Source organism: Stakelama marina, assembly GCF_018122655.1.
GTDB classification, from domain to species: Bacteria; Pseudomonadota; Alphaproteobacteria; order Sphingomonadales; family Sphingomonadaceae; genus Sphingomonas; species Sphingomonas marina.
Genome location: NZ_JAGRQC010000002.1, coordinates 1 through 110,385 on the forward strand (window position 1 = coordinate 1; position 110,385 = coordinate 110,385).

At 63.6% G+C, this 110,385-nt stretch carries 129 protein-coding genes and 2 tRNA genes (1 of these 131 only partly in view); 33 read left to right on the forward strand and 98 right to left on the reverse strand.

Going from position 1 to position 110,385, the window contains the following annotated elements; all coding sequences use genetic code 11:
* Window positions 1-145: 145 nt before the first annotated feature.
* The 3 genes from J7S20_RS06355 to J7S20_RS06365 form a co-directional block, all read right to left on the reverse strand.
* Window positions 146-3,802, reverse strand: coding sequence for a tetratricopeptide repeat protein (locus tag J7S20_RS06355; RefSeq protein ID WP_284053414.1), 3,657 nt, complete (start codon window positions 3,800-3,802; stop codon window positions 146-148).
* A gap of 573 nt (window positions 3,803-4,375) precedes the next feature.
* A tRNA-Ala gene (locus J7S20_RS06360) sits at window positions 4,376-4,451 on the reverse strand.
* An 80-nt stretch (window positions 4,452-4,531) separates the two neighbouring features.
* The gene (locus J7S20_RS06365) at window positions 4,532-4,867 is read right to left on the reverse strand and encodes a TIGR02300 family protein (RefSeq protein ID WP_284053415.1); all 336 of its coding nucleotides are present in this window, start codon (window positions 4,865-4,867) and stop codon (window positions 4,532-4,534) included.
* 102 nt (window positions 4,868-4,969) lie between these two features.
* Between J7S20_RS06365 and aroA the strand changes: the two genes are divergently transcribed.
* From aroA to J7S20_RS06405, 8 genes are all read left to right on the forward strand, one after another.
* A complete protein-coding gene (aroA, locus tag J7S20_RS06370) occupies window positions 4,970-6,295 on the forward strand; it encodes a 3-phosphoshikimate 1-carboxyvinyltransferase (protein WP_284053416.1) in 1,326 nt (441 codons plus the stop codon).
* A 17-nt stretch (window positions 6,296-6,312) separates the two neighbouring features.
* Window positions 6,313-6,942: a (d)CMP kinase gene (locus J7S20_RS06375; protein ID WP_284053417.1), complete on the forward strand. Its 630-nt coding sequence runs from the start codon at window positions 6,313-6,315 to the stop codon at window positions 6,940-6,942.
* Window positions 6,943-7,142: 200 nt separating this feature from the next.
* Window positions 7,143-8,852: a 30S ribosomal protein S1 gene (gene rpsA, locus J7S20_RS06380; protein ID WP_284053418.1), complete on the forward strand. Its 1,710-nt coding sequence runs from the start codon at window positions 7,143-7,145 to the stop codon at window positions 8,850-8,852.
* A gap of 166 nt (window positions 8,853-9,018) precedes the next feature.
* A complete protein-coding gene (locus J7S20_RS06385) occupies window positions 9,019-9,297 on the forward strand; it encodes an integration host factor subunit beta (protein ID WP_284053419.1) in 279 nt (92 codons plus the stop codon).
* A gap of 60 nt (window positions 9,298-9,357) precedes the next feature.
* Window positions 9,358-9,444: transfer RNA gene (locus J7S20_RS06390), tRNA-Leu, on the forward strand.
* Between the two features lie 304 nt (window positions 9,445-9,748).
* The gene (locus tag J7S20_RS06395) at window positions 9,749-10,360 is read left to right on the forward strand and encodes a hypothetical protein (protein WP_284053420.1); all 612 of its coding nucleotides are present in this window, start codon (window positions 9,749-9,751) and stop codon (window positions 10,358-10,360) included.
* Window positions 10,361-10,435: 75 nt separating this feature from the next.
* A complete protein-coding gene (locus J7S20_RS06400; protein ID WP_284053421.1) occupies window positions 10,436-11,911 on the forward strand; it encodes an ABC transporter substrate-binding protein in 1,476 nt (491 codons plus the stop codon).
* Window positions 11,912-11,934: 23 nt separating this feature from the next.
* Entirely contained in the window at window positions 11,935-12,378 is a 444-nt protein-coding gene (locus tag J7S20_RS06405) for a DUF4112 domain-containing protein (RefSeq protein WP_284054022.1), read from the forward strand.
* Here the strand turns inward: J7S20_RS06405 and J7S20_RS06410 are convergent.
* From J7S20_RS06410 to dnaK, 14 genes are all read right to left on the reverse strand, one after another.
* The gene (locus tag J7S20_RS06410) at window positions 12,375-13,088 is read right to left on the reverse strand and encodes a ribonuclease T2 family protein (protein ID WP_284053422.1); all 714 of its coding nucleotides are present in this window, start codon (window positions 13,086-13,088) and stop codon (window positions 12,375-12,377) included. The two genes, J7S20_RS06405 and J7S20_RS06410, sit on opposite strands and share 4 nt — an antisense overlap.
* On the reverse strand, window positions 13,088-13,528 hold the full coding sequence (locus tag J7S20_RS06415) for a hypothetical protein (protein ID WP_284053423.1): 441 nt from the start codon (window positions 13,526-13,528) through the stop codon (window positions 13,088-13,090). Before J7S20_RS06415 ends, J7S20_RS06410 begins: the two co-directional genes overlap by 1 nt.
* A gap of 67 nt (window positions 13,529-13,595) precedes the next feature.
* Complete coding sequence (gene nadC / locus J7S20_RS06420) at window positions 13,596-14,441, reverse strand: carboxylating nicotinate-nucleotide diphosphorylase (protein ID WP_284053424.1); 846 nt, start codon at window positions 14,439-14,441, stop codon at window positions 13,596-13,598.
* A gap of 55 nt (window positions 14,442-14,496) precedes the next feature.
* Window positions 14,497-15,813, reverse strand: coding sequence for a DUF2254 domain-containing protein (locus J7S20_RS06425; protein ID WP_284053425.1), 1,317 nt, complete (start codon window positions 15,811-15,813; stop codon window positions 14,497-14,499).
* A 48-nt stretch (window positions 15,814-15,861) separates the two neighbouring features.
* Complete coding sequence (locus J7S20_RS06430; protein WP_284053426.1) at window positions 15,862-17,496, reverse strand: GH35 family beta-galactosidase; 1,635 nt, start codon at window positions 17,494-17,496, stop codon at window positions 15,862-15,864.
* A 121-nt stretch (window positions 17,497-17,617) separates the two neighbouring features.
* Complete coding sequence (gene nadA, locus J7S20_RS06435; protein WP_284054023.1) at window positions 17,618-18,616, reverse strand: quinolinate synthase NadA; 999 nt, start codon at window positions 18,614-18,616, stop codon at window positions 17,618-17,620.
* Between the two features lie 44 nt (window positions 18,617-18,660).
* Window positions 18,661-19,380 (reverse strand): hypothetical protein, encoded by a 720-nt coding sequence (locus J7S20_RS06440; protein WP_284053427.1) that lies wholly within the window; start codon window positions 19,378-19,380, stop codon window positions 18,661-18,663.
* 88 nt (window positions 19,381-19,468) lie between these two features.
* A complete protein-coding gene (locus tag J7S20_RS06445) occupies window positions 19,469-20,227 on the reverse strand; it encodes a DUF4230 domain-containing protein (RefSeq protein WP_284053428.1) in 759 nt (252 codons plus the stop codon).
* Window positions 20,224-21,081, reverse strand: a complete 858-nt coding sequence (locus J7S20_RS06450; protein WP_284053429.1) for an MBL fold metallo-hydrolase — start codon at window positions 21,079-21,081, stop codon at window positions 20,224-20,226. Before J7S20_RS06450 ends, J7S20_RS06445 begins: the two co-directional genes overlap by 4 nt.
* Before the next feature lie 261 nt (window positions 21,082-21,342).
* Window positions 21,343-22,986 (reverse strand): M56 family metallopeptidase, encoded by a 1,644-nt coding sequence (locus J7S20_RS06455; RefSeq protein WP_284053430.1) that lies wholly within the window; start codon window positions 22,984-22,986, stop codon window positions 21,343-21,345.
* Complete coding sequence (locus J7S20_RS06460) at window positions 22,983-23,351, reverse strand: BlaI/MecI/CopY family transcriptional regulator (protein WP_284053431.1); 369 nt, start codon at window positions 23,349-23,351, stop codon at window positions 22,983-22,985. Before J7S20_RS06460 ends, J7S20_RS06455 begins: the two co-directional genes overlap by 4 nt.
* A 319-nt stretch (window positions 23,352-23,670) precedes the next feature.
* Complete coding sequence (locus J7S20_RS06465) at window positions 23,671-24,411, reverse strand: energy transducer TonB (RefSeq protein WP_284053432.1); 741 nt, start codon at window positions 24,409-24,411, stop codon at window positions 23,671-23,673.
* 60 nt (window positions 24,412-24,471) lie between these two features.
* Window positions 24,472-25,605: a molecular chaperone DnaJ gene (gene dnaJ / locus J7S20_RS06470; protein WP_284054024.1), complete on the reverse strand. Its 1,134-nt coding sequence runs from the start codon at window positions 25,603-25,605 to the stop codon at window positions 24,472-24,474.
* Between the two features lie 100 nt (window positions 25,606-25,705).
* Window positions 25,706-27,631, reverse strand: a complete 1,926-nt coding sequence (gene dnaK / locus J7S20_RS06475; RefSeq protein ID WP_284053433.1) for a molecular chaperone DnaK — start codon at window positions 27,629-27,631, stop codon at window positions 25,706-25,708.
* A 219-nt stretch (window positions 27,632-27,850) separates the two neighbouring features.
* On the opposite strand from dnaK, the gene J7S20_RS06480 reads away from it, so the two are divergent.
* Window positions 27,851-28,300 carry a copper chaperone PCu(A)C gene (locus J7S20_RS06480; RefSeq protein ID WP_284053434.1) on the forward strand — a complete coding sequence of 150 codons (450 nt, stop codon included), beginning with the start codon at window positions 27,851-27,853 and terminating at the stop codon, window positions 28,298-28,300.
* Between the two features lie 106 nt (window positions 28,301-28,406).
* Here the strand turns inward: J7S20_RS06480 and grxD are convergent, their stop codons facing one another.
* The 11 genes from grxD to J7S20_RS06535 form a co-directional block, all read right to left on the reverse strand.
* Window positions 28,407-28,733: a Grx4 family monothiol glutaredoxin gene (grxD, locus tag J7S20_RS06485; protein WP_284053435.1), complete on the reverse strand. Its 327-nt coding sequence runs from the start codon at window positions 28,731-28,733 to the stop codon at window positions 28,407-28,409.
* Window positions 28,734-28,737: 4 nt separating this feature from the next.
* Window positions 28,738-28,977, reverse strand: a complete 240-nt coding sequence (locus J7S20_RS06490) for a BolA family protein (protein WP_284053436.1) — start codon at window positions 28,975-28,977, stop codon at window positions 28,738-28,740.
* 3 nt (window positions 28,978-28,980) lie between these two features.
* Window positions 28,981-29,304, reverse strand: coding sequence for a DUF1476 domain-containing protein (locus J7S20_RS06495; protein ID WP_284053437.1), 324 nt, complete (start codon window positions 29,302-29,304; stop codon window positions 28,981-28,983).
* 118 nt (window positions 29,305-29,422) lie between these two features.
* A complete protein-coding gene (locus tag J7S20_RS06500; protein ID WP_284053438.1) occupies window positions 29,423-29,827 on the reverse strand; it encodes a hypothetical protein in 405 nt (134 codons plus the stop codon).
* A 55-nt stretch (window positions 29,828-29,882) separates the two neighbouring features.
* Complete coding sequence (locus J7S20_RS06505; RefSeq protein WP_284053439.1) at window positions 29,883-30,884, reverse strand: NADPH:quinone oxidoreductase family protein; 1,002 nt, start codon at window positions 30,882-30,884, stop codon at window positions 29,883-29,885.
* The gene (gene leuD, locus J7S20_RS06510) at window positions 30,847-31,488 is read right to left on the reverse strand and encodes a 3-isopropylmalate dehydratase small subunit (protein WP_284053440.1); all 642 of its coding nucleotides are present in this window, start codon (window positions 31,486-31,488) and stop codon (window positions 30,847-30,849) included. Before leuD ends, J7S20_RS06505 begins: the two co-directional genes overlap by 38 nt.
* A 28-nt stretch (window positions 31,489-31,516) precedes the next feature.
* Window positions 31,517-31,660, reverse strand: a complete 144-nt coding sequence (locus J7S20_RS06515; protein ID WP_284053441.1) for a hypothetical protein — start codon at window positions 31,658-31,660, stop codon at window positions 31,517-31,519.
* Entirely contained in the window at window positions 31,657-33,102 is a 1,446-nt protein-coding gene (leuC, locus tag J7S20_RS06520; protein ID WP_284053442.1) for a 3-isopropylmalate dehydratase large subunit, read from the reverse strand. Before leuC ends, J7S20_RS06515 begins: the two co-directional genes overlap by 4 nt.
* Window positions 33,103-33,186: 84 nt before the next feature.
* Window positions 33,187-33,381, reverse strand: coding sequence for a CPBP family glutamic-type intramembrane protease (locus tag J7S20_RS06525; protein ID WP_347709229.1), 195 nt, complete (start codon window positions 33,379-33,381; stop codon window positions 33,187-33,189).
* Between the two features lie 21 nt (window positions 33,382-33,402).
* Entirely contained in the window at window positions 33,403-34,353 is a 951-nt protein-coding gene (locus J7S20_RS06530) for an NAD-dependent epimerase/dehydratase family protein (RefSeq protein ID WP_284053444.1), read from the reverse strand.
* Window positions 34,354-34,373: 20 nt separating this feature from the next.
* Entirely contained in the window at window positions 34,374-35,858 is a 1,485-nt protein-coding gene (locus J7S20_RS06535) for a SulP family inorganic anion transporter (protein WP_284054025.1), read from the reverse strand.
* A gap of 253 nt (window positions 35,859-36,111) precedes the next feature.
* On the opposite strand from J7S20_RS06535, the gene ubiM reads away from it, so the two are divergent.
* Entirely contained in the window at window positions 36,112-37,284 is a 1,173-nt protein-coding gene (gene ubiM, locus J7S20_RS06540; RefSeq protein ID WP_284053445.1) for a 5-demethoxyubiquinol-8 5-hydroxylase UbiM, read from the forward strand.
* Window positions 37,285-37,370: 86 nt separating this feature from the next.
* The gene (locus tag J7S20_RS06545; protein ID WP_284053446.1) at window positions 37,371-38,453 is read left to right on the forward strand and encodes a fatty acid desaturase family protein; all 1,083 of its coding nucleotides are present in this window, start codon (window positions 37,371-37,373) and stop codon (window positions 38,451-38,453) included.
* Window positions 38,454-38,488: 35 nt separating this feature from the next.
* Here J7S20_RS06545 and J7S20_RS06550 read toward each other — a convergent pair whose 3' ends face one another.
* The 5 genes from J7S20_RS06550 to J7S20_RS06570 form a co-directional block, all read right to left on the reverse strand.
* Window positions 38,489-39,139, reverse strand: a complete 651-nt coding sequence (locus tag J7S20_RS06550; RefSeq protein ID WP_284053447.1) for a CoA transferase subunit B — start codon at window positions 39,137-39,139, stop codon at window positions 38,489-38,491.
* Window positions 39,140-39,141: 2 nt separating this feature from the next.
* A complete protein-coding gene (locus J7S20_RS06555; protein WP_284053448.1) occupies window positions 39,142-40,008 on the reverse strand; it encodes an HAD family acid phosphatase in 867 nt (288 codons plus the stop codon).
* Window positions 40,008-40,715 (reverse strand): CoA transferase subunit A, encoded by a 708-nt coding sequence (locus J7S20_RS06560; RefSeq protein ID WP_284053449.1) that lies wholly within the window; start codon window positions 40,713-40,715, stop codon window positions 40,008-40,010. Before J7S20_RS06560 ends, J7S20_RS06555 begins: the two co-directional genes overlap by 1 nt.
* A 93-nt stretch (window positions 40,716-40,808) precedes the next feature.
* On the reverse strand, window positions 40,809-41,513 hold the full coding sequence (locus J7S20_RS06565) for a VIT1/CCC1 transporter family protein (protein ID WP_284053450.1): 705 nt from the start codon (window positions 41,511-41,513) through the stop codon (window positions 40,809-40,811).
* A 10-nt stretch (window positions 41,514-41,523) separates the two neighbouring features.
* Window positions 41,524-42,438 (reverse strand): SMP-30/gluconolactonase/LRE family protein, encoded by a 915-nt coding sequence (locus J7S20_RS06570; protein WP_284053451.1) that lies wholly within the window; start codon window positions 42,436-42,438, stop codon window positions 41,524-41,526.
* Between the two features lie 88 nt (window positions 42,439-42,526).
* On the opposite strand from J7S20_RS06570, the gene J7S20_RS06575 reads away from it, so the two are divergent.
* Entirely contained in the window at window positions 42,527-44,191 is a 1,665-nt protein-coding gene (locus J7S20_RS06575) for a thiamine pyrophosphate-binding protein (RefSeq protein ID WP_284053452.1), read from the forward strand.
* A 1-nt stretch (window position 44,192) separates the two neighbouring features.
* Here the strand turns inward: J7S20_RS06575 and J7S20_RS06580 are convergent, their stop codons facing one another.
* The 4 genes from J7S20_RS06580 to thiS form a co-directional block, all read right to left on the reverse strand.
* Complete coding sequence (locus tag J7S20_RS06580; protein ID WP_284053453.1) at window positions 44,193-45,557, reverse strand: DUF2252 domain-containing protein; 1,365 nt, start codon at window positions 45,555-45,557, stop codon at window positions 44,193-44,195.
* Between the two features lie 89 nt (window positions 45,558-45,646).
* Window positions 45,647-45,817: a CsbD family protein gene (locus J7S20_RS06585; protein WP_284053454.1), complete on the reverse strand. Its 171-nt coding sequence runs from the start codon at window positions 45,815-45,817 to the stop codon at window positions 45,647-45,649.
* 145 nt (window positions 45,818-45,962) lie between these two features.
* The gene (locus tag J7S20_RS06590) at window positions 45,963-46,763 is read right to left on the reverse strand and encodes an alpha/beta hydrolase (protein WP_284053455.1); all 801 of its coding nucleotides are present in this window, start codon (window positions 46,761-46,763) and stop codon (window positions 45,963-45,965) included.
* A 36-nt stretch (window positions 46,764-46,799) separates the two neighbouring features.
* Entirely contained in the window at window positions 46,800-47,804 is a 1,005-nt protein-coding gene (gene thiS / locus J7S20_RS06595) for a sulfur carrier protein ThiS (RefSeq protein ID WP_284053456.1), read from the reverse strand.
* A 125-nt stretch (window positions 47,805-47,929) separates the two neighbouring features.
* Between thiS and aroQ the strand changes: the two genes are divergently transcribed.
* From aroQ to bfr, 13 genes are all read left to right on the forward strand, one after another.
* Window positions 47,930-48,364: a type II 3-dehydroquinate dehydratase gene (gene aroQ, locus J7S20_RS06600; RefSeq protein WP_284053457.1), complete on the forward strand. Its 435-nt coding sequence runs from the start codon at window positions 47,930-47,932 to the stop codon at window positions 48,362-48,364.
* 31 nt (window positions 48,365-48,395) lie between these two features.
* Window positions 48,396-48,896: an acetyl-CoA carboxylase biotin carboxyl carrier protein gene (gene accB, locus J7S20_RS06605; RefSeq protein WP_284053458.1), complete on the forward strand. Its 501-nt coding sequence runs from the start codon at window positions 48,396-48,398 to the stop codon at window positions 48,894-48,896.
* Window positions 48,897-48,900: 4 nt separating this feature from the next.
* Window positions 48,901-50,265, forward strand: coding sequence for an acetyl-CoA carboxylase biotin carboxylase subunit (accC, locus tag J7S20_RS06610; RefSeq protein WP_284053459.1), 1,365 nt, complete (start codon window positions 48,901-48,903; stop codon window positions 50,263-50,265).
* 101 nt (window positions 50,266-50,366) lie between these two features.
* A complete protein-coding gene (locus J7S20_RS06615) occupies window positions 50,367-51,020 on the forward strand; it encodes a hypothetical protein (RefSeq protein WP_284053460.1) in 654 nt (217 codons plus the stop codon).
* A complete protein-coding gene (gene arsC, locus J7S20_RS06620) occupies window positions 51,017-51,361 on the forward strand; it encodes an arsenate reductase (glutaredoxin) (protein ID WP_284053461.1) in 345 nt (114 codons plus the stop codon). The genes J7S20_RS06615 and arsC overlap by 4 nt, the downstream gene beginning before the upstream one ends.
* A 14-nt stretch (window positions 51,362-51,375) precedes the next feature.
* Window positions 51,376-52,929, forward strand: a complete 1,554-nt coding sequence (locus J7S20_RS06625) for a phospholipase D-like domain-containing protein (RefSeq protein WP_284053462.1) — start codon at window positions 51,376-51,378, stop codon at window positions 52,927-52,929.
* A 133-nt stretch (window positions 52,930-53,062) separates the two neighbouring features.
* Complete coding sequence (locus J7S20_RS06630; RefSeq protein ID WP_284053463.1) at window positions 53,063-54,622, forward strand: tryptophan halogenase family protein; 1,560 nt, start codon at window positions 53,063-53,065, stop codon at window positions 54,620-54,622.
* Between the two features lie 33 nt (window positions 54,623-54,655).
* Window positions 54,656-56,884: a phosphoribosylformylglycinamidine synthase subunit PurL gene (gene purL / locus J7S20_RS06635; protein WP_284053464.1), complete on the forward strand. Its 2,229-nt coding sequence runs from the start codon at window positions 54,656-54,658 to the stop codon at window positions 56,882-56,884.
* Between the two features lie 71 nt (window positions 56,885-56,955).
* Window positions 56,956-57,336 carry a hypothetical protein gene (locus tag J7S20_RS06640; RefSeq protein WP_284053465.1) on the forward strand — a complete coding sequence of 127 codons (381 nt, stop codon included), beginning with the start codon at window positions 56,956-56,958 and terminating at the stop codon, window positions 57,334-57,336.
* Window positions 57,333-58,013, forward strand: coding sequence for a nitroreductase family protein (locus tag J7S20_RS06645; protein WP_284053466.1), 681 nt, complete (start codon window positions 57,333-57,335; stop codon window positions 58,011-58,013). Before J7S20_RS06640 ends, J7S20_RS06645 begins: the two co-directional genes overlap by 4 nt.
* 60 nt (window positions 58,014-58,073) lie before the next feature.
* Window positions 58,074-59,327: a DUF418 domain-containing protein gene (locus J7S20_RS06650; RefSeq protein WP_284053467.1), complete on the forward strand. Its 1,254-nt coding sequence runs from the start codon at window positions 58,074-58,076 to the stop codon at window positions 59,325-59,327.
* 84 nt (window positions 59,328-59,411) lie between these two features.
* Window positions 59,412-59,582 (forward strand): (2Fe-2S)-binding protein, encoded by a 171-nt coding sequence (locus tag J7S20_RS06655; protein WP_284054026.1) that lies wholly within the window; start codon window positions 59,412-59,414, stop codon window positions 59,580-59,582.
* Between the two features lie 56 nt (window positions 59,583-59,638).
* Complete coding sequence (gene bfr / locus J7S20_RS06660) at window positions 59,639-60,121, forward strand: bacterioferritin (RefSeq protein ID WP_284053468.1); 483 nt, start codon at window positions 59,639-59,641, stop codon at window positions 60,119-60,121.
* An 8-nt stretch (window positions 60,122-60,129) separates the two neighbouring features.
* Here the strand turns inward: bfr and J7S20_RS06665 are convergent, their stop codons facing one another.
* The 6 genes from J7S20_RS06665 to panB all read right to left on the reverse strand — a co-directional run bounded on the left by J7S20_RS06665 (window position 60,130) and on the right by panB (window position 65,241).
* On the reverse strand, window positions 60,130-60,540 hold the full coding sequence (locus J7S20_RS06665; RefSeq protein ID WP_284053469.1) for an Hpt domain-containing protein: 411 nt from the start codon (window positions 60,538-60,540) through the stop codon (window positions 60,130-60,132).
* 68 nt (window positions 60,541-60,608) lie between these two features.
* Window positions 60,609-60,812 (reverse strand): sulfurtransferase TusA family protein, encoded by a 204-nt coding sequence (locus J7S20_RS06670; RefSeq protein WP_284053470.1) that lies wholly within the window; start codon window positions 60,810-60,812, stop codon window positions 60,609-60,611.
* On the reverse strand, window positions 60,809-62,155 hold the full coding sequence (gene der / locus J7S20_RS06675) for a ribosome biogenesis GTPase Der (RefSeq protein WP_284053471.1): 1,347 nt from the start codon (window positions 62,153-62,155) through the stop codon (window positions 60,809-60,811). Before der ends, J7S20_RS06670 begins: the two co-directional genes overlap by 4 nt.
* An 83-nt stretch (window positions 62,156-62,238) precedes the next feature.
* On the reverse strand, window positions 62,239-63,567 hold the full coding sequence (locus J7S20_RS06680) for an outer membrane protein assembly factor BamB family protein (RefSeq protein WP_284053472.1): 1,329 nt from the start codon (window positions 63,565-63,567) through the stop codon (window positions 62,239-62,241).
* On the reverse strand, window positions 63,564-64,304 hold the full coding sequence (locus J7S20_RS06685; protein ID WP_284053473.1) for a tetratricopeptide repeat protein: 741 nt from the start codon (window positions 64,302-64,304) through the stop codon (window positions 63,564-63,566). The genes J7S20_RS06680 and J7S20_RS06685 overlap by 4 nt, the downstream gene beginning before the upstream one ends.
* Before the next feature lie 70 nt (window positions 64,305-64,374).
* The gene (gene panB, locus J7S20_RS06690; RefSeq protein ID WP_284053474.1) at window positions 64,375-65,241 is read right to left on the reverse strand and encodes a 3-methyl-2-oxobutanoate hydroxymethyltransferase; all 867 of its coding nucleotides are present in this window, start codon (window positions 65,239-65,241) and stop codon (window positions 64,375-64,377) included.
* Between the two features lie 124 nt (window positions 65,242-65,365).
* Here panB and J7S20_RS06695 point away from each other — a divergent pair, with 124 nt between their 5' ends.
* Window positions 65,366-65,791 (forward strand): hypothetical protein, encoded by a 426-nt coding sequence (locus J7S20_RS06695; protein WP_284054058.1) that lies wholly within the window; start codon window positions 65,366-65,368, stop codon window positions 65,789-65,791.
* Window positions 65,791-66,003 carry a helix-turn-helix transcriptional regulator gene (locus tag J7S20_RS06700; protein WP_430980914.1) on the forward strand — a complete coding sequence of 71 codons (213 nt, stop codon included), beginning with the start codon at window positions 65,791-65,793 and terminating at the stop codon, window positions 66,001-66,003. The genes J7S20_RS06695 and J7S20_RS06700 overlap by 1 nt, the downstream gene beginning before the upstream one ends.
* Here J7S20_RS06700 and J7S20_RS06705 read toward each other — a convergent pair.
* The 39 genes from J7S20_RS06705 to rpsJ form a co-directional block, all read right to left on the reverse strand.
* Window positions 66,000-66,437 carry a hypothetical protein gene (locus tag J7S20_RS06705; protein ID WP_284053475.1) on the reverse strand — a complete coding sequence of 146 codons (438 nt, stop codon included), beginning with the start codon at window positions 66,435-66,437 and terminating at the stop codon, window positions 66,000-66,002. The genes J7S20_RS06700 and J7S20_RS06705 overlap by 4 nt on opposite strands.
* Window positions 66,438-66,516: 79 nt before the next feature.
* Entirely contained in the window at window positions 66,517-66,867 is a 351-nt protein-coding gene (locus J7S20_RS06710) for an ArsC family reductase (protein WP_284053476.1), read from the reverse strand.
* Between the two features lie 230 nt (window positions 66,868-67,097).
* On the reverse strand, window positions 67,098-67,841 hold the full coding sequence (locus J7S20_RS06715) for a hypothetical protein (protein WP_284053477.1): 744 nt from the start codon (window positions 67,839-67,841) through the stop codon (window positions 67,098-67,100).
* 369 nt (window positions 67,842-68,210) lie between these two features.
* Window positions 68,211-68,810: a hypothetical protein gene (locus J7S20_RS06720; RefSeq protein WP_284053478.1), complete on the reverse strand. Its 600-nt coding sequence runs from the start codon at window positions 68,808-68,810 to the stop codon at window positions 68,211-68,213.
* Window positions 68,807-69,220 (reverse strand): hypothetical protein, encoded by a 414-nt coding sequence (locus J7S20_RS06725; RefSeq protein ID WP_284053479.1) that lies wholly within the window; start codon window positions 69,218-69,220, stop codon window positions 68,807-68,809. The genes J7S20_RS06720 and J7S20_RS06725 overlap by 4 nt, the downstream gene beginning before the upstream one ends.
* Before the next feature lie 55 nt (window positions 69,221-69,275).
* The gene (locus tag J7S20_RS06730; RefSeq protein ID WP_284053480.1) at window positions 69,276-69,809 is read right to left on the reverse strand and encodes a hypothetical protein; all 534 of its coding nucleotides are present in this window, start codon (window positions 69,807-69,809) and stop codon (window positions 69,276-69,278) included.
* Between the two features lie 130 nt (window positions 69,810-69,939).
* Window positions 69,940-71,499, reverse strand: a complete 1,560-nt coding sequence (gene guaA / locus J7S20_RS06735) for a glutamine-hydrolyzing GMP synthase (protein ID WP_284053481.1) — start codon at window positions 71,497-71,499, stop codon at window positions 69,940-69,942.
* A 63-nt stretch (window positions 71,500-71,562) separates the two neighbouring features.
* Window positions 71,563-71,979, reverse strand: a complete 417-nt coding sequence (locus J7S20_RS06740; RefSeq protein ID WP_284053482.1) for a hypothetical protein — start codon at window positions 71,977-71,979, stop codon at window positions 71,563-71,565.
* 72 nt (window positions 71,980-72,051) lie between these two features.
* On the reverse strand, window positions 72,052-74,217 hold the full coding sequence (locus tag J7S20_RS06745) for a prolyl oligopeptidase family serine peptidase (RefSeq protein WP_284053483.1): 2,166 nt from the start codon (window positions 74,215-74,217) through the stop codon (window positions 72,052-72,054).
* 80 nt (window positions 74,218-74,297) lie between these two features.
* Window positions 74,298-74,720, reverse strand: coding sequence for a 50S ribosomal protein L17 (gene rplQ, locus J7S20_RS06750; protein ID WP_284053484.1), 423 nt, complete (start codon window positions 74,718-74,720; stop codon window positions 74,298-74,300).
* Window positions 74,721-74,866: 146 nt separating this feature from the next.
* Window positions 74,867-75,925 (reverse strand): DNA-directed RNA polymerase subunit alpha, encoded by a 1,059-nt coding sequence (locus J7S20_RS06755; protein ID WP_284053485.1) that lies wholly within the window; start codon window positions 75,923-75,925, stop codon window positions 74,867-74,869.
* Window positions 75,926-76,031: 106 nt separating this feature from the next.
* The gene (gene rpsK, locus J7S20_RS06760; RefSeq protein WP_284053486.1) at window positions 76,032-76,421 is read right to left on the reverse strand and encodes a 30S ribosomal protein S11; all 390 of its coding nucleotides are present in this window, start codon (window positions 76,419-76,421) and stop codon (window positions 76,032-76,034) included.
* Window positions 76,422-76,522: 101 nt separating this feature from the next.
* Complete coding sequence (gene rpsM, locus J7S20_RS06765) at window positions 76,523-76,891, reverse strand: 30S ribosomal protein S13 (protein ID WP_284053487.1); 369 nt, start codon at window positions 76,889-76,891, stop codon at window positions 76,523-76,525.
* Between the two features lie 211 nt (window positions 76,892-77,102).
* Window positions 77,103-78,473, reverse strand: a complete 1,371-nt coding sequence (locus J7S20_RS06770; protein WP_284053488.1) for a HAMP domain-containing sensor histidine kinase — start codon at window positions 78,471-78,473, stop codon at window positions 77,103-77,105.
* On the reverse strand, window positions 78,473-79,162 hold the full coding sequence (locus J7S20_RS06775) for a winged helix-turn-helix domain-containing protein (RefSeq protein ID WP_284053489.1): 690 nt from the start codon (window positions 79,160-79,162) through the stop codon (window positions 78,473-78,475). The genes J7S20_RS06770 and J7S20_RS06775 overlap by 1 nt, the downstream gene beginning before the upstream one ends.
* Before the next feature lie 103 nt (window positions 79,163-79,265).
* Window positions 79,266-79,451, reverse strand: a complete 186-nt coding sequence (locus J7S20_RS06780; RefSeq protein WP_284053490.1) for a hypothetical protein — start codon at window positions 79,449-79,451, stop codon at window positions 79,266-79,268.
* Between the two features lie 133 nt (window positions 79,452-79,584).
* Complete coding sequence (locus J7S20_RS06785; protein WP_284053491.1) at window positions 79,585-80,238, reverse strand: adenylate kinase; 654 nt, start codon at window positions 80,236-80,238, stop codon at window positions 79,585-79,587.
* A gap of 36 nt (window positions 80,239-80,274) precedes the next feature.
* Window positions 80,275-81,639 (reverse strand): preprotein translocase subunit SecY, encoded by a 1,365-nt coding sequence (gene secY / locus J7S20_RS06790; RefSeq protein ID WP_284053492.1) that lies wholly within the window; start codon window positions 81,637-81,639, stop codon window positions 80,275-80,277.
* 140 nt (window positions 81,640-81,779) lie between these two features.
* Window positions 81,780-82,307: a 50S ribosomal protein L15 gene (gene rplO, locus J7S20_RS06795; RefSeq protein WP_284053493.1), complete on the reverse strand. Its 528-nt coding sequence runs from the start codon at window positions 82,305-82,307 to the stop codon at window positions 81,780-81,782.
* Window positions 82,308-82,394: 87 nt separating this feature from the next.
* Complete coding sequence (gene rpmD, locus J7S20_RS06800) at window positions 82,395-82,589, reverse strand: 50S ribosomal protein L30 (RefSeq protein ID WP_284053494.1); 195 nt, start codon at window positions 82,587-82,589, stop codon at window positions 82,395-82,397.
* 7 nt (window positions 82,590-82,596) lie between these two features.
* Window positions 82,597-83,343 (reverse strand): 30S ribosomal protein S5, encoded by a 747-nt coding sequence (rpsE, locus tag J7S20_RS06805; RefSeq protein ID WP_284053495.1) that lies wholly within the window; start codon window positions 83,341-83,343, stop codon window positions 82,597-82,599.
* Between the two features lie 2 nt (window positions 83,344-83,345).
* Entirely contained in the window at window positions 83,346-83,702 is a 357-nt protein-coding gene (gene rplR, locus J7S20_RS06810; RefSeq protein ID WP_284053496.1) for a 50S ribosomal protein L18, read from the reverse strand.
* Window positions 83,702-84,235 (reverse strand): 50S ribosomal protein L6, encoded by a 534-nt coding sequence (rplF, locus tag J7S20_RS06815; RefSeq protein WP_284053497.1) that lies wholly within the window; start codon window positions 84,233-84,235, stop codon window positions 83,702-83,704. Before rplF ends, rplR begins: the two co-directional genes overlap by 1 nt.
* Window positions 84,235-84,630, reverse strand: coding sequence for a 30S ribosomal protein S8 (rpsH, locus tag J7S20_RS06820; protein ID WP_284053498.1), 396 nt, complete (start codon window positions 84,628-84,630; stop codon window positions 84,235-84,237). Before rpsH ends, rplF begins: the two co-directional genes overlap by 1 nt.
* Before the next feature lie 12 nt (window positions 84,631-84,642).
* On the reverse strand, window positions 84,643-84,948 hold the full coding sequence (gene rpsN, locus J7S20_RS06825; RefSeq protein WP_284053499.1) for a 30S ribosomal protein S14: 306 nt from the start codon (window positions 84,946-84,948) through the stop codon (window positions 84,643-84,645).
* A gap of 19 nt (window positions 84,949-84,967) precedes the next feature.
* On the reverse strand, window positions 84,968-85,549 hold the full coding sequence (gene rplE, locus J7S20_RS06830; RefSeq protein WP_284053500.1) for a 50S ribosomal protein L5: 582 nt from the start codon (window positions 85,547-85,549) through the stop codon (window positions 84,968-84,970).
* On the reverse strand, window positions 85,542-85,859 hold the full coding sequence (gene rplX / locus J7S20_RS06835) for a 50S ribosomal protein L24 (protein WP_284053501.1): 318 nt from the start codon (window positions 85,857-85,859) through the stop codon (window positions 85,542-85,544). Before rplX ends, rplE begins: the two co-directional genes overlap by 8 nt.
* Window positions 85,859-86,227, reverse strand: coding sequence for a 50S ribosomal protein L14 (gene rplN, locus J7S20_RS06840; protein WP_284053502.1), 369 nt, complete (start codon window positions 86,225-86,227; stop codon window positions 85,859-85,861). Before rplN ends, rplX begins: the two co-directional genes overlap by 1 nt.
* An 89-nt stretch (window positions 86,228-86,316) precedes the next feature.
* Window positions 86,317-86,589, reverse strand: coding sequence for a 30S ribosomal protein S17 (rpsQ, locus tag J7S20_RS06845; RefSeq protein WP_284053503.1), 273 nt, complete (start codon window positions 86,587-86,589; stop codon window positions 86,317-86,319).
* Between the two features lie 13 nt (window positions 86,590-86,602).
* A complete protein-coding gene (gene rpmC, locus J7S20_RS06850) occupies window positions 86,603-86,806 on the reverse strand; it encodes a 50S ribosomal protein L29 (protein ID WP_284053504.1) in 204 nt (67 codons plus the stop codon).
* A 5-nt stretch (window positions 86,807-86,811) separates the two neighbouring features.
* The gene (gene rplP / locus J7S20_RS06855) at window positions 86,812-87,243 is read right to left on the reverse strand and encodes a 50S ribosomal protein L16 (protein WP_284053505.1); all 432 of its coding nucleotides are present in this window, start codon (window positions 87,241-87,243) and stop codon (window positions 86,812-86,814) included.
* A 20-nt stretch (window positions 87,244-87,263) separates the two neighbouring features.
* A complete protein-coding gene (gene rpsC, locus J7S20_RS06860; RefSeq protein ID WP_284053506.1) occupies window positions 87,264-87,959 on the reverse strand; it encodes a 30S ribosomal protein S3 in 696 nt (231 codons plus the stop codon).
* Window positions 87,959-88,339 (reverse strand): 50S ribosomal protein L22, encoded by a 381-nt coding sequence (rplV, locus tag J7S20_RS06865; protein ID WP_284053507.1) that lies wholly within the window; start codon window positions 88,337-88,339, stop codon window positions 87,959-87,961. Before rplV ends, rpsC begins: the two co-directional genes overlap by 1 nt.
* The gene (gene rpsS, locus J7S20_RS06870) at window positions 88,339-88,614 is read right to left on the reverse strand and encodes a 30S ribosomal protein S19 (protein ID WP_284053508.1); all 276 of its coding nucleotides are present in this window, start codon (window positions 88,612-88,614) and stop codon (window positions 88,339-88,341) included. The genes rplV and rpsS overlap by 1 nt, the downstream gene beginning before the upstream one ends.
* A gap of 3 nt (window positions 88,615-88,617) precedes the next feature.
* Window positions 88,618-89,454: a 50S ribosomal protein L2 gene (gene rplB, locus J7S20_RS06875; protein WP_284053509.1), complete on the reverse strand. Its 837-nt coding sequence runs from the start codon at window positions 89,452-89,454 to the stop codon at window positions 88,618-88,620.
* 5 nt (window positions 89,455-89,459) lie between these two features.
* Window positions 89,460-89,777 (reverse strand): 50S ribosomal protein L23, encoded by a 318-nt coding sequence (locus tag J7S20_RS06880; protein WP_284053510.1) that lies wholly within the window; start codon window positions 89,775-89,777, stop codon window positions 89,460-89,462.
* A complete protein-coding gene (gene rplD, locus J7S20_RS06885) occupies window positions 89,770-90,402 on the reverse strand; it encodes a 50S ribosomal protein L4 (RefSeq protein WP_284053511.1) in 633 nt (210 codons plus the stop codon). The genes J7S20_RS06880 and rplD overlap by 8 nt, the downstream gene beginning before the upstream one ends.
* Window positions 90,403-90,406: 4 nt before the next feature.
* A complete protein-coding gene (rplC, locus tag J7S20_RS06890; protein ID WP_284053512.1) occupies window positions 90,407-91,165 on the reverse strand; it encodes a 50S ribosomal protein L3 in 759 nt (252 codons plus the stop codon).
* A gap of 333 nt (window positions 91,166-91,498) precedes the next feature.
* Window positions 91,499-91,810, reverse strand: coding sequence for a 30S ribosomal protein S10 (gene rpsJ, locus J7S20_RS06895; protein WP_284053513.1), 312 nt, complete (start codon window positions 91,808-91,810; stop codon window positions 91,499-91,501).
* A 371-nt stretch (window positions 91,811-92,181) separates the two neighbouring features.
* Between rpsJ and J7S20_RS06900 the strand changes: the two genes are divergently transcribed.
* Entirely contained in the window at window positions 92,182-92,955 is a 774-nt protein-coding gene (locus J7S20_RS06900; protein ID WP_284053514.1) for a helix-turn-helix domain-containing protein, read from the forward strand.
* A 139-nt stretch (window positions 92,956-93,094) separates the two neighbouring features.
* Here J7S20_RS06900 and tuf read toward each other — a convergent pair whose 3' ends face one another.
* The 4 genes from tuf to rpsL form a co-directional block, all read right to left on the reverse strand.
* Window positions 93,095-94,285, reverse strand: a complete 1,191-nt coding sequence (tuf, locus tag J7S20_RS06905; RefSeq protein WP_284053515.1) for an elongation factor Tu — start codon at window positions 94,283-94,285, stop codon at window positions 93,095-93,097.
* Window positions 94,286-94,365: 80 nt separating this feature from the next.
* Window positions 94,366-96,438, reverse strand: coding sequence for an elongation factor G (fusA, locus tag J7S20_RS06910; protein WP_284053516.1), 2,073 nt, complete (start codon window positions 96,436-96,438; stop codon window positions 94,366-94,368).
* Window positions 96,439-96,488: 50 nt separating this feature from the next.
* Window positions 96,489-96,959, reverse strand: a complete 471-nt coding sequence (rpsG, locus tag J7S20_RS06915) for a 30S ribosomal protein S7 (RefSeq protein ID WP_284053517.1) — start codon at window positions 96,957-96,959, stop codon at window positions 96,489-96,491.
* A 75-nt stretch (window positions 96,960-97,034) separates the two neighbouring features.
* Window positions 97,035-97,406 (reverse strand): 30S ribosomal protein S12, encoded by a 372-nt coding sequence (gene rpsL, locus J7S20_RS06920; protein WP_284053518.1) that lies wholly within the window; start codon window positions 97,404-97,406, stop codon window positions 97,035-97,037.
* Window positions 97,407-97,869: 463 nt separating this feature from the next.
* Here rpsL and J7S20_RS06925 point away from each other — a divergent pair, with 463 nt between their 5' ends.
* Complete coding sequence (locus J7S20_RS06925) at window positions 97,870-98,322, forward strand: bactofilin family protein (RefSeq protein ID WP_284053519.1); 453 nt, start codon at window positions 97,870-97,872, stop codon at window positions 98,320-98,322.
* 102 nt (window positions 98,323-98,424) lie between these two features.
* Window positions 98,425-98,709 carry a hypothetical protein gene (locus tag J7S20_RS06930; protein WP_284053520.1) on the forward strand — a complete coding sequence of 95 codons (285 nt, stop codon included), beginning with the start codon at window positions 98,425-98,427 and terminating at the stop codon, window positions 98,707-98,709.
* Between the two features lie 697 nt (window positions 98,710-99,406).
* Here the strand turns inward: J7S20_RS06930 and lpdA are convergent.
* From lpdA to J7S20_RS06955, 5 genes are read right to left on the reverse strand one after another with little or no spacing between them, the layout of a single operon-like run.
* Window positions 99,407-100,801, reverse strand: coding sequence for a dihydrolipoyl dehydrogenase (gene lpdA / locus J7S20_RS06935; RefSeq protein WP_284053521.1), 1,395 nt, complete (start codon window positions 100,799-100,801; stop codon window positions 99,407-99,409).
* A 27-nt stretch (window positions 100,802-100,828) separates the two neighbouring features.
* The gene (locus tag J7S20_RS06940; protein WP_284053522.1) at window positions 100,829-101,209 is read right to left on the reverse strand and encodes an acyl-CoA thioesterase; all 381 of its coding nucleotides are present in this window, start codon (window positions 101,207-101,209) and stop codon (window positions 100,829-100,831) included.
* On the reverse strand, window positions 101,202-101,420 hold the full coding sequence (locus tag J7S20_RS06945) for a hypothetical protein (RefSeq protein WP_284053523.1): 219 nt from the start codon (window positions 101,418-101,420) through the stop codon (window positions 101,202-101,204). The genes J7S20_RS06940 and J7S20_RS06945 overlap by 8 nt, the downstream gene beginning before the upstream one ends.
* Window positions 101,420-101,836, reverse strand: a complete 417-nt coding sequence (locus J7S20_RS06950; protein ID WP_284053524.1) for a hypothetical protein — start codon at window positions 101,834-101,836, stop codon at window positions 101,420-101,422. The genes J7S20_RS06945 and J7S20_RS06950 overlap by 1 nt, the downstream gene beginning before the upstream one ends.
* Before the next feature lie 3 nt (window positions 101,837-101,839).
* Window positions 101,840-103,183, reverse strand: coding sequence for a pyruvate dehydrogenase complex dihydrolipoamide acetyltransferase (locus tag J7S20_RS06955; RefSeq protein ID WP_284053525.1), 1,344 nt, complete (start codon window positions 103,181-103,183; stop codon window positions 101,840-101,842).
* A 129-nt stretch (window positions 103,184-103,312) separates the two neighbouring features.
* On the opposite strand from J7S20_RS06955, the gene J7S20_RS06960 reads away from it, so the two are divergent.
* Window positions 103,313-103,768 (forward strand): universal stress protein, encoded by a 456-nt coding sequence (locus J7S20_RS06960; protein ID WP_284053526.1) that lies wholly within the window; start codon window positions 103,313-103,315, stop codon window positions 103,766-103,768.
* Between the two features lie 55 nt (window positions 103,769-103,823).
* Window positions 103,824-105,122, forward strand: coding sequence for a M28 family metallopeptidase (locus tag J7S20_RS06965; protein WP_284053527.1), 1,299 nt, complete (start codon window positions 103,824-103,826; stop codon window positions 105,120-105,122).
* 30 nt (window positions 105,123-105,152) lie between these two features.
* Here the strand turns inward: J7S20_RS06965 and J7S20_RS06970 are convergent, their stop codons facing one another.
* The 7 genes from J7S20_RS06970 to J7S20_RS07000 all read right to left on the reverse strand — a co-directional run bounded on the left by J7S20_RS06970 (window position 105,153) and on the right by J7S20_RS07000 (window position 109,946).
* Window positions 105,153-106,322, reverse strand: a complete 1,170-nt coding sequence (locus tag J7S20_RS06970; RefSeq protein WP_284053528.1) for an RcnB family protein — start codon at window positions 106,320-106,322, stop codon at window positions 105,153-105,155.
* A 145-nt stretch (window positions 106,323-106,467) separates the two neighbouring features.
* Window positions 106,468-106,950: a GAF domain-containing protein gene (locus J7S20_RS06975; RefSeq protein ID WP_284053529.1), complete on the reverse strand. Its 483-nt coding sequence runs from the start codon at window positions 106,948-106,950 to the stop codon at window positions 106,468-106,470.
* 9 nt (window positions 106,951-106,959) lie between these two features.
* Window positions 106,960-107,367, reverse strand: coding sequence for an alternative ribosome rescue aminoacyl-tRNA hydrolase ArfB (gene arfB / locus J7S20_RS06980; RefSeq protein ID WP_284053530.1), 408 nt, complete (start codon window positions 107,365-107,367; stop codon window positions 106,960-106,962).
* Window positions 107,360-108,010: an RluA family pseudouridine synthase gene (locus tag J7S20_RS06985; RefSeq protein WP_284053531.1), complete on the reverse strand. Its 651-nt coding sequence runs from the start codon at window positions 108,008-108,010 to the stop codon at window positions 107,360-107,362. Before J7S20_RS06985 ends, arfB begins: the two co-directional genes overlap by 8 nt.
* A complete protein-coding gene (locus J7S20_RS06990) occupies window positions 108,010-108,522 on the reverse strand; it encodes a DUF421 domain-containing protein (protein WP_284053532.1) in 513 nt (170 codons plus the stop codon). The genes J7S20_RS06985 and J7S20_RS06990 overlap by 1 nt, the downstream gene beginning before the upstream one ends.
* A gap of 66 nt (window positions 108,523-108,588) precedes the next feature.
* Window positions 108,589-109,191, reverse strand: a complete 603-nt coding sequence (wrbA, locus tag J7S20_RS06995; RefSeq protein ID WP_284053533.1) for an NAD(P)H:quinone oxidoreductase — start codon at window positions 109,189-109,191, stop codon at window positions 108,589-108,591.
* A gap of 44 nt (window positions 109,192-109,235) precedes the next feature.
* Window positions 109,236-109,946 (reverse strand): pirin family protein, encoded by a 711-nt coding sequence (locus tag J7S20_RS07000; RefSeq protein ID WP_284053534.1) that lies wholly within the window; start codon window positions 109,944-109,946, stop codon window positions 109,236-109,238.
* A gap of 80 nt (window positions 109,947-110,026) precedes the next feature.
* Between J7S20_RS07000 and J7S20_RS07005 the strand changes: the two genes are divergently transcribed.
* Window positions 110,027-110,385, forward strand: the 5' end (the start) of a protein-coding gene (locus J7S20_RS07005) for a LysR family transcriptional regulator (RefSeq protein WP_284053535.1). Its footprint extends 541 nt past the window's final position; only the first 359 of its 900 coding nucleotides appear in the window; the start codon lies at window positions 110,027-110,029; its stop codon lies beyond the right edge, outside the window.

Here is a 110,385-nt window from a genome sequence, read left to right on the forward strand (position 1 = left end):
GGTCACGTCAAGCGGGCCTGCATCGAATACCAGTGTGTTCAACGTTGCGCCTGTCTCCACTCTGCAGCCGCGATAAAATCGTAAAGATTCTCTAAAATCTTGCAGCGATGAGCGTCGCTCGAAGGTGTCGAGATTTTATTGGAGATCAATTTTTCAATGTGGGCGGCAAAACGATGTCCATCATCTGAAAGTCCTGCACGATCGTGGGTGAAAGCGCCACCGCCCTTTTTGCATCGGCTTTTGCTCGCTCTGTTTGACCGAGCTCAGCCTCAGCGATCGCGCGACCCATTAGCGAGCTGGAATTGTTCGGGCTCTTTGCCAAAACGGCATCGTAATCGACGATCGCATCCCGGTTACGATGCATCCTGAGCAGCGTCAGAGCTCGGCTGTCGAGATAGGCGGGATTGTCCGGAAACTTTATCAGGGCAATGTTACAATATTTCAGCGCAGCATCTAGCGCGACACCTGCGGACGCCAATTCGTAACAGATATTGTTGAAGTCGCTGGATTCTTTCGCTTGAGCCGCCGCCGCCGCGAAATCACTTTGCGCGCCGGCCCTGTTTCCGGCTTTCCACTTCGCAATGCCCCGTCCGACTCCATAGTCTTTTAGATCATCGGGGTGTTTGGCAATTAACTTGTCGTACCAATCAATCGCACCCCTATAGTCACCTTTCTTCTCCAAAAGACCCGCAATATAGGACTGTGCACTCTCCATGTTGGGTTGCAAAATAAGGGCTTTTTGCGCTTCCGCGATACGACCGTCCAAATCGGTCGGATCCATTACGTCGGCACGATTGAGATAAATATAGGGCTCAGGTTCGATTTTCAGCGCCGCGTCGATTTCGGCCAGCGCTTCTTTGCGCATGTCAAAGTGCGAATAGATTTTTGCTGCGACAACATGGCCGTAGCCGTTTTCGGGAATCGCCTCGGCCACCTGCTTGGCGACATCGACGACCGCCGCCGGTCGCCCCATCGATGAAAGAATATTAGCCTTGAGCAAATAGGCGTTGCCGTCCTTGGGATTGAGCGAAAGAACTTTGTTCACATCTGCCAGAGCGCCGGAAAAATCGGACTGCTGCCGCCTCAGCACTGCGCGCGCCATATATGCAGCGGGTTCGTCAGGCTTCAGTGCTATCGCTTTATCCAGATCGCGTTCTTTCGCCTCCACGTCAGAATCGTCGTGCAGCATTGATTCCAGATATGCCCGTTGCGCTGGCGATACATCGGTTGATTGGCTACTGAGCAGCGCCCGTGCCTTCTCTTTCTGATCGAGTTGGGAGTACATCGATGCTGCGTTAATCTTTGCTTGAGGATCGTCAGGTATCGCCGCAAGCATCGTCTTTATCACGTCTTCCGCTTGCGCCTCGTCATCGAGCCCAAGAAAAGCTTGGAATTTTAGCCAATATGCCTGGCCATTCTTCGCATTTCCCGAAAGTATCTTGTCTGTATCTGCGATTGCTCCATGAAAATCGGAAATGCTGAGCCGAGCAGATGCGCGATGGGCCAGTGCAAAAACATCATCCGGTTGCGATGCGATTGCGGCCGAAAATTCGGTGATCGCCGTCTTGTTGTCCCCCTGCAGTTCCGCAAGCAAACCACGACCGTGATGAATATAGATCGTCGCCGGCCCCTTGGATGCGGCGCGATCGAGCGAAACGCTCGCCTCTGGAAATTTTTTTAGCCACGCTTCGGCAAGCCCGCGGTCCGTCCAGGCCGTCTGATCATCGGGGGCCAGATCGGTCGCCCTTGTAAATTGTTTTAGGGCATCTGCATATTTTCCAGCATCGAGAAGAACGTTCCCGTTGCTCAGAAGTTTGTCGACGCTCTGGTCGTCGGATGTCAGGGTCTTGATATCGGCGGCAGACGGCTTGTAACCGGGCGGAACGCGTAGATAGACCGTCGCGTCGTTCAATGCTCGAAGCCGCTTTTGCGCGGCCTGTGCATCGCTCGCTGGAAATTCGGGAGCTATGCTGCGCGAAGAGCGCACGATGACGAACTTGTCCTTGTCGAGCGTCACCTTTCGTTTGTAGGTCACCCCAGCCACGGTTTCGTCGACATTTGCCGACGCGCCGATAGCGCCTTTCGGAAAATCGGGCGGCAACAGGATCGTTTCTTGTGTCCGGCTGAACGTCGGATAATCGACGCGGAACGGCGCATCTTTGTTCGAACCGTCCATTCGCGAGAAATCGGCGCGATAGCCGACGCCCGTGCCGTCGGTTTCGTAATATCCACCGCTCAAATCGAGCGTCGCGATCCCGTCCAAAGTGACCAGCGCTTCGCCGGTTGCCGGATCATAGGAGAAATCGGTTTTTGTCGGCTTGATGAAATCGAACTGGTTCGACCAATAGTCTCGCAACGCCTTTTCCCGGGCATCACCGGTCAGCGCCGATGTCGACTGCTGCAACGAATATGCCGTATCCCCGCGCAAGATCTCGGAGATATGCGCGGGAACGGGACCGAACAGACCGTTGCGACCATCCAGTTCAATCGTGAGATCGTCCGATGGCTTCACAAGGGGTGGTGGGAGGATCCTGATCAGGTCGGCGGCACCGGTGCTGATCGGCAGTCCCCAGCCGAAATTCGGAACCTCGATGCGGTCGAGGTTATTGTCTCCTTGGCGCGTGCCATCCAACCAATAAGACTTCCCGGCAATCGTCGCACGCACCAGGATATGATCGAACAAGGCAACGGACGGCAATCTTTCCGGCAATATGTCTCCAAGAACGCTGTTGACCACCACTGGTTCGGCCTCGACGCCAAGTTCATGCAGAATGCCGAGCAATAGCGCTGTCTTGCCCTTGCAATCGCCATAGCGGCGCGACCAGGTATCGGTGGCATTGGCAGGCACCAGCCCGCCCTGCCCCATTTCCAACGCGACATACCGCACCTGACCCTGAACAAGCTTTAGCGCCGCTTCAGCGCGCGTCTTGGGGTCGGAGGAAGCCGCGCGGATCGCGTTGATCGCATCGCGTAACGATCCGGATGCAGGGATTTGGGACGCCTTTGCATATAACGGTGCAAAGAGATGCGACACATCGGCCCAGGATGCGAAATCGCTCGCTTCCGCGGTACGCATAATGGAATAGCGGAGGGGAGCGCCGCTGGGCGGAACGATCGGCTCGACATTGGTCAGCGATAGCGATGCGGTGGCGAATCCGTTCTGGTCTTTGCGCTGCCAAGGCGGCATTTCCTTGCTTTCGGCGAGACGCAGTTTCTCTCCATCGGGCCAGCTGATCGAGAACTTGACCTGATTGGCGCGAAAATTGACGGGGCCGAACAGCGCTTCCTTGTGGTCGCCGAGAACCGGCTGTTTGGATATGATGGTGGTCGCCAATTCGAGAACGTCGCCCACCTGCAACCCGGCCGGAAAAAGCGTCGCGGTGAGCGCGCCATCCAGCGTCGCCTGCTCAAGATTTTGTTCGCGGCGGAGGATTGTCAGTTTTTGCCCCTGCTGCAAAACATCGATTACGCTGCCGCCGCGATGGATCAGGATCTTATGCACCACAAGCTGCTGCGTCTCCGGCAACCATGCAAGCGCGACATTTCCCAGCTGAAGACCCTGGGCATTGTTGATCCGGATCATCGAATCGGTAAATCGCGACTCCACGCCGTGGTCCTCCCGGACCTGCACGTCGAGCGAGAGAATTGAAACGGGCCCCGAATCGTTCGCTTTCACGTCGCTTTGTACGGGATGCTCGATCACCCATGCGGGCGGCGGCGCATAGGAAACCTTGTCGCTCGCGCGCGCCATACTCGATCCCGCGACGATCATAGCCGCCGTCGCCAACAACATCCGTTTCATGCAAGCCCTCCCGGCTCCCTTGATTAGCTTTACAGGACTTCCTGGCAAGGGACTTGTAAGGGATACGTCCAACTAGTTCTTCATGGAAACGGAGGGCGTCGACCGATCGATGGGCGCGCGTTTATGGATCTCGAACATTTCATGCTCGAAAATTTCTTAGAGAAGTTCGGCGACAAATCCCTGATCATCAAGATTCACGAGCGGGAACGCCATATCGAACACATCTTCTCTGGCGACTGAAGGCGTCCTTTTGACAATCGGTCGAGCATGTGTCTTTGACAGATCAGGCCGTCGGAGCGGAACGCGTGATTCAAGGATTACCGGAATGAGTGACCGTTCTTTGACACGAACGGCAGAAGGTCCGCTTTCGAGCGCATCGCCTTAATTCGGCCCGTCCGCAAGCGGCCCATCAGCTGCCTTCCGAACTTGATTCCCGCGCGCTTTGCGCGGCTCGGATTGTCCAGGCGTCTCAACATCGCCCACCAAAGCCTAGGCAAATGAGGGACCAGAATGAGGGACGGATTCGGGGGCTCCCCCTAAGGGGAATGATATTCAACGCATTTTTTGCTTGAATGGTGGAGCCGAGGGGGATCGAACCCCTGACCTTCGCAATGCCATTGCGACGCTCTCCCAGCTGAGCTACGGCCCCGTTCCCGGTGGGAAGGCGTCGCCCTTTAGTCAGGCGACGCCGGCTTGGCAAGCGGTGCGTTGGCACCGCCGCCAAAAAAATCAGTTTTCGTCGTCTTCGTCGTCGGGGCGCTTCACGCCCAGATCGTCGTCGCCGCCGAGATCGTTGTCGTCGTCGGGCGAACCTTCGTCGTCCTCATCGATGTCGAGATCCTCGTCATCGCTGAGATCCTTGTCCTGATCCTTTTCCTTATCGGCCTTTTCCTTGTCGGTCTTGGCCGAATCGAACGGCAGCGGCTGCTTCGACTTCAACACCGGCTCGGGCACCCATTCGTTGCCGCACTCGATGCAGGTGACGGGATCGTCCTTGCCGAGGTCGTAGAAGCGCGTCGCGCATTTCGGGCAGGTCCGTTTCGTGCCCCATTCCGGCTTCACCATGTGCCGCCTCTTACCTTTCGAAATAAATGAAATTCGGGATCGTCCCGTCAAAGTGGCGCGCGCCTTGCCATAGCGCAAGCGCGCTGTCAAAAGCCGCGTCCGATGTCGCACCCCCTTCCCCGCCCGCTAACCGTCCTGCCGCGCGGCCCGCTGCGCGGGACAATCGCGCTTCCCGGCGACAAGTCGATCAGCCACCGCGCACTGATGTTTTCCGGCCTGGCGGTCGGCGAAAGCCGAATCACCGGGCTGCTGGAGGGCGAGGATGTGCTGGCCACCGCGGCGGCGATGTGCGCGATGGGCGCGGACATCCGGCGCGGCGATGACGGCGTCTGGCAGGTCGCGGGTGTCGGCGTCGGCGGGCTGCTGCAACCCGAAACCGCCCTCGACATGGGCAATTCGGGTACCTCGACTCGCCTGTTGATGGGCCTGATCGCCAGCCACCCGATCACGGCGACCTTCACCGGCGACGCCTCGCTTTCGAAACGGCCGATGGGCCGAGTGATCGAGCCGCTCGGCCGGATGGGCGCCGATTTCACCGCCAGCCCCGGCGGACGCCTGCCGCTGACGATGCGCGGCCTGTGCCCCGCGGTGCCGATCGAATATACGCTGCCCGTCGCATCCGCGCAGGTGAAGTCGGCGGTGCTGCTCGCGGGCCTCAACACGCCGGGCATCACGCGCGTGATCGAGCCGGTCCCGACGCGCGACCACAGCGAACGGATGCTTGCCGGATTCGGTGCGGAGGTATCGGTTGAGCAGACCGATGATGGCCGCATCATCTCGATTCGCGGCGAGGCCGAACTCGCCCCACAGGAAATCACCGTTCCCGGCGACCCGTCTTCGGCCGCGTTCTGGATGGTCGCCGCGTCGGTGGTGCCCGGCTCTGATGTCACCATCACCAATGTCGGCATGAACGCGACGCGCGCGGGTCTGGTCACCGCGCTGCGCATGATGGGTGCCGATATCGACTCGCTGGACGAGCGCGAGGTCGGCGGTGAACCGGTTGCCGATCTGCGCGTGCGCCATGCCCCGCTATCGGCGATCGAGGTACCGCCCGAACTCGCACCGAGCATGATCGACGAATATCCGGTGCTGTTCGTCGCGGCGTCGCTCGCCGAAGGACGCACCGTCGCGCGCGGGGCCGAAGAACTGCGCGTCAAGGAATCGGATCGCATCGCTGCGATGGCGACCGCGCTCGGGGCGTGCGGCGTAAGCGTCGAAGAGTTCGAGGACGGACTGGCGATTACCGGCACCGGCGGCGATCCGATCCGCGGCGGTGCACGGGTCGCCTCGAAACTGGATCATCGTATCGCGATGAGCATGGCGGTGGCTGGACTCGCGAGCGACAGGGGAGTCACGGTCGACGATGTGTCGCCGGTCGCCACCAGCTATCCGGCGTTTTTCGATACGCTTGACGCCATCTGTTCCTGAAGGTCTTTTACCATCCCATGATTATCGCCGTCGACGGCCCTGCAGCTTCGGGCAAGGGCACCATCGCCCGCGCACTCGCCAAACGGTACGGCTTGCCCCATCTCGATACCGGGCTTCTTTACCGCGCAGTCGCGGCGACGGTGCTGCGCGAGGAACTCGATCCGGAAAAAGAGGCCGATGCCGTCGCGGCATGCGATTTTCCCGACAGCCTGCTGGACGATCCGTGGCTGCGCACCGACGATGTCGGCAAAGTCGCCTCAGTCGTGTCGGCGCATCCGCTGGTGCGCGCATCGCTGCTCCAGCGTCAGCGGCGCTTCGCCGGCCAGCCGGGCGGCGCGGTGCTCGACGGGCGCGATATCGGCACGGTCATCGCGCCCGATGCCGATGTGAAGCTGTTCGTGAAGGCTACGCCCGCGATCCGCGCGCGGCGGCGGCACGACGAACTGCGCAGGAACGGCGCGAATGTCAGTTACGATCGTGTCCTCGCCGACATCCGGGCGCGCGACGAACGCGATTCGCGCCGCGCCGATGCCCCGATGCGCCAGGCCGACGATGCCGCCTTGCTCGACACGAGCTTTCTCTCTATAGACGCGGCCGTCCAGCGGGCGGTAGAGCTCGTGGAAGCTCGGAAAGCGGCGCAGGCCTGAACGCCTCGCCATGGTGAGCGCGAAACGGAACCGGCAGGACCGGTCCGTTGTCGCGCCATTTGCGTTTTGCCGAAATCCACGACCACCAATGTCCTATGGATGCCGTGACCGGCATTCGGCCGCCGCGGCAGTTCGGCCACAAAGACCGCCGGAACCAACCGGCTGGCCGGAAAAACGACGAAGACAGGAAACACCAACCAATGGCCACTACGGCAAATCCCACGCGCGATGATTTCGCGAAAATGCTCGACCAGACGCTCGGCGATACCGACAGCTTCGAAGGCCGCGTCGTCATCGGCACCGTTACCGGAATTGAAAACGACCTCGCCGTCATCGATGTCGGGCTGAAGAGCGAAGGCCGCGTCCCGCTGCGCGAATTCGCCGCTCCCGGCCAGAAGGCAGAGCTGAAGGTCGGCGACGAGGTCGAGGTCTATGTCGATCGCGTCGAGAACGCGAACGGCGAAGCGATGCTGAGCCGCGACCGCGCCCGCCGCGAAGCCGCCTGGGATACGCTCGAGGCCGAATATGCCAAGAACAGCCGCGTCGAAGGCGTGATCTTCGGTCGCGTGAAGGGCGGCTTCACCGTCGACCTCGACGGCGCCGTGGCGTTCCTGCCCGGCAGCCAGGTCGACATTCGCCCGGTTCGCGACGTCACCCCGCTGATGGACATGCCGCAGCCGTTCCAGATCCTGAAGATGGACCGCAAGCGCGGCAACATCGTCGTTTCGCGCCGCGCGGTGCTCGAGGAAACCCGCGCCGAACAGCGCCAGGGCCTGATCCAGTCGCTGCACGAAGGCCAGGTGATCGAGGGTGTGGTCAAGAACATCACCGATTACGGCGCGTTCGTTGACCTGGGCGGCATCGACGGCCTGCTCCACGTCACCGACCTTTCCTACAAGCGCGTCGGCCACCCGACAGAGATGCTGAACATCGGCGATACCGCGACGGTGCAGATCATCCGCATCAACCGCGAGACGCAGCGCATTTCGCTCGGCATGAAGCAGCTCGAGAGCGATCCGTGGGAAGGCGCGTCGGCCAAGTATCCGGTCGGCATGAAGCTCAACGGCCGCGTCACCAACATCACCGAATATGGTGCGTTCGTCGAACTGGAACCGGGCATCGAAGGCCTGGTCCACGTCTCCGAAATGAGCTGGACCAAGAAGAACGTCCACCCCGGCAAGATCGTCTCCACCTCGCAGGAGGTCGAAGTCGTCGTGCTCGAGGTCGACGAGGACAAGCGCCGCATTTCGCTCGGCCTCAAGCAGGCGCAGGCCAATCCGTGGGAGAAGTTCGCGGAAGAGCATCCCGTCGGCTCGACGGTCGAGGGCGAAGTCAAGAACGCCACCGAGTTCGGCCTGTTCGTCGGTCTCGACAACGATGTCGACGGCATGGTTCACATGTCGGACATCGCCTGGGGCATTTCGGGCGAAGACGCGCTCAACCTGCACCGCAAGGGCGAGCAGGTGAAGGCGGTCGTGCTCGCGGTCGAACCCGACAAGGAGCGTATCTCGCTCGGCATGAAGCAGCTTGAGCGCGGTGCTCCGACGGTCGGCGCGCCGGCGTCGGGCGACAAGCTCAACAAGGGCAATGTCGTCACCGTCTCCGTCCTCGAAGTCCGCGACGCGGGTCTTGAGGTTCAGGCGGGCGAAGACGGCGCCACCGGCTTCATCAAGCGCAGCGACCTTGGCCGCGACCGCGACGAACAGCGCCCCGACCGCTTCCAGGTCGGTCAGAAGTTCGACGCGATGGTCACCGGCTTCGATCGTTCGAAAAAGCCGACCTTCTCGATCAAGGCGCTGCAGATCGCCGAAGAGAAGAGCGCGGTCGCCCAATATGGTTCGTCCGATTCGGGCGCATCGCTCGGCGACATCCTGGGCGAGGCCCTCAAGGCCCGCGACGGCGAGAAGTAAGCGTGTTGGCGGCGAAAACAGAACGTTTTCGCCGCCAATCGTTCAAAAATTATGCTGGTAGCGTTCGCAAAGGCTTGATGGAGATCAATATCCTTGCTTAGGGTGGTCCTATTGGGGGTCGCAAACGAAGCCGGACAATATGCCGGATTCGAACCAGGAGGGCAGGATGATCAGATCGGAATTGGTCCAAAGTCTCGCCGATGAGAACCCCGAACTCGCGCTCCGCGATGTGGAGCGCATCGTTTCCGTTTTCTTCGACGAAATCACGCAGCGGCTGGCCGACAATGGCCGCGTCGAACTTCGCGGCTTCGGAACCTTCACGACGCGCCAGCGCGATGCACGCGTCGGGCGCAATCCGCGAACCGGTGAGGCCGTAAAGGTCGACGCCAAGCGCGTACCCTATTTCAAGCCGGGCAAGGAAATGCGCACCGCGCTCAACGTTTAAGCCGCACATGGCTTGACGTGGCGCTCCGCATCGGCTTGCGTCCGCGCGCGCCCAGTGCATGCGGACGTGGCGAAATCGGTAGACGCAACGGACTTAAAATCCGTTTCCCGAACGGGAGTGCGGGTTCAAGTCCCGCCGTCCGCACCACAGCGCGCAAGCTGTAATCACAGTTGCGAAAAGGCCGCACATCCGGGGCCGTTCTGATGATTGTTTCCCGACATTATCCCGGCACCGTCTGGCCCTGCACCGCCTCGATCCCCCTAAACAATCTCCCTTAGCTGGATCGCGTCCGCGCGACTGAGCGACAGCGCAGGCTTACAGAATGACGCCTGGCACTCAAAGTTGATGTGAGCGACCATTAACCGGCTCCAGGAGGGGGCGCTTTGACCGATGCCGGAGTTGTATCCATAGTCACAGCTTAGAAAACCATGGGCACACCGGGGGGATGGTGATGGGCATGATACCCAAACAGCTGTGGGACGATGGACGCTGGACGCGCAAAGACGCGATCACCGCCATTTCGATTGCAGTCATTGGCGGGGCCTGGGTGTCCGTCTTCGCCATCCTCTTCAACGGTCACAAGATCGACAGCGGCGACATTCTGACTTTTGCCGGCGCGGGGCTCGGCCCGGCCCTCGCCTTCTATCTCGCCACTCAATATGACGAGCGGCGCGAGCGGCTGCGCGGCAGTCGGAACTGCAGCGCGCTGGTCAGCACAGCCACGTGGATGCAGGACGCCTGGCGAAAGATCGAGACTTCGCTCGCGTCATCGCAGGGCGACGATCGCATCAGACTGCTCAGTCACGGCCTCGCAACCTTCGACGCTTTCGAGGCGATGACGAACGATTTCGGCCCGTTGGTCGAACTGGGCAAGTTCGAGGCCGTAAACTGCGCCAACCGTCTTCGTCTTGTCATCCGGCTCAATAAGCAATTCATCGTCGCGGAACTCGATCCCAGACAACGCGATGACACGAAGCGCGCGGAATTCGACGAAGGTTTGACGAGGATCGCCAGCGAAATCGACAAGCTGCTGAGCGCGCTGCTGAATGATCTGACTAGCTAGGCTGCGCAATCCGCCTCTTGGCAGCACGCCGGTGCGCACATACACCCGCGAGGAATTCGTCCCCCGGGAGACACGATGACCCGCGCCGCCCTTCCCCTGCTGCTCTCCGCGCTTCTGGTCCTCGGTGGCTGCAACCGCCATCCCGACGATACGCCCGTGACCGTCAGCGCGATCGGCGGCCCCGCCAAACTGGCCGATCCCAGCCACACGCCCCTCCCCTATGCGAGCAAGGTGCTGATGGGGGCGACAGCGCAGGGGCTGGTCCGCTTCGATGCCGCGGGCCAGGTCGAACCCGCGCTTGCCGAGCGCTGGATCGTGATCGACGGAGGCCGCAGCTATATCTTTCGGCTGCGCGATGCCCAGTGGCCCGACGGCACTGACGTTACCGCCGACGCGGTCGTACGAGTGCTCGAACATGCGCGTGCGAGGGGATCGCGCAATCCGCTGGCCCCGTTCCTTGCCGTCGTCGATGATTTCCGGGCGATGACACCGCAGGTCGTCGAGATCGACCTCAATCAGCCGCGCCCGGACTTTCTCCGCCTGCTCGCGTCGCCCGAACTTGCGATATTCCAACCGGGGACGCTTCGCGGCAGCGGGCCATTCCGCCTCAACCCCGACGACCATGCCGGCCGATTGCTCGTGCCGGTCAGGGACATGAGCGGAGACGAGGGCGATGACGCGGCACCCAATCCCGAGGAGCAGGTCCGCCTGTTCGGAGATCGCTCCTCGCTGGCCATTGCCCGTTTCGCCGAGGGTGACGCCGATCTGGTCATCGGCGGCACCTTCGCCGACTGGCCGATCCTCGATGTCAGCGGTGTCGAGACAAATGCCCGGCACATAGATCCGGCGACCGGACTGTTCGGCCTGCGCGTCACGTCGCGCGGCGGCTTTCTTGCCGATGCCGACAATCGGGCAGCGATCGCGATGGCGATCGACCGCGTGTCGCTGCTCGATTCGTTCCGGCCCGATTGGCCGTTGGTCGAAACGGTCCTTCCACAGCAGCTCGATTCGGCTCAGGCACCCGCAGTTCCCGACTGGGCCGACCGCCCGCTCGACGAACGCCGCAATACCGCGCGCGCGCGCGTCGCGATCTGGAAGGCCGACCGCGCGCGCAGGAACAAGACCCCGGTTCCACCGATCCGCGTGGCACTGCCCAAAGGACCGGGCGGCAACCTGGTCTGGAACCATGTCGCCCGCGCGCTCAATGCCATCGGTCTGCCGGCGCAGCGCGTACCGATGCGCGACGACGCCGATCTGACGCTGATCGACCGCGTTGCGCCATTCGACAATGCCCGGTGGTATCTGTTGTCGGTGTGCGGCCTGTGTTCGCCGGATACGAAAAAGCTGATCACCGACGCGCTCGACGCGCCCGACCTGCAGGCGCGGTCGCAGCGGATCGCCAAGGCGGACGAAGCGGTAACGGCGGAGGCTGCATACATTCCGCTGGCGCAACCCTTGCGCTGGTCGCTGGTGTCGCCCCGGCTCAGCCAGTGGCAGGCCAATGCCCGGGCATGGCACCCGTTGAATCACCTTCGCGACGACACCAGATAAGGGGCATGGTCAAACCCACCAGAATGCAGTCCGGCGGAGCGGAAACGCTTGCCGGCATGGCGTCGCTCGGCGGTGATCCCGCCTCGGTCCGCAAGCGCGTCGAGGCGATGGAATTCCTCCTCGAAAGGTCGATCCGGATCCCTGGCATCAAACGTGCGGTGGGGCTCGACGTCGTGCTCGACCTGCTACCGTTCGGCGGCACCACGATCGCCGCACTGATGGGCAGCTACATGATCTGGGAAGCACGCAATCTGGGCATGTCGAAGATGCAGATGGCGCGGATGAGCGGTAATGTCGCCGTCGACTGGCTGTTCGGCATGATTCCATGGGTCGGGGCAATTCCCGACTTCTTCTTCCGGTCGAACTCGCGCAACCTGCGGATCATCAGGAAGCATCTCGACAAGCATCACCCCGCCGACGTGACGATCGAGAACACGCCGCACGGCGGAGCGAACGACAGCCCCTAACGCTGCCCGCGCCAGATGCGGACCGGCGCGCTGGCGGCGAGGCCGCCCTGATGCGCCGGACACGCACGATAGCGAAAACGCTTGTCGAGGCAGAACCAGACCTCCTCCAGCCAGCCCTCCCCGTTCGCCGTAATCCGCATCATGTCGGCGGTCATGCCGGGATTGGCGCCGGCAATCGCGGCGGCAAGCTGACCGGCGGTAAGATTGCGGCGCCGCGACAGCGCCTGCATGTCGGGATAGCGCAGCCGCCCATAGAGCCGGTTCGACTGCGTGAAATACGCTTCGGGCGCCAGCCCCATACAGGTGCCGTGCTTCGCATATTCATGCTGGAGAAGCTGCGGCGACGGGGTCGTGCAAATGTGTCGCCGCAATACTCGCTGCGACAAAATGGGCGCCGGGCGACAATATTGCGGCCAGACCTTGCCCTCTCCGTCGGGCCAGAGGCCGTGCAGTGTGAAGCCGAAATGGTTGTGGCCGCCGCACTGAAACTCGGCGTCCTTCGATCCGCCGTCGTCGAAGCAATGCTGCGGCGACCAGATGATCGCCAGCGTATAGCCGCCGATCGGCAGCACGCGCTTCGGCTGGCTGGGCGTCGGATTTTCGGGATGCGGCGCCGTGATGCTGTCGGGCACCGAGCATTGATAGGCCTGGGCCAGTGCCGGGGCGGGCGCCAGCGCGAGCGCCGCCGCGGCCAGCATCGCTGCACGCATTATTCGAACGTCTCCGCGTCCTGCGCGGGAGGCGTGTCACGCTTGAACCAAGCATTGGCATCGGGCTGGAACAGCATCACCACGGCAAGCGCGTTGAGGATATAGCTGGTCACCGCGACAATCCCGGCCAGTCCGCCGGGAAACTGCCCGGTCGAAAGCGTGTAGAGCAGCGACAGGATACTGAGCCCGAAAAAGACGGTCAGAATCCAGCGCGCGACATTGCTCGCGCGGCGGGCGGTGAAATACCATAGCAGCAGCGAAATCAGGATGCTGATCGCGGCGCCCCCGGCAACCATCGCCGGATAGAAGGCGGCGGCTTCGGGTGAAGACTGCTGCACCTTCTCAAGCCCGGTATTCCAGTTGATCGCGGTGCTGATAAGGCCGACGGCAATCGACAGCAGGTAGAAGATTTCGAAGCGGACGATGGACTTAGGACGCATGAGCGGTAGCTCCCCTGTTGCTCGCGGTCGATCCTAACGCCGGTGGCGCGGCGGGCAAGCTCTGTCGCTAGCCCCGTGCGCTGAAATCGAGACCGATATCGGCTGCCGGCGCCGACTGGGTGAGCCGCCCGACGCTGACATAGGTCACCCCCGTTTCCGCGATCGCGCGTATCGTCTCCAGCCGAACGCCGCCCGATGCTTCGGTCGGGACTCGTCCGCCGATCAGCGTCACCGCGCCACGAAGCGTTGCCGGCTCCATATTGTCGAGCAGCAGATGCGTCGCGCCCGCCGCGATCGCCGGTTCGATCTGATCGACCCGATCGACCTCCACGATGATCTCGTCAATCCCCGCGGCTACCGCGCGGCGCACCGCTTCGCCCACCGATCCTGCGACTGCGACATGGTTGTCCTTTATCATCGCCGCATCCCAAAGGCCCATGCGATGGTTTTTCGCCCCGCCCATGCGCGTGGCGTATTTTTCCAGAAGGCGAAGCCCGGGCAGCGTCTTTCGCGTGTCGAGCAACGTTGCACCGGTACCACGTATCCGATCGACATAGCCGCGCGTCATCGTCGCGATTCCCGATAGATGCTGGACGGTGTTGAGCGCCGAGCGCTCCGCCGTCAGCATTGCCCGGGCGCGTCCGCGAAGGCGCATCAGGTCGGTACCGCGCGGCACCGAATCGCCCTCACCCACCAGTCGTTCGACCGTGACGTCCGGATCGAGCGCGCGGAAAAACGCCTCTGCGATCGGCAATCCGGCGACGGTGATGGCGTCGCGGCTGTCCATCGTGCCTTCGAACACCGCCTCCTCGGGAATGACCGCCTGCGATGTGATGTCGCCGCGATCGCCCAGATCCTCGGCGAGCGTGGTACGGACAAAGGCGTCGAGGTCGAAACCGGGAATGTCGATCATTGCAACCGCTTGGCACGAAATGCGGCGGGCGCAAACCTGCTTTATGCCGCCAGCGTCAATCGACCGGCCGGTCGTGCTCGAACGCATCGACCGTTTCGCGAAGTTCGTCGAGCGCGGGGCCGTGCAGAGCACCCTCGGCCTGATCGAGCAGCAACCGCGCTTCGTCCTTCAACAGCCGCTTGCGCTCTTCGGAAGGACTCCCGGCCGCTGCGTCGGCGAGCGATGCGACGAACACGCGCGAAGCGATCGCGCTGCCGGCCGCGGAGCTTCGAACCGAGCCGAAACCGCGTTCGACGAAATGTTTGAAGTCGTCGGGCATGGCATAGACGTTGTTCTGTCCATAGGGCCGGCCATCCGAATCGCACGCAAGATCGCGCATCGCGAGCGAGGCCGTCGTCGCCGACAGCCAGTGCAGGCAGGTGATCGCGGTAAACGGATCGTTGATACCCGGCGACAGCGCACGCAGCGCGATCTCGACCAGTTCGTCGATCAGATATTCGATATCCTGCGACGGTGTTCGGCTCTCGCCAGTGGCAAAGGCGGAACGCAGCTTGTCGGGCACCTCATCGCCCGCCGTCCCCTCTATGTGCAACACCACCATGTCGGGGTGGATGAAGTCGCCGGGCCGCACGCGAAGGCGGACGGCGATGCCCTGCTTTTCACAGATTTCGCCAAGGCGACGGAAATCGATCACTTCGACATAACCGGCACGCTTCGCGCGGACCGGCGCCAGCTCGCCGGCTACCGGACGCGCCATCCGGGTGCCTTTGTCGTCCTCGGGAAAGCGTTTCTCTACCTCGTGAATGGCGCGCTTGCCGATGCTGGCGACGACGCTGTTGATGCGGATACTGTCGGGCACATGGTGGAGGAAGAAGACGAGCACCGCCACCGACAACAGGGTGAGCGCCAGCGCGACGATCAGCGACAATTCGGGCACGAAGCCGGGATTTCCCGGCGTCTGGAACAGCCCCGCCTCGTCGGGCTGGCGGATCGTCCGCAGGATCATCAGGCAATAGACGAAATCGGCGATGAATACGCCCAGCGAAAGCTGGTTGCCGCGATCGGTCATGAAATTGGTCAGCAGCCGCGGGCCGTAATTGCCCGATGCATAAACAACCGCGGCGATGGTGATCGCAAAGACGGTACCCGCGACCGAGATCATCGATCCCGCGATCGTGGAAAGCAGCGACCGCGCGCCGTCGGGCTTCGAACTGTGCAGCCAGCCGACATCCTTCAGCCAGTCGGTGCCGAGCCGCGTATCGATCCAGAAGGTTACGAACGACAACGCGATCGCACCCAGCGTCAGCAACGCGGGAAGGAACCAGTAGCTGGCGTTGAGCCGTTCGACGGTTTGACGGAACCAGGCGTTCATGCAGCCTAGAACGTAGCGCAGGCGAAACGGTTCATCGGAGCGTGATCATCAGCGATAGCGGTAATAGCGAACCCGCTGGATCATGGGCTTGCCGGGCGGCAAACGGATATGGCGCCCCTGATGCGTTTCGTCGCCGTTGAGGAGGCGACCCGGCTGCCATTTTCCGTCGACGAAGCTGCCTTCCCAGGCGCTTGCGATGCCCGCCTGCCCTTGGCCATCGGCGGGCGATGCGGTGACGGTGATGCCCGAACCCGCAACGATGAAGGCGCCATCGCCGGTGCGGATGATGATACCGCCATGTTCGGCCGGCTTCTGCGCATCCTTCGCGGTGAAGGGATCGACCATCGTCACCGTGAAGCGATAGTTGCCGAGAACGACCTCGCGCGGCGTAGTATCGACGCTGCCGTCGAAGCTGACGGGAGCCGCGAACCCGGCAATATTTCCGCTCGATTGCGCGGCGAGGATCTGGGGTTCCAGAGAGCCGAGCACGGCATAGGTATCGGCGATCCGCTGCGCATCCGCGCCGCCGACCGAATCGATCGAGAACGGGCTGTAGCCGATGGCGTCGCGCGCGCCGAAGGCGGTCCACGCATTTGCCGCGACATGGCTGTCGCTGGCGCGCTCGGCTTCGGGCACGAACAGCGCGTTGAACGCGGCATAGCGACCGCTCAATTCCCAGAAATTGGGGAAATAGATGTCGGGCGCGAGCAGGTCGATAGACGGCGTCGCCGCCTTCCACAGGCCCAGCAGATGCGGCAATGGTCCGCCGGAGGGATATTCACCGGGCCGCTTACTGGGCCTGTTCAATGCGGCATTGACGTAGAAGGGCAGATCATATTCGACCTTGCCCGCAGCCGCGACCGCATCGACATAGCGCGCAAGATACCAGGCTATGAACGCCTCGTCGGTCGCATCGCCCGCACCGAACAGGGTTTCCCAATCGCCCGCGCGCTTCGCACCGTTCGCCCGCCAGCGACGGCGCAGTTCGCCGAGCCCCGGCGCGCCCGATGCCAGCGCGTCGACCAGCTTTTGCGGAACCGGACGGGCAAAGGCTGCGTCGGCGGCGGGACCATGTTCGCGAGCCGCGGGCAGCATCGCGACCTCGTTTTCCACCTGAACCATCAGCACGCTGTGCCGGTCGCCATCGACCGCCTTCAAATGGCGCATCAGCATGGCGAAGGCATGCGCATCGGCCTTTTTCGCCGCGTCGGAAAAGGGGGAAATGATCTCGATCGGCTTGCCGTCGGGCGTATGGACGCGCGGAAAGCGCCGCCAGTCGCGCTTCACCCAATCGGGGACATAGCTCGACATGCTGTTCTTCCACGTGCCGAACCACAGCAGCACGAGGTGAAGGTCATGTGCGCGCGCATCGGCGATCAGGCCATCGACCAACGAAAAATCGAAATGGCCCTCCCGGGACTCGATCTGCTCCCAGCTCACCGGCAGCAGCACGGTGTTGAGGTGCATATCGGCAAGCTTCTGCCAGCGCGCGTCCATATAGGCGCGGCTCGACGAGCTCGAATTGGCGAGTTCGCCGCCGAGGATCAGGAACGGACGACCATCGACGACAAGCTGCGTCGCCTTGCCGCGTGCCGCCAGATGCGGTGCGGGTGGCTGAGCATTGGCCGGCGCCGCGCACATCATCATCCCGAACGCCGCCAGCGCGGTGCCCCAAAGCCGCATCGTAACCCCCTCCGGTTGATTCGTAGATTATCCGCATCCAGTTTGCGGTAACGCTACCATCAGGGCAAGGAAGAGCTGCGCGCGGACGCAAGGGCCTGCGCCCGCGCCGCTGCGGGCCGGATCAGTCGCCGGTGACCCTCACGGGGCCGAGATCGCCCATGCCGACGGTGCCGCTCGCCATTGCCAGCATCCGGTCGAGGCTGGTCTTGGCCTTTAGCCGGACATCCTCGGCAATCTCGATACGCGGTTCGAGGTCGCGCAGCGCGACATAGAGTTTTTCCAGCGTATTGAGCGCCATATAGGGACAGATGTTGCAGTTGCAGTTGCCGTCAGCACCCGGCGCGCCGATGAAATCGACATCGGGCTTTGCCTTGTTCATCTGGTGGATGATGTGCGGTTCGGTCGCGACGATCAGCGTGTTGCCGTCCATTTCCTCGGCGAATTTCAGGATGCCGCTGGTCGATCCGACATAATCGGCATGGTCGAGGATATAGGCCGGGCATTCGGGATGCGCGGCGACCGGCGCTTGCGGATGCTTCGCCTTAAGCTTCAGCAATTCGGTCTCTGAGAACGCCTCATGCACGATGCACACACCGGGCCAGAGCAACATGTCACGCCCGGTCTTCCGCGCGAGATAGCCGCCAAGATGCTTGTCGGGGCCGAAGATAATTTTCTGATCGGCCGGTATCTGGCTGAGAATTTTCTCCGCCGAGGATGAGGTGACGATGATGTCGCTGAGCGCCTTTACCCCGATCGAACAGTTGATATAGGTCAGCGCGATATGATCGGGATGTTCGGCCCGGAACTTCGCGAACTGATCGGGCGGGCACGAATCCTCCAGGCTGCATCCCGCATCCATATCGGGCAGCACGACGACCTTTTCGGGCGAGAGGATTTTCGCGGTTTCGGCCATGAAGCGAACGCCGCAGAACGCGATCACGTCGGCATCGGTATCCGCCGCCTTCTTTGACAGGTCGAGGCTGTCGCCGACAAAATCGGCGAGATCCTGAATTTCGGGCTTCTGATAGTAATGCGCCAGGATGACGGCGTTGCGCTCCTTGCGCAGGCGGTCGATCTCGGCGAGCAAATCTGTGCCGGCGGGAATGGTCGGTGCGTTCATCATGCCTCCTGTCGCGCCCGAGATGGCGTCCCGACAGACAGCAATCAAGCCGAAAGACGTGCCGCGAGGGTGAGAAACAACGGTGTCGATGCCAGTGGGCGCATCATGGCAGTCAGCGCGACCATGACAGCCCCGCCCCACAAATAGGCCGGATGAACCATGCCCCGTGCGCGCCAGTCATAGAGCACCGCGACGGCGAGGTAGAGGAACAGGGGCGCGAACGCTGCCCAGAGCGCCCAGCTTCCCAATAACGGCAATGGCAGCAATCGTCCCCATGCCGGCGCCATGAAGAAGATCATCGAACACAGCATCAGGCGGCGATGCCAATCGGTTCGGCGGCGCAGTGCGATTCCGGCCCATGCCAGCCCTGCCGCTCCCGCAACGAGCGTCCAGTCCATCGCCAGAAAGACATTGGGTTCGAAAAAGAACGGCACGCGTCCCATGGTGACCGCTCGCGCGGTGGTGAACACCCCGATCACGACCATCCAACCCAACCATGCTGCGCCGACAGCGCCCAACCGCCGATGAAGCGCCGTCGATCCGCGATAGACGAGCAGCGTCTGCGTCACGAACAGCGCCAGATAGGCCATGAACGATAGGGCATGAACATGCACCCACCACGGCGAATCCAGGCTGGAGCGTCCCATTGCGAACTGCAGCAGGAACACGGACGCGATGGTCGCGGCAATCGCGATCGCCATCGCCAGAAAAAAACCGCGCTCGCGGGCCTCAAAACCCGCAATTCCACCCACTCTCGTAGCCATGCCAGCTTCTCCCAAGCCAGCGACCCGGTCGCGACGATACGCTCAGCCGGGTATCAGGTCGAGATACATTCGCAGCCGGCCGGCCCGATCATTCGGGCGCGCCCGACCGGTTGCGCAGAACCTCCGAGATCGGCTTGCTGACGTCCCAGCGCTGCCGCTCAGCCGCGCTCCGTTCGCCGGGGAAGGTCGCGCGGACATGGGCGTCGATACCGGCAGCCTTTAGCGGCATCGCGAAGCTGTGCTCGATGGCGCGGCGCGTCGCTTCTCGCGCCAGTCGCATCGGTGTGGGCTGACGTGCCTGGCGGACGAGCTCGGCCTGCGCCGCCTTCTTGTTGGCGGCGTCGAGCTTGGCCTCGGCGTCGGTCAACGACATCAGGATACCGCCTTCGCCATATTCGCGGATCGCGTTCAGTTCGACATGCGGGCCGTCGAGTTCGATCGGCGGCAGATGCACCGACAGCGTTTTCGTGTCGGCGTCCCAGGCAACGTCACCCTGTTTCAGCTTCGACAGATCGACATCATATTCTACCGATCCGGGCATGATGATCGTCTTTTGCGCCGTCAGGCCAAGCCGCGACTGCTTCGATGTGACCACAGCGACATAGCGCGCGGCAAAGGCGGTCAGCTTGTTCTGTTCGCGCAGCCCCGTCAGGCTGGCGCTGGCGATAGTCACCGGATCGGGATCGACGGTGCGATCGATATAGCGCGTCACCGCCCAGAAACCGGCGGCGACGAACAGCATCAGGACGATCAGCGCCCCGACCGCGGAGAAGCAGCCGATGCCGGGAAAGCGGCGCGGAGCGGCCGGTGCAGGGGCAGCGGCAGGTGTCGGTTCGGTTTCGCTCATGCCGCTGGTTTCCATATGCCGCCGTCCTCGGTAGCGAGCCCGCGCGCGCGCAGGTCGATCAGATGCGCGAGGACCGACCGTTCTGCCGCGGGCAGCAGGCGCCGATCGAGACCGACATACATCCGCTCGACCATCGCCGGAACCGCGCCGGTGCCATCACGCAACAGCCGCAAAATCTGCCCCTCGCGCTGCTTTCGGTGGCCCATCAGTCCGCGCACCAGCCGCTGCGGACGTTCGATCGCCTCACCATGCGCGGGGTAGTAGATCCGGTCGTCACGCCGCATCAGCTTGTCGAGGCTCGCCATATAGGCGCCCATATCGCCGTCGGGCGGGGCGACCACCGTGGTCGACCAGCCCATCACATGATCGCCGCTGAACAGCGCCTTCGCCTCGGGCAGCGCGAAGCAGAGATGGTTCGAGGTATGCCCCGGTGTCGCCACGGCCTCGAGCGTCCAGCCCTCCCCGCCGACGCTTTCGCCGTCGGCAAGCACACGGTCGGGGGCATATTCGGTGTCGAAGGCGGCGTCCGCCCGGGGCCCGCCATCGCTGAGCACGAGCGGCGCACAACCGACAATCGGCGCGCCGGTACGTTCCTTCAACGCGGCCGCCAGCGGACTGTGATCGCGGTGGGTGTGCGTGATGACGATCGCGGTGACCGGGCGCCCCTCGATCGCGGTGAGCAGCGTGCCGAGATGCGCCTCGTCGATCGGCCCCGGATCGATCACCGCTAGGTCGGTCGTGCCGACGATATGCGTCTGCGTCCCACTATTGGTGTAGGGCGACGGATTGTTCGCGAGTACACGCGCAACGAGCGGTTCGAGCCGAACGATCTGCCCCGGACTGGCCTGGTTCATGTTTATTCAGATGGCCGCTGGCGGATGACGGCACAAGGGGCGAACCGCCATCCGCCAGTGGTTGCGAGCGTGTCGGGCGGCACGAAGGAAGGTAATCGCCCGGTCTCGCATGTCCGTACCGAAAGGAGCGCCGGTGCGGACTTCCCTCCCCAGGGGAACGCTTGTTCAACACGCCTGTGAAGGCATTCGGTCGCGGGTGCCGCCGTCTGGAGCTGGCGGCACCCCCTCCCGGTCCCCGCTCTGGCGGCGGGTGTATTCGGGTCAGTCGCCCTGCGACATCTCCTGCCGCATATTGCTGATTTCCTGATCGATATCCTTGAGCGCGTCGGCACGCTCCTTGTCGGTCAGATGCGGTTCGGAGGCGATGGAAGCGCGGGCGGTACGCAGCCCTTCGAGCGCACTGCGCAGCGCGACATGAGTCGTCTTCACCGCTTCCATGGCGATCTTCTGAGCATCAACGCTGCGTGCCACCGCTTCCTTGCTGATCCGCTCGATCCGGTCGGTACAGACGATCATCTTGCGCGCCTTGTCCTTGTTGCCGGGCGCGGTAATCACCTTCACCGTCTCCGTGCCCTCGCCGCAATTGCCCTCGGTCACTTCGGGAATGTCGGCCATCCGCTGCCCATCGGCACCGCGAAAGACATAGCTGTGGACTTTCTTGCCATCGGCGCTGGTCCAGACATAGCTGCGCTCCTTCACCTTCGCCTCGGGCGCAGGAGGTGCCGGGGGAACCGGAGCTGCCTCAGGGGCCGGCGGCGGAGGGGGCACGTCATTCTGTGCGGCCGGGGGCGCCGCAGGCGCTTCGGGCGCGGCGGCAGCAGCCGGCGCAGCAGGGGCCTTCGGCGGATGAGGAAGCTTCAGATCGGCGAGCTTCACACCGGTCGCATCCTCGACATTGGTGCGCAGCGTTTCGGCGGCGCTCGTTCCCGACGCGGTGACGCCAAGCGCAGCGACGGTCAGCCCCGCCAGCCCGGCCACACCCGCGGCGAGCCGCCTGCGCGAATTCCGATGGTTCTTCGACAGCATCTTCAGCCTCCCTTTCAGGTTATTTATCGTGTTGAGGTGACAGGCAGCCGAAACCGCGCCGCCATGTGCGGACTTCACGATCGCCAGACCATATGCGTGGCGCAGCGCCTGCGGACGGCCGGCGAGCACGACGGCATCGCAGGCCATTTCCTGATCGGCGCGGAATGCGCGATAGGCGCGCCAGGCAACCGGGTTGAACCAGTGGAAGGCGAGCATGACGAGTGCCGCCCAATTGGCGTAGAGATCACCGCGCTGATGGTGGCAAAGCTCGTGCGCCAGCGCGAGGTCGCGCTCGGAAATGTCGTAGCGTTCGGAAAAATCGCGCGGAAAGGCGACATATTTGCGCAGGACGCCAAAGGCGAGCGGCCCCGTTGCCGCATCGGTTTCGAGCACCTGCACCCGCCCATCGGCCACTGCCTGCGTGCTGCGGCTGCCACGGATCAGGCGCTGGCAGAAACGACCATGCGCGATCAGGTGATAGCCGAGAAAGCATGCCGCTCCCACCAGCCAGAGGGCGATTAACAACGCGATCACCGGGGCGCCGCCCTGGCTCGCGGTCGGCGGTACGACGGCAAGCGTAGCACCGCCCAGCGACATCGTGGACAGGGCATGGTCGGTCGCGCCGGCCGGAAGTGACGCCGGGTTCAGCAACCCCATCACGACATGACCGTCATTGGCACGGTCGATGGCGGGCGCCAGCAGGCCGCTCAGCCGCCAATTGCCCGGCAAGGGCGGCAATATCATGCGCAGCGCGGGAAGCGCCCAAAGCAGATAGGCGAAGCGTGGTCCCATCGCCTCTCGCACGGGCTTGCGGATCGCGAGCACGAGCAACATCATAATCGTGGTCGCGGCGGCGGTTTCGATGGCCCAGGCGATCATTGTTTCAGATCCTTCAGCAGTGCCTCGATCTCGGCGATGTCCTGATCGGTGATCTCATCGCGCTCGGCGAGGTGCGCAACCAGCGGGGTCAGCTTTCCGCCGAACAGCCGGTCCATCAGGCGGCGCGATTCACCCGACACGTAATCGTCGCGGGCGACGAGCGGGCGATAGAGATAGCGCCGCCCTTCCGCCTCGTGCGCGATGACCTTTTTCGAAAGCAGACGGCCCAGCAGCGTCTTGACCGTGTTCGCGCTCCAGTCGCGGTCGGGCGCGACGCGCTCGGCCACCTCCTGCGCGGTGAGCGGGCTTTCATCCCACAGCACTTCCATCACGGAATGTTCGGCATCGCTGATACGTTCGGCCATATCCACCCTTTCGACTACATCTGTAATCGCATCGATTACGAATGTAGTCAATAGGTGATTTCAGGCCTGAACCACAGATGAACGATCACCAAGCGCCGGGTGTCGGATCACTTTACACGCCCGCCCCGCGGTAAGAACTCGTTAACCCTCGCAATGTACCTGTTTCAGCCGACGCCGCCTCTTGGCACGTCGTGTGCAACGATTTCGACACCCCAAGCGGTTCCCGCTTTCAGGACGGGTCGGCAGCTCGAACTTTTCCGGTCTCGCGCCGACCCGTCCAACCCGGTTTCCCGACAAGCGCAGCGCTGCTCACGCCATTCTAGTTGAAGATCCAGCTATGATCCTCGCCCATCAGCGAGGGCACGGGCCTGCCGCTGGCGTCGAGTTTGGGCTGAAAGCGAAAGCGTTTTTCGATCAGGCGGCAAGTGGCGTTGTCGAGGTACACATTGCCGCTCGACCGCGCGATCCGGCAGTCATGCGCCCGGCCATCGACGCCGACTTCATACACGACCGACACGGTGCCTCCGCGGCCCGAACGGACCGCTTCGGGCGGAAAGTCTGCGGCTGAAATCCGGCCGCTTATCCGGCGCGGTGGCCGTACCGCGCCGCCGCCGGTGCCGTCGCCCGAACCGCCGCCGCCCAGACCGGCGCCCTGCCCGCCGGCGCCGGTTCCCGGTCCCGGCTTGTCGGCAGCGCCGGCCATGGCGTCGCTTTGCGTTCCCTTGATCGGCGCAGCGGGAACCGGCGGCGGCTTGGGCAATTCGATTTTCGGTTTGGGCGCGACGACCTCGGTCGGCTTCGACTTTATATTGGGCGGAGCGGCAGCGCCTTCGGGCTTGGTATCCGGCTCGGGCGGCGGCACCGACTTGTCCACCGGCGGCGGCGGATCGGGCAACACGTTGAACACCGCCAGACTGTCATTCGCGACGCGGCGGATATCGACGTTCATACCGACGATCAGGCCATAGCCCAATAACCCCACCAGCACAGCCGCACCCGCCGCCGAACGCATTCTGGTACGTCGGTCGGATGCGATAAATCCGGTAGTCGATCCTGCCATTTCAGCACCTTAGCAGACCGGCGCTGAACACAGGCTTGCGCCGGCGGACCGACGCGGGGGTCAGCCGCCGACCGCCTGTTTCAACTTGGCGAAAAAGCCGGTCGCCTGCGGACATTCCTCGCCGGTTTCGGTTTCGCGGAATGCTTCGAGCAGCTCGCGCTGCTTGGCGGAGAGCTTGCGCGGCATTTCCACCTCGAGATGGACGACCATGTCGCCGCGACCGCGTCCCTGCAGCACCGGCATGCCCGCGCCGCGTTTGCGCACCTCGCGACCCGACTGCGTGCCCGCGGGAATCTTGATGACATGTTCTTCGCCGTCGAGACCTGGAATCGCGATCTCCCCGCCCAGCGCCGCCGTCGTGAAGCTGATCGGCGCCTTTGCGTGCAGCGTCGTTCCGTGGCGTTCGAACAGATCGTGCCGCTTGATATGGAGAAAGATATAGAGGTCGCCCGACGGCGCCCCGCGCGCGCCAGCCTCACCCTCGCCCGACAAGCGGATGCGCGTGCCGTCATCGACGCCCGGCGGAATGTTGACGGTCAGCGTCTTGGTCTGGTCGACGCGCCCTTCGCCGCGGCATTCGGCGCACGGATCGCTGATGATCTCACCCGATCCTCCGCAGGTCGGGCAGGCACGCTCGACGACGAAAAAGCCCTGCTGCGCACGCACCGCACCGGCGCCGCCGCAGGTGTTGCAGGCGCGCTTGCCGGTGCCGGGCGTGGCACCACTGCCCGAACAGGCTTCGCAGATGCCGGAGACATCGACCGTGATCTCGGTCGATTTGCCCTCGAACGCGGCGTCGAGGCTGATTTCCATGTCGTAGCGCAGATCGGCGCCGCGGCGCTGCTGGCGCCCGCCACCGGGGCGTCCACCGCCCATGAATTCGCCGAACACGCTTTCGAAAATGTCGCTGAACGCGCCGAAATCCTGCGCCCCGGCATGGCCGCCACCGCCGCCGCCCATGCCCTGCTTGAACGCGGCATGGCCGAACCGGTCATATGCAGCGCGCTTTTGCGGGTCCTTCAGGACCTCATAGGCTTCGCTGACCGCCTTGAACTTGGCTTCGCTGTCCTGACAACCACCGGTACGATCCGGATGGTACTTCATCGCGAGCTTGCGATACGCCGTCTTGATCGTGGCGTGATCGGCATCGCGCGAACAGCCCAGCAACTCGTAATAATCGACTTCAGTCATAATACCCCGCCCGGAAACGTGCCTCGACCTCACCCGAACCGAGCGGCGGGGCGAACCCCGGTCCGGCCGGTCCAAGCGAGGTCGAGAACCGTTTCACGGTCTCTTACGACTTGTTGTCGTCGTCGTTCACTTCGGAGAATTCGGCGTCGACGACTTCTTCCTCGTCGCCGCCTTCGCTCCCCGCAGCCGCGCCGTCGGTGGCACCTTCGCCGCCACCCTCGGCCTGCTGCTTCTCGTAGATCGCCTGGCCGAGCTTCATCGCGACCTGGGCGAGCGCTTCCGATTTCGCCTTCATCGCTTCGGGATCGCCGCCTTCGACCGCGGTCTTGGCTTCGGCGATCGCTGCCTCGATCTCGGACTTCAGCGACGCGTCGACCTTGTCGCCATTGTCGGCAAGCTGACGTTCGGTGGTGTGAATGAGGCTCTCGGCGTTGTTCTTCGCCTCGGCGCCCTCACGCCGCTTCTTGTCCTCGTCGGCGAACTTCTCGGCGTCCTGCACCATCTGTTCGATGTCGGAGTCGGAGAGACCACCAGAGGCCTGGATGCGGATCTGCTGTTCCTTGCCGGTGCCCTTGTCCTTGGCCGACACGTTGACGATGCCGTTGGCGTCGATGTCGAACGTGACCTCGATCTGCGGCACGCCGCGCGGCGCCGGCGGGATGCCGACCAGATCGAACTGGCCGAGCAGCTTGTTGTCCGCCGCCATTTCGCGCTCGCCTTGGAAGACGCGGATCGTAACCGCCTGCTGATTGTCGTCGGCAGTCGAATAGGTCTGCGACTTCTTGGTCGGGATCGTCGTGTTGCGGTCGATCATGCGCGTGAACACGCCGCCCAGCGTCTCGATGCCGAGCGACAGCGGCGTCACGTCGAGCAGCAGCACGTCCTTGACGTCGCCCTGAAGCACGCCCGCCTGGATGGCGGCGCCGATCGCGACGACCTCGTCGGGGTTCACGCCGACATGCGGTTCCTTGCCGAAATAGTCCTTCACGACCTGACGGACCTTCGGCATGCGCGTCATGCCGCCGACCATCACGACCTCGTCGATCTCGCTCGACTTCACACCGGCATCGGCCAGCGCCTTCTTGCACGGGTCGAGCGTGCGCTGGATCAGGTCGTCGACCAGCTTTTCCAGGTCGGCGCGGCTGATCGTCTTGACCAGGTGCTTCGGACCGTTCTGGTCGGCGGTGATGAACGGCAGGTTGACCTCGGTCGACTGCGCCGAGGAAAGCTCGATCTTCGCCTTTTCGGCGGCTTCCTTCAGCCGCTGCAGCGCGAGCTTGTCCTTGGTCAGGTCGATGCCTTCGGCCTTCTTGAAGTCGTCGGCGAGGAACTGGACGACCTTGGAGTCGAAATCCTCACCGCCGAGGAAGGTGTCGCCGTTGGTGGCCTTCACCTCGAACACGCCGTCGCCGACCTCGAGGATCGAGATGTCGAACGTACCGCCGCCAAGGTCATAGACCGCGATCGTCTTGTTCTCGTTCTTCTCGAGACCATAGGCGAGCGCCGCCGCCGTCGGCTCGTTGATGATGCGCAGCACTTCCAGACCCGCGATCTTGCCGGCATCCTTGGTCGCCTGGCGCTGCGCGTCGTTGAAATATGCGGGCACGGTGATGACCGCCTGCTCCACGGTTTCGCCGAGATAGCTTTCGGCGGTTTCCTTCATCTTCTGAAGGATGAAGGCGGAGATCTGCGACGGCGAATAATCCTCGCCGCCTGCCTTCACCCAGGCGTCGCCGTTCGAACCCTTGACGATGGTATAGGGCACCAGCTCGGTGTCCTTCTTCGTCACGGGATCGTCGAAGCGGCGGCCGATGAGGCGCTTCACCGCGAACACGGTATTGTCAGGATTGGTCACCGCCTGGCGCTTGGCCGGCTGACCGATCAGTCGCTCCCCATCCTTGGCGAAGGCGACGATCGAAGGCGTCGTGCGCGCGCCTTCCGCGTTTTCGATCACCTTGGGCTTGCCGCCCTCCATCACTGCAACGCAGCTGTTGGTGGTGCCGAGATCGATACCGATTACTTTAGCCATATTCCCTCGTTTGGCCCCCGGTTGATATACAAAGATTTATCCCGCGCCCCGATTGGCGACGCGGGCGGTTCACGAGGCGATATAGGTGGGGTTCGCAGCACCGCAAGATGGCCCCCCGATTGTGAAAATCGCGCTACCCTTCCCGAAACGGGATGCGCCTTGCGCACAGCCCGCCCGCCGCCTAGGGCACGCGAGGCCCGCAACCGACAAGGAATGCCCATGCGCCTGCTCGCCCTGCTTGCCCTTCCCGTCCTTCTGGCAAGTTGCAGCCACCCGGCCGAACTCAGCGCCGATCAGGCCTGGATACGGTTGCCAGCGGTGAAGGGCAGACCTGCGGCCGCCTATTTCACGATGCACGGGGGCAAGGACAACGCAACGCTCCTCGCCGCCGCCACGCCAATCGCCACGCGCGCCGAACTGCACCAGAGCATGCGCATGGACACCGGCAAGGGCACGGCCATGGATACGATGAAGCCAATCGCCAATGTCGCGGTTCCGGCCGGCGAGACGGTGAAGTTCGAACCCGGCGGCAAGCATGTCATGCTTTTCGATATCAGCCCCAAGGCAAAGCCCGGCAACGACACCCGGCTGAGCCTGAGCTTCGCCGGCGGCCGCACGCTGGAAATCCCGGCAAAACTGGTCGCGGCCGGCGACCCGTCGCCCTATTGAGCGCTACTCCGACGACGCTGCCGCCGCGTTCTGGACCTACGAAACAAAAACGCCCGCCGCCGCGATCTGCGACGACGGGCGCTTGATTTTCAGCGAACAGGCCGGGTCAGGCGGCGACGCCCTTTTCCTTCATCAGCTCGGCGAGTTCACCCGATTCGTACATTTCCATCATGATGTCCGATCCGCCGACGAATTCGCCCTTCACATAGAGCTGCGGAATGGTCGGCCAGTCCGAATAGGTCTTGATACCCTGACGGACGTCCTGGTCCTGCAGCACGTCGACGCTGTCGAATTCGACATTGAGGTGCTGGAGGATCGCCACGGCGCGGCTCGAAAAACCGCATTGCGGGAAAAGCGGACTGCCCTTCATGAACAGCACCACGTCCTTGTCCTTCACCATCCCGTCGATCCGGGTCTTCACGTCTTCACTCATAATCTTACTCCTTTGCCGGCGCTGCCGTCGTCAGCTGCAGTGCGTGAAGCACGCCGCCCATCCGCTCGCCCAGCGCGGCGTACACCGCCTGATGCTGCTTCACGCGCGGCATCCCGCGAAAGCTTTCCGCGGTCACTCGCGCCGCATAATGGTCTCCGTCGCCGGCCAAATCGGTAATCTCGACCTCGGCATCGGGAATGCCTTCGCGGATCAGCGCTTCGATTTCATTTGCTGCCATCGGCATGGGTTACATCGACTCGATCGTCTGGCGCCGCGCCTCGACGGCCATTTCCTCGAGCGCCTTGCGGACCTGACCGTCATCGATTTCGACGCCGGCGGCCGTCAGGTCGCCGACGATCTTGCGAATGACGTCCTCGTCGCCAGCTTCCTCGAAATCGGCCTGAACGACGGCCTTGGCGTAGGCATCGGCCTCCTCGGCGGTGAGGTTCATCTTCTCCGCCGCCCAGGCGCCGAGCAGCCGATTGCGGCGCGCGGTGATACGGAAAGCCATTTCCTCGTCGCGTGCGAACTTTGCCTCGAAGGCCCGCTCGCGATCATCGAAGGTCGTCATCTGGTCGTCGTCCCCTGCCAAAATTGCTGCAAACCGAGATAGGGGCGACCTACGTCCGGCGCAACGGGCGCGAAAGACATCCCCGCGCACCGACGGGAGGACGCGTCTTGCAGCTCGATCAGCTGTCGAACGTAACCTTGCTTCCATACCATGCGGGTTCTTCCCGCTGCGGCGGCACAGGGCGCTTTACCAGTTGCAAGACCATCGCCGCGACCAGCTTTTCAAGGTCGAGGCACGATTTCTGCTCGACAACTATCCGTCGGACCGCGCCATCGGGTGCGACCAGCACCGCGAAGCGCACAGTCAAATCGTGAAAATCGTCGGCTGTCACGTCGCCCAGATCGCATTTCTTGCTGCGAATGATACGCTTCAATTCAGCCCGGGCAGCGGCGCCGTTGAACGAGCCTGCTTTCAGCTTCAGGGGCTGGAGCGCTTCCCATTGTGCGCTGCCGATAGAGATTTCTGGCGCCGCCTGCGACGAAAGCGCCAAGGCGACCGCCCCGACAAGAATGTCTTTAATCATCGCTCACATCCCCTGATCGTCCCGTCAATAGCAGCAGGATGACCAGATGTCGCGCCTAGCCGCCGACCTCTACCACCAGCTTGCCGATCGCGCCGCGCGCCGCCATTTTGGCGATCGCCTTGCCGCCATCCTCGAACGCAAAGGTGTCGGTGACGCGCGGTGCGATCTTGCCCTGTTCCCACAGGCGGAACAGGCGGTCGACATGCGCGGCATTCGCCTTTGGATCGCGCGCGGCGAAAGCGCCCCAGAACACCCCGCACACGTCGCAGCTTTTCAGCAGCGTCAGGTTGAGCGGCAGCCGGGGGATACCAGCAGGGAAGCCCACGACGAGGTAGCGTCCCTCCCAGCCGATCGAACGCAGCGCGGGTTCGGTGTAATCGCCGCCGACGGGGTCGTAGATCACGTCGGCGCCGTTCGGCCCGAGCGCGTCCTTGAACTTGCCCGCCAGCGCCTTCGACTGGCCCTTGTCGAACGGCGCACGGTCATAGATGACCGTATCGTCAGCGCCGGCCTCTCGCGCGGCCTGCGCCTTTTCCTCCGACGATACGGCGGCAACGACGCGCGCGCCGAACGCCTTGCCGAGTTCGACCGCCGCCAGGCCGACACCGCCCGCCGCCCCCAGGACGAGCAGCGTATCGCCCTCCTTCAGATGCCCGCGATCGAGCAGTGCGTGGATCGTCGTGGCATAGGTCAGGAGCAGCGCCGACCCTTCGGCGAAACTGCGCCCCTCGGGCAGACGGTAGGCGCGGTTCGCATCGAGCACGACCTTCTCGGCCAGGCCGCCATGGCCGACCGTGGCGAGCATCCGGTCACCGGCTTTCCAGTCGGTGACGCCCTCGCCCACCGCTTCGACCACGCCCGAAATCTCGCTGCCCGGAGCGAAGGGGCGCTCCGGCTTGAACTGGTATTTGTCCTCGATGATGAGGACGTCGGGATAGTTGATCGAGCAGGCCTTTACCGCGACCAGCAACTGCCCCTTGGCGGGCGTCGGGTCGGGAAGTTCGGACAGTTCGAGCGTGTCAGGCCCGCCCGGCGCTTTCGACAGCAATGCTTTCATCTCGGCCCTCTCCTCCGCTTTGCGGTACGAGCCAGGGCCGCGAATTCGCGATACCGGACTCGTATTTCGAAATTGCGGTATCCTTTGCCAGTGTCAGACCGACTTCGTCCAGCCCCTGCATCAGGCAATCGCGGCGAAAAGGATCGAGCTCGAAGCGGAACCGGTCCTGAAACGACGTCGTCACCGTCATCGTTTCCAGATCGACGGTGATCTCGTCGGTCTTCGCGACCTCCATCAGCCGGTCGATCGCGTCTTGCGGCAATACCACGGTGACGATGCCGTTCTTGAACGCGTTGCCCGAAAAGATGTCGGAAAAGCTGGGCGCGATCACCGCCTTCACGCCCATGTCGGCAAGCGCCCAGGCGGCATGTTCGCGGCTCGACCCGCAGCCGAAATTATCGCCGGCGATCAGCACCGGCGCGCCGGCATATTCGGGGTTGTCGAAGACGTTGCCCGGCTCCGCCCGCACGCTTTCGAACGCGCCCTCGCCCAGTCCGTCGCGCGTCGTCGTCTTCAACCAGTGCGCAGGAATGATGATGTCGGTATCGACATTTTCCGCACCGAACGGATAGGCGCGGCCTTCGACGGTTCGGACCGGTTCCATTTACTCACTCCCGCATTTGTGCGGACGCTCAGCGAGCGACGACAACGCCCCCGGCGCTGCTCGTCGGTGCGAAGTCCACCGGCACGTCGTCATGGGTGATCGTCGATGCGTAAGCGGCAGCGACGCCGCTCAGCACGGTTCCGGCCACAAGGGCCACCAAAGCACGCTTCATACTGTCCCGTCCCCAAGAAGGTCCCGCACGTCCGTCAGGCGACCCGTGACCGCCGCTGCTGCCGCCATGGCCGGCGACACCAGGTGCGTTCTTGCCCCCGGACCCTGCCGCCCTACGAAATTTCGGTTCGAAGTGGAAGCACAACGTTCACCCGCCGGTACCTTGTCGGGGTTCATCGCCAGACACATCGAACAGCCGGGTTCGCGCCATTCAAAGCCTGCCTCGATGAAGATACGGTCGAGTCCTTCGCCCTCCGCCTGCCGCTTGACCAGCCCCGAGCCAGGTACGACCAGCGCCTGTTTCATGCGGTCGGCGACCTTGCGCCCCTTCACCACCGCCGCCGCCGCGCGCAGATCCTCGATCCGACTGTTGGTGCAGCTGCCGATGAAGACATGCTCGAGCGCAATGTCCTGCATCCGCGTACCGGGGGTCAGCCCCATATAGTCGAGCGACTTGCGGGCCGCTGCACGCTTGGCAGGGTCGTCGAAGCTGTCCGGGTCGGGCACCACGCCGGTGATCGGCACGACATCCTCGGGACTCGTCCCCCAGGTCAGCGACGGCGCGATATCGGTCGCGTCGAGCGTGACGGTGCGGTCATATTCTGCGCCAGGATCGCTCGGCAGGCGGCGCCAGTAATCGACCGCCCAGTCCCACGCCTCACCCTTCGGCGCCATCGGGCGTCCCTTCAGATAGGCGAAGGTCGTTTCGTCGGGCGCGATCAGCCCGGCGCGCGCGCCCCCCTCGATCGACATGTTGGACACGGTCAGCCGCCCTTCGAGCGACAGACTGCGGATCACATCGCCGGTATATTCGATGACATGGCCGGTCCCGCCGCCCGCGCCGATCCGACCGATGATGGCGAGAATGACGTCCTTTGCCGACACGCCGAAGCCGAGCGCACCTTCGACGCGCACTTCCATCGTCTTCGACTGTTTGAGGAGCAGCGTCTGCGTCGCGAGCACATGCTCGACCTCGCTCGTACCGATGCCGAAGGCGAGCGCACCGAGCGCGCCATGCGCCGACGTATGGCTGTCGCCGCAGACCAGCGTGGTGCCGGGCAGCGTGAAGCCCTGTTCGGGGCCGACGACATGGACGATGCCCTGTTCGGGCGCGACCGCATCGAAATAGGCGATGCCGAAATCGGCGGTGTTGCGCTCGAGCGCCGCGAGCTGCCCCGCGCTCGCCGGGTCGGCGATCGGAAGCCGCGCACCCCGCGCATCGACGCGCGCCGTGGTCGGCAGATTGTGGTCGGGCACCGCGAGCGTCAGGTCGGGGCGGCGCACCTTGCGCCCGTTCGCCCGCAACCCTTCGAACGCCTGCGGACTCGTCACCTCATGAACGAGATGGCGGTCAATATAGATGAGACAGGTGCCGTCGTCGCGCCGTTCGACGACATGATCGGCCCAAATCTTCTCGTACAGCGTAAGAGGTTTGCTCGCCATGGCGCGCGGTCTATATGAATATTGCTGCAACGCAAGCCCGTCGCTTGCTCGCCACGCCACGAACTCCGCGGCCAGGCTACGACTTCAGATAATCAGCCCGATGGCGTTCCCGAAATTGTGAATGACGACCGGGAACACCACACTGCCGCTTCGCAACCTCAACCAGACCGCGAGCAGCGACGGAATAGCGGTCAGCGCGAACAGCATGGCATCGAAATGATAATTCCCATCCCCATATCCGAGGCCGTGGGCGAGGCCGAACGCCGCACACGACAATATCGCGCCCCAGCTCGATTCGGCCTACCGCTCCTTCGGCGAAACATAATTGGCGTCATGGGCGGCTTGCAGTTCTCCGCCCCGTTGCATCGCGTCGAGAATCGCGGCGAAGTCCGTCTTGCAGCGAAAGCCCATGTCGCGCTCGATCCGCGACGCGTCGTACACCCGGCCTAACGTATCGGGCAGCACCCAGCCGCGCGCTGCATATAGTGCCTCGGCATGCGGAAAATGCCGCGCAATCACCGCGCGGGCGTCGCGCTTCAACTCGGCGACCTCGTCGCGGGCGAACGGCGTTGGTGCGGACACGATGTAAGTGCCGAAACCGATTTCCGGCGCCCGGTCGAGCGCCGCGACATGTGCCCGCGCCATGTCTTGCACCGTCGCGCGACGGTTGAGAAATTCGTTCGCCTTCATATTCTCGCCCGACAGCGTGCGATGCGTGTCGTCTTCTTCGGGGAAGAAGCGCGCGGTACGCAGGACGATGCAGCCCATCCCGCTTTCCCTCGCCAGCGTCCGGCAAAGCTGTTCGGCCGCATATTTGGTCACGCCGTAGATGTTGCGCGGCGCGATCGGCCCGCTCTCCTCGTCGAGCCAGATCGCCGCGTCGCCGGCTTCATCGCGGATCGCCTGACTTATCATCAACGAGGTCGTCGAGGTGAAGACGAAGCGATCGCAGCGGCGTTCGGCAGCCGCCTCCAGCAGATTGAGCGTGCCCGTCACGTTGACATCGATAAAGGCCTGTTTCGGATAGCGGGCGATGTCGGGCTTGTGCAGCGCCCCCGCATGGACCACGGCATCGATGCCCCGTTCGTCGAACACCCGCTCGACGAGAACGCGATCGGCGACGCTGCCGATAACGTCCGTGTCCGCCCCCGGCGCCACGTCGAGCCCCGTCACGACATGGCCCGCCTGCCGCAGCATCGGCGCGAGATGGCGGCCGAGCCAGCCTGAAGATCCCGTCAGCAAGATTCGCATGACGGTACGCTTAGCGGCAATCAGTGACCGACGACACCCAGCGACTGGAACGGCTTGTCATGCTCGCCGAATTTCTCGACGAGCGTCGCGCTCGCCTCGTTCAGCCCGATGACCTCGACATCCTTGCCCTCGCCGCGCAGCCGCAGCACGACCTTGTCGAGCGCACCGGTGGCCGAGATGTCCCAGAAATGGGCGTGGGTCAGGTCGATCACGATGCGCTCGACATCCTCACGGAAACGCACCTCCTCGACGATGCGATCGACCGAGGCGAAGAAGATCTGGCCCGAGATCACATAGCGCCGTTCCTTGCCGTCCGGGGTCAGATGGCTTTCCATCGTGACCAGGCGACGAACCTTGCCGGCGAAGAAGATGCCCGACAGCAGCACGCCCACCAGCACGCCGATCGACAGGTTGTGGGTCCACACGACCGTGACGACGGTCGCCAGCATGACGGCGGTCGAGGGAAGCGGGAAATGGCTGATCTCCGCAAAGCTCTTCCAGCGAAAGGTGCTGATCGACACGAAGATCATCACACCGACCAGCGCCGGCATCGGCACCCGCGCGACCCACGGGCCGAGCGCGACCATCAGCACCAGCAGCATCGCGCCCGCGACGAAGGTCGACAGACGGCGGCGGCCACCGCTCTTGATGTTGATGACCGACTGGCCGATCATCGCGCACCCGCCCATCGCACCGATGAAACCGGTGAAGAAATTGGCGACGCCCTGCCCCATGCACTCGCGCCGCTTGTCGCTGCGCGTCTCGGTCATGTCATCGACGATTGCAGAGGTCAGCATCGTCTCGAGCAGCCCGACCGCCGCCATGCCGAGCGAATAGGGCGCGATGATGCGCAGCGTTTCCCATGTCATCGGAACGGCAGGCAGATGGAACATCGGCAGCGTCGAAGGCAGATCGCCCATATCGCCGACGGTGTTGACGTGCGTGCCGCTGATCATCGTGTAGGCCGCAACCAGCACGACCGCGACGAGCGGCGCCGGCAACGCCGTGGTGATCCGGGGGAAGCCGTAGATGATCGCCAGCGTCACCGCGACGAGCACATAGGTTACCCACGGCACGCCGATAAGCTGCGGCAACTGCGCCATGAAGATCAGGATGGCGAGCGCATTGACGAAACCGGTGATGACCGACCGCGATACGAAGCGCATCAGCAGGTTGAGCCGAAGCACGCCGGCGATGACCTGGAACACGCCCATCAGGATCGTCGCGGCGAACAGATATTCGACGCCGTGCCCGCGAACCAGCGGACCGACGAGCACCGCCACCGCCGCCGTCGCCGCGGAGATCATACCCGGCCGTCCGCCCGTGACCGCGATGATGCACGCGATCGAGAAGCTGGCGTAAAGGCCGACGCTGGGATCGACGCCCGCCACGATCGAAAAGCCGATCGCCTCTGGAATAAGCGCGAGCGCGACCATCAGCCCGGACAGGAATTCACGCCCCGGATTGGTCAGCCAGTCGCGGCGGACATTGGAGGCGAAGGACATGCGGACATCGGCCATGGCGGAGGCGTTCCTCGTCTGGCGAGCGAATGCGCGCCGGTCGGGCGCGGTATCGATCGGTCAAATGGTGAATTGCTGCGCCGCAACATCGACGGCAAGCCCGCTCCCCTAGCGGCGCGCACGTCCGCGATCAACCCATTGCGATCCGGCGAGCGGCGGTCACGGCGTTTGACCCAGCGCAAAGACAAGCGCGGTTCGCGGCGCGAGCAGTGGCACCACAACATGGCGGAGAGCTGGATTGAACGATTATGACGTAATCGTCGTCGGTGGCGGACCGGCGGGACTGGCGTTTGCGCGCGGCCTCGCGCGGTCGGGGCTGCGCATCTGTATTATCGAACGTCAGCCACGCGCCGCACTCGCCGATCCGGCGAGCGACGGTCGCGAAATCGCGCTTACCCACCGCTCTGTCGCCACGATGAAGGCGCTCGGTGCGTGGGATCTGATCGAGCCTCGATGCGTCGCTCCGCTGCATGGCGCACGGGTCTTCAACGGTCGTTCTCCGCTCGCACTTTCGTTCGACCCGGATGGAACGAGCGCCGACCGGCTCGGCTATATGGTTTCCAATCACGCGATTCGCAGGGCGCTGTTCGCCGCCATTGCCGAGCAACCCGACACGGCGTTGCACAGCGATGCCGATGTCGTGGCGGTGCGCGCGTCGCGCGCGGGCGCTTCGGTCACGCTCGGCAATGGAACCGTGCTTTCCGCCAGTCTGCTCGTCGCCGCCGACTCGCGCTTCTCCTTCGTGCGCGACCAGCTGGGGATTCCGGCGGAGATCAATCGCACCGGCCGGTCGATGCTGGTATGCCGGGTCCGGCACAGCCGCGAGCATCACGGTATCGCGACCGAATGGTTCGACTATGGCCAGACCATCGCGATGCTGCCGTTGCGCGGCAACCAGTCCTCTGCGGTACTGACGCTGGGAAGCGATGAAATCGACGCGCTCGCCACGCGTCGGCCAGAGGAGTTGGGATCAGAGATTGCGCGCCGCTTCGATCACCGCCTCGGCGCGGTCGAGCTTGTCGAAGGACCACATGTCTATCCGCTGGCGACCACCTATGCCCGTCACTTCGCAACCGACGGCGCGGCACTGATCGGCGACGCCGCAGTCGGAATGCACCCGGTCACCGCGCATGGTTTCAACCTCGGACTGCAATCGGCGGCCAGCCTGTCGGGTCTGGTCGGCAAGGCGGCGCGCGCCCGGCGTCCGCTCGCCTCTCCCTTCATGCTCCGCCGCTACGAGGCGCAGCACCGGCTCGCATCGCGGCCGCTTTATACCGGCACCAACCTGCTGGTCGCCCTGTACACCGCGGAGCGCGCGGCGGCACGGATCGCCCGCCATGCCGGACTGCGCGCCGCCGCCGGCCTGTTGCCGGTCAATAGCGCGATCACCCGGATGCTGATGCGGCAATAATCGTGCGCCGCAGCTTTGACCCGTATCAATGCGACGCGCCCGGATTTGGAGAAAGCGCGACCCTCACGATGCAAGGGACATGCGACATGCGTTTCGATCGGCTGACTGCGCACGCGGCCGCGCCGCGCCCCGCCGGGGTTGGCGGCAACGACTGGGAAGACCGCGAGATGCTACGCCAGGCAGCGCTGCTGACGCGCGACCTGCACCGCCCCCGCCCCGCGATCTACTGGACGGACTGTTTCGGTTCCGCCGCGATCGGCTATGCCGCGATGGTCGGCACGATGCTCAGCAAGAGCTGGCTGGTCGGAGTCCCGCTCGCCCTGCTGTCGGTGCTCGCGCTTTATCGGGCGGCGCTGTTCATTCACGAGATCACGCATCTCGACCATGCCAGGCTGCCGGGTTTCCGCGTCGCGTGGAACCTGCTCGTGGGAATGCCGCTGCTGCTCCCCTCGTTCCTCTACGAAGGGATACACGCCGTCCACCATTCGCGTGTCCATTACGGGACCGCAGGCGATCCCGAATATCTTCCGCTCGCACGAATGCGGCCATGGACGCTTCCGCTGTTTCTGCTCGCCGCGCTGTTCATGCCGTTGCTGCTGTTTGCGAGGTTCGGCGTGCTGGGACCGATTTCGTGGTTCGTCCCGCCGCTGCGGCGCCTGCTTGTCGCGCGGCTGTCAGCACTGGAGGTCAATCCTGCCTATGTCCGCCCGACCCCATCGGGACGCTTTGCGCAGCGCTGGCGCTGGCAGGAAGCGGGCACGAGCATCGTTGCCGTCGCGATTCTGTCCGCACTCGCGCTCGGCATCCTGCCGCTCGATTTCTTCGCGATCTATTGCGCGATCGTCGCCGGAGTCGCGCTGCTCAACCAAACGCGGACGCTGGTCGCGCATCTTTGGGAAAACGAAGGTGAGCAACTGTCGATCACCCGGCAATATCTCGACAGCACCAACGTCGCCCCGGCCTTTCCGGGGGCACTATGGGCACCGGTCGGGCTCCGCTTCCACGCGCTGCACCACCTGCTGCCGCGGCTTCCGTATCACGGCCTGGCAGAGGCGCATCGCCGGATCAGCGCGGCGCTTCCGGCCGGATCGGCCTATGGCGGCGCAAACTACCCGTCGCTTCGCATTTTGTTACGACGGCTGATCGCCGGGACGATGTCGGCGCGCTGAACGCGGCCTCCCGTCCCGGCGACGAATACACGCGTTCAGGCGGTCTCCAGCGCAATCTCGTACTTGGCCGTCGTCTTTTCCGCGACTTCCTCCGCCGTCACGCCGGGCGCCAGCTCGATCAGCTTGAACGGGCTGTCATGGTCCGCCCGCTGGAACACGGCGAGGTCGGTAATAATCATGTCGACGACATTGGTGCCGGTCAGCGGCAGCGAGCATTCGGGAATGAACTTCGGATCGCCGTGCTTCGACGTGTGCTCCATCACGACGATGATCTTCTTCACGCCCGCGACCAGATCCATCGCGCCGCCCATCCCCTTGATCATCTTGCCGGGGATCATCCAGTTGGCGATATCGCCATTTTCGGCGACTTCCATCGCGCCGAGCACGGTCAGATCGATATGCCCGCCGCGGATCATGGCAAAGCTGGTTGCCGAATCGAAGAATACCGATTGCGGCAGTTCGCTGATCGTCTGCTTGCCGGCGTTGATCAGGTCGGCATCCTCTTCGCCGGCATAGGGAAAAGGCCCGATGCCGAGCATCCCGTTTTCGGACTGGAGCGTGACCTCGACCCCTTCGGGGATGTGGTTCGCGACCAGGGTGGGAATGCCGATGCCCAGATTGACGTAGAAGCCGTCCTGAAGCTCTTTGGCGGCACGCGCCGCCATTTCATCACGGGTCCAGGGCATCCTTACTTCTCCTCCGCCGGAGGATTCCAGCGTTTGTCACGGGGAAACACATCGTCCATGCCGCCCTTGATCTGCGGCCCATAGACGGGGTTGGGAAAGACGAACCAGCCCGCCCCCCAATTGGAGGCGATGGCGGGAGTGGCAACCGCGGCGCGGCGCGTCGCGACGTCCGAAATGGCGTTGAACCGGTCGCTGATATCGCCGAGCTGGTCGCCGCCCAGCGCAAGCACGCAGTAGCGCGCGGCGATGGTCGCGCGCCGGCCGTCCTTGTGACCGCCGGTGGCGTCGTCGCCTTGCAGGAACAGTGTCTCGCCATGTTTGGCGGGGCCCAGCCCGGCACGGTCGAGCGCCTGTTCGGTATAGGCCGCGTTGGCCGCGTTGCGGTTGGTGTTGAACACGATGGTCACGCCCATCGCGCGCAACTGCCGCAGCGCATCCGCGGCGCCGGGCGTGGGTTCGACCTTGTCGATGCCGGTCCGTTCCCACTGCGACCAGCGATCGGGCGTGAACTTTCCGCCCGCCGCCTGCCAGCTTTCGAAGCCATAGTTCAGGAGCACGGTTTCGTCGGCGTCGAAAACCGCCGCGAACGGCTTGTCGCCGCACGACACATATTGCGGGTTGGCGAGCGTCGCACCCGGCGTCAGCACCACGCTGTTCGCCGGGCGATTGCGCACCTTCTGACCGACATAGGCAACCAGATCGCGCCACTGCCCGCGCGTAAGGGCGGCCGCTTCCGCGGAGCCGTAGAGATACTGCATCCCCGCGGGCACGGGCTGCGCCGCTGCCTCGGTCGAGGCAGGCCGGGTTGCGGCGGTGGTGCACCCGGCGAGCGCCAGCGCACCCAGCGCAATCGCGGAAAATGCGCGCATCAGGCCGCCTCGCGCTCGCGCGTGGTGACGAATTCGATTTTCTTGTCGTAAGGCGCGCCGACGATCATCCGGTTCACATAGATGCCGGGCAGGTGAATCTGATCGGCGTCGAGCGTGCCCACCGGCACGACTTCCTCAACCTCTGCGATGCAGACCTTGCCCGCAGTCGCCATCGGCTGGTTGAAGTTGCGCGCGGTCTTGCGGAAGATCAGGTTGCCCGCCTCGTCCGCCTTATATCCCTTGATGATCGCGATGTCGGCGACGATGCCGCGTTCGAGGATATATTCCTCCCCGTCGAACAGCTTCGTCTCCTTGCCTTCGGCGACCTGCGTGCCGACGCCGGTCTTGGTGTAGAAGCCCGGAATGCCCGCACCGCCCGCGCGACACCGTTCGGCGAGCGTGCCCTGCGGGCAGAACTCGACCTCAAGCTCGCCGGACAGGAACTGCCGCTCGAACTCCTTGTTCTCGCCGACATAGGAGGAGATCATCTTCTTGACCTGCTTGGAGCGCAGGAGCTTGCCCAGCCCTTCATTATCGATGCCGGCATTGTTGCTGGCGATGGTCAGGTCCTTCACGCCCGACGCCTGGATCGCGTCGATCAGCCGTTCGGGAATGCCACACAGGCCGAACCCGCCCGCGCAGATCATCAGGCCATCCTTCAGCAAGCCGTCGAGAGCCGCCTCGGCATTGGGATAAAGCTTCTTCATGCACCGATTCTCCTAGCTGGCACGGGCGATAGTCAAAGGTCAGCCACGCGGTCAAGCAAACCTGAACCAACTTTCAACTTTGTAGCCGCAGGCCTAGAGCTGCGTGCCGACCAGTGCGCCCACCGCGGCCGTAATCCCCATGGCGAGCGCACCCCACAGCGTCACGCGCCAGGCCGCCCTGCCCATTTCGGCGCCGCCCGTCCGCGCACCGAGCGCGCCGAGCGTCGCAAGCAGGAACAACGACAAGAGAACCACCGAGACGGCGATCGTCGAAAGCGGCATTACCAGAACGAGCAGCACCGGCGGCAATGCTCCGGCGGCAAAACTCGCAGCGGAAGCGAGCGCGGCCTGGACCGGGCGCGCGGCGGTCGCTTCGTGGATTCCCAGTTCATCGCGCAGATGCGCACCAAGCGCGTCATGCGCGCTCAACTGGTCGGCAACCTGCAGGGCGAGGTCCGGCGAAAGCCCGCGCCCGCGATAGATGGCGGCAAGTTCGCGGCGCTCGGCCTCCGGATTGCGTTCAAGCTCGAACGCTTCCTTGGCGGTGTCGGCGGCTTCGGCATCGGATTGCGAGCTGACCGAAACATATTCGCCCGCCGCCATCGACATCGCACCGGCGACGAGGCCGGCAATGCCCGACAAAAGGATCGAGTGCCGGTCCGATCCCGCCGCCGCGACGCCGGTAATCAGGCTCGCGGTCGAAACGATGCCGTCATTGGCGCCGAGCACCGCGGCGCGCAGCCAGTTGATCCGGTGGACGAGATGCTTTTCGCTGTGATGCGACAGTTCGGCGCCCATGCGTTTCCCTTCAGAAGTTGAGCTTCAGCCCCGGGCGGGGCCAGCGCATCCGCGCAAGCCTGCCCGTTCCCGACAATGTGATATAAGCGGTGTACAGGTCTTCACCACCCCAACAGATGTTGGTAGTGAAAATATCCGGAGTGGCCACGAATTCAACCAGTTCGCCGGCCGGCGATACCACCGAAATGCCGCTTTCGCCGATCGTGGCGACACAGATATTGCCCGCCGAATCGACACCCAGCGAATCGAAGAACTTGTACCCGGCGGGTCGGTAAAGCGGGATGCCGGGACCGCCCGGCCCCGCCATATCGTCGACCTTCCCCGGCGCGATCACGTTGAACGCCATCAGCCGGCAGGTATAGGTTTCCGCAGCATAGAGCGTCTTGCCGTCGGGCGAGAGGCCGATCCCGTTGGGATTTTCACTGGGAAAGATCACCTCTTCAAGGTGGCTGCCATCGGCTTTCGCGTAGAAAATGCCGGTGATGTCGCGTTCGCGCGGGCGATTCTTGCCATGGTCGGTGAACCAGAAACCGCCATGCGCATCGAAGACGATGTCGTTGGGCCCGCGCAGCGCGCAACCGAAATCGCCATCCTTGTAAAGCGTCTCCACCGCGCCGGTCGCCGGGTCGATCCGTTCGATCCGACCGCCCGAATAGTCATCCGCCTGTCCGTGGGGCATCAGGTGGCCCATATTCTCCACCCAGTTGAACCCGCCATTGTTGCAGCAATAGAGCTTGCCATCCGGCCCCATCGCCAACCCGTTTGGACCGCCGCCCGGTTCGGCCACAACTTGCGTACTCCCGTCCGCCATGACGCGCGTAATGCGTCCCGCGGCGATTTCGACGAGGATGACGCTGCCGTCGGGCATCGCCACAGGTCCTTCCGGAAAGCGCAGTCCCTCTGCGATGATTTCAAGCTCTGCCATATCCCCTCCGCCTTGTCGTTTGCGGCACCCTATCGCGAAAGTCCGCTGCCGTCTTCCGCTCGGCTTCACCGGCCGCTAGACCGGGTGCATGACCAATTCTCGCACCGGCGGCCGCATCCTAGTCGATAATCTCAAGCTACAGGGCTGCGACCGGATATTCCACGTCCCCGGCGAGAGCTTCCTCGCCGTGCTCGACGCACTGCACGATACGCCCGAGATCGATCTGGTCACCTGTCGCCAGGAAGGCGGCGCGGCCTTTATGGCGTGCGCCGACGGCGCGCTGACCGGTCAGCCGGGGGTGTGCTTCGTCACGCGCGGGCCCGGCGCGACCAACGGCTCGATCGGCGTCCATGTGGCGATGCAGGATTCGATCCCGATGCTGTTCTTCATCGGTGATGTCGACCGGTCGATGCGCGATCGCGAAGGGTTTCAGGAGGTCGATTTCCCCGCGATGTTTTCGCCGCTGGCGAAATGGGCGACGCGGATCGAGGACGCGCGTCGCATTCCCGAATATGTCGCGCGGGCGTGGAGCGTCGCAACGAGCGGGCGCCCCGGCCCGGTGGTAATCGCGCTGCCCGAGGATATGTTGTGCGACGTGGTCGAAGCCACCGACCGCCCCGCCGTTGCCCGCTTCGAGCAATCGCCCGACCCGGAAGCGATCGAGGCGCTGATGGGGCTGCTCAAGGACGCAGCGAGTCCGATCGCGATCATCGGCGGCGCCGGCTGGTGCCAGGGCACAGCGCATTATTTCGCCGAGTTCGCGACGCGCATCGGCCTGCCGGTCGCAGCGGCGTTCCGGCGGCAGGACGCGATCGCGAACGATTGCCCGGTCTATGCCGGTAATCTGGGGTACGGCCCCAATCCGGCGCTCGTGGAGCGGGTGAAGAAGGCCGACCTGATCCTTTCCATCGGCGCACGGCTCGGCGAAGCGACGACCGACGGCTATTCGCTGATCACGCCCGATCATCCCGGCCAGACGCTGGTCCATGTCCATCCCGATCCGGAGGAACTGGGCCGCGTCTATCGCACCGACCTGCCGATCTGCGCCGATATGCGCGAGTTCGCCGAAACGATTGCGCTTTGGGATCAGGACATCCTCGATTTCGATGCGGGCAAGCAGGCGCATGCCGAGTGGCAGGCCTGGAATCGCCCCGAACCGCGCGACGGCGTTGCGCTCGACCTCGGCCAGTGCGTCGCGGCGATGCGCGAGCGGATGGCGGCGGACGATACGATCATCTGCAACGGCGCAGGTAATTTTTCCGCCTGGTGGCACCGCTATTGGCACTATGGCGAATATGGAACGCAGCTCGCCCCGACCGCCGGCGCGATGGGCTATGGCGCACCGGCGGCGGTGGCGGCCGCTCTTCGTCACCCCGAAAAGACGGCAGTCGCGCTTGCCGGTGACGGCGATTTCATGATGAACGGCCAGGAACTTGCCACTGCGGTACAGCATGGCGCCGACCTGCTCGTAATCCTGGTCGACAATGGCGGTTACGGCACGATCCGCATGCATCAGGAACGCGAATACCCTGCACGACTGAGCGGAACCGCGCTGAAGAATCCCGATTTCGCCGCCCTCGCCCGGGCCTATGGCGGCTGGGCCGAAACCGTGGAGACGACCGACCAGTTCGCGCCCGCGCTCGACCGTGCGCTTGGCGAAAAGGGCCTGCGCCTGCTTCACCTCCGGACCGACATCGAAGCGATCAACCCCGCAACGACCATCAGCAAGCTACGCGAAACCGCGCGCGGCTGATCTAGCTGTCATGGTAAAAGCGGAATACGCCGAGCGCGTGATCCCGCTTGAATAGCTCGTGGTCCTTGTAGATCCGCTTGGCCGCGTCGTGCGCGAAGGCGACGATGTCCGCGCAGAACGCCTCCGGCTCGATCGAGCCCATGATGCGTCTTTCGGGCGGATCGTCATGGTTATGCTCACCTTCTGAACGGGCATGGGTGTGCGCCAGCGCGTGGCCGCAGATGCCGGCATAGGTCGCCATCTCGCCGGGATCGAGATCGTCGCTATCGATATCGTCCTTGAAGGGGCTGCGTTCGCGCACGAGGAAGGACCGACCTTCGATTTCGGCCCTGCCATAAAAGGGATCGCCGCCGACCAGATGGACGTCATGCGCGGTCACGATCGCGTCGATCTGCTCGCGCGCCTCGAAATCATTTTCGGGCACCAGCCCGTAGAGCGAAGACCGGCGGGTCTGCTTCATTTCAAGCACGACGCAGCGGTCGTCTCCATCGCCCCACCCTTCGAGCAGGACGAAATATCGGTCCAGTCCAAGGCTGGCGGTCCCGCTGTCCTTCTTGATCGCCACGTCGCGAACGATGAAGAAATCGTCGGGCCGCGAGACGCCGCCGATCTCGTTTTCGCGGCGATATTTGTCGATGATCTCCTGAAATTCATCGATTCTGCTGGAAACGGGTACAACCTCGTCATCAGGGATGAAGCGGCAGCGGTCGAGATCGATCAGCTTTGACAGGAATTTGCGCCGGCTCTGCATCGCGCCTTCCAGCAGATCGCGGATCATCGGCGGGCTGTTGTCGAGGCGGAACTGGAAATCATCTTCGCGGTCATCGCGAAGATAATCGACCATCGCGCGCAGGTAGCCATCGACAAAGGCGTGTACGATTTTTCGCCGGTGCTTTTTCTTGAAGCCGTTTTCCTTTGCGACGATCCAGAAACCCGTCGCACACCGCTTGATATCCCAGCTGAACGGCGCTTTCCACGCCTCGTCGAAATCGTTGACACCGAAGATCGGCGTTCCATCGACGCTCGGCATCACGCCGAAATTTTCCGGATGCGCGTCGCCCATGGTGAATACCTGCGGCAGATGCCCATCGGTGCCCGCCTGATCGCGATAATAGAGCAGCGCGGTTCCGCGAAAGAAATGGAATACCGATCCCGCAAGCTTGTCGAACTTGGCCTCCGCGCCTTCCGGGCGGTTATGGATGCGAAACTGATGATCCTCGCGAAGCGTCTGACGAACATGCAGGCGACGTTCGCGTTTGCCGAGCAGCGTCGGCGGTATCACGATGTCGCCGCGTCCCAGCGCCTTTGCGAAGTCGCGAAACTCCGCACATCGGTCGATATCGGGAATTCGGCCTTCGACAATCATTCACGGTTCCTTGCTGGTGACCAATACGCAACGAAAAAGGCCGCGACGGTTTCCCGTGCGCGGCCTTTTCGTGTCGCTTCGTCCAGCGATCAGATGTCGTCGCCGAGTGCGCCTTTCACCTTTCCGCTGAACTGCTGGGCCTTGCCCTTGCCTTCCTGCTCGGCACCTTCTTCGCGCGTTTCCGGATTGTCCGACTGCTGCTTGATCTTGCCGGCAGCCTCGTTGAGGTTGCCCTTTACCTTGTCCTTGAGTTCACCCATCGCGAATCTCCTCAGTCATGCGGCCCGCGAAGGTGCAAGCCACTTTAAATTCACGATTAATGAACGAGCGGGGCGCGCTGCATGTTCCGTTGAAGTGCAACGGTTCGTCGTGTTTCCCGGTTGTCGGGCGCAGCCCCGAAATGGCTCAGCCGAGCGTGCGGTTCAGAAACGCCATGACCGCCTGCCAGTTGGTCTCCGCGCCTTGGGGGTCGCGTGAGACGATCAGCGTCGATGATCCGTGAACACCCTGTTGGGGCACGTAGCGGACATTGCCGTCGCCGGGCAGCGCATCGTAGATCGCCTTTGCCCGGTCGACCTCCTCGGCGCCGGGGGCAGAGGTGATGAAGACCGGAACATCGACCTTCGCCGCCGCCTTTCGCACCATCGACTTGTCGTCGAAATACTCACCCGGCGAAAAGGCGAGCACCGCCTTCACCGCTTGCGGATGCGCAGCGACCAGCGGAAAGACGAGCGAAGAGGAATAGCTGCTGCCCCACACCGCGATGGGAAGCCGCGGGCTTTGCGCCTGCGCCCAGGCGAGCGCGGCCTCCAGATCGGGAATGGCGTCGAGATAGCCGGTCGAACCGCCTGCGGCCTGTACCGTCTGGTTGCCACCGAACATGTCACCGCCCGAACGCTGGTCGATCGCCAGCGCCGAATAGCCCGCTTTCGCGAGGCGCGGCCCGATCGTCGCATATTCTTCCTTGCTCGACCCCGCCTGATGGAAGAGCAGGATGATCGCCTTGGGCTGCGCGGCGCGGTAGATGGTGCCGAACACGCGTTCACCGTCGGCGGCAGTCAGCATCAGCGCGTCGCCTTCGGCAACGTCGGCCTGCGAATTGGCCGTGACCGCGGCAGGCGCTTGATTGGCTTCGGAAGTGCTCGCAGGTTGCGACGAACATCCCGCCAGCATGGCGGCGGTTAGCGAGAGGAACAGCATCTTCATTCGACTTTCTCCCATCGCCGCGCTTGTCATCGCGCCTCAGATCAGGCCCGACAGCGGGCTCGACGGATCGGCATAGCGGCGCTTGCCCATTCGCCCGGCGCGATAGGACAGCCTGCCGCTTTCGACAGCCAGCTTCATCGCCCGCGCCATCATGATCGGGTCTTTCGCTTCGGCGATCGCCGTGTTCATCAGCACGCCGTCGCAGCCCAGCTCCATCGCGACGCCAGCGTCGGACGCGGTGCCGACGCCCGCATCGACCAGCACGGGCACGTTCGCGCCCTCGACGATCAGGCGGATCGTCACCTGGTTCTGGATGCCGAGGCCAGAGCCGATCGGCGCGCCCAGCGGCATGATCGCCACCGCGCCGGCATCCTCCAGCCGCTTCGCCGCGATCGGATCGTCGACGCAATAGACCATCGGCTTGAAGCCTTCCCTGGCCAGGATTTCGGTCGCGCGCAGCGTCTCGACCATATCGGGGTAGAGCGTCTTCGCCTCGCCCAGCACCTCCAGCTTGACGAGATCCCAGCCGCCCGCTTCGCGCGCCAGCCGCAGCGTGCGGATCGCTTCCTCGCCGGTGAAACAGCCGGCGGTGTTGGGCAGATAGGTGATCTTTTTCGGGTCGATATAGTCGGTCAGCATCGGCGCCTTGGGATCGCTGACATTCACGCGGCGCACCGCCACGGTGACGATCTCCGCACCCGATGCCTCTAGCGCGGCGGCATTCTGTTCGAAATCCTTGTACTTGCCTGTGCCGACGATCAGCCGCGAGCGGAAGGTGTGGCCGGCGACCGACCATGTGTCGTCGTCGATGCTCGCGGCATGATCGCCGCCGCCGACGAAATGAACGATCTCCAGCTCGTCGCCGTCCTCGACCTTTACATCGCCCAGCGTCGAACGCGGCACGACCTCCAGATTGCGTTCGACGGCGACCTTTTCGGGCACCAGGCCAAGCTCTCGCGCCAGATCGGCGAGCGTCAGTCCCGCCGTCACGCGCTTGTGCTCGCCATTTACCCGGATGGTGACCGTGCCGTCCTTGTGCATGTCCGTCCTTCGTTCAGATCAGCCGCCGCCTCGACTTCCAGGTGGCATCGCGGCTAAGGGGGAAAAGAATTTCAACCGCTATATGGTCCGGCAGCCGCCGCCCGCAACCGAGGAGGACATGGAACTTGGCCGATACGATCTATGTCCTCAACGGCCCCAATCTCAATCTGCTCGGGCTGCGCGAGCCCGAAATCTATGGTTCCGACACGCTTGACGACATTGCCGGGCAGCTCGAGGACCGGGCGCGCGAACTCGACCTAGAGATCGACATGCGCCAGTCGAACCATGAAGGGCACCTGATCGACTGGCTGCACGAGGCGCAGTCGCGTAAGGCGAAGGCGGTAATCCTCAATCCCGGCGGCTACACCCACACTTCCGTAGCGTTGCACGACGCGGTGAAGGCGATAAATACGCCGGTCATCGAAATACATCTTTCCAACCCGCATGCGCGCGAAGAATTTCGGCATATCAGCTATGTCGGTCGTGCCGCTCGCGGAACCATCGCTGGCTTCGGCGCGCTTTCCTACATCCTCGCGCTTGAAGCCGCCGCGCGCTTCTGACACAGGGCGCGCTTGTTTGACTGAGGGGCATATGGCCGAAGAAAAGAAGAATCACGGCGAAATGCAGATCGACATCGATCTGGTTCGTCAGCTTGCCAGCGTTCTGGATGACACACAGCTCACCGAAATCGAGGTCGAGGACGGCGACCGCAAGGTCCGCGTGGCGCGCAAGGTCAGCGCCGCCGCCCAGCAATATCAGGCGCCGCCAATGGCCATGGCGCCGCAACCGCACGCCCAGCAACAGGCGGCAGCGCCTTCCGCTCCGACCGTCGATCCGGTCGGCCCGTCGGCAAGCGATGTCGATGCGGTGAAGTCGCCGATGGTCGGCACCGCCTATCTGGCCGCCGAACCCGGCGCCAAGCCGTTCATATCGGTCGGCCAGCAAGTCGCGGCGGGCGACACGCTGCTGATCGTCGAGGCGATGAAGGTGATGAACCCGATCGCGGCGCCCGCCGCAGGCACCGTCAAGCAGGTGCTCGTGGAGAACGGCCAGCCGGTCGAGTTCGACCAGCCGCTCGTCGTCGTCGAGTAAGCCGATGCGCGAGATCAAGAAGCTGCTGATCGCCAATCGCGGCGAGATCGCGCTGCGCATTCACCGCGCCTGCCACGAAATGGGCATCAAGACCGTCGCGGTGCATTCGACCGCCGATGCCGATGCGATGCACGTTCGCCTGGCCGACGAAGCGATCTGCATCGGCCCGCCCTCGGCGACCGAAAGCTATCTCAACATCCCGAACATCATTTCGGCGGCAGAGATTTCGGGCGCCGATGCGGTGCATCCGGGCTATGGCTTTCTGAGCGAGAACGCGAAGTTCGCGGAGATCGTCGAGAGCCACGACATCCTGTTCGTCGGCCCGAAGCCCGAACATATCCGCGTGATGGGCGACAAGGTGGAAGCGAAGCGTACCGCGGGCGCGCTCGGCCTGCCGCTCGTTCCCGGCTCGGACGGCCCGCTGAACGATGTCGAGGAGGCGAAGCAGGTCGCCAACGCGATCGGCTATCCGGTGCTCATCAAGGCGGCGTCGGGCGGCGGCGGTCGCGGCATGAAGGTGGTGCCGAGCGAAGACCAGCTCGAGACGCTGATGAAGCAGGCGGGCAGCGAGGCCAAGGCGGCGTTCGGCGATGCCACCGTCTACATGGAAAAATATCTCGGCAACCCGCGCCATATCGAGTTCCAGGTGTTCGGCGACGGCGAAGGCAATGCCGTCCATCTCGGCGAGCGCGACTGTTCGTTGCAGCGCCGCCACCAGAAGGTGCTCGAGGAAGCGCCCTCGCCCGTCCTCGGCCATGCCGAGCGTGACCGGATGGGCGGAATCGTCGCCGATGCGATGGCGGAAATGGGCTATCGCGGCGCCGGAACGATCGAGTTCCTGTGGGAAAATGGCGAGTTCTATTTCATCGAGATGAACACGCGGCTTCAAGTCGAACATCCGGTGACCGAGGCGATAACCGGACTCGACCTCGTGCGCGAACAGATTCGCGTCGCCGAGGGGCGCGGCCTGTCGGTCACGCAGGATCAGGTCACCTTCCACGGCCATGCCATCGAATGCCGCATCAACGCAGAGGACCCGCGCACCTTCGCGCCGTCGCCCGGTACGGTGACGCAATTCCACGCCCCCGGCGGCATGCATGTGCGCGTCGATAGCGGGCTGTACAGCGGCTACCGCGTCCCGCCCTATTACGACAGCATGATCGCCAAGCTGATCGTCTATGGCACCACGCGCGAACGCTGCCTGATGCGGCTGCGTCGGGCACTGGAGGAAATGGCGATCGAAGGCGTCAAGACGACGGTGCCCCTCCACCAAGCGCTGCTCGACGATCCCGAGTTCCAGAAGGGCGACTATACGATCAAGTGGCTCGAAGAGTGGCTGAAGCGCGAGGAAGTTCCCGCCGAGGCCTGATGTTTCGCTGACCGGCGGCGGCAGCCCCCGCGCCGCTGCCGCTGGTCAGGCAGCCGACTGGCCTCTACGCTTCTCCGTCGTGAATTGGGGGAGAGGCTGCCATGTTCATCGGTCACTATGCACCGGCATTCGTCGCCGCGACGTCGAAACGCTCGCCGGGGCTCGGCACGCTGTTCGTCGCCGCGCAACTGGTCGATATCGGGTTTTTCTCGTTCGTACTGGCAGGGGCCGAGCATATGCGCATCGTTCCCGGCATCACGCGAATGAACCCGATGGACCTGTACGACATGCCGTGGACGCACAGCCTTGCCGGCAGCGCCGGATGGGCGGTGTTGTTCGCGCTGATCGTCTGGGCATGGAAGCGCGACCTGACCGCGGCGGCGCTGGCCGGTGCGGTGGTGCTGTCGCACTGGCTGCTCGACCTGCTCGTCCACCGGCCCGACCTGACATTGGCGGGATCGCCGCCGAAATTCGGCCTCGGACTGTGGAATTTTCCGGCGATCGAAATGCCGCTCGAACTGCTCCTGGCCTTCGGCGCGCTGGGCTATTACGCGGTTCGCACACGAGCCAGAGGCGCGACGGGAACGCTTTCGCTCGCAATTCTTGCAATCATCCTTGCAACCGTTCAGGCCATCGACTGGTTCGGTCCAGAGCCGGAACGGCTGACGCCCGCGATACCGATCACGGCGCTGGTCGCCTATGCGGTGCTTGCCGTGCTCGCCGGCTGGAACGAAAGGAAAAGGGACCTCAGATGAAAGCGACGATCCTACACAATCCGCGCTGCTCCAAATCGCGCGAGGCACTCAAGATCCTCGACGAAGCGCCCGATGTGCAGGTCAATATCGTCGAATATCTGAAGCACCCGCCGACCCGCGACCAGCTTGCGGCGCTCTACGAACGCGCCGGGATGACCCCGCGCGACGGCCTGCGCAAGAACGAAGCCGTGGCGAAGGACCTCAACCTCAGATCGGCCGACGATGATGCCGTTCTCGACGCGATGGTCGAGCATCCCATTCTGATCGAGCGCCCGCTGGTTGAAACCGAAAAGGGCGTCCGCTTGGGCCGCCCGCCCGAAACGGTTCGGGAAATCCTGTAAGCGGAGGCTCCCACGTGGCACGCTTTTCCCCGGCAATCGAACCCGGCCGCAACTGTTGGCGGATCGAACGCGCCGACAAGGCCACGGTGATCGTCGACGCCGAAGATTATTTCCGGCTCGTTCGCGACGCGATGTGCGACGCGAAGCACCAGTTGCTGCTGATCGGCTGGGATTTCGATGCGCGGATCAGGCTGGTTTACGACAAGCAGGATTCGGCGCCTGCTACTGTCGGTGCATTCATCGACTGGCTCGTCGAACGAAATCCGGACCTGCAGGTCCATATCCTGCGCTGGGATACGGGCGCGATGAAGAGCATGATCCGCGGCAGCACCATCGCGACGATCGCGCGCTGGTGGTGGCACAAGCGGATCCATCTGAAGCTCGACAGCTTTCATCCCACCGGGGCATCGCATCATCAAAAGATCGTCGTGATCGACGACTGCCTGGCCTTTTGCGGCGGCATCGACATGACCGGCGACCGCTGGGACACGCGCGATCATACACCGGGCGATGCGCGCCGTAGGGAGCCCGACGACACACCCTATGGACCGTGGCACGACGCGACGACCGCGCTTTCCGGGCCGGTAGCGAAGGCGCTGGGCGAACTCTGCCGCAACCGCTGGGAACGCGCCGGCGGCGAACGGTTGGAAGCCCCTCCACCCGTCACCGGTTGCTGGCCGGACCAGCTTCCCGTGGCCTTTTCGGATGTCGATGTCGCGATTTCGCGGTCTTATCCCGACATGCCGGAACAGCCGCCGGTTCACGAGATCGAGCAGCTTTACTGTGACCTGATCGCGCGCGCCGAACGATGGATTTACGCCGAAAGCCAGTATTTCGCGTCGCGCAAGATCGCCGAAGCAATTGCCAAGCGTCTGGACGAACGCGACGGGCCGGAGATCGTGATCGTCAATCCCGTCCATGCCGAAGGGTGGCTCGAACCGATCGCCATGGACACCGCCCGCGCGCGGCTGTTCGAGGCGCTGCGGCGGCGCGACAAATATGGGCGCTTTCGCCTTTATCATGCCGAAAACGCCGCCGGTGACGAGATCTACATCCATGCCAAGGTCACGGTCATCGACGGCGAGATCCTCCGCGTCGGATCGTCCAATTTCAACAATCGCTCGATGCGGCTCGACACCGAATGCGACGTGACGATCGACGCCTCGCGCACGCCCGATCCCGAATGCGGAGCCGCGGTATCGCGCGTCGCCTATGATCTGATCGCAGAACATACCGGCAGCGATATCGAAACGGTGGCGCAGCGCATGGCCGAAACGGGTTCGCTGATCCAAACGATCGACAGCCTGACGAAACCGGGCCGCCACCTGCGCGGATATGTCACACCCGACCTGAACGAGGTTGAGGCATGGCTGGCCGACAACGAGGTTCTCGACCCCGAAGGCCCCGACGAAATGTTCGAACCCCTCAACAAGCGCAGCCTGTTCCACCGCCTGCGCGCGACGAGCGACAGCGACGGGGTGGGAACCAAGCTGGCGGTCGGCGCCGGTGCCGCGGTTGTAGCAGGCGCAGCGGTGCTGGGGATGCTGGCGCGGCGGCGGAACCGATGATAGGCGTTATTCGGGTCGGCGCGCACCGCATGCTCGGAAGCTGGCATGTACCCTTCTCTGACGCTAAACCCGAAATCATGTTTGATCTCTCCTCCCGCGTGCTAGCGATGACAGCCGAACAAGACTTGGTCTGATGAAGCCCATTCGTTCGATAGCCATCGTTGGCGGCGGAACTTCCGGATGGCTTGCTGCCGCATATCTCGCGCGCAAGCTGGGAACGGCCAAAGGCGGGGTGGCAATCACCCTGATTGAGTCACCTGACATCGCTACGGTCGGCGTTGGCGAAGCGACGATCCCTCCCATCCGCAGCATGGTGGCAGCAACCGGCATCTCCGAAGGAGAGTTTCTTCGCGAAACCGGGGGCTCCTTCAAGCTCGCCATCCGCTTCGACGATTGGTTACACGTTCCCAGCGAACACAGACGGCATAGCTATTATCATGCCTTTGGAAGTTACGGCCGGATAGGCCGCGACCTTATGGCGCCCTACTGGCTTCAGCAGCGCGATACCGAACAACGCTCATTCGTTGACTATACAATGCCAGAAGGCCGCATCTGCGATGCAATGTGTGCGCCCAAACGCCGCGGCGATCCCGAATTTTCCGGTCCTTTCGAATATGCCTATCATTTTGACGCAGCTCGCGCAGCGAAACTGCTTCAAAGGGTCGCTGTCGAGACGGGCGTAAAGCATCTGCTGGGAAAGGTGGAAAATGTCGAACTCGATGCAAACGGCGATATTGCAGCCCTTGTAACCGATCGCCACGGAAAGCTTGAAGCCGACCTCTTTATCGACTGTACCGGCTTCGCGGCGCTCCTCATCGAAAAAGCTCTGGGCGTTCGCTTCGACGACGCGACCGACCAATTATTTTGCGATCGTGCGGTCGTTTGCAGGCCCCTCTATGAAACGCCTGATGCGCCCATCCCCCCTTTCACGGTCGCCACCGCTCGGCCGCACGGATGGATTTGGGATATTCCGCTCTCCGAACGACGGGGCGTCGGCTATGTATACTCTTCCCGCTATTGCGAAGCGGAGGATGCCGAACGGAATTTGCGTTCTTATCTCGGAGAAGCCGGCCGGAACGCTGACAGCTTCGAGATCCGTATTCGTGTTGGCAGCCGCCCAACACAGTGGCATCGCAACTGCATCGCTATCGGGTTGGCGGGCGGCTTCATCGAACCGCTTGAATCAACAGGAATTTATCTTGTCGATATTGCCTTACGCTGGCTTTCCGACCTGTTCCCCGATCAGTCGACGATGAAGGTGGCCGCGCAAGAATTCAACCGACGGATGAATGATTGCTATGCAGACATCATCGATTTTGTGAAGTTGCACTATTGTATCAGCAAGCGTGACGATACCCGGTTCTGGATCGACAATCGTAATCAGGAAACGTGGCCCGAAACACTAAAGCGCAAACTTGAAAACTGGCGCTTTCGCACACCCGGCGAATATGAAGTTGGCGGTTTGCCCGCAGTATTCGGCCTCTCCAACTATCTGCAAGTTCTTTACGGCATGCAATATTTTCCCGACCTTTCCGGCCGCGAAGCACAATTCGCTAATATGGAGCACGCGAACGAGCGGGCAGACGAGCTTCAGCGGACCGCCCTTGCGGCAGTCGATCGCTTGCCCGAACATCGCGAGCTGATAGGCATGATCGCCGGTGTTGGAACCGGGATTTTTGCATCGAAGCTGTAGCGGTCGCCGAGTACGCTCGCTAAATGCGCTGGCATGAACGACGTCAGCCCCGCCATCACGCCCGAGATCGTCGCCGAGCACGGTCTTTCCCCGGAAGAATATCAGCGCGTCCTCCATGCGATGGGACGCGAGCCGAACCTTACCGAGCTCGGCATCTTTTCGGTGATGTGGTCCGAACACTGCTCGTACAAATCCTCGCGCATCCATCTGAAGAAGCTGCCGACCGAAGGACCGCAGGTGATCTGCGGGCCGGGCGAGAATGCCGGGGTCGTCGATATCGGCGACGGACAGGCGGCGATCTTCAAGATGGAGTCGCATAACCACCCGTCCTACATCGAGCCCTATCAGGGCGCGGCGACGGGGGTCGGCGGCATCCTGCGCGACGTTTTCACGATGGGCGCGCGGCCAGTCGCGAACATGAACGCGCTGCGTTTCGGGCGGCCCGATCATCCCAAGATGCGCCACCTGATCGCGGGCGTCGTCCACGGCATCGGCGGCTACGGCAACTGCGTCGGCGTGCCGACGGTCGGCGGCGAGGTGAATTTCCACAAGGCCTATGACGGCAACATCCTCGTCAACGCGATGACGGTGGGCGTCGCCGACACGAACAAGATTTTCTATTCGGCCGCCAGCGGCGTCGGCAATCCGATCGTCTATGTCGGGTCGAAGACCGGGCGCGACGGTATCCACGGCGCGACGATGGCCTCGGCCGATTTCGGCGAGGATTCGGAGGAGAAGCGCCCCACCGTTCAGGTCGGCGATCCGTTCACCGAGAAGCTGCTGATCGAGGCGTGTCTAGAGCTGATGGCGTCGGACGCGATCGTCGCCATCCAGGACATGGGCGCTGCCGGCCTCACCTCCTCCAGCGTCGAGATGGCGTCGAAGGGCGGCGTCGGCATCGAACTCGTCATGGACGACGTGCCACAGCGTGAAGAGGGCATGACGCCCTATGAAATGATGCTCAGCGAATCGCAGGAGCGGATGTTGATGGTGCTCAAGCCCGGTCGCGAGGCCGAGGCGGAGGCGATCTTCCGCAAATGGGAGCTCGATTTCGCGGTCATCGGGCGCGTCACCGATACCGGGCGAATGGTGCTGAGGTGGCAGGGCGATACGGTTGCGGACATTCCGCTCGCGCCGCTTGCCGACGACGCGCCGCTTTACGACCGACCGCATGTGCCGACCGTCGTTCCGACGATGCCGGAAGTGCCGGAAAGCAACGACATCAAGGCCGATTTGCTGACGCTGATGGCCTCGCCCGACATCGCCAGCCGCCGCTGGATCTGGGAGCAGTACGACCACATGGTCGGCGCCGACACGGTGCAGCGCCCCGGCGGCGACGCCGCGGTCGTGCGCGTACACGACACGGCCAAGGGGCTGGCGATCACCACCGATTGCACGCCGCGCTATTGCTTCGCCGACCCGGTCGAGGGCGGCAAGCAGGCGGTGGCCGAGGCGTGGCGCAACCTGTGCTCGGTGGGCGCGAAACCGCTCGCCATCACCAACTGCCTGAACTTCGCCAACCCGCAGCGGCCCGAAATCATGGGCCAGTTCGTCGGATGCCTGGCGGGCATGGGCGAAGCATGCACCGCGCTCGACTTCCCCGTCGTGTCGGGCAACGTCTCGCTCTACAACGAGTCGAAGGCGACTGGCGGCGGATCGGCGATCCTCCCCACCCCCGCGATCGGCGGGGTCGGGCTGCTGGCCGACTGGCAGAAGTCGTGCACGATCGGGTTCAAGAACACCGGCGACGCGATCCTCGTGATCGGCGACCGGATGGGGCATCTCGGCCAGTCGCTGTGGCTGCGCGAGGTGCTGGGCCGCGAGGAAGGGCCGCCGCCGCCGGTCGACCTGAATGCCGAGCGCCGCGCGGGCGACTTCATCCGCACCGCGATCGAACAGGAATGGGTCACAGCCTGCCATGACGTTTCCGACGGCGGGCTGGCCGTGACGGTCGCCGAGATGGCGCTCGCCTCGAACATCGGCGCGATGATCACCGAGGCGCAGCCCTTCGGCGTCTCCGGATCGTTCTTCGGCGAGGATCAGGGCGTCTATGTCGTCACGGTACGCGACGAATTCGCCGCCGATTTCATGGAAGCGGCGGAAAAGGCGGACGTCGTCGTCGATCTGCTCGGCCGGACGATCAAGGACCGCATCGTGTTCGAGCTCGAGGATGTCGACGCAGTCGTGACGATCGACGAGCTTCGCACCGCGCACGAAGGCTTCTTCCCGAAACTGATGGGCGAGGACGCCGCGCTCGCCTGAGGAGCGAGGGAACCGCGAGGCGCGCCGGTGGTAGAATGTCCGATACTATCGGCTGACCAAGGGAGGCCTGCATGACCGATCACAAATCCCCCCTCGCCCGCGACCTGGGTTTCGATCGCGGTATGAAAGTGTGGTTCCGCGACCTGCCTTCCGCGGTCCGCGCAGCGCTCGACCCGGACCGGATGGAGTTCGACGAACTCGCCGCGCCGTCACAGGGGATCGAGGGTTCGCTGATCTTTGTCGAGGACCGCGATACGCTCGCCAAGGAACTTCACGCATTCCACGATCTGCTGGCGCCGGCCGGTTTTGTCTGGGTGGCGTGGCAGTCCGGCCTCGATGAGGAAAGCGTGCGCGAGGCAGCCCGTCCCTGTTCGCTGTCGCCCACCGACACTGCGGCGATCGGCGACTGGACCGCGCTCAAACTGTCGAACCGCAGCGGCCGCGACGCGTGACCGGCGACCTGCCCCCCAGCACCGCATGGCGGCCCTATCCGCAGGCGAGCGACGCAGAGCGGATCGCACGCGCGCAGGACTTTTACGATCATATCGCGACGCGGCGCACGTGCCGGGCGTTCTCCGACGCCCCCGTTCCGCGCGAAATCATCGAAGCCGCCATCCGCGCCGCGGGGACCGCGCCCAGCGGCGCCAATCACCAGCCCTGGCATTTCGCGGTCGTCGCTTCGCCCGAGAAGAAGCGCGCCATCCGCGAAGGAGCCGAAGCAGAGGAGCGCGAATTCTACGCCGGAAAGGCGGGCAAGGAATGGCTCGAGGCGCTGGCGCCGCTCGGCACCGATGAGAATAAGGGCTATATCGAGGTCGCACCCTGGCTGATCGCCATTTTCGGCCAGCGCCGCGGCGGGCTGAAACCCGGCGACGACAGGCAGAATTATTATGTCACCGAAAGCGTCGGCATTGCGACCGGCCTGCTGCTCGCCACGCTCCATGCCGCCGGTATCGCCACGCTGACGCACACGCCCAACCCGATGCGCTTTCTCAACGATGTCTGCGACCGGCCGGCAAACGAGAAACCGATCATGCTCGTGGTAGCGGGCCACCCGGCCTCCGACGCCACGATCCCGCTCCACGCGCTGGAAAAGAAGCCGCTCGACCAGATTTCGTCCTGGATCTGATCGGGCTGGCAAGTCGCCGTCCATGACCTATCATCGACGGGTACAGGCCGGGGGAAACTGATGGCGACGACGCAGCCCGAACGGATCGCCACGCTCGATATCGTGCGCGGCGTCGCGGTGATGGGCATCCTGTTCATGAATATCGTGGGCTTTGCGATGCCAGAGCCGGCCTATATGAACCCGCGCGCCTATGGCGGGGCGAGCGGGATCGATCTCGCCGCCTATATCGCCAATTTCATCCTGTTCGACGGCAAGATGCGCGGGCTGTTCTCCTTTCTGTTCGGAGCGTCGATGCTGCTGGTGATAGAGCGCGCCGAAATGGGCGGGCAGAGCGCGGCCAGAGTCCATTATTCGCGAATGATATGGCTGCTCGTCTTCGGGCTGCTTCACCTCTGGCTTATCTGGTGGGGCGACATTCTGACTCTCTATGCGCTGGTCGGCATGACCGCTTATTATTTCCGTGATTTCCCGACCCGCAAGCTGGTGCGGACGGGGATCATTCTGCTCGGCCTGCAATGGCTGCTGATGATAACCATGCCGATCGGCATCCATTCGACGCTCGCAGGATTGAACGATGCGGAAACCGCAGGCCAGGCACGCCGCGCGCTGGAGCAATTTCAGCACGGTTTCGGTGTTCCATCGACAGACTGGATTGGCGAGCAGCTTGCGCTGATGCGCGGCGGATATGGGCCGATCCTTGCCGACCGGCTGACCCACAATATCGCGACGCCGCTCAACGCCTTCGTCTTCGTGGGCGCGGAAACGCTTGCCTATATGCTGTTCGGCATGGCCGCGCTCAAATCTGGCATGCTGACCGGCGCATGGCCGCGAAAGCGATACGCCAAATGGACGATCGTCGGCTTCGCGATCGGCATCCCCGCTTATGCCGCAATCGCCGCATATCTGGTCTCGACCGGCTTCGCGCTGCTTCCCGTCGCTGTCGGATTGATGGTGCTGACATTGCCGTTCCGGCCGCCGATGATCCTCGCCTGGGCCGCACTCATCATCCTTGCGGCACGACCCGGCGGGGCGCTGACCACGCGAATCGCGGCGGCGGGCCGGATGGCGTTCAGCAACTATCTGGGCACCAGCATCGTCTGTACGACCTTTTTCTACGGCTATGGCTTCGGGCAGTTCGGCCGCCTGTCGCGCGCCGAGCTGTACCTTGTTGTCATCGCGGTATGCGCGGCGATGCTCTTATGGTCGAAACCCTGGCTGGCGCGCTTTCGGTACGGCCCGCTCGAATGGCTGTGGCGGAGCGCCGCTCGCGGCAAGTTGCAGCCCATTTCCGGCGGAGCAACGACCGAGCGCTGACGATTAATTGCGAATGAGATGCAATTATTCTTGCAAGTCGTTCGCATTATCCCTAATCAGCGATCGTCACCGATGGGGATTTTCATGGTCGTCTGCGTCTGTAACGCGATTCGCGAAACCGAAGTCCGCGCCGCCGCGCGCCAGGGCGCACGCAGCGCCTGTCAGGCGTATCGTGCGCTTGGCCGCGAGCCGAAATGCGGTCAGTGCACGCGCTTTGCACGCGACATTATCGAGGCCGAACGCAGCGCCGCCTGACACTTGCCCCGGCCGCCGATGCGGCCTAGCCCTGAGGCAACACAGGGAGGCACGAGATGAAGGGCGACGAAAAGGTCATCGAATTTCTGAACGCGGCGCTGAAAAACGAGCTGACCGCGATCAACCAGTATTTCCTGCACTACCGCATGCTCGATCATTGGGGCGTCGGTCGTCTCGCCAAGTTCGAATATGAAGAGTCGATCGACGAGATGAAGCATGCCGACATGTTGTCGGAGCGCATCCTGTTTCTCGACGGGCTGCCGAATTTCCAGGCGCTCGGCCGCTTGCGCATCGGCGAAACGGTCGAAGAAGTGCTGAAGGCCGATCTCGATCTCGAGCTGGAAGCACTGCCGCTGCTTCGCGATGCGATCGAATATTGCGAGGAAAAGCGCGACTATGTGAGCCGCGATCTGTTCCGCGAAATCCTCGCCAGCGAGGAAGAACATGTCGATACGCTCGAACGCCAGTTCGAAATGATCGAACGCATGGGTATCGAAAATTACATCCAGCTAAACGCCCGGCCCGAACAGGAGGGCTGACGCCGCTATCAGGCGCGCCGGCCGAATACCGGTTTGCGCGCCACCAGCGGGTTCGATTCCTTTTCGAGCAGTTCGAGCGTCGATTCGAACATCGGGCGAAGCTTCACCACATGCTCGAGCGCTTCGCTCGGCGGGTCGTGCCGCTCGACACATCCACGCGCGATCTGCTCGATCGTCTCCGCGATATCCGACAGCGGCTCGGCACCGAATTGCCGCGATTCTCCCTTCAGCGTGTGCGCCGGAATGACCATCGTAGCCGCATTCTGGTCGCGCATCGCCGCTTCGATCTGACCGACCGACTTTACGCCATCCTCTTTGAAATATCCGAGGATGCGGACAAAATTCACCCCAAGCTCGGCACGAGCCTGTGCAAATGACGTCCAGTTTACCAGCGATTGGTTGGCGAGCGACCCATTCATTCCTTCTTCTCCGACATGCCTGGCGTGGCAGCCGACGATTTGTACGACAGCGATCGTAAACAGGTCATTTAGCGCAGGGCATGAAAATGATTTTCAGCGATCCGCTCCAGCGACCAGCCAGCCGCCGAAGCGACCGCGGTCATTTCGCGCTCGGCCGCGGGGTCGTCGGCCAGTATCTCCACCATGTCGGCATCGGTGCTCCGCAGCGCTCGCGCCAGGCGGATCGCGGGCCAGGGACAGCGCATTCCGCGCGTGTCGATGCGCTCGCTCACTCGCGATCGAAGGGGTTTTTGGGCGCACGCAGCATCAGCCGGACCGGCACGGCACCAAAGCCGAATTCGCGGCGAATCCCGTTGATGAGGTATCGCTTGTAGCTTTCGGGAAGCTGATCGACTCGCGTGCCGAACAGCGTGAAGCTGGGCGGACGGACGTTGATCTGCGTCAGATAGCGCGGCTTGATTCGCTTGCCGCCCGGGGCCGGCGGCGGACTTGCTTCCAGCGCGCGCTCGAACCAGCGATTGAGGGCACCGGTCGGCACACGGCGCGACCACGCATCGCGCGTTTCGAACGCCACCTTCATCAGCGTGTCGATGCCTTTGCCCGTCGCCGCCGACACGGTCAGCAGCGGCACGCCCTTCACCTGCGCCAGCCCCTCGTCGAGCGCCGCCTTCACGCCGTTGAACAGGCTGCTCTCATTTTCGGCGACGTCCCATTTGTTCAGCGCGATTATCAGGGCGCGGCCCTCTTTCAGGACATTGTCCGCGATCTTGATATCCTGCACCTCGAGCCCGCGCGTCGCGTCGAGCAGCAGGATCACGACCTCGGCGAAATCGACCGCACGCAGCGCATCGGCGACAGAGAGCTTTTCGAGCTTTTCCTGAACCCGCGCGCGCTTGCGCATGCCCGCAGTGTCGATCAGGCGCACCTTGCGACCCTGCCATTCCCAGTCGATCGCGATCGAATCGCGCGTAATTCCAGCCTCGGGACCGGTAATCAGTCGGTCCTGGCCAAGCATCCGGTTGATGAGCGTCGATTTCCCCGCATTGGGCCGACCGACAACCGCAAGCTTGAGCGGCGCATCGGGCGAATCGGGATCGACTTCCTCAACGGGTTCATCGCGCTCGACATGCGGCAGCAACGCTTCGAACAGGTCGGCCGTACCTTCGCCATGTTCGGCCGACAGCGCGATCGGTTCTCCCATGCCCAGCGCCATCGCCTCGATGATTCCTGCCTCACCCGCGCGGCCCTCCGCCTTGTTCGCGACCAGAACGACCGGCGTTTCGGAAGCGCGCAGCCAGCGTGCAATCTCCTCGTCGAGCGGCGTCAGGCCCGCACGGGCATCGACGAGGAACAGCGCGACATCGGCATCGCGCACCGCCGCCTCGGTCTGCGCTCGCATCCGCCCGGGAAGCGTCGCCGCGTCCTCATCCTCATAGCCCGCTGTGTCGATGATGCGGAATTCGAGGCCAAGCAGCTGCGCATCGCCCTCACGCCGATCGCGCGTGACGCCCGGCTGGTCATCGACAAGCGCGAGGCGCTTTCCGACCAGCCGATTGAACAGCGTCGATTTGCCGACATTGGGCCGGCCGATAATGGCGACGACGGGAAGGGTCATGGCGTGCAATCATATCCGTTTCGGCGCGCGTGGCCATGCCGGGTCGATTCCGGCACGACGACGCGAACAAACCTTTGCCGGACCTAGCGATAGGCGATGATGCGCCCGCCGTCGGTCAGCATATAGAGCATGTTGTTCGCCACTACCGGCGACAGCGAGAAGCTTCCCTTGGTCGTCATCGTCGCGCCGACGGCGCCGTCGGTCGGCGAAACCGAGGTGATCTGCCCTTCCGAATTGGCGAGGATCAGGCGGTTGCCCGCCATGACGGGCCCGACCCAGCTGATCGGGTCCTTCTTCTTCTTCATGTTGCGATAGTTCTGAAGCTGCGAAATCCAGCGCACCTTGCCCGTGGAGCGCGCCATGTTGAGCAGCTTGCCATCATCGGTAACGACATAAATCCAGTCGCCGACGACCCACGGCGTCGAAATCCCCGCGAGATTCTGCTCCCACAGCCGACGTCCGCTCAGGATGTCGAGCGCGACCATGCGACCGCCCTGCCCCACGGCATAGACCTGATCGTTGTCGATCACCGGATCGGCATCGATATCGGCGAGCGACGACACCGATATCGAGATGCTCGACCGCGAAAGGCTGTCGCCCCAAAGCTGATTGCCGTTCTCGTAGCGATAGGCGTTGAGCTCACCCGAGGAAAAGCCCGCGACGACGGTCCCGCGCGCTGCCGCCGGCGCCGCGACGCCAAAGACGCCCTGCGATTCGAGCGACCCCGACTGCGTCCACACGACATGGCCGTCAGCCTGCGACAGCGCGAACAGCTGATTGTCCTGGCTCAGCACATAGACATTGCCATTGGCGAGCGTCGGCGACCCGCGCAGCGGACCGCCCGAACCCGGCTTCTGCCGCCAGATTTCGCTGCCATCGGCCGCATTCATCGCGACCACGTCGCCAAGACCGTTGGTCGCGTAGAGCTTGCCGTTTTCGAAGCTGACACCGCCGCCGAACAGCGAGCGGGCATTTTCGGTATTGTTGCTCGTCTTGTGCACCCAGACCTGGCTGCCATTGTCGGCGGCAAAGGCGTGGACCGCACCCTCGGTATCCATGACGTACAGATGCCCATCTGCGACGACCGGCGCGGCGGCAAGATGCGCGCGGTCAGATCCGCCGGGGATCTGCGCCGTCCAAGCCTGGCTGAGCGTGTCGCCAAGCGCGAGGTTGCCCATCGCCTTGGGCGCGTCGCCGCCGGGCTGCGTCCAGTTGGCATTCGCGGTCGGCGCGGGCACGGTGACCGGCACGTTGGCGATCGTCTCGTCAGGCTTGATCGAATTTTCGGTGACAAGGATCGGCACGCGCTCGCCAAGCACCGGCGTCGTCTTCTTGCCGCCCTTGAAAATACCACATGCGCTGAGCGCGATCAGCGCCGACAGTGCGACAGTCGTCTTCGCCTTCTTCATCATCCCGCAGTCTTTTCCTTCGTATTCGCGTCGCCGTCGCTCTGCTTGCCGGCGCCCTTTTTCTGCGCCGCAGCCTCGGTATCCAATACGCCCGCCATCTGAACCGCACGTTGCCGGATCGATTCGGGCACATTGTCGGCAGCGGCAATATCGCTGAACATCTTGCTCGCCAGATCGGGCCGGTTGGCGCGCAGATAGGCGAGCGCGACCATCTCCCCGGCGCTGCCGAACCACGGGCTCTGCTTGTTGGCGAGCGCGCGCAGCCGCTGGATGATCGCGTCGGGCTTCAGCGTGTCGAACTCAACCGCGGTCTGGCGGATCGTCGCGAGGTCGCGATACGGCTTGGCCAGGCTCTGGTCATTGGCGATTGCGGCAAACTTCTTCGCCGCGCCCTTGTCATCGTCCTTCTTGAGGAGCGCATCGGCCTGCGCGAACGTCGCCATCGCGCGGTAGCCTTCGCTATCGGACTGGGCGAGTTCGGCGAGCGGTTTCTGCGCCTTGTCAGAATTGTCGGCGGCCAGCGCTTCCAGCGCCGTATCGAACTTCTCGCCGCGCTGCTCCGCGGTGCTCTGATTGTGCGTGTGCCAGTACATCCAGCCGCCGACGGCGACGATGACGACCACGATCAGCACCGCGATCCATTTGCCCCAGCGCCGGCCGAATTCGGTCAGCTGGTCGCGCCGCATTTCCTCATCGACTTCGCGAAAAAATGCTTCGTTGGATTCGGGGGACAACGCCAAGGAAAAGCTCCATCAGAGGGATGCGGGTGAAGGCCGCGGACCTTAGCCGCGCGGCACCAGAAAACCTAGATCAGTTTTTGGGCGCGTAAACCTGTTCCTCGCCGGGAAAGCTCCGCGCCCGAACATCGGCCGCATAGCGTTCAACCGCGGCGGAAATGCGGCCGGCCATATCGTCGAATTTCTTCACGAAACGCGGCGTGCGTTCGAACAGGCCGAGCATGTCCTCGGCCACGAGCACCTGCCCGTCACACGCCTTCGATGCGCCGATCCCGATGACCGGGCAACCGATGCGCTGCGTCACCTCGATCGCGATGGGTTCGACCACGCCTTCGACCACGACAGCGAAGGCGCCAGCCTCCGCCACAGCGGCGGCATCGCCGACGATCTTTTCCGCCTCCGCATCGCTGCGGCCGCGTGCGCCATAGCCGCCAAGCATGTTCACCGCCTGCGGCGTCAGGCCGACATGGCCCATGACCGGAATTCCGCGCTCGGAAAGGAAGCGGACGGTGTCGGCCATTGCCGCACCGCCTTCCATCTTCACGGCCGCGGCGCCGGTCTGTTTGAGGAGCCACGATGCGCTTTCGAACGCCTTTTCGGGCGACGCCTCGTAACTGCCGAACGGCATGTCGATCACGACGAGCGCATGATAGCTGCCACGCACGACTGCCGCGCCATGCGCGGCCATCATCTCCAGCGTCACCGGCACCGTCGACGGCAGGCCGTAGATCACCTGCCCCAGGCTGTCGCCGACCAGCAGCATGTCGCAATGCGGATCGAGCAGTTGCGCCATGCGAACCGTATAGGCCGTCAGCATTACCAGCGGTTCGTTGTCGGCGCCCTTGCGCTTGCGGATCGCCGGTACGGTCAGCCGTTTCATCGGCGCGGAAACCGGCGTCGCGCGGCTCGTCGAACTGTCGATCGTGTAGGTCGTGGACATGGCGAGCGCTCTAGGCGCTCGCCGCCCCCGCGCCAAGCGCAACGCGGCACGACGTTCATTAAACTTGACTACATGTTATATATATTTTACATTGAGTCGTATATTATGAACATGGAGGAAGCGTATGGCCTTTCGGGAAAAGCTCGCATGGGCGCTGCTGGCAACCACGGTCGGCGGCTATGCCGTCTATCTGCTTATGCTTCGCTCGGTCACTTCCTCGGCAGGCTGGGATGCGCCGGTCGAAGCGCTGGTGCCGGCATTGATCGGCATGACGATCCTGATGATCGTGCTGGCGATTGTCGGCGCGATCGTCGCGACAGTTTCCGCTCCGCAAGAGGCCGGCGCTTCGGACGAACGCGACCTGGCGATACGGCGCATCGGCCGGTCGCGCGCCTATGGCGTGATGATCTCCGGCGTCTGCGGAATAATCATCCTCGCGGTGTCCGGTTCGAACATGTTCCAGGCGGCGAACGCGCTGGTCAGCATCCTCGCGATCGCCGAAATCGTGCGCTATGGCAGCGAAGCCTGGAACTATCGGCGGGGCTATTGATGGCCGCCCCTCCGATCAGCAACGACATCCGCACGCTGCGCTTCCTTGCCGGCGAAATGACGCAGGCCGAACTCGGCGAACGGATCGGCGTCACGCGCCAGACGATCGCCGCAATCGAGTCCGGCAAATATTCGCCCAGCCTCGAAGCGGCTTTCCGCATCGCGCAGGTCTTCGGCAAGCCGCTCGAAGAGGTGTTCCGCTGGGAAGGCTAGGAAATCCAGCCGCGCCGCGTCGCCATTCGCGCGAACCAGACCTGAAGCACCGCGATCAGGACGATGATGATCGGAAAGATCGTCACCGCTGCGCCCTTCTCCGCGATCAGGTCGGTCGCCACGAGCACATAGGCGAACAGCACGACGACGGCGATCAGCGAGATTACATACAGTGCATGCGCGATGCGCCGCCGGAACAGCAGCAGCACCGATCCCAGAAGGCCGCTCCACACGGCAATTCCGTTGACCCAATATTGCCACGCCGGCGTATTCGCCCGGAACGCCCGATCATAATCGGAAAGCCTCGCCACCTGGTCCGCGCTCATCGTCATGTCGGAATAGAATCCGTACACGCCCATCGCGCCCCAAAGCGTCAATATGATCGCGACTGCCCAGAACCATGCCGGCGGTTTGCGCCTTATAACGGCATCCATGACATTTCTCCCCTATCAGGGGCAGAAATCATCCCGCAATTGAAAAAGATTGCAACTGCAATCGTCAGGATCAAGCGCCCTAGAGCAGCGCCTCGGCATAGTCGTCGGGTTTGAATCCGACGATCAGACCACCCGGATATTCGATCACCGGCCGCTTTATCATCGACGGTTGCGCGGCCATCAGCGCAATGGCGCTGCTCTCGTCCAGATCGGCCTTGTCGGCGTCGGACAACTTGCGGAACGTCGTGCCCCGGCGATTGAGCAGCGTTTCCCATCCCGCGATTTCGCACCAGTGCGCGAGCCGGGCGGGGTCGGCCCCTTCCTTCTTATAATCGTGAAACTGATAGGCGATATGATGCTCGTCCAGCCACGCAAAGGCCTTCTTCATCGTGTCGCAGTTGCGAATGCCATATAATTCGGCCTTGGACATTGATTTTCCCAGCTAATTGATCCGCGAACGGCTCAGTTCGATATGCCACAAACCACGACAGTTGGTGACCCCAATTTCCTGTAAGCAGGCTTACAGCTAACGCCCCAGAGGCGGACGTTTGCGGTGCCCGCTGTGTCATCAGAAAGCGGTCGCTCGGCTAGGTCGCAAAGGCTCGTGCGGAATGGCCGAAAATGGGTGGGAACCTGCCGTAGCGGAACAACCGTATATCCCTACTTCTCCTTTTTACAGGCGAGGTCTGCAGCATAGAGCCGCCATCCAGCAACCGTTGCATCACGCTCTCTGTTCGACCCGCCGTTCACAATCGACACAAAACTCTCGCCAGTGATTTGATTAAGGACCGCATCAAGTCCATCCACCACTTTCTCTGGGCGGTAATGACGGACCCCCTCGAAAGCGTCTGGAGCGTGGTTCACAAAAGAAATGGAGTGCGTGCGCAAAGAGCGCCGGTCATCCATTTGAGCGATAATCGCGGGCACCGCTGGCTTACCGAGCGCTTCGAGCCGATCGAATATGCGCTGTTGCCGATCACCGCTGACGTGACCGAAACGGGCGATGAGTGTGCGCACTTCTGCGAAATGCGGTGATTTCGTGTCAGCTTGCCAGGAGGCGAGTATCCGCGTCTGCCGCGAAGCCTCTGCTCGGGTAGCGGCCACCGTCAGATCAGTTGCCAGTTGCAAAGCGTTTTGCGTGTAGCCAGCGAAATAGAGACCTACTGGTCCCTCATCCACTCTCTGGAGAAAAAGAATTGCCCGTTTGTCCGCAAGGCCGAGCATCGCATCATTCGACGGCTTATATGCAGCGTCTTGAGGATAGAAGCGGACGATCGCGCTTCTCATATCCTCGCCCTTCACTACGCTCTCTACCTCGACAGGAATGTCTAGATACTCCGGCGATGTTTTCTGCGCCTCCTCGGCAAGGCGCTGCTTCGGCACATCCATTTTGCCGATCAGCACGATATCGGACCCAGCGAGCAGGGCCGCGAGATGAGAATTCGACGGGCATAACTGTGAGGAGAACGATGCGGGGTTGGATGGAGTCGGAAAAAGGCCCAATCCAAAGACAATCGCTAGAAAGGAACTTCGCAGGATCATGGTGGCGATGATGCCACTTCCGACGCACGTCCGCTACGGAGTAGTTTCTTGCCCCTGCCAGAGTCCCGGTTACCGCTGCCGACGGCGGCTTACTCGTCCAAAACCCGCCAGTCTGAAAACCACCCCAAAACCGGTCATCAACGCCAGCCTCACTATCTCACGAAAGCGGTCATACAGCGTTTACAGCTCCTTGAACTTGCTCGCAGTTGCGGATTCCGTTGATCGTTACCGTCATGGCTTGCCCTTCTGCTGTGCTGCGCGGCAATGCGCAACGACCTGCTTCAGCTCGGGCGCAACCGGAACCGAAAGCGGGTCGCGCCCGTCAAGATCGCTCTCGATCGTTCCACGCGCCGCCAGCAATGTCTTCAGCCACGGTTCGCGAAGCGGCATTCGGCCGTAATAGCCCGGATGGTCTTCGGTTTCGGGAAATGCGCGCAGCAACGTGTTGCCGCTGGGCAGGAACAGGTTGAGCGCGACCGGAGCCTCGCTGTCGGGCTGCGCGAGCCGATAGAATATCAGTTGCCGCCCCGGCGCGTCGCATCGGACGCTCAGGCTGCCTTCGCCTTTCGGCGGCCCGAAAACCGCAGTCATGCCGTCCGGGTCCTGCCGGATATACCAGCGCCCCTCGCGCGGGGGCGGCGGAATGGAAACCGCGGCACTCCCTGGCGCGGGCGTCGGCGAAACCACGGGCGGTCCGTCATCCTCCGGCGTCGGCGTCGCCTCGGGCTCGGCGATGGCGGTGCTGTTATTCTGGGTCGCCGCATCGTCGCCCCCGCCGCACCCGGCAAGCGCCATAGCGACCGTGAGAGCGAGTGCGATGCGTGCCCTCAACAGCGCACCCGTATCGTTCGGGCGGCATCGGCAACGACACGCAGCTTGCCGTCGTCCGAAAGGCTCAGGCGATATTGGCGTTCCTCGGTCATGCCCTCGCTATCAAGTGTCGCGGCCACGACCAATTCGCCGTCGGCACGCGTTACCAACCGAACCCGCGCGGTTCCCGCATAGAATTTCAGTCGGTCGCGGCTGACGACGAGTCGCATCTCGCTGTCCGGCCTTGTGCAGGCATCGGCGCTTGTGTCCCACGTCCCCGCAAAGCGCTGAGGAATCGTATCGCCAGCCTGCGATACCGCGTTCGCAGCGCCCACATTATCTGCCGCTGGAGCCGGTTCCGCATCGTTGCCGCCGCACGCTGCAAGCCCGAAGGCAAGAATCGAAGCGATCAACAGCCCGGCGCGCGCCATGCGATATTCCTTTTTCAGACCGGCGGCGAATGAGAGGTTCGCCGCCCGGGTCTTGTCACGCGAGGCGAAGGCGGCGGCCGAACATGCGCGGTGCAGTGCTAGACAGCACGGAATGCGCTGCGAGCAGCGCGGCAAGCCAGACGGCATTGTTCAGCCCCAGGCCAAGCACGATGTCGGCGGTGAAGGTGTGAAGCCCGCCAAAGGCGAGCGCAACGAGATAAAGCGCCCCTTCATAGGCGACATAGGCGGCGACCGCAGCGATCGCAGTGCGAACCAGCGTGGCGCCTTCGCCCCCGGTCATCCGGCGCGCCACCAAATAGGACAGCATCGTTCCGCCGCCCAGCGCCGCTCCCCAGCCGATCGAATAAGTGTCGACCGGATAGCCGGACAGGCAGTAACCCGACGCCTGATTGAGCAGCCAGCAACCCATCGCCGTCAACGCACCGCGGCGCACGTCCATCGTAACCGCAGCGACGGTAGCGACCGCGACGAAGGGCGTCATGCAGGCGAAGACCATCGAACCCGCCACTGCAAAAATGGCGAGCGTAAGCGGCCACAGGATATCGCGGATCAGCGGATTGGCGGTCATCGGTCGGTCCTTCGGTTGGTGCGGAGCGCGCATGGCAGCGCACGATGTTCTCGGGCGGTTGTAGTCGCTTGGTCGATCGGAATGAAGGGGTTGCGGCAGCTTGCTCCGCCGGGCGAACCGGGCGAACGGTTCACTCCCACTCGATCGTGCCGGGTGGCTTAGATGTGTAGTCATAGACTACGCGGTTCACGCCGCGCACTTCGTTGACGATACGCGTCGCCACGCGGGCGAGGAAGTCGCCGGGAAACTGGAAAACCTCGGCGGTCATACCGTCGGTCGAGGTCACCGCACGCAGCGCCAGAACATGGTCATAGGTGCGACCGTCGCCCATCACGCCGACCGTGCGCACCGGAAGGAGCACGGCAAATGCCTGCCAGATCGCGTCGTAGAGGCCGGCTGCGCGGATTTCCTCGAGGTAGATCGCATCGGCCTTGCGCAATATGTCGCAGCGGTCCTTCGACACTTCGCCGGGGATACGGATCGCGAGGCCTGGTCCGGGGAACGGATGGCGCCCGACGAACACTTCGGGAAGCCCGAGTTCGCGGCCGAGCGCGCGGACCTCGTCCTTGAACAGTTCGCGCAAGGGCTCGACGAGCTTCATGTTCATGCGCTCGGGCAGGCCGCCGACATTGTGGTGGCTCTTGATGGTGACGCTCGGCCCGCCGGTGAAGCTGACGCTTTCGATGACGTCGGGGTAGAGCGTGCCCTGAGCGAGGAAATCGGCGCCGCCGATCTTCTTCGCCTCGTCCTCGAACACGTCGATGAAGGTCTTGCCGATGAACTTGCGCTTGAGCTCGGGATCGGTGACGCCCGACAGCCCCTTCAGGAACAGCGTCTCGGCATTCACATGGACGAGCGGGATGTTGTAGCTGCCGCGGAACAGGCTGACGACCTGTTCGGCCTCGCCCGCGCGCATCAGTCCGTGATCGACGAAGACGCAGGTCAGCTGCTCGCCGATCGCCTCGTGGATCAGCACCGCCGCGACCGCCGAATCGACACCGCCCGACAGGCCGCAAATGACCTTGCCGTCGCCGACCTGCTCGCGGATCTCGGCGATCTTGGCGTCGCGGAACTCGGCCATCGTCCAGTCGCCGGCGAGGCCGCAGACATGGCGCGCGAAATTGGCGATCAGCTTCGCGCCGTCGGGGGTGTGGACGACCTCGGGGTGGAACTGCATGCCGTAATAACGGCGTTCGTCGTCGGCGATGACGGCGAAGGGCGCGCCGGGGCTCGATGCGACGATGCGGAAACCCGGCGCAAGCTCGGTGACCTTGTCGCCGTGGCTCATCCAGACCTGATGCTGTTCGCCCTCGCGCCACATGCCGTCGAACAGCTCGCAGCTATCCTCGATTTCGATGAAGGCGCGACCGAACTCACCCGAATCGCCTGCTTCCACCGCGCCGCCGAGTTGCGCCATCATCGTCTGCTGGCCGTAGCAGATACCCAGGATCGGAAGACCGCTGTCGAAGATGACTTGCGGCGCGCGCGGGCTGCCCTCTTCGGGGACCGAAGCCGGGCTGCCCGAGAGGATGATACCCTTTGGCTTCAGCCGCTCGAAAGCCTCTTCGGCCATGTTGAAGGGCGCGATTTCGCTGTAGACACCGGCTTCGCGCACGCGGCGCGCGATCAGCTGCGTTACCTGGCTGCCGAAATCGACGATAAGGATTGAGTCGGAGGGTTGGGCGATCATGGAAGCGCGATAGAAAGCCCCGCCGCGCGTGTAAAGCGGGCGGGGTATCCTGCTCAGCAGCGATCAATATCCGTCGTCGCCATATATGTCGGGCGCAACGCGGTAGCCGCCGTCATAACCGTCGTCCGGAGCCGCATAATAACCGTCATCGTCATCGCCATAACCAGGCTGCGGCGCGTCATAGCCATATTCCGGCGGTGGCGGCGGAACGTCGCGGTAATAGCCCGAATCGCGGCGTGGTGGGGGTGGAGGCGGCGCCTGCTCATATTGTCGGTTGCCCCGGTCGATCGAAGAGGCGAGCGCAACCGCGCCGCCCGCGATCAGCGCACCGATCAACAGCGCGCCACCATCGAGCCCGCGATCACGATCATAATGCCGGTGATGATGGCGACCGTGCCAATCCTGTGCCTGCGCCGGCACCGCGGTCGCCGCCATCGCCACACTCGCCGCCGCCGCTCCCAAAATCCGAACCATCCGCATCGCCCGACTCCTCATGCAAGGCGTTGTTGTGACGCCGGTATGCGCGAGTCGGGCTGTCGGGATGCTGAACCGTTACTGCGCCGTCACCTTCATGCCCGTCCACTTCGCGGCAAAGGCCCACATATCGGCATATTCCTCGATGATCTTGTCGGTAGGCTTGCCCGAACCGTGGCCGGCGCGCGTCTCGATACGGACGATATGCGGCTTGTCGCCGATATCGGCATGCTGGAGCCGCGCGGTATATTTGAACGTGTGGCCCGGTACGACGCGGTCGTCGGTGTCGGCGGTCAGCGCCATGATCGCCGGGTAATTCTCACCCGAATGGATGTTGTGATAGGGCGAATATTTGTAGAGATATTTGAAATCGGCTTCCCTTTCCGGATAGCCGTAATCATCGACCCAATAGCGCCCCGCAGTGAACTTGTCGAAGCGCAGCATGTCCATCACGCCGACCTCGGGAAGCGCGGCCGCGAACAGGTCGGGGCGCTGATTGGTCACCGCACCGACGAGCAGGCCGCCATTCGATCCGCCCTGGATGGCAAGCTGATCGCGGGTCGTCACGCCCTGCGCGATCAGGTCTTCGGCTGCGGCGATGAAATCGTCGAATACATTCTGTTTGTTGTGCAGCCGCCCGGCATCGTGCCACGCCTTGCCATATTCGCCGCCACCGCGAAGATTGGCGACCGCGAGCACACCGCCCTGCTCCATCCACGCCAGTCTTGTCGAAGAAAAGGCCGGCAGAACCGGAACGTTGAACCCGCCATAGCCATAAAGCAGCGTCGGCGCCGGCTTGGTGATGCCCTTTTTATGGACAATGAACATCGGCACCCGCGTGCCGTCCTTCGACGTGTAGAAGCGCTGCGCGACGTCATATTGATCGGGATCGAAATCGACATCGGGCTTGGCCCAGGGCGTCGCCTCGCCGCTCGCGACGTCATAGTGATAGATCGTCGTCGGCGTGGCGAAACTGGTAAAGGCGAAGAAGGTGTCCTTCTGGTCCTGATCGCCGCCAAATCCGCTGGCGGTGCCGATGCCGGGCAGCGGCACGGTGCCATCGGCCGCGCCATCGAGCGCATAGCGGCGAACCTCGGTCTTGGCATCGACCAGATAGCTGGCGAACAGCTTGCCGCCGACCATGCTCGCGCCCTGCAGCGTGGCGTCGGACTGCGGCACCAGTTCCTTGACCGTGGCGATCGGATCGGCCGCGGCGACGTCCATCGTCACGATCCGCCCGCGCGGCGCATCCTTGTTCGTTTCGAAGAAGAATTGCGAGCCGCGATTGCCCACCGCCGACCATTCGTTTTCCAGCTTGGGAATGATCGTGCGCGGCTTTGCATTCGGATCGGTCAGGTCGAGCACGGTCACCGCGTAGCGATTGTCGGTACCTTCGGTGGTCGTGATGACGAGCCAGTCGCCGTCGTTGGTGACGCTCGCATAATGGCCATATTTCGGGTGGTCCGGCGTCGCATAGATCTGCCTGTCCGCCGCCTGCTCGGTGCCGAGCTTGTGAAAATAGACCGCCTGGTTCTCGTTGGTTGCCTGAAATTTCTCGCCCTCGGCAGGCTCGGGAAAGCGCGAATAATAGAAGCCGGAGCCGTCTTTCGCCCATGCCAGCGCCGAGAATTTCACCCATTCGACCTTGTCGTCCAGCGTCTTGCCCGTGGCGACGTCGAGTATCCTGACCGTACGCCAGTCGGTACCGCCGTCCTGGATCGAATAGATCAGCTTGGTCCCGTCCTCCGACGGCACCCACTCGGCGAGCGCGGTCGCGCCGTCCTTCGACCAGCTATTGGGATCGATCAGCACGCGCCCCTTGCCATCGATCGTGTCGCGTACAAACAGCACCGCCTGATTCTGCAGCCCCGTATTGTGGCTATAGAAATAATGGCCGCCCTTCTCGACCGGCAGGCCGAAGCGTTCGTAATCGATCAGGTCCCTCAGCCGCTTTCTGAATATGTCGCGTCCTGGCAGCGTTGCCAGATAGGCATCGGTGACCTTGTTCTCAGCCGCGACCCAGTCGGCGACTTCCTTGTCCTCGCGCACGTCATTTTCGAGCCACCGATACGGGTCGGCGACCTTGATCCCGAAATGATCCTCGACGACATCGCCGCGGCGGGTTTCGGGATAGTCGAGCGGTGCGGTCATATCGGACGAAGTCTCCGGGCTGGATTGGGCGAACGCCGGTTGCGGCGCAGTGACGAAAAGCAGCGGCAAGGCAAGCAGGCTGAGACGACGCATAACGTTCCCCCGAAACGAAAAAGAGGCCACACCCTAGAAAGGGCCGGCCTCCTTCTCAAGCGGTTCGAAGCGTACCGAAATCAGGCCGCGTCTTCGAAGTCCGCATCGTCCATCACCGGACCCGAATCCTGGCCCTTGGCGTCAACGTCGCGGTCGACGAACTCGATGATCGCCATCGGCGACGCGTCCGAGGCGCGGATGCCGGCCTTGATAATGCGGGTATAGCCACCCTTGCGGTCGGCATAGCGGTCGGCGAGCGTGTCGAACAGCTTGGTCAGCTGCGCGTCGTCGAGCAGGCGCGAATGCGCGAGACGACGATTCGACAGGCCGCCCTTCTTGGCCAGCGTCACGAGCTTCTCGACATAGGGGCGAAGCTCCTTCGCCTTGGCGAGCGTGGTGGTGATCTGTTCATGCTTGATGAGAGCCGCCGACATGTTGCGGAACAGGGCCGCGCGGTGGCTAGAGGTACGTTGCAGCTTACGGCCGCCCATACGATGACGCATGTTGGTCTTCCTTCGTTCGTTAAGGGGCCGCGCGAAAGACGACCATCGCCTTTCCAGGTACCCCAGACCAGGCGGTGATTACGGGGCCACCGCCCATCAGCCCCTGATATGCGAAAGGGACCGGAGCGAAGCCCGGCCCCGTTGCATCAGCCCAGAATCTCTTGCTCGAGCTTCTTGGCCATTTCCTCGATATTCTCCGGCGGCCAGCCGGGGATGTCCATGCCGAGGCGCAGACCCATCGACGAGAGCACTTCCTTGATCTCGTTGAGGCTCTTGCGGCCGAAGTTCGGCGTGCGGAGCATCTCGGCCTCGGTCTTCTGGACCAGGTCGCCGATATAGATGATGTTGTCGTTCTTCAGGCAGTTCGCCGAACGCACCGACAGTTCGAGCTCGTCGACCTTCTTGAGAAGGTAACGGTTGATCTGCGCGGTGTCGCCCTCGCCTTCCTGCGCCTGCTGGGTAGCGCCGGCGGGCTGGGCCGCGGCGAGCGCGGAGTCGTCGAAGTGGACGAACAGCGAGAGCTGGTCCTGCAGGATGCGCGCGGCATAGGCGAGCGCGTCCTCGGGCGTCACGGTGCCGTCGGTTTCGATCGTCAGCGCCAGCTTGTCATAATCGAGGTCCTGACCGACGCGGGTCGGGTCGACCTTGTACGACACCTGGCGAACCGGCGAGTAGAGCGCGTCGACCGGAACCAGGCCGATCGGCGCGTCGGCCGGGCGGTTCTGGACGGCGGGGACATAGCCCTTACCGGTGTCGGCGGTGAGCTCCATGTTGAGCGTCGCGCCGTCGTCGAGATGGCAGATGACGAGATCGGGATTCATCACCTCGATATCGCCCGACACCGCGATGTCGCCGGCCTTCACCTCGGCCGGGCCGGTCGCCGAAAGCTGTAGCCGCTTGGGACCTTCGCCTTCCATCTTGAGCGCGATCTGCTTCACGTTGAGGACGATGTCGGTCACGTCCTCGCGCACACCGGCGAGCGAGGAGAATTCGTGCAGCACATTCTCGATCTTGATCGAGGTGACTGCCGCACCCTGAAGCGACGACAGCAATACGCGGCGCAGTGCGTTGCCGAGCGTCAGACCGAAGCCACGCTCGAGCGGCTCGGCGACGAAGGTCGCCTTGCGCTTGGAGTCGCCACCAGCCTTCTTCTCCAGGCCGTTGGGCTTTTTGAGTTCCTGCCAGTTCTTTGCGTTGACAGACACGGGCTTCCCCTAGGTTGGGCGGGAAAAGGGGCCGGTTCCCGCCATGAAATCCGAAACCGCCCCGGCGCCCTGAATGCGGACAGCCGAGGCGAGCGACGGCAAAAAGTCAGACGCGGCGACGCTTCGAGGGACGCACGCCATTGTGCGGGATCGAAGTCACGTCGCGGATCGAGGTGATCTGGAAACCGACCGCCTGCAGCGCGCGAAGCGCCGACTCGCGGCCCGAACCCGGACCCTTGACCTCTACCTCGAGCGTGCGGACACCGTGATCGGCGGCCTTCTTGCCGGCGTCCTCGGCGGCGACCTGGGCGGCATACGGCGTCGACTTGCGCGACCCCTTGAAGCCCATCATGCCCGCCGACGACCACGAAATCGCATTGCCCTGCGCATCGGTGATCGTGATCATGGTGTTGTTGAAGCTGGCGTTCACATGGGCAACGCCTGCCGAGATGTTCTTGCGCTCGCGCCTGCGAATACGCTGTGGTTCACGTGCCATTTGGTGTTCCTGACCTGAAGTTCAATACGGCAGCCAGTGGGCGGTCCGCCTTGCCTGCCTCCGGCGGAGAAAAAGCGAAATTCGCCCCCAGGACGAATTTCTTACTTCTTCTTGCCTGCGATCGGCTTGGCCTTGCCCTTGCGGGTGCGCGCATTGGTGTGCGTGCGCTGGCCACGAACCGGAAGACCCTTACGGTGACGCAGGCCGCGATAGCAGGCCAGATCCATCAGCCGCTTGATGTTCATCGCAGTCTCGCGGCGCAGGTCACCCTCGACGGTGTAACCGGCGTCGATCGCCTCGCGAATCTGCAGCACTTCCTGATCGGTCAGATCCTGAACCCGACGCTCGGGCGCGATCTTCAGCTGTTCGGTGATCTCCTTGGCTTTGGCCTGGCCAATGCCGTGGATATATTGGAGCGCGATCACTACGCGCTTGTTGGTCGGGATATTTACACCCGCGATACGTGCCATGAAATCTGTTCTCCCAGCTCCACGGGACGCCGCATGGCAGCATTGCGTCCCATCTCGTCGCGTTGAATTTCCCGAGAATGCAAGTAACCGGCAAGCGCACAGTCGCGCCGCCGGAATCACCGGTGCCCTCGGAAGACAGCCCAACTAGGGCTGCTGGACGCGCCTGTCAAGCGACCGCGGCGCTGTCAAGCGGCAAGCATGGTTTCATCCTTCATTCGTGCCGCTCTGCCCCGCGACGCGCGGGCAGGATGATCGACGCGACCAGCCCCGGCGCATTGTCGCCAAGTTCAAGCCTGCCGCCGTGCAGCCGTGCCACCGCCTGAACCAGCGACAGGCCGAGCCCGGCACCCGGCCGGCTTCGCGCAGCATCGAGCCGGCCGAACCTGCGCAATGCGTTTTCGCGCTCGCCATCGGCGATGCCCGGTCCATTGTCGCCGACCGAGATCCTGATCTCGCCACCCATATTTTCCAGCATAAGCGACACGCGCGTTCCGCCGTCGGCATGGGCGATGGCATTGTCGATCAGATTGGCGAGCGCCTGCGAGAGCAGCTCCCTGTGGAGCGGCAACGGTTCGGGCGGCGGACCGGTGATCGACACCGAGAAGTTGCGCCCCGCCTCCTCCACCACCGGGGCGTAGAGTTCGGCGATCTCCTCGGTCAGGCGCTCCGGCTGCTGCAATGTCAGCGTATCGCACCGCAACGCCTGAGACCTGCTGATCTCCAGCAATGTCGCCAGCATCCGCGTCACCAGGTCGGCATCGGTGATCAGCGCGGCGAGCGCTGAATCGCGATCTTCGCCCTCGGCCGCGGTCGAGGCGATCTCCGCGCGGGCGCGCAACCGGGCTATCGGCGAACGCAGATCATGCGCGACGCTGTCGGTGACGAGCCGCAGCTCGCCGATCAACATGTCGATCCGGTCGAGCATCCCGTCGATCTGCTGCGCCAGTCGGTCGAACGCATCACCGCCCCCGGGAAGCGGGCCGATACGGCGATCCATCGCGCCATCGGCTACCGCATCGACCACGTCGGCGATCCGGTAAATCCTCCGCGTCACATAGCGTGTGACGATCAGCCCGCCCGCGACGCCCAGCACCACCGCCAGCCCGAGCGCAAGGAACAGCGCGCGCGCGATGGTACGCTGCGCACGCTCCCAATCGTCGAGCAGCCGCCCCGTCACCAGCCACATCGATCCGGTCCGGCGGACGGCAAATCCCACTTCCCGGCCCGACCAGGGTTGCGATCGCGAAATATGTCCGATGGCGAACGGCGTCCTGGTCAGGGCGACGTCGATCTGCTCGGGGCCGGCCCCAGCCACGATCCGCCCCTTCCGGTCGACGATCTCCGCAATCAGCGAAGCGTCCCCGGCCTGGGCATCGTCGTCGAGCGCATCGCGCAGAGCTGGAAGCCCGCCCGATTTCCATACGGAAACCAGAGTGTCCGACTGCTCGATAGTGTTTCGTCGCAACGCCCCGATCGCATCGTCATGCGTCTGTTGCCAGATGAAGCCGACCAGCGTCAGCGCCGAAACCAGCGTCAGCGCCGCGGTCAGCAGCGCCAGGCGCGCCGTGATCGACAGCCGCATCAGCCGTCGGCCGACAGCATATAACCCGCGCCGCGCACCGTGTGCAGCAGTGCCGTATCAAATCCTTCGTCGATCTTTCGCCGCAAGCGCCCGATATGGACATCGACGACGTTCGACCCCGGATCGAAATGATAATCCCAGATCTTCTCCAGCATCATCGTGCGCGTCACGACCTGACCGACATTGCGCGCGAGATAGGTGAGCAGCGCAAATTCCTTCGCGCCGAGCGCAATAGCACGGCCGCCGCGCGATGCCTTGCGCGCCCGCAGATCGAGTTCCAGATCGCCGATGGTCAGCCGATCGTCACCCGGCGCCAATATCGGGGTCGCGCGCCGCAACAGCGCCTCGACACGCGCCAGGAGCTCGGCAAAGGAAAAGGGTTTCGTCAGATAATCGTCAGCACCGGCGCGGAGGCCCTGGACGCGGTCGTCGACCGTTCCCAGCGCCGACAGGATCAGCGCCGGCGTCGCGATTCCAGCGGCACGGGCAGCCGCAATGACCGACAACCCGTCGAGGCCGGGCACCATCCTGTCGACGACCATCGCATCGAAAATGCCTTCGCTGGCGAGGAACAGCCCGTCGCGGCCGTTGGCGCTGGTTTCGACGAGGAATCCCGCTTCGCTCAGCCCCTTGCGGACATAGTCAGCGGCGGCCGCATCATCTTCGATCAGCAGAATCTTGCGCGACATGGACAACTCGACCTCGGCCGCAGAATAGACGCGGACGTGACCGGCGGAAAGCATTCTCTCCACCGGCCACGACGCCTTCAAGGCTGTGAGCAGAAACGCGGTGTTACTGCGCCTTCGGAGCAGCTTCGGACGTCTTCGTCACGGTCTTCTTGACGCGCTTGATCTGCTTCGCATGCTTGAGGTGCTTTGCGGCCACCGGCTTGGTGGATGCCTTGTGCGTGGCGGCGAAGGCCGGCACCGCGATCAGCGACAGGGCGGCAACGGCGGGAAGCAGGGAACGAACGTACATCTGGGTTTCTCCTGAAACGCGTATCGATGCGATCATCGGTACGGTTTCAGAATAGCGCCGCGCGTCTGTTTACCCGGTGACGCGAAGATGAAAAACGCGTCATGAATGCAGGAACCGCCCCGTCGGGCGCCGATCAGTCGGCGGCGTCGAGCACCGCCTCGATTTCGCGCGTGACCTGTTCGATATCGGCCATGCCATCGACGCGGCGGACGAGGCCGCGCGCTTCGTAGATCGGGAGGATCGGTGCGGTCTTGGCGCGGTACTCGGCCATTCGGGTACGCACGGTTTCGGCGTTGTCGTCGGGCCGGCGCTTGAATTCATGCCCGCCGCAAACGTCGCAGGTACCCTCGACCTTGGGCTGTTTGAACTTGTCGTGATAGCCCGCACCACAGGTCGCGCAGGTGAACCGCCCGACGATGCGCTCGACGAGCGCCTCTTCATCGACCTTCAACTCGATCACGCAGTCGAGCTTGCGTCCACGCTCGCCGAGCAGCATGTCGAGCGCCTCCGCCTGCGCGGCCGTGCGCGGATAGCCGTCGAAGATCGCGCCCGTTTCGGCATCGAGCTGGTCGAGCCGCTCGCCGATGATCGCCGAGACGATGGCGTCGGAGACCAGCTCGCCGGCATCCATCACGGCCTTCGCCTTCTGGCCGACGGGGGTGCCCGCCTTCACCGCGGCGCGCAGCATGTCGCCGGTGGAAAGCTGGACCATGCCGCGCTCGGTCTCGAGCCGGCTTGCCTGGGTCCCCTTACCCGCTCCCGGGGGGCCTAGCAGGATGATGTTCACGAACGTTTCCCCTCGTTGTCGCCGCGCCCCTTGGCGTCAGCGGCCGCGACCGCTCTTGAGCTTCGACTTCTTGATCAGATCACCATATTGGTGCGCGAGAAGGTGCGACTGAATCTGCGCGACGGTGTCCATCGTCACGTTGACGACGATCAGCAGGCTGGTGCCGCCCAGCAGGAACGACGCGCCCATCGCCGAAATCAGATATTCGGGCACCAGACAGATCAGCGCCAGATAGGCAGCACCGATCACGGTGATGCGAGTCAGCACATAATCGAGATATTCCTCGGTCTTCTTGCCCGGACGAATGCCGGGAACGAAGCCGCCATAGCGCTTCAGATTGTCCGCCGTTTCTTCCGGATTGAACACGACGGCGGTGTAGAAGAACGAGAAGAAGATGATGCCCGCGCCGTACAGCAGCATGAACAGCGGGCTGCCGTGCTGCAGATACTGGTTGAGCGTGATGATGATGTCGCCCCAGGTGCTTTCACCCGATACGCGGTTGCCAGCGAACTGGCTGACCGTCAGCGGCATCAGCAGCAACGACGAGGCGAAGATCGGCGGGATGACGCCCGCGGTGTTGATCTTCAGCGGAAGGTGGCTGCGATCGGCCTGAACGCCGCGCGCGGTCTGTCGCTTGGGATACTGGATCAGGATGCGGCGCTGCGCACGCTCCATGAAGCAGATGAACAGCACGAGCGCGACGACCGCGATCAGCACGCCGGCGATCGTCAGCGGCGAGACCGAACCCGAACGCCCGCCTTCGAAAAGCTGGACGATCGTGACCGGCAGGTTCGCGACAATGCCCGCCATGATGATGAGCGAAATGCCGTTGCCGATGCCGCGGCTGGTGATCTGCTCACCCAGCCACATCAGGAACATCGTGCCGCCGATCAGCGAAACGACCGCGGCAAGGCGGAACAGCATGCCCGGCATCACCACCGCCTGTACGCCCTGATTGGCGCCCAGCGCTTCGAGCCCGACGGCGATGAAATAGCCCTGTAGCGCGGTCAGGCCGACCGTGCCGTAGCGGGTGTACTGGTTGAGCCGCTTGCGACCGCTTTCACCTTCCTTCTTGATCGCGGCGAGCTGCGGCGACAGCGAGGTCGCGAGCTGCACGACGATCGAGGCGGTGATGTACGGCATCACGCCGAGCGCGGTCACGCTCATGCGCTTCAGCGAACCGCCCGAAAAGCTGTTGAAGAAGTCGAGCACGCCGCCCTTGGTATTCTGCGCGAGCAGGCCGAGCGCGGTCGGGTCGATCCCCGGCAGCGGAACGTAGCTCAGCATGCGGAATACTATCAGCGCGCCCAGGGTGAACCACAGGCGCTTCTTAAGCTCGGTGGCCTTGCTGAAATTGGCCAGGCTCAAGCTGGCGGACATCTGGTCGGCAGCACTTGCCATTTCTGTCTACACGTCCCGATTTCTTGGCCGGAAAACCTGGCCGAAAATGAATAAGCGGCGGGACCGAACCCTCGCCCCCGCCGCCTCATATAGTGATATGACCGGGCTTGTCTAAGCCTGTCCGGTCAAAGACGGCAAAATCAGGCTTCGGCCTTCGCCTTGGCGCCGCCCTTGCCCTTTTTCGCCGCAGCCTTTTCAGCAGCCGGAACGACCTTGATGACCTCTACCGAGCCGCCGGCCTTCTCGACCGCCTCGACCGCGCCCTTCGACGCACCCGCAACGACGAACTTCAGCTTGGTGCTCAGTTCGCCCTTGCCGAGCAGACGGACACCATCCTTGCCGCCGCGCGCCAGACCCGCAGCCTTCAGCGCCGCGTGATCGACGTCCTTCTTGGCGTCGAGCTTCTTGGCGTCGACAGCCTTCTGGACGGCACCGAGGTTCACCTCGGCATAATCCTTGGCGAAGATGTTGTTGAAGCCGCGCTTCGGCAGGCGCATGTGGAGCGGCATCTGGCCGCCCTCGAAGCCATTGATGGCGACGCCTTCACGGCTGCCCTGGCCCTTCTGGCCGCGGCCGGCGGTCTTGCCCTTGCCCGAGCCGATACCGCGTCCGACGCGCATCCGGCCCTTGCGGGCGCCATCATTGTCCTTGAGTTCGTTGAGTTTCATTATCTGCACTCGCTTTCGCTGTTTTCGCGCATGGGCGGCGCGAAGGCCGCCCATTATTCCGTTAAATCGTCGGTGACAGGTGCCGAATTATTCGGAAACCGACACCATGTGCGCAACCTTGCGGATCATGCCGCGAACCTCGGGCGTGTCCTTCAGTTCGACCGTCTTGTGCATCTTGTTGAGGCCAAGACCGATCAGCGTTGCGCGCTGATGCTTTTCGCGACGGATCGGCGACCCGGTCTGGGTCACCTTCACCATCTTCGCTTCGTCCTTCTTCGCCATGATGGCCTTACTCCGTCACCGCCGCGGCATCCGCCTCGGCCGTCTGCGAACCGCCACGGCCCAGCAGGTCGGCAATCTTCTTGCCGCGGCGCTGCGCCACCACCTTCGGGCTCGACTGGTCGCCCAGTGCCTCGAAGGTCGCACGGATCATGTTATAGGGGTTCGAGGTGCCGACCGACTTGGTCACCACGTCCGCAACGCCCAGCGATTCGAACACCGCACGCATCGGACCGCCGGCGATGATGCCGGTACCCGAAGGCGCCGCGCGGACATAGACACGCCCCGCGCCGAAGTGACCGCGGCCGTCATGGTGAAGGGTACGCCCCTCACGCAGCGGAACGCGCATCATCTTCTTCTTGGCCGAAGCCGTCGCCTTCGAAATCGCCTCGGGAACCTCGCGCGCCTTGCCATGGCCGAAACCGACCCGGCCCTTGCCGTCGCCGACAACGACCAGCGCGGCGAAACCGAAGCGCTTACCGCCCTTCACGGTCTTCGAGACGCGGTTGATGTGGACGAGCTTTTCGATCAGCTCCTCGCCGCCGTCATCGTTACCGCGACCGCCGCGACGATCGTCACGACGACCCCGGCCACCGCGGCCGTCACCGCGACCGCGGCCACCGCCACGACCACCGCGCGGTCCGCGACCCGAAGGCTGCGTTTCCTGCGACTGACCGGTCACGTCCTGAGCGGTGGTTTCCGGCGCAACCTTCTGTTCGGGCTGATTGCCCTCACCCGTGGTGTTTTCTTCCGCCATGCTTAGAACTCCAATCCGCCTTCACGCGCGGCATCCGCCAGCGCCTTGACGCGTCCGTGAAACAGGAAACCGCCGCGGTCGAACACGACCTGCGTGACGCCGGCCTTCTTGGCCGCTTCGGCAACGCGCTTGCCGACGTCCTTGGCGGCCTCGACATTGGCGCCCGCCTTGCCGCGACCATCCTTGTCGAGCGTCGATGCGGCAGCGACCGTCTTGCCCTGCGCATCGTCGATCACCTGGGCATAGATATGCTGGCCCGAACGGTGGATCGACAACCGGGGACGGTTGCCCGAACGCGCCCGAAGCGCGGTGCGATTGCGGCGGCGCCGCTTCTGAAAGAGAGACAGACCCTTGGTCATCACTTCTTCTTCCCTTCCTTGCGGAAGATATACTCGCCGGCGTACTTGATGCCCTTGCCCTTGTACGGCTCAGGCTTGCGCCAGCGACGGATCTCCGCGGCCAACTGGCCTACCTTCTGCTTGTCGATACCCGAAATCTCGACCGTGGTGTTGTCCGGGGTCTTGACCTCGATGCCTTCCGGCACGTCGATGTCGACGTCGTGGCTGAAGCCGAGCTGAAGCCGAAGCTTGCGGCCCTGCGCCTGCGCACGGTAGCCGACGCCGTTGATCTCGAGCTTCTTCGAAAAGCCCTCGGTCACGCCCGTCACCAGGTTCTGCAGAAGCGTGCGCTGCATGCCCCAGAAGGAGCGCGCCCGCTTGGTATCGTTGATCGGCTGCACCTGAATGCCGCGATCGGTCATTTCATAGGTGACCAGCGGATCCTTCGGCATGGTCAGAGCGCCCTTGGGGCCCTTCACCGAAATCTCGGCGCCTTCCAGATCGGCGGTAACGCCCGCCGGCATCGCAACCGGCCTTTTGCCTGTACGGCTCATCAGAATACCTCCGCCAGCACTTCGCCGCCGACATTCTGGTCGCGCGCTTCCGCGTCGGACAGAACGCCCTTCGGCGTCGAAACGATGGTGATGCCCAGGCCGTTGCGTACCGTCGGCAGCTCCTTGGAGCCCGAATAGACGCGGCGGCCCGGTTTCGAGACGCGGGCGATACGCTTGATCGCCGGCTGGCCCTCGAAATATTTCAGTTCGATGCGGATACCGGGCGCGGGGCCCATCTGCTCTTCGCTGTATCCACGGATGTAACCCTCGCGCTGCAGAACGTCGAGCACGCGGCTGCGCAGCTTCGACGCCGGCGTCAGCACGCTGTCCTTGCGCGCGCGCTGGCCGTTGCGGATGCGGGTGAGCATATCGCCCAGGGGATCGGTCAATGCCATGTCTTCGGATCCTTACCAGCTCGACTTCGTGACGCCCGGGATCATGCCCTTGTTGGCAAGATCGCGAAGCATGACGCGCGCGAGACGGAACTTGCGGTAGTAACCGCGCGGACGGCCGGTCAGTTCGCAGCGGTTGCGCACCCGGGTCGGATTCGCGTTACGCGGCAGTTCAGCCATTTTCAGGCGCGCAACCCAGCGCTCCTGGAAGTCCTTGCTTTCGTCGTCGGCAATGGCCTTCAGCCGGGCGTACTGCCCCGCATACTTCTTGACCATCTTCTTACGACGCTCGTTCTTGTTGATCGAACTCAGTTTCGCCATGACTTAAGTTCTTCCTTCCTTACGCAGCCTGCTTCTCTTCGCCGTCACCCTTGGGGAACGGGAAGCCGAACAGACGCAGCAGTTCGCGGGCCTCATCGTCGGTTTTCGCGGTGGTCGTGACGATGATGTCCAGACCACGCACCTTGTCGATGCGGTCGTAGTTGATTTCGGGGAACACGATCTGTTCCTTCATGCCGACGGCATAGTTGCCGCGGCCGTCGAACGACTTCGGGTTCAGACCACGGAAGTCGCGGACGCGAGGAAGCGCGATCGTGACGAAGCGGTCGAGGAACTCGTACATCCGCTCGCGGCGCAGCGTGACCTTGCAGCCGATCGCCATGCCTTCGCGCAGCTTGAACTGCGCGATCGACTTCTTGGCGCGCGTCACGACGGGCTTCTGGCCCGCGATCAGCTCCATTTCGGCAGCGGCCTGATCGACCTTCTTCTTGTCCTGCGTCGCCTCGCCCACGCCCATGTTGAGGACGATCTTTTCAAGGCGGGGAACCTCCATCGGGTTCTTGTAACCGAACTTGTCGGTCATCGCCTTGACGATCGTGTCGTCATAGAGCTTGCGCATCCGTGGCGTGTACTTGTCAGCCATTGATCACGTCTCCGGTTTTCACGGCCACGCGGACCTTCTTGCCATCGCGCTCTTCGAAGCGGACGCGGGTGGGCTTGCCGTCCTTGGTCATCAGCGCGACCTTGGAAACGTGCATCGGCGCTTCGCGGCGCTCGATCCCGCCCTGCGGATTCTCCTGGCTCGGCTTGCGGTGCCGAGCGGCGACATTGATGCCCGACACGACGACCTTGCCTTCGCGCGGGAGCGACTGGACGACCTCGCCGGTGCGGCCCTTGTCCTTGCCGGACAGGACGACGACCTGGTCACCCTTCTTGATCTTGGCGGCAGCCATTACAGCACCTCCGGGGCGAGCGAGATGATCTTCATGTGCTTCTTGGCACGAAGCTCGCGAACAACGGGGCCAAAGATACGGGTGCCGATCGGCTCCTCGTTCTTGTTGACCAGCACCGCGGCGTTCGAATCGAAACGGATCACCGAACCGTCGGGACGGCGGATATCCTTCGCGGTACGAACGATCACCGCACGGTGGACGTCGCCCTTCTTCACGCGGCCGCGCGGAGCAGCTTCCTTCACCGAGACGACGATGATGTCGCCCACGCCGGCGAAGCGGCGCTTGGAACCACCAAGCACCTTGATGCACTGCACCCGCTTGGCGCCGCTGTTATCGGCGACGTCGAGATTGGATTGCATCTGGATCATCGATCCAATTCCTTCTCACATTGGCTTTCCGGGACCTGCCCGGAAGTTCCTAAAACAATCCGTCACCCCGTTTCGGGGGAGACGAAAACTCAGCCCTCGGGCGTCGCCCGTTCCGGTGTCGCATGGGTGTTCACCCGCTCGATCACCTTCCAGGTCTTCAGCTTCGAGATCGGCTTGGTCTCTTCGATCCGCACCGTCTCGCCGGACTTGTACTCATTGCCCTCGTCATGGGCGTGATACTTCTTCGAACGGCGCATGATCTTGCCGTAGAGCGGGTGCTTCACCTGGCGCTCTACCTTCACCACCACCGTCTTGTCGGTCTTGTCCGAGACGATCATCCCGGTCAGCACGCGCTTCGGCATGTTCTTTCGTCCCTTACTTGGCAGCCGAGCGCGAACGCTCGTTCTGCAGCGTCTTGATACGGGCGATGTCGCGACGAACCTCCTTCACCCGGCTCGACTTCTCGAGCTGGCTGGTCGCAGCCTGGAAGCGCAGGTTGAACTGCTCGCGCTTCAGGTTGCCCAGCTCCTCGGTGAGCTGGTCGTCGGTCTTGGCCCGAAGATCGGAAACCTTCGTCATGATACTCAACCCTCCAGGTGCGAGTGGTCGCCGAACCGCGCCACCACCTTGGTCTTGATCGGCAGCTTCATCGCCGCGCGCTCGAAAGCCTCGGCGGCGAGCGGACCGGCAACGCCGTCCAGCTCGAAGATGATGCGGCCGGGCTTCACGCGGGCGGCCCAATATTCGGGGCTGCCCTTACCCTTACCCTGACGAACTTCGGCCGGCTTCTTCGAAACCGGAACGTCGGGGAACACGCGGATCCACAAACGTCCCTGACGCTTGATGTGACGCGTGATCGCACGGCGCGCGGCCTCGATCTGGCGGGCGGTGATCCGCTCCGGCTCGAGCGCCTTCAGCCCATAGGAGCCGAAGTTGAGCGCCGTGCCACCCTTGGCGTCGCCATGGATGCGGCCCTTGTGCGCCTTGCGGAACTTGGTGCGCTTCGGTTGCAGCATTGTTCTTTCCTAGTCCCTGATTAGCGCGCCGGACGCACGCCGGAGGTCTGTGCCTCCATCATCAGACGGTCCTGCGCCAACGGATCATGGCCCAGAATTTCGCCCTTGAAGATCCACACCTTCACGCCGCACACGCCATAGGCGGTGTATGCGGTCGCTTCGGCGTAATCGACGTTCGCGCGCAGCGTGTGCAGCGGCACACGGCCTTCACGATACCATTCGGTCCGCGCGATCTCGGCGCCGCCGAGACGGCCCGAACAGGTGATCCGGATGCCCTCGGCACCCAGACGCAGCGCCGACTGCACCGCGCGCTTCATCGCGCGACGGAACGCGATGCGGCGCTCCAGCTGATCGGCAACGCCCTGCGCGACAAGCTTGGCGTCGATTTCCGGCTTGCGGATTTCGACGATGTTCAGGCTGACGTCGGACTTGGTCATGTCGGAAAGCGTGCGGCGCAGCTTTTCGATGTCCGCACCCTTCTTACCGATGATGACGCCGGGGCGCGCCGCATAGATCGACACGCGGCACAGCTTGGCCGGGCGCTCGATGACGACCTTGGAGATCGCCGCCTGCGGCACCTTTTCGAGGATGTACTTGCGGATCTTCAGATCCTCCATGAGGAGGCGGCCATAGTCATGGCCTTCCGCGTACCACCGGCTGTCCCAGGTGCGGTTGATCTGAAGGCGAAGCCCGATCGGATTGCTCTTGTGACCCATTACGCTTCTTCTTCCTGTTCACGCACGACGATCCGCAACCGGCTGAATGGCTTCAGGATGCGCGTCGACTTGCCGCGGCCGCGGGTCGCGAAACGCTTCATCGTGAGCGACTTGCCCACCGAAGCCTCGGCGACGACCAGCGCGTCCACATCGAGGTTGTGATTGTTTTCGGCGTTGGCGATCGCCGATGCGAGCACCTTGCGCGCGTCCACCGCCATCGCCTTCGTCGAGAACGAAAGGATGTTCATCGCCTCATCGGCCTTCTTGCCGCGGATCAGACCGGCGACAAGGTTCAGCTTCTGGGCGGAACCGCGAATCTGCGTCGCAACCGCCAGCGCTTCCTTGTCACCCACGCGGCGCGGAGCTGCCTGCTTGCTCATCAGCGCTTACCCTTCTTGTCGGCGGCGTGACCGGGGAAGAAACGCGTCGGCGCGAACTCACCCAGCTTCATGCCGACCATTTCCTCGTTGACCGACACCGGCACGAACTTGCGGCCGTTATAGACATTGAACGTCAGACCGACGAACTGCGGAAGGATCGTCGAACGACGCGACCAGGTCTTGATCGGCGCACGCGCGCCGCCTTCCTGAGCGGCTTCCGCCTTCTTCAGCAGATAGAGGTCGACGAACGGACCCTTGGAGACAGAACGAGCCATTGTTTAGCCCTTCTTCTTCGCGTGACGCGACCGGATGATCATCTTGTCGGTCCGCTTGTTGTTACGAGTACGGGCGCCCTTGGTCGGCTTGCCCCACGGCGTGACCGGATGACGGCCGCCAGAGGTCCGGCCTTCACCACCGCCATGCGGGTGGTCGACCGGGTTCTTGGCGACGCCGCGGGTCAGCGGACGCTTGCCGAGCCAGCGGTTACGACCCGCCTTGCCCAGGTTCTGGTTCTGGTTGTCGGGGTTCGACACCGCGCCGACCGTTCCCATGCAGTTGGCATGGATGTAGCGCTGCTCGCCCGAGTTCAGACGAACGATCACCATGCCGCGGTCACGACCGACGACCTGGACATAGGTGCCCGCCGAACGCGCGATCTGGCCGCCCTTGCCCGGCTTCATCTCCACATTGTGGCAGATGGTGCCGACCGGCATCTGACCCAGCTCCATGGCGTTGCCCGGCTTGGTATCGACCTTCTTGCCGGCGATGACCTTGTCACCCGCGGCGAGACGCTGCGGCGCGATGATATAGGCCTGCTCGCCATCGGCATATTCGACCAGCGCGATGAACGCGGTACGGTTGGGATCATATTCGATCCGCTGCACCGTGCCTTCGACGTCCCATTTGCGACGCTTGAAGTCGATGATGCGATAGCGCTGCTTGTGACCGCCCGCGATACCGCGCGACGTCACATGGCCCTTGTTGTTGCGGCCGCCGGTCTTGCGCTTGCCTTCGGTCAGCGCCTTGACGGGGCCGCCCTTGTGCAGGCCGGAGCGGTCGACGAGGACGAGTCCGCGTCGCGCCGGCGAGGTCGGATTATAATGCTTGAGTGCCATCTGCCTCAGATCCCCGTCGTGACGTCGATCATGTCGCCGTCCTTCAGCGTCACGATCGCCTTCTTCATGTCAGAGCGGCGATAGGGCGAACCCCGCCACTTCTTCGTCTTGCCCTTCTGGACAATGGTGTTCACGCCGGTGACCGAAACGTTGAACAGCGCCTCTACCGCAGCCTTGATCTCAGGCTTGGTCGCGTCGTTCGCCACCTTGAACACCACCGCATTGGCTTCGCTGACGAGCGTCGCCTTTTCGGTGATGTGGGGCCCGAGCACCACGTCGTAATGGCGGTTGTCGACCGCCGTCTTGGCAGGCTTCTTAGCCATTGAAACGCGCCTCCAGCTTTTCGACAGCGGCGCGCGTCAGCACCAGCGTGTCATGCTTCAGAATGTCGTAGACATTGGCGCCACCCGCCGGAAGCACATTGACTTCCATCAGGTTGCGAGCCGCCAGCGCGAAGCTGTTCTCGACTGCGTCGCCATCGATGACGAGCGCGGTCTTGCCAAAGCCCAGCTTGGCGAGGTCGCTCTTCAGCGCGGCCGTCTTACCGTCCTTCACGGTCAGCGTGTCGAGAACGACCAGCGAACCCGCCTTCGCGTGGCTCGACAGCGCCATCTTCAGGCCGAGCGCGCGAACCTTCTTGTTCAGCGACGGATTGAAGTCGCGAACGCGCGGGCCGTGCGCCTTGCCGCCGCCGATGAAGATCGGGGCCTTGCGGTCGCCATGGCGAGCCGTGCCGCCACCCTTCTGGCGGCCCCACTTCTTGCCGGTGCGGGCAACGTCGCTACGCTCGCGAGCAGCGCGGGCCGTGCCGCGGCGCTTCTCGAGCTGCCACGTGACGACGCGATGGAGAATATCGGCGCGCGGATCGAGACCGAAAATCTCGTCCTTGAGCTCGATATCGGCGCCCTTCGCCGCCTTCCCATCGAGGGTCTGTACCTTGACCTTCACGTTATCAGCCCTCCTGGCCTTCGGTCGCTTCCGCATTGTTCACGTCCTCGGCGGGCGTGTCGGCGGGAGCGGAGTCGTTGGAATTGGCCGCCTGCTTCAGACCGGCCGGAAACGGAGCGTCGGCATGGCGCGGCAGCTTCACCGCGTCCTTGACGACGAGCCATGCGCCCTTGTGACCGGGCACCGAACCCTTGACGAAGATCAGGCCGCGCTCTGCGTCGGTCGACACGATCTCGAGGTTCTGCTGCGTGCGATTGCGGTCACCCATATGGCCGGCCATCTTCTTGTTCTTGAAGACGCGACCCGGGTCCTGACGGTTACCCGTCGAACCGTGCGAGCGGTGCGAAACCGAAACGCCGTGCGTGGCACGAAGACCGCCGAAGCCCCAGCGCTTCATGGCGCCGGCGAAACCCTTACCCTGGGTACGGCCCGACACGTCGACCATCTGGCCGGCAACGAAGTGATCGGCCGACAGTTCGGCGCCCACTTCAAGAAGGCCATCCTCTTCGACGCGGAATTCGCAAAGCATCGCCTTGGGCTCGACCTCGGCCTTGCCGAAGTGGCCGCGCTGCGGCTTCGCAACGTTCTTGGCCTTGGCGCTTCCCGCGCCGATCTGGACGGCAGTGTAACCGTCCCTGTCCTTTTCGCGAACGGAAACGACCTGAACGCCTTCGAGCGCCAGAACGGTTACCGGCACGTGCCGGCCATCGTCCTGGAACAGGCGGGTCATCCCCATCTTCTTCGCGATCACGCCAGTGCGCATGATCTACAGCTCCTTAAACAGAGGCACCCTCGGGCCCATCCCGCGGGTGCTTGCGAACCCGATCCTGTGATCGAGCTCAGTTCCAACCCGGATATGTGCGAAGCGTGCCCCCGTCCCGGGCTGCTTATCCGGCAAGCCGGACATGACGGGAGACGCTGGCCCAGCGCACGAAAGCCGCTGGCGGTATCTCTATATCGTGTGAGTAGCGGTGTCCGCTTCTCTGCCTTTTCGCGTCATCCCGGTGGAAACCGGGATCTCTTCAAGCCAGGTCGACCCTGGAGGCCCGAGACTCCAGCTTCCGCCGGAGTGACGAAGAATCGAGAAGTGGCGCCTTTACGCCAGTTTGATCTCGACATCAACACCCGCGGCAAGATCGAGCTTCATCAGCGCATCGACCGTCTGCGGGGTGGGCTGAACGATGTCCAGCATCCGCTTGTAGGTGCGAACCTCGAACTGCTCGCGCGACTTCTTGTCGATGTGCGGGCCACGGTTCACAGTGAACTTGCCGATATGAGTCGGCAGGGGGATAGGACCACGGATCAGCGCTCCGGTACGACGCGCGGTGTCGGCGATGTCGCCGGTCGCCTGGTCGAGCACGCGGTGATCGAATGCCTTGAGGCGAATGCGGATATTCTGAGCTTCCATGTTCCTACCGATAAGAAAGAGCGGGGCAACGCTGCCAGACGCCACACCGGCCGTGCGCCGGGGCGACGGCTGAAAGGCCGCCTCTTGCTGTTCAAAACCAAATGTGAAGGCGGGCGTCTACAGGGGAGCGGCCGGGAGATCAAGCCCCGCAGCCACAATTTTATCGGGCCGCGCAGGTTGGCGCCCAATCGGATGGAGAGCCAATGTAACCAGGTTCAGGATTCACGCGCAAGCAGCAGCAATGCCCAACCGCCAACCGCGTGGCGCCCGAACGCGCACCACAGGAACAGGTGAGCGCGCCCACGCGGCTCTCGGGCCTACAAATTTTTGAGGGTGGCTGCGGTCGTACTCCTCACCTACTCCGATTTCCGATGGGCACGCAGGCAAATCACGGACCGGAGGCGCTGACCGAAAAGGAGAAGCAGACGCTTCGCATGATGGTACGCGGCCACGATGCCAAGTCGATCGCGGCCAGCCTCGACCTGTCGGTGCATACGATCAACGGACGACTGCGCGACGCGCGGCGCAAAATGGCGGCGACCAGCAGCCGCGAGGCCGCGCGGCAACTGCTGGAGGCCGAAGGTGGACTGGCTTCGCGCCCACCCGAAAATCTTGTCGGCAAGGAAATCGGCGGAGACCCACGCATCGAACAGGTGGATCAGGGAGCGGCGCCGATCGGCGGCGCGAGGCACGGACTCTCCCGCCCCTGGATCATCACCGGAGTCCTTCTCATGACGCTTGCCCTGGCACTTGCCGCACTCACCATCCTGCCCCACGGGCCATCGCCCCTTGCGCAAACGCCGACGACCGAGAGCCCGGCGACCAATCCGGAAGTGGTCGACATCGCGCGCCACTGGCTCGAACTGGTCGACGAGGGACAGTGGAAGGAAAGCTATCAGGCGACCGGCGCCTCGTTCCAGAGGCTCAACACCGAAGCAGCATGGGCGAAGGCGTCTGAACAGATTCGCCCGCCGCTCGGCGTGGTCATATCGCGCACGTTCGCCAGCCACGAGGACGTCCCTGCCCCTCCGCACGGCTACGAGGTCGTTCGCTTTCACACCAAATTCGCCAACCGTGCCGACGAGGCGGTCGAAACGGTTTCGCTCGACCGAGAGAACGGCGAGTGGCGCGTGACCGGCGTCTGAATCGAGTAGGGGCGGCCCCGCCAATCGCATATCGTCGCCCCGGCCGCCGAGCCGGGGTCCCACTTAACCTTCAAAACAAAAAGCCCGGCCTCCCCTGGGGGAAGCCGGGCTCTTCATTCTCAGCCCTCGCGGGCGTCGATTACTTGTCGATGGCGCTCACGACGCCCGCGCCGACGGTGCGACCGCCTTCACGGATGGTGAAGCGCTGGCCGACGTCCATCGCGATCGGCGCGATGAGCTTGACGCCCAGCGCGACATTGTCGCCCGGCATGACCATCTCGGTGCCCTCGGGCAGCTCGACGGTGCCGGTGACGTCGGTCGTGCGGAAGTAGAACTGCGGACGATAGTTCGCGAAGAACGGCGTGTGACGGCCGCCTTCGTCCTTCGACAGGACGTACACTTCCGACTTGAACTCGGTGTGCGGCGTGATCGAACCCGGCTTGGCCAGAACCTGGCCACGCTCGACCTCATCACGAGCAACGCCGCGGATCAGCGCGCCGACATTGTCGCCGGCATGACCTTCGTCGAGCAGCTTGCGGAACATCTCGACGCCGGTGACCGTGGTCTTGCGGGTGTCGTTGATGCCGACGATCTCGACTTCCTCGCCAACCTTGATGACGCCGGTTTCGATACGGCCGGTGACGACGGTACCGCGACCCGAGATCGAGAACACGTCTTCGATCGGCATCATGAACGGCTTGTCGAGCGGACGCTCCGGCTCAGGGATGTACTCGTCGACATTGCGCATCAGCTCGAGAATGGCCTTCTTGCCGATCTCTTCGTTGCTGTCTTCGAGAGCGGCGAGCGCCGAACCCTTGATGATCGGAATATCGTCGCCCGGGAACTCATACGAGCTCAGCAGTTCGCGAACTTCGAGCTCGACCAGCTCGAGCAGTTCCTCGTCGTCGACCTGGTCGACCTTGTTGAGGAACACGACCATCGCCGGAACGCCGACCTGACGGGCGAGCAGGATGTGCTCGCGGGTCTGCGGCATCGGGCCGTCGGCGGCCGAAACCACCAGGATCGCGCCGTCCATCTGCGCCGCGCCGGTGATCATGTTCTTCACATAGTCGGCGTGGCCGGGGCAGTCGACGTGCGCATAGTGGCGCTTTTCGGTTTCATACTCGACGTGCGCGGTCGAGATGGTGATGCCGCGCTCGCGCTCTTCCGGAGCCTTGTCGATGTTGGCGAAGTCGACCGCGGTGCCGCCGCCCGTTTCGGCGAGGACCTTGGTGATCGCCGCCGTCAGCGACGTCTTACCATGGTCGACGTGACCGATGGTGCCGATGTTGAGGTGCGGTTTGGACCGCTCGTACTTTGCTTTCGCCATTGCTTCCTACCTTTTGATCTACGCTAGTTCCGAATCAAACGGGACGACGCGAGTGCGCGCCCTTACCGAGTTCCTGGCCGTTATGCCAGCTTCGCCTTCACTTCGTCGGCCACGTTCTGCGGCACTTCGTCGTAATGCGAGAACTGCATCGAATATTGCGCCCGGCCCTGGGTGAACGAACGCAGCTCGTTCACGTAACCGAACATGTTGGCCAGCGGCACCATCGCCTCGACGACCTGAGCGTTGCCCCGGCTGTCGGTACCCTGGATCTGTCCGCGGCGGCTGTTCATGTCGCCGATGACGTCGCCAAGATAATCTTCCGGCGTCACGACCTCGACCTTCATTACCGGTTCGAGGAGCTTGATGCCGGCCTTCTGCGCCACCTCGCGCATTGCGCCGCGAGCGGTAATCTCGAACGCCAGCGCCGACGAGTCGACGTCGTGATACTTGCCGTCGACGAGGTGAACCTCGAAGTCGATGATCGGGAAGCCGATCAGGTGACCCGTCTCGGCAGTCTCGCGGAAACCCTTTTCGACCGACGGGATGTATTCGCGCGGAATGTTGCCGCCCTTGATCTCGTCGAAGAACTGGAAGCCCGAGCCACGCTCGCCGGGAGCGACCTGCACCTTCACTTCACCGAACTGACCCGAACCACCCGACTGCTTCTTGTGGGTGTAGGTCAGCTCGACCGGCTTGGCGAGATATTCGCGATACGCCACCTGCGGCGCACCGACATTCGCCTCGACCTTGAACTCGCGCTTCATGCGATCGACGAGGATGTCGAGGTGAAGCTCGCCCATGCCCTTGATGATCGTCTGGCCCGATTCGTGATCGGTCGAAACCCGGAACGACGGATCCTCGGCGGCCAGGCGGTTGAGCGCAACGCCCATCTTTTCCTGGTCGGCCTTGGTCTTCGGTTCCACCGACAGTTCAATAACCGGCTCGGGGAATTCCATCCGCTCGAGGATGATCGGCGCCGACGGCGCGCACAGCGTGTCACCGGTCGTCGTTTCCTTCAGCCCCGCGATAGCGACGATGTCGCCGGCATAGGCCTCTTCGATGTCCTCACGGCTGTTCGCATGCATCAGCAGCATACGGCCGATCTTTTCCTTTTTGTCCTTCACCGAGTTCAGGACCGAGCCCTTTTCGAGCTTGCCCGAATAGATGCGCGCGAAGGTCAGCGAGCCGACGAACGGGTCGTTCATGATCTTGAACGCCAGCGCCGAGAACGGAGCCTCGTCGGACGACGGACGGCTGTCCTCCTCGTCGCTGTCGGGCTTGACGCCCTTGATCGCGGGGACGTCGATCGGGCTGGGCAGATAGTCGACGATCGCGTCGAGCAGCGGCTGCACACCCTTGTTCTTGAACGCCGAGCCGCAGATGACGGGCACGAAGGCGTGCTCCAGCGTGCCCTTGCGGATCAGCTTGCGCAGCGTGTCGGCGTCGGGCTCGTTGCCCTCCAGATACGCTTCCATCGCATCGTCGTCCTGCTCGACGGCGAGCTCGATCAGGTCCTGGCGATACTGGGCCGCCTTGTCGACGAGATCCTCGGGGATTTCCTCATATTCGAACTTGGCGCCCAGGCCGTCATTTTCCCAGACGATCGCGCGCTGTTCGACCAGGTCGACCAGACCGCGCAGGTCGCTCTCGATCCCGATCGGGATATAGAGAACCGCCGGAGTCGCACCGAGGCGCTCCTTGATCGAATCGACGCAATATTCGAAATTCGCGCCCATGCGGTCGAGCTTGTTGATGAAGCACATCCGCGGAACCTTGTACTTGTCCGCCTGGCGCCACACCGTTTCCGACTGCGGCTCGACGCCGGCAACGCCGTCGAAGCACGCGACCGCACCGTCGAGCACACGCAGCGAACGCTCGACTTCGATCGTGAAGTCGACGTGTCCCGGCGTATCGATGATGTTGATCCGGTGATCTTTCCAGAAGCAGGTCGTCGCAGCGGACGTGATCGTGATGCCACGCTCCTGCTCCTGCTCCATCCAGTCCATCGTCGCCGTGCCTTCGTGCACTTCGCCGATCTTGTAGGACTTGCCGGTGTAGAACAGGATGCGCTCGGTGGTCGTCGTCTTACCGGCATCGATGTGCGCCATGATGCCGATATTGCGATAGGTGTTGAGCGGTTCTTTGCGAGCCATCTGGAAAAAACTCCGTGCCGGGGAAACCGTCCCCGGCGATCAATTAAAAACTACCAGCGGTAATGCGAGAAGGCGCGGTTCGCCTCTGCCATGCGGTGCGTGTCCTCACGCTTCTTCACCGCGTTGCCGCGATTGTTAGCGGCGTCCATCAGCTCGCCCGACAGACGGGCGGCCATGGTGTGCTCGCTGCGGGCGCGCGCCGCGCCGATCAGCCAGCGGATCGCCAGCGCCTGCGCACGCTCGGGACGAACCTCGACCGGAACCTGATAGGTCGCACCACCGACGCGGCGGCTGCGGACCTCGATGCCCGGCTTGATGTTGTTGAGCGCCTCGTGGAACACGCCCAGCGGCTCCTTCTTGGCGCGCGCTTCGACGGTGTCGAGCGCACCATAGACGATACCTTCGGCGACGGACTTCTTACCGTCCAGCATCACCGAGTTCATGAACTTCGAAAGCACCACATCCCCGAACTTGGGATCGGGCAGGATTTCCCGCTTTTCGGGACGACGACGACGAGACATGTTTCGTTTTCCTCTTAACTTCAGCCATGGATGACCGCACGCTTGCCGGACCGCAAAGCCCGGCAGTCGGTCGGCTTACTTCGGACGCTTGGCGCCGTACTTCGAGCGGGACTGACGACGATCCTTGACACCCTGGGTGTCGAGAACGCCGCGCAGGACGTGATAGCGGACACCGGGAAGGTCGCGAACACGACCGCCGCGGATCAGCACCACCGAGTGCTCCTGCAGATTGTGCCCCTCGCCGGGGATATAGCTGATGACTTCGCGCTGGTTGGTCAGGCGGACCTTGGCAACCTTGCGAAGCGCCGAGTTCGGCTTTTTCGGCGTCGTCGTATAGACACGCGTGCAGACACCGCGCTTCTGCGGGTTCTGCTCCATCGCGGGAACCTTCGACTTGGCCTTCTGAATGTCGCGGCCCTTGCGGACCAACTGATTGATCGTCGGCATGAAGCCCTTCACCTTATGTTACCGGCATATTCCGGCGGTTACTTTGCTGGAGCCCTTGTCGTGCAATACCAAAAGGCCGGGGTGCCTCTCGACCTCCCGGGCCATTCGTCTCCAACAACGTTCAGCTCTATGTTCCGTCGTGAGAAATCGGCACATGGACCTTGGCCCGGCCATCCCACGGACGCGCGGCCCTATAGCCAGCGCGGCGGGTACGGTCAATGGCCGAGCGCACGCTTTTGGAGCGCTGCCGTTATCGAGCTGCCGCAAAGCCCGAATTAGGCATTGCCGCGGGCAACGGCAAGCCCCCTCGCCGACCGGCGTTTACCAGATGCGTTTATCGACTAGCAGTGCTGTGGATGCGACGCACCGATCCCACGAAGCGCGCGATCACGGGCATGATGCGTGCGGGAAGGATTCGCCGTTCGCGCGGCGATATGGATTTTCGGGGACCGGGGAGCAAGCAATGTTCGGTAACAAGAAGAATGGCCACGATCAGGCGAGGCCGATGGCGCCGACGAGCGGGAACGGCAAGCGGGGAATGTTCTCGATGCTGAGCCCCGACATCGTCGTGACCGGCAATATAGAGGCAAGCGCCGACCTGCACATCGACGGCCGTATCGAGGGCGATGTCGCCTGCGCAGCGCTCGTGCAGGGCAGCGAGAGCCATATCGTCGGCTCGATCCGCGCCGACGCGGCGCGCATCGCCGGCACCGTGGAGGGCGGCGTGCAGGCGCGCGAGCTGATCGTCGAAGCCGGCGCGGTGATTACAGGCGATGTCGAATATCAGTCGATCTCGATCGAAACCGGTGCACAGGTGGATGGGCGGCTGAAGCACGTCACCCCGCGCGACAGCGACGTCGCGTCGGGCGCGGCGCAGGACGGGCTGCGCCTGATCGAGACCGCCGAAGCAGGCTGATTCCGGCGGCGGCAGGCGCAGCACTTTAACTCTTGGCTACTTCGCTGCGCTCTGGACTACTCGCCCTTCTCTACCCATCTGTGCTGGCACAAGGAGACGACAATGGTCAGTGGATCGAACGCCGGCATCATGTCCGAATATCTCATCAAATATGCTGCCATATTGGCTAGCGATCGCGAACGGCCGAGCGAATTGCTCGAAACGCTGTACATGACGGAGCGATTTCGCGCGGGCGATGATTTGAAATCAGCGCGTCAACTTTATGACTACTCGATTTGGAAAGACGTCTCCGCCGACGAGATCGAACGCCGTATTGCCGCGCTGGACGAATATATGGTTGAATTTGCCCGCGAACGCGCTGCGATGTGGGGGCTCGGCCAAGCGTAACGACCAAGAAGCAACGTCATGCCGGACTTGATCCGGCATCCATGGACCGGCATTCGCCGGGCGCGCCTTGGGTGGACGTTGCGCCATGGACCCCGGATCAAGTCCGGGGTGACGGGTGTGACGGAGGCTCGCCACAGTGATCGGACCGGACTGAAATCTAACCAAAGCCGATTTGTCGCCGCTGGTTGCGAAGCTACCGATCCACTGTGTCAGCACCATAGTGCCGCGGGAGTTTCGATTTCAGCACTATCAGCATCGTGACGAAGGGCGCCAGACCCACAAGCGATGCCCAGCCGAACCCGAGCTGCGCCTCGAGATACGCGACGGCGGTATATTGGCAGGCCTTACCGATCACGACGCCGAGGACGACCAGCAAGATTCCGCAGAACAAGCGAACGATCGGGTATAAGAGTCGAAGCAGGGACGGCTCCTCACGCGCTTTTCGTTCAACCTAGCTGCGCGATGCGAGAACCTCAAATGCTGCCGGCCTCAACGTCTGCGGGAAGCCTTTCGAAAGCTCGAACGGCGCGGCAGACTCCTTTTCCGTCATGCCGGACTTGATCCGGCATCCATGGACCAACATTCGCCGGATGCTCCTTGAGTCAACGCAGCGCCCATGGACCCCGGATCAAGTCCGGGGTGACGGTGGTGGAGTGCGAGGCGGTGAGGCAGCGCTTATCGCCGCCCCGCCGCTGCCTCAGATATGCAGCGCGCGGCCGTAGGCGCCGAGGACGCTTTCGTGCATCATCTCGCTCAGCGTCGGGTGGGCGAAGACGGTTTCCATCAGCTCGGCCTCGGTCGTCTCGAGCTGGCGCGAGACGACATAGCCCTGGATCAGCTCGGTCACCTCGGCGCCGACCATGTGCGCGCCGAGCAACTCGCCGGTCTTTTCGTCGAACACCGTCTTGATAAAGCCCTCGGCCTCGCCCAGCGCGATCGCCTTGCCGTTGCCGATAAAGGGGAATTTTCCGACCTTGACCTTGTGCCCGGCCTCCTTGGCCTTCGCCTCGGTCAGGCCAACGCTCGCGACCTGCGGGCGCGAATAGGTGCAGCCCGGGATGTTCCACTTCTCGAACGGGTGCGGCTTTTCGCCGGCGATCGCCTCGACGCAGACAACGCCTTCATGGCTCGCCTTGTGCGCCAGCCACGGCGCGCCGGTGACGTCGCCGATCGCATAGATGCCGTCGACATTGGTGCGGGCATAGCCGTCGGTGACGATGTGCCCCTTCTCGGTCTTCACGCCGAGGTCCTCGAGCCCGATATCCTCGGTATTGGGGACGATGCCGATCGCGACGATGACGTGGCTGTATTCCTCGGTGGAGGTCTTGCCGTCCTTGCCCTTGATCGACGCCTTCACGCCCTTGGCGGACGTCTCCAGCTTCTCGACGCCGGCGCCGGTCATGATCTTCATGCCCTGCTTTTGCAGCGTCTTGTCCATGTGTGCTGAGATTTCCTCGTCCTCCACGGGCAGGATGCGCGGCAGCATCTCGACGATGGTCACGTCGGCGCCCATGTCCGAATAGAAGCTGGCGAATTCGACGCCGATCGCGCCCGATCCGATGACGAGCAGCTTGGTCGGCATCTCCTCAGGCGTCATCGCGTGGCGATAGGTCCAGATTCGCTTGCCGTCGGCCTTTGCGAACGGCAGGTCGCGCGCCCGCGCGCCGGTCGCGACGATGATGTGCTTGGCGGTGAGTTCGGTCTTCTTGTCGCCCTGCGTAACGGTCAGCTTGCCCTTGCCGGTCAGCTTGCCGACGCCTTCGTGCACGGCGACCTTGTTCTTCTTCATCAGCCCCTTCACGCCGGCATTGAGCTGGCCCGAAACCTTGCGGCTGCGCTCGACGATCTTCGCCAGGTCGAAGCCGACATTGTCGGCCTTGAGCCCGTAATCCTTGGCATGCTGCATGTAGTGATAGACTTCCGACGTGCGCAGCAGCGCCTTGGTCGGGATGCAACCCCAGTTGAGGCAGATGCCGCCCAGCCGCTCGCGCTCGACGATCGCGGTCTTGAGGCCGAGCTGGCTCGCACGGATCGCCGCGACATAGCCGCCGGGGCCGGAACCGAGAATGATGAGGTCGTAGGATTCAGCCACGAAAATGCTCCTGTCGAAATCGTAAATCTATGATGCCAGCGGGCGCGGCTTTCGCGCTTCGTCGATCGCGACGAACACGAAGCGCGCCTGCGTCACGCGACATTGTTCTTCCTGGTGCCGGTCGCGGCGCCATGCCTCGACATCGATCGTCATCGAGGTCCGCCCCGTCGCGACCAGATCGGCATAGACCGACACCTCGTCCCCGACGAGGACGGGGGCGTGGAATTTCATCCCTTCCACCGCGATCGTCACCGCGCGTCCCTTGGAATGGCGCGACGCGACCAGGCCGGCGGCCATGTCCATCTGGCTCATCAGCCAGCCGCCGAAAATATCGCCATAAGGATTGGCGTCGGCGGGCATCGTCGTCACGCGGATCGCCGGTTCGCACTGCGGCGGCCGTTCAGCCATCGATATTATCCTTTCGCAGTCTCGCGCGGTCGAGCCTGTAGGCTCGCCAGATCGGCGCGACGCCCATCGCGACGATGACGACCATCGCCGCGTCGGTGACCAGCCAGATATCGCGCGTTCCGATGGGATAGGCCCAGGCAGAGGCGTAGCCGAGGGTCAACGCCGCGATCAGGCCGCCGATCAGGAACAGTATCTCGATCAGGACGCGCATCAATTGCTCCTCGCGAGGCGACGAAACGGTTTGCGATACAGCAGCCAGAAGCCGAACCCGCTCGTCAGTCCGAAAGCGGCCCCATATCCGATCGCCATCGCACGAAGGCCGGACGAGGTGCCGAAAAAGAACAATGCCACCACCCCGGCTGCAAAGACGCCGCCGATCGCACCGGCGATGGTCGCGAGCACCGGCTGGTCGAAGCGCAGGCCCATGCCCGTTCGGTACAGCACCGTTCCCGCGACTGCCATTCCCAGCATGGCCAGCGGAAACGCCAGCAGCGCCAGCCCGACATACCAGCTCAACGCAAGCGGATCGCTGGGCGACACGCCACGCAGCGCCCAGTCGAACAGGATCGCAAGCGGCACGCCCGCCAGTACGGCAAGCAACGCCGCTGCTGGCAGGCGCCAGACCATGGCTCAGGCGATCATGCCGAGCGGCGCTTCGACCAGCTCCTTGAAGAGCTTGAGCATCGCCGCACCGTCGGCACCGTCGATCGCGCGGTGATCGAAGCTGCCGGTCGCCGACATCACGGTCGCGGTCGAAAGCGCATCATCGACGATATAGGGCCGCTTCTCGCCGGCACCGACCGCGAGAATCATGCCCTGCGGCGGATTGATGACCGCGTCGAACTGCTTGATGCCGAACATGCCCATGTTCGACAGCGACGCGGTGCCGCCCTGATATTCTTCAGGCTTCAGCTTGTTTTCCTTCGCGCGGCCGGCAAGGTCCTTCATCTCGGTCGAGATCGAAGACACGCTCTTGTTCGCGGCGTCCTTGATGATCGGCGTAATCAGCCCCGACGGCGTCGAGACCGCGACCGACACGTCGGCGCGGTGATATTTGATCAGCTTGTCGCCGGCGAAGGTCACGTTGCACTTCGGGCTCGCTTCCAGCGCCACGCCGAGCGCCTTGATCAGCAGGTCGTTGACCGACAGCTTCACGCCCCGCGCCTCGAGCGACTTGTTGAGTTCGCCGCGCAGCTTGAGGAGCGCGTCGAGGCGGATGTCGACCGTCAGATAGATGTGCGGGATCGTCTGCTTCGCTTCGGTCAGGCGGCGCGCGATCGTCTTGCGGATATTGGAGAGCTTTTCTTCCTCGTGCGGGATCGAATCGTCGAACCACACCGATTTCGGCTCGACCGGAGCGGCAGCAGGCGCCTCGGCTGTGGCAGGTGCCGCCTTTTCGGCAGGCTTGGCTCCGGGCTTCGCACCCTCGACATCGGCCTTGACGATCCGGCCGCGCGGACCGGAACCGGTCACGCCCGCCAGGTCGATCCCCTTGTCGGCGGCGATGCGGCGCGCCAGCGGGCTCGCCTTGATGCGCTCGCCGTCCTGCGTCGGCGCGGGACCGGCAGAGGTGGCGGGCTTGCCGTGATCCTCGGCCTGTTCGACGCCGCGCTTCGCGCTCTTGGCTTCGCCGCCGGTCTTGTTCGGATCGCTCGCGTCGGGCTTGCCCTCGTCATTTTCGGGCTTCGGCGTTTCCGACTTGGACGGCGCCTCGATATCGTCGGCATCCTCGCCCTCTTCGGCGAGAATGGCGATCACCGCCCCGACCTTCACATTGTCAGTGCCTTCGGGAACGACAATCTTCGCGATCGTGCCCTCGTCGACCGCCTCGAACTCCATCGTCGCCTTGTCGGTTTCGATCTCCGCCATCAGATCGCCCGAGGAAACAGTGTCCCCTTCCTTCACCAGCCATTTGGCGAGCGTGCCTTCTTCCATGGTGGGCGACAACGCGGGCATCTTGATTTCGATCGACATTGAGGGTCCTGATCGCTTGAGTCCTGGGGAGCGCTCTCCATCACCATCGCGAGGGGTCGGGTCAAGCCCACGCTATTGCGAAATTGAGCGCTTCACGCCACTGAACGCCATTGGGGAGGTATTCTATCCATGCGCACCTATCTGGTGGTCATCGACGAAAGCAAGGAATCCGAAGCCGCGCTGCGCTTCGCCGCGCGACGTGCGGTAAAGACCGGCGGCGGCGTCGAAATCCTAGCCTTCATCCCCGCGCCCGACTTCGTCCAATGGGGCGGAGTCATGGCGACGATGGAGGAAGAGGCACGCCAACGCGCCGAGGCGCTGGTCGCAGGCGCCGCCGGAACGCTGCTTGAAGAATCGGGGCTGAAACCTTCGATCACCGTGCGCAAGGGTGACGGACCGAAGATCGTGCGCGAGATGATCGAGGCGAACAAGGACATCGCCGCGCTGGTGCTCGGCGCGGCGCCGGAAGGCGTTCCCGGCCCGCTGGTTGCGCATTTCGCCGGTACCGACGCCGGAAAGTTGCCGGTTCCGGTGATGATTATCCCGGGCAATCTCGATCGCGAAGCAATCGACCGGCTGAGCTGAGCCGAGCGAAACGCCACCCTTGCCAACGCCTGCGCGGCAGTGCAGCGTACCGGCCATGCGAAAAATCCTGCTTGCTCTTCCGCTCGTTGCGCTCGCCGCCCCGGCCAGTGCACAAGACGCCCCCGACCCTGCTCGCCTGAAGGCGACGGTCGAAAAGCTGGTCAGCTTCGGCACGCGGCATACGCTGTCATCGCCCGACGATCCGAAACGCGGCATCGGTGCGGCGCGGAAATGGTTCGGCGGACAGCTGACCAAGATATCCGACGAATGCGGCGGCTGCATCCAGGTCGCCAATATCTCGCAGGAATTCACCAACCAGCGCGCGCCCGACGGCGTGCGTGTCGTCGATGTGCTCGGCTTTCAGAAAGGGCGCGATCCCAACCGCGTCGTCATCATCCAGGGTCATATCGACAGTCGCGTCACCGACATCATGAACTCCACCAGCGATGCGCCGGGTGCCAATGACGACGCTTCGGGCGTTGCGGTTGTGCTGGAGGCGGCGCGCATCCTGTCGAAGCAGAAATTCGATGCGACGATCATCTATGCGGCGCTATCGGGCGAGGAGCAGGGACTGTTCGGCGGCCGCTTGCTGGCACAGACGGCGAAGGAACGCGGCTGGAACGTCACCGCGGTACTCAATAACGACATCGTCGGTAATACGATCGGTCAGAACGGCGTCCGGGTCGCCGACCGCGTGCGCGTCTTTTCCGAAGGCATCCGCGCGTCCGAGGACCTGAAGCAGCAGATGCAGCGTCGCGCCGACGGTGGCGAGGACGACGGCCCCAGCCGTGCGCTCGCCAAGGCCATCGACGGCGTCGCCGACAAACTTCCGGATGGGCTCGATGTCTTCGTCGACCGGCGGCCCGACCGCTTCGGCCGCGGCGGTGACCACGAACCTTTCCTGCAGCTCGGCTATCCTGCGGTGCGCTTCACCGTCGGCGCAGAGAATTATACGCAGCAACATCAGGACCTGCGCACCGAAAACGGCATCGAATATGGCGATACGGTCGACAAGATGGACTTTCCGTATCTCGCAAAGGTCGCCGCGATCAACGTCGCGACGATCAAGCGACTTGCCGATGCGCCCGCGGCACCCGAAGGCGTGTGGATGGAAGGCGCGGTTTCTACCGACACCACGGTGCATTGGAACGAGGTTCCCGGCGCTGTGGGCTATCGCATTCACTGGCGCCGCAATGACAAGCAGGACTGGACCGACCATAAGGACGTCCCGGCCGGCACGACCGAATTGAAGCTGAAAGACCTGATCGTCGACGACAATTTCGTCGGCGTGTCGTCGCTTGCCAAGGACGGATCGGAAAGCATCGTCAGCTTCGCCGGGCGCAAGCACAGCTAGGCGCGCCCGGCGCGGCAGCGCGACCGATGCCTATTGGCGGCGGCGCACCCGCCGGCGAACGATCGTCCCGTCCTGGCTGCGCCATTCCTCGGCGGCAGGAGCAGCCGGGCGGGCCGCGGCGGCGGGGTTGACTGTGATCGTGGTGGTGACCGCGGGCGGATAATAATAGCCGTTGGCGATGTATCCGCCCCCCGAATAGGTCGTGACGACGCTGCTGCAACCGCCCGAGCATGTGACCTGAGGTGCTGGCGGCGGCGGGAACGGATAGCCGCCGCGTCCCGCATATCCGCGTTCCGGGGCAACCGGAGGCTCGCCATGTTCCGGAGCAACGGGCGGTTCACCGTAATCGGGAGCCGTTTCGGGCGCGACCGGCGGCTCCCACCGACGCGGAGTCATGGGACGCGGAGGCATGGGACGCGGCTGCGCGCCGCTGTCGGCATATTGCGGCGGAGGCGGATAGCCCGCGCCCGGTTGCGGCGGCGGGCCGCGATCCGCGCTCTCTGCGCGATCGATCGCGGCACCGGCCGCCGCGCCGGCACCTCCCCCCGGTTCCATGCCGGCAACCGTATCGACCCTTCCGCTGGATGCGTTCTCCGCGACTTCCGCCCGCGCAGCCACCGGTGGTGGCGGCAGCGCCGAAGGCGGAGATGGAGCCTCCGCAACCGACCCGGGAAGATCCTGTGCCGGTGCCGATGACGGCGGAAGCGGCGTCCGTGCGATCGGCGCAGGCGGCGTCTCTTGCGTCGCTGCGACGGCTGCACCCTGTTTGCGGTGTTCGGCGACGGCCACCGGATGTTCCCAATCGACCCTGCCTGCCGTCCGATCGACCCGGCCATAACGGTCGATCAGCACCGCATCGTCGAAATAGCGCACCCATTGCTGTCCGGCGGTCGGCTCCGGCAGATTCCAGGCGGCATAATCAGCGATGCGAAAGCGTGGTGCCGTCCAATATTCGGGCAATACCCATCCGCGCACGGGCGGGCGATATTCGCCCGGGCCCGCCTTCGTAGCGGCTACCTTGGGCGCAGGCGCGGGCGCAGACGCAGGTGTCTCGGCCGCAGGCGCTGGAGTGGGCGACGGCGTTGGGGTCGGCGCGGGTTCCGGCGTGACCCAGCGGCCATTTTCGATCACCTGGCCGGCAGCGGGATCGGCGACGGCGAGCGCGGTCAGCGAAAGACCGACAAACATCATATGGCGCATCACTTCGGTCGCTCCTTCCCGCCGGCGTTCCGGAGCGGCGCGCCGGCATTAACCCGCAGTCAACCACGAGCATTTGCGAAGACTTAACCCCGCCCCGGTGCAAAGCGCGAGTCCGGATTACGGTTAAAATCTGTCCCGAAACGGATCAGCCGATGCGCGGGCCCAGCAATGCCATCAATGCCTCGCACCCAGCCGCATCCTCGCCGTCGAAGCGCGACGGATGGGGGCTGTCGAGGTCGAGCACACCGAGCAACCGGCCGCCCACGATGATCGGCACCACGAGTTCGGAGCGACTGGCGGCATCGCACGCGATATGGCCGGGAAAGGCGTGAACGTCATCGACCAGTTGCGTCTCGCGCTGTTCCGCCGCAGCTCCGCAAACGCCCTTGCCAAGCGGGATACGAATGCACGCGGCTTTGCCCTGGAACGGTCCGAGCACCAGCTCGCCGTCCACCATCCGGTAAAAGCCCGCCCAGTTGAGATCGGGCAGATATTGCCAGATCAGCGCGGCGGCATTCGCCATGTTCGCGACGGCATCGCTTTCGCCGGCGGTAAGCGCATCTAGTGCGCCTTGCAGGTCACGATACATCGCGGTCTTGGAACCGGTCGCCACGTCGAACTGATACATGATTTGTCCCTAATCGAGACGGACCTTGCCGCGGCCCGCCTTTACCTTCGAACGGCTTTTCTTCGCGTCAACACGCCGCGCCTTGGCCGCACGGCTGGGTTTGGTCTTCTTGCGGCGCGCCTGACGCACATGCGCCTTCGCAAGCAATTCGCCGGCGCGCTTGCGCGCGTCCGCCCGATTCTGTTCCTGCGTGCGAAAGCTGCGCGCCGTAATCACCAGCTCGCCGCCCCCGGTCAACCTGCTCCCCGCGAGATCCTTCAGCTGGCGATAGGCATAGGGCTGAAGCCCGAGCGCGAAGACGTCGATGCGCAACTGCACCGCAGTCGCGACCTTGTTGACGTTCTGCCCGCCCGGCCCCGAAGCGGCGATGAAACGCTCCTCGATGATCGCTTCGTCGGGAATGGCGCGTTCAGCCATGGCCGAATCCGGCTTCCTGAAACCGTTCGGGCAGCGGGCTGTCGGCGGAAATGTCGGGCTTGCCCTCGCGCGGCATGACGATCGACGCGGCGTGCAGCATCAGATGCGGACCGCCGGCGCCGTACACCGGATCGCCGGTAATCGGGATACCGAGTCCTTCGGCCGCATGGACGCGAAGCTGATGCGTCCGGCCGGTTTCGGGATAGAAGGCGACCATTGCCCTGCCCTGCCCGCGTTCGAGCACGCGCCACCGCGTCCGCGCGGCCTTGCCCTTCGGATCGCCGCGCATCCGCCAGCCGCTCGCGGCGCTCGACACTTTCAGCAGCGGCAGGTCGATTTCACCGGCATCCTCCTCCGGCGCGCCGTCGAGGATCGCGACATAACGCTTGGTCACCTGCCCGGCCTCGAACGCGGCGTGGAACCGCTTCTGCGCCTTGGGGTTGCGCGACAGGAGCAGACAGCCCGACGTATCACGGTCGAGCCGGTGGACGGCGGTCGGCAGCCGCTGAAAACCGAAGGTGAGATCATCCAGCATGTCGATCACGCAGCGCGTACCGTCGCGCGGCGGATCGACCGGAAGCCCGGCGGGCTTGTCGATCACGATTGCCTCGGCATCGATGAAGAGAACGCGATCTTCGAGCATCAGCTATTCCGTACCTCGCGCAGCACCTCGGGCGAATCGTGCCCACCATGCAGGATCGAAATATCGCCGGTAACCTCCAGGACGACGGCATCGGCCTTTTCAGGACCGGCGATATTATGTTCGCGCAGCTTGGAAAGCACATCGGCACGCGTGACGCGAGCCTTGGCCAGCGCATCGTCGAGAAACTTGCCGTGGCGCATTAGCAGCATCGGCTTGTTCTCGGCTGCGCTGCGAACAGCATCGACGCGGCGCAGCCTGGCATAGACATATTGCCACGCCGTAATCATCGCGACGCCGACGGATGCCTGCAGGAAAGCGGTCCACGAACTGCTCGACACCATCGTCGCGAGCAGCGAACCGGTGGCCAGTGTGGCGACGAAGTCGATCGCCGTCATCTTCGACAAGGTTCGCAGCCCGGCGATCCGCACGAGCAGCATGATCCAGACAAGTCCGATCAGCGACAGCAGGATACCGCGCACGATGGCGTCTGGGGCAGGGTCCAATCCGAACATGCAGGTCCAGATAGGTGCGACCGGCGGCGACGGCTACCCGTCACCGCCGGAAGCAGCATCATGCGGTCATGCAGCCAGCTTCGCCGCGGTTTCGGCAATGCGCCGCCCCTGATAGCGCGCCGCGTCGAGTTCTTCGGCATGCGGCTGGCGGCTGCCGTCGCTGTCCGAAATCGTGGTGGCGCCGTAGGGCGAGCCGCCACGCACCTTGTCGACGCCCATCTGCCCCTGAAAGCCGTAATCGAGCCCGACCACCGCCAGACCGAAATGCAGCAGGTTGGTGATGATCGAGAACAGCGTGGTCTCCTGCCCGCCATGCTGGCTGGCGGTGGAGGTGAAAGCGCCGCCGACCTTGCCGTTCAGCGCGCCCTTGGCCCACAGTCCGCCAGCGGTATCGAGGAATGCCGCCATCTGGCTCGGCATACGGCCGAAGCGCGTCGGCGCGCCGATAATGATCGCGTCATACTCCGCCAGCCGGTTGACGTCCTCGATCACCGGATGTTCGCTCTCGGTCTTGAACCCGGCCTGTTCGACGATCTCCTTGGGCGCGGTTTCGGGCACCCGGCGAATATCGACCTCGGCTCCCGCGCCACGCGCACCTTCAGCGACGGCATCGGCCATCTGCTCGATATGGCCGTAGGACGAGTAATAAAGGACTAGGACTTTGGACATGTAAGGGTTCCTTTTTCAGCGTTCATCGAAGGTTCGCGTTTGAATTATTCAGCATCGACGAGAACGATCTCGCTATCCTCGACCGCGGTGATGGTGACGGTCTGACCACCCGAAAGCGCCGCGCCGTCGCGCGCATCGAAACGCTCACTGCCGGAGTTGGAGGCAAGTTCGATCGCACCGGTCGCCGGGACCAGATAGGCATGACGCCCCTCGCCGACCGTGTACGTCACGCTGTCACCCGCCTTCAGCGTAGCCCCCAGAACCCGGGCATCGGCACGGATCGGCAGCGCGTCGTCGTCCCCGGCAAAACCCGATGCGAGCGTCACGAATCTTCCCGATCGCTCGTCGCGCGGAAACGGCTTGGCGCCCCAGCTCGGACTGCCGCCGGGCGCGCGCGGCTCGACCCATATCTGGAACAGCGTCGTCGTCTCGGGCTCGAGATTATATTCGGCGTGGCGCACGCCGGTCCCCGCGCTCATCACCTGAACATCGCCGGCGCCCGTGCGCCCCTTGTTGCCCATCGAGTCCTGATGCGTGATGGCGCCGGTGCGGACATAGGTGATGATTTCCATGTCGCGGTGAGGATGCGGCGGAAAACCGCTATTGGCGGCAATCTCGTCATCGTTCCAAACACGGATCGCGCCCCAGCCCATCCGATCCGGGTCGTAATAATTGGCGAAGGAAAAATGATGGCGCGCGTTGAGCCAGCCGTGATCGGCATGGCCCAGGCTTTCGAACGAACGTTTCTCGATCATTGCAAATCTCCGTTGCACCAAGCGGAGATAGGCGACATCATCGTAACGTAAATGGAAACGTTGGAAACGGATCGTTTCGAATGACGCTCCCCGATTTCGAAGCCTGGGCGATCTTCGCACGCGTGGTCGAACACCGCTCGTTCAGCGGCGCGGCAGAAGCGATCGGCATGTCCAAGGCGACGGTTTCGAAAGCCATCAGCCGGCTTGAAAAGCGGCTTGGCGTCACGCTGTTCCATCGCACGTCGCGCCGGCTAACCCTCACCGAAAGCGGCAACGCGCTTGCCGAACGCGCGCAGCGCATCCTGGCCGAAGGCGAATGCGCAGAGGAAGTCGCGCGCGATTCGGTCACCCGGCTTGCCGGGCCGGTACGCATAGCGGCGCCGATGCGCTTCGGCGTGGCGCGCGTGGCGCCGCTGATCGCGGACTTCATCGCCGATCA

Coding starts and splice junctions, on each gene's coding strand:
- J7S20_RS06355 (WP_284053414.1), bottom strand. CDS start 3,802: ATGAAACGGATGTTGTTGGCGACGGCGGCTATGATCGTCGCGGGATCG.
- J7S20_RS06365 (WP_284053415.1), bottom strand. CDS start 4,867: ATGGTGAAGCCGGAATGGGGCACGAAACGGACCTGCCCGAAATGCGCG.
- aroA (WP_284053416.1), top strand. CDS start 4,970: ATGTCGCACCCCCTTCCCCGCCCGCTAACCGTCCTGCCGCGCGGCCCG.
- J7S20_RS06375 (WP_284053417.1), top strand. CDS start 6,313: ATGATTATCGCCGTCGACGGCCCTGCAGCTTCGGGCAAGGGCACCATC.
- rpsA (WP_284053418.1), top strand. CDS start 7,143: ATGGCCACTACGGCAAATCCCACGCGCGATGATTTCGCGAAAATGCTC.
- J7S20_RS06385 (WP_284053419.1), top strand. CDS start 9,019: ATGATCAGATCGGAATTGGTCCAAAGTCTCGCCGATGAGAACCCCGAA.
- J7S20_RS06395 (WP_284053420.1), top strand. CDS start 9,749: ATGGGCATGATACCCAAACAGCTGTGGGACGATGGACGCTGGACGCGC.
- J7S20_RS06400 (WP_284053421.1), top strand. CDS start 10,436: ATGACCCGCGCCGCCCTTCCCCTGCTGCTCTCCGCGCTTCTGGTCCTC.
- J7S20_RS06405 (WP_284054022.1), top strand. CDS start 11,935: ATGCAGTCCGGCGGAGCGGAAACGCTTGCCGGCATGGCGTCGCTCGGC.
- J7S20_RS06410 (WP_284053422.1), bottom strand. CDS start 13,088: ATGCGTGCAGCGATGCTGGCCGCGGCGGCGCTCGCGCTGGCGCCCGCC.
- J7S20_RS06415 (WP_284053423.1), bottom strand. CDS start 13,528: ATGCGTCCTAAGTCCATCGTCCGCTTCGAAATCTTCTACCTGCTGTCG.
- nadC (WP_284053424.1), bottom strand. CDS start 14,441: ATGATCGACATTCCCGGTTTCGACCTCGACGCCTTTGTCCGTACCACG.
- J7S20_RS06425 (WP_284053425.1), bottom strand. CDS start 15,813: ATGAACGCCTGGTTCCGTCAAACCGTCGAACGGCTCAACGCCAGCTAC.
- J7S20_RS06430 (WP_284053426.1), bottom strand. CDS start 17,496: ATGCGGCTTTGGGGCACCGCGCTGGCGGCGTTCGGGATGATGATGTGC.
- nadA (WP_284054023.1), bottom strand. CDS start 18,616: ATGAACGCACCGACCATTCCCGCCGGCACAGATTTGCTCGCCGAGATC.
- J7S20_RS06440 (WP_284053427.1), bottom strand. CDS start 19,380: ATGGCTACGAGAGTGGGTGGAATTGCGGGTTTTGAGGCCCGCGAGCGC.
- J7S20_RS06445 (WP_284053428.1), bottom strand. CDS start 20,227: ATGAGCGAAACCGAACCGACACCTGCCGCTGCCCCTGCACCGGCCGCT.
- J7S20_RS06450 (WP_284053429.1), bottom strand. CDS start 21,081: ATGAACCAGGCCAGTCCGGGGCAGATCGTTCGGCTCGAACCGCTCGTT.
- J7S20_RS06455 (WP_284053430.1), bottom strand. CDS start 22,986: ATGATCGCCTGGGCCATCGAAACCGCCGCCGCGACCACGATTATGATG.
- J7S20_RS06460 (WP_284053431.1), bottom strand. CDS start 23,351: ATGGCCGAACGTATCAGCGATGCCGAACATTCCGTGATGGAAGTGCTG.
- J7S20_RS06465 (WP_284053432.1), bottom strand. CDS start 24,411: ATGGCAGGATCGACTACCGGATTTATCGCATCCGACCGACGTACCAGA.
- dnaK (WP_284053433.1), bottom strand. CDS start 27,631: ATGGCTAAAGTAATCGGTATCGATCTCGGCACCACCAACAGCTGCGTT.
- J7S20_RS06480 (WP_284053434.1), top strand. CDS start 27,851: ATGCGCCTGCTCGCCCTGCTTGCCCTTCCCGTCCTTCTGGCAAGTTGC.
- grxD (WP_284053435.1), bottom strand. CDS start 28,733: ATGAGTGAAGACGTGAAGACCCGGATCGACGGGATGGTGAAGGACAAG.
- J7S20_RS06490 (WP_284053436.1), bottom strand. CDS start 28,977: ATGCCGATGGCAGCAAATGAAATCGAAGCGCTGATCCGCGAAGGCATT.
- J7S20_RS06495 (WP_284053437.1), bottom strand. CDS start 29,304: ATGACGACCTTCGATGATCGCGAGCGGGCCTTCGAGGCAAAGTTCGCA.
- J7S20_RS06500 (WP_284053438.1), bottom strand. CDS start 29,827: ATGATTAAAGACATTCTTGTCGGGGCGGTCGCCTTGGCGCTTTCGTCG.
- J7S20_RS06505 (WP_284053439.1), bottom strand. CDS start 30,884: ATGAAAGCATTGCTGTCGAAAGCGCCGGGCGGGCCTGACACGCTCGAA.
- leuD (WP_284053440.1), bottom strand. CDS start 31,488: ATGGAACCGGTCCGAACCGTCGAAGGCCGCGCCTATCCGTTCGGTGCG.
- J7S20_RS06515 (WP_284053441.1), bottom strand. CDS start 31,660: ATGAAGCGTGCTTTGGTGGCCCTTGTGGCCGGAACCGTGCTGAGCGGC.
- leuC (WP_284053442.1), bottom strand. CDS start 33,102: ATGGCGAGCAAACCTCTTACGCTGTACGAGAAGATTTGGGCCGATCAT.
- J7S20_RS06530 (WP_284053444.1), bottom strand. CDS start 34,353: ATGCGAATCTTGCTGACGGGATCTTCAGGCTGGCTCGGCCGCCATCTC.
- J7S20_RS06535 (WP_284054025.1), bottom strand. CDS start 35,858: ATGTCCTTCGCCTCCAATGTCCGCCGCGACTGGCTGACCAATCCGGGG.
- J7S20_RS06545 (WP_284053446.1), top strand. CDS start 37,371: ATGCGTTTCGATCGGCTGACTGCGCACGCGGCCGCGCCGCGCCCCGCC.
- J7S20_RS06550 (WP_284053447.1), bottom strand. CDS start 39,139: ATGCCCTGGACCCGTGATGAAATGGCGGCGCGTGCCGCCAAAGAGCTT.
- J7S20_RS06555 (WP_284053448.1), bottom strand. CDS start 40,008: ATGCGCGCATTTTCCGCGATTGCGCTGGGTGCGCTGGCGCTCGCCGGG.
- J7S20_RS06560 (WP_284053449.1), bottom strand. CDS start 40,715: ATGAAGAAGCTTTATCCCAATGCCGAGGCGGCTCTCGACGGCTTGCTG.
- J7S20_RS06565 (WP_284053450.1), bottom strand. CDS start 41,513: ATGGGCGCCGAACTGTCGCATCACAGCGAAAAGCATCTCGTCCACCGG.
- J7S20_RS06570 (WP_284053451.1), bottom strand. CDS start 42,438: ATGGCAGAGCTTGAAATCATCGCAGAGGGACTGCGCTTTCCGGAAGGA.
- J7S20_RS06575 (WP_284053452.1), top strand. CDS start 42,527: ATGACCAATTCTCGCACCGGCGGCCGCATCCTAGTCGATAATCTCAAG.
- J7S20_RS06580 (WP_284053453.1), bottom strand. CDS start 45,557: ATGATTGTCGAAGGCCGAATTCCCGATATCGACCGATGTGCGGAGTTT.
- J7S20_RS06585 (WP_284053454.1), bottom strand. CDS start 45,817: ATGGGTGAACTCAAGGACAAGGTAAAGGGCAACCTCAACGAGGCTGCC.
- J7S20_RS06590 (WP_284053455.1), bottom strand. CDS start 46,763: ATGAAGATGCTGTTCCTCTCGCTAACCGCCGCCATGCTGGCGGGATGT.
- thiS (WP_284053456.1), bottom strand. CDS start 47,804: ATGCACAAGGACGGCACGGTCACCATCCGGGTAAATGGCGAGCACAAG.
- accB (WP_284053458.1), top strand. CDS start 48,396: ATGGCCGAAGAAAAGAAGAATCACGGCGAAATGCAGATCGACATCGAT.
- accC (WP_284053459.1), top strand. CDS start 48,901: ATGCGCGAGATCAAGAAGCTGCTGATCGCCAATCGCGGCGAGATCGCG.
- J7S20_RS06615 (WP_284053460.1), top strand. CDS start 50,367: ATGTTCATCGGTCACTATGCACCGGCATTCGTCGCCGCGACGTCGAAA.
- arsC (WP_284053461.1), top strand. CDS start 51,017: ATGAAAGCGACGATCCTACACAATCCGCGCTGCTCCAAATCGCGCGAG.
- J7S20_RS06630 (WP_284053463.1), top strand. CDS start 53,063: ATGAAGCCCATTCGTTCGATAGCCATCGTTGGCGGCGGAACTTCCGGA.
- purL (WP_284053464.1), top strand. CDS start 54,656: ATGAACGACGTCAGCCCCGCCATCACGCCCGAGATCGTCGCCGAGCAC.
- J7S20_RS06640 (WP_284053465.1), top strand. CDS start 56,956: ATGACCGATCACAAATCCCCCCTCGCCCGCGACCTGGGTTTCGATCGC.
- J7S20_RS06650 (WP_284053467.1), top strand. CDS start 58,074: ATGGCGACGACGCAGCCCGAACGGATCGCCACGCTCGATATCGTGCGC.
- J7S20_RS06655 (WP_284054026.1), top strand. CDS start 59,412: ATGGTCGTCTGCGTCTGTAACGCGATTCGCGAAACCGAAGTCCGCGCC.
- bfr (WP_284053468.1), top strand. CDS start 59,639: ATGAAGGGCGACGAAAAGGTCATCGAATTTCTGAACGCGGCGCTGAAA.
- J7S20_RS06665 (WP_284053469.1), bottom strand. CDS start 60,540: ATGAATGGGTCGCTCGCCAACCAATCGCTGGTAAACTGGACGTCATTT.
- der (WP_284053471.1), bottom strand. CDS start 62,155: ATGACCCTTCCCGTCGTCGCCATTATCGGCCGGCCCAATGTCGGCAAA.
- J7S20_RS06680 (WP_284053472.1), bottom strand. CDS start 63,567: ATGATGAAGAAGGCGAAGACGACTGTCGCACTGTCGGCGCTGATCGCG.
- panB (WP_284053474.1), bottom strand. CDS start 65,241: ATGTCCACGACCTACACGATCGACAGTTCGACGAGCCGCGCGACGCCG.
- J7S20_RS06695 (WP_284054058.1), top strand. CDS start 65,366: ATGGCCTTTCGGGAAAAGCTCGCATGGGCGCTGCTGGCAACCACGGTC.
- J7S20_RS06700 (WP_430980914.1), top strand. CDS start 65,791: ATGGCCGCCCCTCCGATCAGCAACGACATCCGCACGCTGCGCTTCCTT.
- J7S20_RS06705 (WP_284053475.1), bottom strand. CDS start 66,437: ATGGATGCCGTTATAAGGCGCAAACCGCCGGCATGGTTCTGGGCAGTC.
- J7S20_RS06710 (WP_284053476.1), bottom strand. CDS start 66,867: ATGTCCAAGGCCGAATTATATGGCATTCGCAACTGCGACACGATGAAG.
- J7S20_RS06725 (WP_284053479.1), bottom strand. CDS start 69,220: ATGGCGCGCGCCGGGCTGTTGATCGCTTCGATTCTTGCCTTCGGGCTT.
- J7S20_RS06730 (WP_284053480.1), bottom strand. CDS start 69,809: ATGACCGCCAATCCGCTGATCCGCGATATCCTGTGGCCGCTTACGCTC.
- guaA (WP_284053481.1), bottom strand. CDS start 71,499: ATGATCGCCCAACCCTCCGACTCAATCCTTATCGTCGATTTCGGCAGC.
- J7S20_RS06740 (WP_284053482.1), bottom strand. CDS start 71,979: ATGCGGATGGTTCGGATTTTGGGAGCGGCGGCGGCGAGTGTGGCGATG.
- J7S20_RS06745 (WP_284053483.1), bottom strand. CDS start 74,217: ATGCGTCGTCTCAGCCTGCTTGCCTTGCCGCTGCTTTTCGTCACTGCG.
- rplQ (WP_284053484.1), bottom strand. CDS start 74,720: ATGCGTCATCGTATGGGCGGCCGTAAGCTGCAACGTACCTCTAGCCAC.
- rpsK (WP_284053486.1), bottom strand. CDS start 76,421: ATGGCACGTGAACCACAGCGTATTCGCAGGCGCGAGCGCAAGAACATC.
- rpsM (WP_284053487.1), bottom strand. CDS start 76,891: ATGGCACGTATCGCGGGTGTAAATATCCCGACCAACAAGCGCGTAGTG.
- J7S20_RS06770 (WP_284053488.1), bottom strand. CDS start 78,473: ATGCGGCTGTCGATCACGGCGCGCCTGGCGCTGCTGACCGCGGCGCTG.
- J7S20_RS06775 (WP_284053489.1), bottom strand. CDS start 79,162: ATGTCGCGCAAGATTCTGCTGATCGAAGATGATGCGGCCGCCGCTGAC.
- J7S20_RS06780 (WP_284053490.1), bottom strand. CDS start 79,451: ATGTACGTTCGTTCCCTGCTTCCCGCCGTTGCCGCCCTGTCGCTGATC.
- secY (WP_284053492.1), bottom strand. CDS start 81,639: ATGGCAAGTGCTGCCGACCAGATGTCCGCCAGCTTGAGCCTGGCCAAT.
- rplO (WP_284053493.1), bottom strand. CDS start 82,307: ATGAAACTCAACGAACTCAAGGACAATGATGGCGCCCGCAAGGGCCGG.
- rpmD (WP_284053494.1), bottom strand. CDS start 82,589: ATGGCGAAGAAGGACGAAGCGAAGATGGTGAAGGTGACCCAGACCGGG.
- rpsE (WP_284053495.1), bottom strand. CDS start 83,343: ATGGCGGAAGAAAACACCACGGGTGAGGGCAATCAGCCCGAACAGAAG.
- rplR (WP_284053496.1), bottom strand. CDS start 83,702: ATGACCAAGGGTCTGTCTCTCTTTCAGAAGCGGCGCCGCCGCAATCGC.
- rplF (WP_284053497.1), bottom strand. CDS start 84,235: ATGAGCCGTACAGGCAAAAGGCCGGTTGCGATGCCGGCGGGCGTTACC.
- rpsH (WP_284053498.1), bottom strand. CDS start 84,630: ATGGCATTGACCGATCCCCTGGGCGATATGCTCACCCGCATCCGCAAC.
- rpsN (WP_284053499.1), bottom strand. CDS start 84,948: ATGGCGAAACTGAGTTCGATCAACAAGAACGAGCGTCGTAAGAAGATG.
- rplE (WP_284053500.1), bottom strand. CDS start 85,549: ATGGCTGACAAGTACACGCCACGGATGCGCAAGCTCTATGACGACACG.
- rplX (WP_284053501.1), bottom strand. CDS start 85,859: ATGGCTGCCGCCAAGATCAAGAAGGGTGACCAGGTCGTCGTCCTGTCC.
- rplN (WP_284053502.1), bottom strand. CDS start 86,227: ATGATCCAGATGCAATCCAATCTCGACGTCGCCGATAACAGCGGCGCC.
- rpsQ (WP_284053503.1), bottom strand. CDS start 86,589: ATGCCGAAGCGCGTGCTGACCGGGATGATCGTCTCGGACAAGACCGAC.
- rpmC (WP_284053504.1), bottom strand. CDS start 86,806: ATGACGAAGGTTTCCGATCTTCGGGCCAAGACCGACGACCAGCTCACC.
- rplP (WP_284053505.1), bottom strand. CDS start 87,243: ATGCTGCAACCGAAGCGCACCAAGTTCCGCAAGGCGCACAAGGGCCGC.
- rpsC (WP_284053506.1), bottom strand. CDS start 87,959: ATGGGTCACAAGAGCAATCCGATCGGGCTTCGCCTTCAGATCAACCGC.
- rplV (WP_284053507.1), bottom strand. CDS start 88,339: ATGAGCAAGCAGGCAGCTCCGCGCCGCGTGGGTGACAAGGAAGCGCTG.
- rpsS (WP_284053508.1), bottom strand. CDS start 88,614: ATGGCTCGTTCTGTCTCCAAGGGTCCGTTCGTCGACCTCTATCTGCTG.
- rplB (WP_284053509.1), bottom strand. CDS start 89,454: ATGGCACTCAAGCATTATAATCCGACCTCGCCGGCGCGACGCGGACTC.
- J7S20_RS06880 (WP_284053510.1), bottom strand. CDS start 89,777: ATGGCTAAGAAGCCTGCCAAGACGGCGGTCGACAACCGCCATTACGAC.
- rplC (WP_284053512.1), bottom strand. CDS start 91,165: ATGCGCACTGGCGTGATCGCGAAGAAGATGGGGATGACCCGCCTGTTC.
- rpsJ (WP_284053513.1), bottom strand. CDS start 91,810: ATGGAAGCTCAGAATATCCGCATTCGCCTCAAGGCATTCGATCACCGC.
- J7S20_RS06900 (WP_284053514.1), top strand. CDS start 92,182: ATGGGCACGCAGGCAAATCACGGACCGGAGGCGCTGACCGAAAAGGAG.
- tuf (WP_284053515.1), bottom strand. CDS start 94,285: ATGGCGAAAGCAAAGTACGAGCGGTCCAAACCGCACCTCAACATCGGC.
- fusA (WP_284053516.1), bottom strand. CDS start 96,438: ATGGCTCGCAAAGAACCGCTCAACACCTATCGCAATATCGGCATCATG.
- rpsG (WP_284053517.1), bottom strand. CDS start 96,959: ATGTCTCGTCGTCGTCGTCCCGAAAAGCGGGAAATCCTGCCCGATCCC.
- rpsL (WP_284053518.1), bottom strand. CDS start 97,406: ATGCCGACGATCAATCAGTTGGTCCGCAAGGGCCGCGACATTCAGAAG.
- J7S20_RS06925 (WP_284053519.1), top strand. CDS start 97,870: ATGTTCGGTAACAAGAAGAATGGCCACGATCAGGCGAGGCCGATGGCG.
- J7S20_RS06930 (WP_284053520.1), top strand. CDS start 98,425: ATGGTCAGTGGATCGAACGCCGGCATCATGTCCGAATATCTCATCAAA.
- J7S20_RS06940 (WP_284053522.1), bottom strand. CDS start 101,209: ATGGCTGAACGGCCGCCGCAGTGCGAACCGGCGATCCGCGTGACGACG.
- J7S20_RS06945 (WP_284053523.1), bottom strand. CDS start 101,420: ATGCGCGTCCTGATCGAGATACTGTTCCTGATCGGCGGCCTGATCGCG.
- J7S20_RS06950 (WP_284053524.1), bottom strand. CDS start 101,836: ATGGTCTGGCGCCTGCCAGCAGCGGCGTTGCTTGCCGTACTGGCGGGC.
- J7S20_RS06955 (WP_284053525.1), bottom strand. CDS start 103,183: ATGTCGATCGAAATCAAGATGCCCGCGTTGTCGCCCACCATGGAAGAA.
- J7S20_RS06960 (WP_284053526.1), top strand. CDS start 103,313: ATGCGCACCTATCTGGTGGTCATCGACGAAAGCAAGGAATCCGAAGCC.
- J7S20_RS06965 (WP_284053527.1), top strand. CDS start 103,824: ATGCGAAAAATCCTGCTTGCTCTTCCGCTCGTTGCGCTCGCCGCCCCG.
- J7S20_RS06970 (WP_284053528.1), bottom strand. CDS start 106,322: ATGCGCCATATGATGTTTGTCGGTCTTTCGCTGACCGCGCTCGCCGTC.
- J7S20_RS06975 (WP_284053529.1), bottom strand. CDS start 106,950: ATGTATCAGTTCGACGTGGCGACCGGTTCCAAGACCGCGATGTATCGT.
- arfB (WP_284053530.1), bottom strand. CDS start 107,367: ATGGCTGAACGCGCCATTCCCGACGAAGCGATCATCGAGGAGCGTTTC.
- J7S20_RS06985 (WP_284053531.1), bottom strand. CDS start 108,010: ATGCTCGAAGATCGCGTTCTCTTCATCGATGCCGAGGCAATCGTGATC.
- J7S20_RS06990 (WP_284053532.1), bottom strand. CDS start 108,522: ATGTTCGGATTGGACCCTGCCCCAGACGCCATCGTGCGCGGTATCCTG.
- wrbA (WP_284053533.1), bottom strand. CDS start 109,191: ATGTCCAAAGTCCTAGTCCTTTATTACTCGTCCTACGGCCATATCGAG.
- J7S20_RS07000 (WP_284053534.1), bottom strand. CDS start 109,946: ATGATCGAGAAACGTTCGTTCGAAAGCCTGGGCCATGCCGATCACGGC.